Origin of the sequence: Sphingomicrobium lutaoense, from assembly GCF_014195685.1 — a bacterium.
Classification (GTDB): domain Bacteria; phylum Pseudomonadota; class Alphaproteobacteria; order Sphingomonadales; family Sphingomonadaceae; genus Sphingomicrobium; species Sphingomicrobium lutaoense.
This window is the reverse complement of the sequence record NZ_JACICF010000001.1, coordinates 1507998-1612464: the sequence shown is the minus strand read 5'-3', so window position 1 is coordinate 1612464 and position 104467 is coordinate 1507998. Positions and strand designations below refer to the sequence as shown.

The window sequence follows — 104467 nt, the reverse complement described above, 5'->3', positions numbered from 1 at the left end:
GCGGCGTCGATGGCGCTGGGAGGCATGATGGTCGTGCCCGACAGCGACGTAAGCCTCAGCGCGAACATCTCCACCTATCGCGGGGAAACCGGCTTTGCGGCGGGTCTCGTCGCGCGGGTCGCGCCCCGCATCTATGTCTCGGGCGGTTATGCCGGGTCGTCGGAAGGCGGCTCGAACGGTGGCCGCGTGGGTGTGGCGATCGGCTTCTGACGTCCGTACGCCAGAGGGGAAGGCGGGTCAGGCGCTTGTCGCCGGGCCCGCCTTTTCGTCGTCTAGCTCGCGAAGGTAGGATCGAGCCGGTAGGCCTTCCGCAACAGGGCGGGCCAAGCCAGCGCGTTGGCGACCAACGGAAGCCCCGCCGAGCCTTGCTGCGCGGTGATCTCGGGCGATCCCTGCGGCGGTCGGTTGAGCCTCTCGCCCGCCGACAGCGCCATCACCTGCGCCTCGCACGCCCGTTCGAGATAATAGAGGCGGATGAAACATTCGCCGACATTGCCCCCGGTCGCCAGCGTGCCATGGTTGCGCAGGAGCATGAGATTCTTCTCGCCCAGGTCGGCAATGATCCGCTCGCGCTCGTCATGGTCGACGGCAACGCCCTCATAATCGTGGAAGGCGAGGTCGCCGAGGATCAGCATGGCGGTCTGGGTGAGGGGCAGGAGCCCTTCCTCGTTCGCCGACACCGCCTGCCCGTGGGGAGTGTGCAAATGCATCACCGCATGGGCATCCTCGCGCGCCATGTGGACCGCCGAATGGATGGTGAAGCCCGCCGGATTGGTCATGAACGGCGTTGTGTTCACCGCATGACCATTCTTGTCGACCTTGACCAGCGAGGAAGCGGTCACTTCCTCGAACATGAGGTTATAGGGATTGAGCAGGAAATGATGCTCGGGCCCCGGCACCCGCGCGGACAGGTGGGTGAAAATGAGATCGTCCCAGCCATAACAAGCGACCAGCCGGTAGGCGGCGGCCAGGTCGACGCGGATCTTCCATTCCTCCTCGCTCACCTTGCCCTTGAGGCTGGGGATCTCGACCGAGGCGAGCGCTTCGACGCCTTCCATCGACTTGGCCATGGTCTCGGCGCGGTTCATGCCCGGGGCTCCTGCAGATCGGGATGCGCGGCGGCAAAGGCGGGATGGCCGCTCGCGGTCTCGTCGGCGCGGCGCAGGGTCGGAAAATCGCTCACCGGCACCGAGAAACGACGCGCATTGTAAAGCTGGGGAACAAGGCAGATGTCGGCCAGCGTGGGCTCGTCGCCGAAAAGATAGGCGCCCGCATGGGGCCGCGCCATTTCCTCGAGAGCGGCAAAACCCTCGCGCACCCAGTGGCGATACCAGGCATCCTTGGCATCCTCGTCGACCCCCAGCTCGCCTTTCAGATATTTGAGCACCCGGAGATTGTTGAGCGGGTGGATATCGCAGGCCACCGCCAGCGCCATCGCGAGGACATGCGCCCGCGCGTCGGGATCGGCGGGAACGAAGGGCGGCTCCTCATAATGCGCGTCGAGCCAGTCGAGGATCGCGAGGCTCTGCCCCATCTTCTGCTCGCCCGCGATCAGCAGGGGAACGAGCCCCTGCGGATTGAGCGCCCTGTAATCGGCGTCATTCTGCGCGCCCTCGACGAGGTTGACCTTGCGCTGCTCGTAGCGCGCGCCCTTGAGGTTGAGGCCGATGCGCACCCGGTAGGAAGCCGAGGACCGGAAATAGTCGTAGAGGATCAGTTCGCTCATCAGGAGACAGATTGGGACGGCGCGGGCTTCGCGTCAATCTCGCGCCGTCTCGCCGAGAAAGGGCGCTGCGACGTCGCGCGGAACGCGGATCGGCCGCCCGCTCGCCCGGTCGATGATCGCCCAGCTGGTGCGCGCGTTGACGAGGGGGCGGCCATCGGCGCCGATGAATTCCATCAGCCGGTCGAAACGCGCGCCGCGCGGCGCATCGCCCACCCATGTCCGCGCGGTCGCTTCCTCGCCGTCGCGAAGCGGGCGCAGATAGTCGATCTCGTGCCGCGTCACGACCCAGATATAGTCTTGCTGCTGCGCTTGCGTGGCCACGCTTTCCCAATGCGTGGTGGCGACCTTCTGGATCCACTGGACCCAGGTCGCATTGTTGACATGGCCCAACTCGTCGATGTCCTCGCTCCGGGCGCGGATCAGGGCCTCGAAAACGGGCTTCATGACAGGCGCAGGCGGCCTTCGGCGTCGCTTTTCACGTGGATCCCCACATGGGCGAGCAATTGGATCAGCCGGGCGCGCGGATCGCGGCTCCCGGTCTCTTGCATGGTGGCGATGATCTCGACCGCTTCACGGGGGCCACCCGCCTTGCGCATCGCGCCCAGCCAGTCGGCGACGCTCACCGTGCCATCCTCGCGATTTTCCTCGAGCAGCCGCGACCAGAAGGTGAAAAGGTCGCCGCCGCGCTTTTTCTCGACCGCTTCGGCGGCGAGGGTGAAGACCGCGCCGCAGGCATAGAAGACGTCTTGCCCGTGCCGCTCGGGCGCGGTGCGCAGCGCCCCGTCGGCCGACAGGCGCGCGCAATCCTCGATCGCCTGTTCGATGACGGGGCGGCTGTCATGCCCGGGATCGATCATCTCGGCGACGCGCTGCGCGATGAGATCGGCACCGCCCTCGGTGGTCCAGGCCTCGCCGGGCGGGCCGTAACCCACCGTGTTGCCCAGCCAGAAATGCGCCGCTTCATGCGCGATGAACTGGCGCGCATAGCCATAAGCGGTGGGCGAGGGGGTTTTCAGCATCGCGCCCTCGATCTGCATCACGATGGTGTCCCCCACCACGCTGCCGCCAAGGCTCACGCGCTGCTTGGGCGCGCCGTTCCACGCCACGATCAGTTCGGGGCGCTCGCCGCTTCGCTCGCCCAGCCGCCGGCGGTAGAGCGCCATGATCTCGGGCACTTCCTCGGTCAATTGCCGGGCCAGCCATCGCGGCAGGCCGGGGTCGATTACCGTGGCGATATCCTCGCTTCCCCCGGCCTCGACATCGCCGACCAGCACATAGGCAGGAGTTTCGAGGCGTACCGAGCGGCGCTCGCGTCCGCGATGGTGGAGAGGCAGGTCGCTTGCTTCGAAACGGACGAGCGCATTGCCTCCGCGATAGTTGGGCAGGGCATTGATGTCGGCGCCCAGCGCGCGCACCGCCTCGACCGTCGGGGCGGGACGCATCGCGAAATGGTCCGAAAAGATCGCCATCGTCCCGTCGGTGAATCGCACCACGGGTGTATATTCGGCAGTGAGAAGGCCGGTGAAGGGCGTCATCCGCACCTTCACTTCACGCGGCAGGCGATTGCCCCTCGTTGCGACCAGCGCATCGTGCAGCCCGATCCGCCGCAGCGCGACGCCCGGCGTCTCGACCTTCCAATGGCCCACCCGCCAGCTTTCGCCGGTGCCGCGCACCACCCCCGACCGCTGGAAGATGAACAAGGGCGCGGGCTCGTCGAATTCAAAGGTGACGAGCAGTTCACCTACGCTCTGCGGGGCGACCCGCGCGGTCATGGTGGGCGCCGCGCGCACGTCCCCCGCACCGGCGGGCGCGGCGATGGCCGCTGCCGCCAGCGCGAGCGCGAGGACGCGGCGCACCACCATCTAGTCCGCGATCTGCGTCAGGACGAAGGTATAGGCCTCGGCGGTTTCGTAGAGGCTGTTCCACCGCCCCGACTTGCCGCCGTGGCCCGCACCCATGTTCATCTTCATCAGGAGAAGATTGTCATCGGTCTTGGTGGCACGCAGCTTGGCGGTCCACTTGGCCGGCTCCCAATAGGTCACGCGCGGATCATTGAGCCCGCCGGTGATGAGCATCGGGGGATAATCCTGCGCCGTCACATTGTCATAGGGGCTGTAGGACAGGATGAGCTTGAACGCCTCGGGATCGGTGATGGGATTGCCCCATTCGTTCCACTCGCCGGGCGTCAGCGGCAGCGTATCGTCGAGCATGGTGTTGAGAACGTCAACGAACGGCACGTCGGCGACCACCGCCCCGAACAGTTCGGGGGCCTGGTTGACCACCGCGCCCATCAGTTCGCCACCCGCGCTTCCGCCCTGCGCGGCGACGCGGCCTTCCCTGGCATAACCCTTGGCAATGAGCCCGCGGGTCACGTCGACGAAATCGTTGAAGGTGTTGGTGCGCTTCTTCAATTTGCCGTCGAGAAACCATTGGTAGCCCATGTCGTCGCCGCCACGGATGTGCGCGATGGCATAGGCAAATCCCCGGTCGACAAGGCTCAACCGGCTGGTCGAGAAGCTGGGCGGAATGGCATAGCCATAGGCGCCATAGGCATAGACGAACAATTTGCCCGTGCCGTCCAATGCGAAATCCTTGCGCCGCATCACCGACACCGGGACCTTGGCGCCATCCCGCGCCTCGATCATCAACCGGTCGACGGTATAGAGCTCGGGATCGTAACCCGACGGGATTTCCTGCACCTTCAGAGTCTCGAGCTTCCGCTCGGCGGCATGATAGTCATAGACCGTCGAAGGCGTGACCATCGAGGAATAACCGATCCGATAGGCATCGGGCGCATATTCGGGATTGCCTGCCCAGCCCGCCGAATAGGCTTCCTCGGCAAAGGGCACCCGCTCTTCCTCGCCGCTTTCGTAATCGCGCAGGATAAGCTGGTCGAGCCCGTCGACCCGCGTGTCGAGAAGCAGGTGATCGCGATGCGCGGTCGCTCCCTGGATATAGACCCGGTCCGACCCCGCGATCACCGTGTTCCACACGCCCGGATTGGCCGGATCGGCCTCGGCCAGCCGGAAATTCACATGGTTGTCGTTGGTGACGATCCAGAATTTCCCGTGCGCCGCATCGACATCATATTGGATATCAGGCCGCCGCCGCATGATCAGCACCGGCTCGGCAGTCGGATCGTCCGAAGGAACGAAACGCGTCTCGTCCGACGAATTCTCCCCCGTCTCGATGAAGATGAACTGCTCGTCGGTCGACATGCCCACCCCGACGGTGAAGGCAACATCCTCCTTCTCCTCGTAGACCACATGGTCCTTGGCCGGATCGCCTCCGAGCGGATGATAGAGCGCGCGATAGCTGCGCCACTGGTCGTTGACCTCGGTATAGACGATACCGTCCGATCCGCGTGTCCACACCGGCTGCCCGATCCCCACCTCGGTAACGGTCTCGATGATTTTCCCGCTCTCGATATCGCGCAGCACCAGCTTGAACCGCTCGGCACCATTGTCATCGACCATGGTGGCAAGCTTGGTTCCGTCGGGACTGACCGCAAAGCCGCCCAGCCGGTAATATTCCTTCCCTTCGGCCTCGGCATTCTCGTCATAGATGAGCGTGCCGCCCTCGGGCTTCACGTCGGCATCGGTGCCGGTAACGGGCTTGCGATACCAGAGCCGATATTGCGTCCCCTCCTTGAAGGCCGACCAGTACATATAGTCCCCGTCCTTGACGGGCACCGAGGCGTCATCTTCCTTGATGCGCGCCTTCATTTCCTGGAACAGCTTCTCGGTGAACTCCTTGTGCGGCGCCATATGCGCCTCGAAATAGGCATTCTCGGCTTTGAGATAATCGAGCACATCCTCGTCATCCACCTTGGGATAGCTCTGGTCCTTGAGCCAGTGATAGGGGTCCTCGACGGTAATGCCGTGATGCTCGAAGCTGTGGGGGCGCTGCTCGGCAACGGGGGGCTTGGGCAATTCACTCTCCTGTTGGGCGGATGCGGGCGCCATCGCGGCCAGCATGGCGGCGCCCAGATATGCGTTGATCATGGCTTCATCCCGATATGGTGTCGCCCCGACACTATCGCCATCACCGCATATATCCAGCACCAGATGATGGCCGCTCTCGAAAGGCTGGCCTTTATGCCCGCCCCGCCCGGCGTTATATCAGCGCCAAGAAAGGCCGCGTCCCTCCAAAAAGGGGCGAGTCCCACCCCCAGACGACAGATGCAAGGAAGTCCCCATGTCCAGCTATGCCGACCGCCTTCAGGCGCTCCGAACCCAGCTTAAGTCCGACAATCTCGACGGTTTCGTGGTGCCGCTCACCGACGAGCATATGTCCGAATATGTCGGCAGCTACGCCAAGCGGCTCTCATGGCTGACGGGGTTCGACGGCTCGGCGGGCGCCGCCGCGGTCCTCCCCGAAGACGCCGCGATCTTCACCGACGGTCGCTACACCATCCAGGTCCGTGCGCAGGTCGATGGCGACCTTTACAGCTATGAAAGCGTGCCCGACACCTCGATCGCCGAATGGCTGCGCGCCAACGCCCCCGAAGGCGGCCGCATCGGCTATGATCCCTGGCTCCATACCCAGGCCTGGGTGAAGCAGGCGAGCAAGGCGCTCGAAGCGCGCGGCGCCAAGCTCATCCCGGTCGAGCGCAATCCCATCGACGCGATCTGGGTCGATCGCCCCGAGCCCAGCCGCGCGCATCTCGTCACCTATGATGAAAAGCTCGCGGGCCGCTCCTCGGCGGACAAGCGCCACGAAATCGCCGACTGGCTCGAAAAGGAAGGCGCCGATGCCGCAGTGCTCGCCGCGCTCGACAGCATCGCCTGGACCTTCAATGTGCGCGGCGCCGATGTCTCGCACACCCCGGTTGCGCTGGCCTATGCGCTCGTTGGCAAGGACGGCACCGCCGATCTCTTCGTCAATCCCGAAAAGATTACCGACGAGGTGCGCCAGCATCTCGGCAATGGCGTGCGGGTTCATGACCGCGATGCGTTCGAATCCTTCCTCCAGACCGAAATGAAGGGCAAAAGCGTCGCGGTCGATCCCGAACGTTCGGTCGCCGCGATCGAGCAGGCGCTCGTGGCGGGCGGCGCCAAGGTCATCGCTCGGCGCGATCCCGCGGTGCTTCCCAAGGCGATCAAGAATGAGGCCGAACAGGAAGGCCATCGCCAGGCCCAGCTGCGCGACGGCGCGGTCATCGCCAAGTTCTTGAAATGGCTCGAGGAAGAGGCTCCCAAGGGCGAACTCGACGAACTCGCCGTCGCGGCCAGGCTCTACGACCTTCGCGAAGCCACCGGCGCGCTCAAGGACATCAGCTTCGACACCATTTCGGGCGCGGGCCCCAATGGCGCGCTCCCGCACTATCGCGTCGATGAGAAAAGCAATCGGCGGCTCGAGATGAACTCGATCTATCTCGTCGATTCGGGCGGGCAATATCTCGACGGCACCACCGACATCACCCGCACGGTGATCATCGGCGAGCCGACCGACGAAGTGCGCGACCGCTTCACTCGCGTCCTAAAGGGGCATATCGCGATCGCCCGCGCACGCTGGCCCGAAGGCATTTCGGGCGGGCGGCTCGACAGTTTCGCTCGCCAATATCTGTGGGAAGCGGGGCTCGATTATGGCCATGGCACGGGTCATGGCGTGGGCGCCTTTCTCGCGGTCCACGAAGGCCCGCAGCGCATTTCGCCCCCGGGCGGCGCCTATGCGGGCACCGACGAGCCGCTGCGCGCGGGCATGATCCTTTCCAACGAGCCCGGCTATTACAAGGCAGGCGAATATGGGATCCGCATCGAGAATCTCGTGCTGGTCAAGGAAATCGACGTGCCTGGCGCCGAAAAGCAGGTGCTCGGTTTCGAGACGCTCACCTTCGCGCCGATCGACCGCCGCCTGATCGACGTGTCGATGCTCACCGACGAAGAACGGCAATGGGTCGACGACTATCATGCCGAAACGCTCGAGAAGATCGGCCCGTCGCTCGAAGGCGAGGAGCGCGAATGGCTCGAACGGCAGTGCGCGCCGCTCGCCTAGCGGGCGCGCGCCTGCCCTGAAGGAGAGAGAGAATGATCGGTTATGTCACGCTCGGGACCAATGACCGTGAACGGTCGGCCCAATTCTACGACGCGGTCGCGGGCGCGATGGGCGTCGGACGGATGTTCGAAACCGATCAGTTCATCGCCTGGGGCGAGATGGGCGGCGCGCCGGGGCTTGCCGCGACTCGTCCGCATGACGGGAAGACCGCGACCCCGGGCAATGGCACGATGGTCGCCCTGCAGGTCGACAGCGTCGACATGGTCCACAAGGTCCATCGCACCGCGCTCAACCATGGCGGCACTGACGAAGGCGCGCCCGGGCCGCGCGGCGACGACGGCTTCTATGCCGGCTATTTCCGCGATCCCGACGGCAACAAGCTCAACGTCTTTACGATGGTGAAATAGCGCCGCTGCCGCTCAGTCGGAATTGCCTTTGCCGGGCGTTTCGTCCTTGGGCGGAGGCGGGGCGGGGCGCGCCTGCGCCTTGCGGCGGCGAAGGTTGGCGCGCAGCGCCTCGGCAAGGCGCCGGGCCTTCTCGTCCTTGTCCTGGCTCATGGGCCGGCCCTAAATTATCGCATCGCGCCTGCCAAGCCGGGTTGACAGTGGGCAGGCCCTATGGTCTTAGCGCGCCGCTTACCGACTTCGCTGCCGTAGCTCAGGGGTAGAGCACTCCCTTGGTAAGGGAGAGGTCGAGAGTTCAAATCTCTCCGGCAGCACCAGTCCCGAAAAACCCCTCATACATCGTCGGTCGGCGTGATCTTGGAGATCACGTCGCGGATCGTCGTGTAGAGAAGCGCCACAGTCATCGCGAGCAGCGCGATCACCATGACCGTGATTGCGAACAGGACGTTGTAGAGCCAGATGAACCAGTCGGAGGGCAGTTCCTCGAACTCGCCCACCGGAAAGACCAGCGCGAGGAGTAGCGCGAGGCTCGCCATCAGCGAAATCGTCGCGACCTGCGCGACGCGGTTGACGCGCCGCCACACATCGTCGTCGAAATCGGCGTCGAGGCGGCGGATCATGCTCGTGATGGTCAGCATGAGGGCGAGGATGGTCGCCGAAGCGGTGGCACTTGCCGAGCCGAGGTAAAGGCCCGATGATGCCAGCGTATCGACCAGCTTGATGGCTTCGCCGCGACCGTAGATCGACCCGATCGCATAGCGCGCGCCGCCGCCGAGCAGGATGAAGAATAGCAATATGCCCACGGCACCCGGATGGGAACGCATTGGCCTCTCCCGTGATTATCTGTTGGTGACGCAACGGTTCGGATGGCCGCAAATATCCATCGGACTGGCAAGGGGGAGCATCGGAACGGGAAGCACTATGGTCGGCGGTACGCCCAGCGAGGAACAGGACAGCAACGAGCTGGCGGAGGAACGCACCAATCTCGCCGAGGACCGCACGCTGATGGCGGTCGAACGCACGATGGCGAGCTGGATGGGCTCCTCGATGGGCGCGATCGGTGTCGGGCTGGGCTTCCGCGCGCTCTTTGACAAGGTCGAGCCTGCCTGGGTGCCCAAGGCGGTGGCGACCTTCTTCATGCTGCTCGCGATCATCATCGTGATCAGTGCCGAACGGCGCGCCTGCGACGCGCTCGACCGCATGTCCTCAAGCTGGGTCGAACCCCCCTCGAGCAGGGGCCTGCGCTTCGCGGCCTATGGCATCGCGACGGGCGCGGCACTGTTGATTGTCGGAATCTGGCTGGTTTTCGGATAGGGGCCTTTTCCCATGACTGACCTTGATGACGAATTCGATCCCGTCGACGAGATGACGGGCCGCGGCGGAATGCTTGCCATCGGCCTCCTCGTGCTGGCGATCCTGATGCTCGTGTTCCTGTTTCGCGATGAGCTGGGGATCGGCACGCCGCAGGTCGATATCTCGATCCCCGACGACCTCGGCGTCGCCGCGCCGCCCGCGCCGGACGAGACGACGGCCGACAATGTCATGGCCGACAATGCCATGGCGGCCCCCGCCGATTGACTTGGCGCGCGCGTCCCGTCACCACCCGGGCACCCAGATCAGGAGGGCCAGAAGTGAATTATCTTTCGGGCTTTGGCAGCCATGTCGAAACGGAAGCGGTCGATGGCGCGCTTCCCGTCGGCCGCAACAATCCGCAGCGTCCGGCCTTCGGCCTCTATGCCGAACAATTCTCCGCGAGCGCCTTCACCATGCCGCGCCACGAAAACCGGCGCAGCTGGCTCTACCGCATGCGTCCCACCGCCGATCATCCGCCTTACGCCCCCTATGACGGCAATGCGCTTCTCACCGCTACCGGCGCGCCCGGCCCGCTCGCGCCCAATCGCCTGCGCTGGGATCCGCCCGAACTGCCCGCGGGCAAGGATTTCGTCGACGGGCTGGTGACCATGCTCGCGACCCGCGATCCCGCTGACCTCGAAGGCGTCGCTTTCCATCTCTACCGCGCCGACCGCCCGATGGAAAAACGCATCTTCTTCTCGGCCGATGGCGAACTTCTCATCCTCCCGCAGGAAGGACGGCTCCATCTCTTCACCGAAATGGGCCGCCTCGATGTCGATCCCGGCATGATGGCGCTCATTCCGCGCGGCATCCGTTTCCGCGTCGACCTGCCCGAAGGCTCCTCGCGCGGCTATGTCGCCGAAAATTACGGTGCGCCCTTCCGCTTGCCCGATCTCGGGCCGATCGGTGCCAACGGGCTTGCCAATCCGCGCGATTTCGAAATGCCTGTCGCTGCCTATGAGAATGTGGATGGCGATCATGAACTCGTCCAGAAACAGGGCGGGGCGCTGTGGACCGCAACGCTCGACCATTCGCCGCTCGACGTCGTCGCCTGGCACGGCAATGTCGCTCCGTGCCGCTACGACCTGTCGCGCTTCAACACGATGGGAACGGTCAGCTTCGACCATCCCGATCCCTCGATCTTCACCGTGCTCACTTCGCCCAGCGATACGCCGGGCCGCGCCAATGCCGATTTCGTGATCTTCCCGCCGCGCTGGATGGTCGCCGAGGACACCTTCCGCCCGCCCTGGTTCCACCGCAACGTGATGAGCGAGGCGATGGGCCTCATAAAGGGCGAATATGACGCCAAGGCCGAGGGCTTCCGCCCGGGCGGGGTCAGCCTCCACAATATCATGAGCGGGCATGGCCCCGACGTCGACAGTTGGAGAAAAGCCAGCGAAGCCGCGTTGAAGCCGGAGAAGCTGGACGGCACGCTCGCCTTCATGGTCGAGACCTGCTGGCCCTACCGCCCGACCGACTATGCCTGTGAACATGCCCAGAGCGACTATGACGCCGCATGGGCCGACTTTCCCAAAGCAAGGATCAAATGATGACTTTCGATGCCACCCACGACCCCGCCCTCCAAAGCTGGGTCAAGAGCGCCAACGGACATGAGGATTTCCCGATCCAGAACCTCCCGCTCGGCGTCTTCTCGCTTGCCGAGGGCGATGACCGCATCGGCGCCGGGATCGGCGACAGGATCGTCGATCTCGCCGCGCTCGCCGATGCCGGCCTCCTCGAAGGCGACTGGACCGAAACCCTCGGCGAAGACCGCCTCAACGCGCTGTTCGGCCAGGGCTATGAGGCGATGGGCGAATTGCGCGCCCAGCTCTCGGCGCTGCTCTCCGACGAGGGCCGCCGCTCGGCGGTCGAACCCCATCTCCACGACCAGTCGGCGGTGGAAATGCAGCTCCCCGCGCATGTCGGCGACTATACCGATTTCTATGTCGGCATCCATCACGCGACCAATGTCGGCACGCTGTTCCGCCCCGATAACCCCTTGCTTCCAAACTATAAATATGTCCCGATCGGCTATCACGGCCGCGCCAGTTCGGTCCGCCCTTCCGGCCATCCGGTGGTGCGTCCGCAAGGCCAGCGAAAGGCCCCCGACGAGGACGTCCCCGCCCGCGGCCCCTCGGCCCGTCTCGACTATGAACTCGAAATGGGAATCTGGGTCGGCGAAGGCAACGCGCTCGGCGATCCTATCCCCGTCGAGGAAGCGAGCCAGCATATCGCGGGCTATTGCCTCCTGAACGACTGGTCGGCCCGCGACCTCCAGGCCTGGGAATATCAACCGCTCGGCCCCTTCCTCGCCAAGAGCTTCCTGACTACCGTCAGCCCCTGGGTCATCACCCCTCAGGCGCTCGCGCCATTCATGAAGCCGATGCCCCCGCGCCCCGAAGGCGATCCCGCTCCGCTCCCCTATCTCGACGGTGGGCCGAAGGATGCCGCGCTCGGCATCAGTCTCGAGGTCTTCCTGCAGACCGAGAAGATGCGACAGGAGGGCGAAGCGCCGCACCGCCTCAGCCATGGCGACGCGACCAGCGCGATGTATTGGTCGGCGGCGCAGATCGTCACGCACCATGCCTCGAACGGCTGCAACCTGCAGCCCGGCGATCTCATCGGCACCGGGACACTCTCGACCGAAGAGGAAGCGGGCTATGGCTCGATGCTCGAACTGAGCAAGGGCGGCAAGCAGCCGATCACGCTTCCCAATGGCGAGACCCGCACCTTCCTCGAGGATGGTGACGAAGTGACGCTCAAGGCGCGCTGCGAGAAGGAAGGGGCGGCCTCGATCGGTCTCGGAAGCTGCACGGGGCGGGTGCTTCCCGCACGCGGTAGTTGACCCTGTTACTGGCAGCGGGCGCGGCCTTCCTTTGCGGGTCGCGCACCTTTGCCACGCTGGCGCTGACCTGCTGGTTCGTCAGCCTCGGGCTTGTCGATGTCGGCGATGCGCCGCTCAAATGGCTGGGCGCTCCGGCACTCGCCGCAATCCTGTCGCTTCTCGCGTTCGGCGAAATCTATGCCGACAAGCAGCCGCAGATGAAGGCGCGGACCCGTCCGCCTCCGCTAATCGCGCGGATGGTGTCGGGCGCGCTGGTGGGCGCAACAGTGGGCGCTTCGAGTGACCTTGCGCTCGCGGGCGCGGCCCTCGGTACGGCCTCTGCGGCACTCGGGACGTTGGCAACTTTCCAGGTCCGACGCTGGCTGGCGGAGCGCCTGGGCCGGGACCTGCCGGCGGCGATCGTGGAAGACGTGGTGGTCGTTGCGGCCAGCTTGGCCGTCCTGACCGCTTCTTGAGCGCCTGCAAGATTGATCGGGCGAAGAAAATCGGCTTTGATACCCGGAGCTAATCCCGATTGACATGACGGGCCGACCAGCCCCGCGGCCTCTCCAAGGGCATCTTCAGAAGCACGAGGAATAAATTGATGGCAATCCGCTGGCCCCTTTTCATCCGGCGCACCCATAAATGGCTTGCGCTGTTTGTCGGCGTGCAGGCCGCGATATGGGCAGCGAGCGGAATGTATATGGTCGCCGTTCACATCGATTATATCCATGGCGACCATTTGGTCCGCACGCCCGAGATGACGGGGCAGGATCTATCCGGGTTGGTACCGCCGGCCGATGTCGCGGCGCGAGATGCCGGTACGCGCGAGGTGAAGCTGCAGCAACTTCTTGGCAAACCGGTCTGGAAGGTCAGCTCGGAACAGGGTGCCTATATCGTCGACGCGAGAAGCGGCGAACGCATTCCCGAGCTAGACAAGTCCCTGGCGGTCGAGATCGCCTCCTCGCTTTATACGGGCGAGCCCGAAATCGTATCGGCACGTTTGCTCGACGAAGCGCCGCAGGAAATGGGATCGCGCAAACCCCCTTTCTGGCGGATCCAGTTCGAAGGCTGGAACGAGCCGACATTCTACATCTCCCCGACCACGGGCGAACTGATCGGTCGGCGGCACAATCTGTGGCGGATTTTCGATATCGCCTGGATGCTGCACATCATGGATTATGACGAGCGGTCGGACGTGAACAATCCGCTACTTCGGGTAGCGACATGGAGCGTGGTCGCCATGGCGCTGGCGGGCGCGTGGCTTCTCTACTGGTCCTTCCCGCGCAGAAAGAAAAAGAAGAAAGTGAAGGCCGTCGCATGAAGATGGAAAGCTCCATCAAGGCTCGCAAGTCGGTCTTCACGCACATCCTTTGGCGCAAGATCCACAAATGGGTGGGACTGATTCTCGGATTACAGTTCGTACTCTGGTCAATAAGCGGCGCGGTAATGGCGCTGCTCGACGCGGAGAAGGTCGGTGGCCACGCGGCACCGGCGCCTGCGCCCGCGATCAGCATGGACGAGACGGCCGGACCGGTCGGTTCGTTAGGCTCGGTCGAGGCAATCAGCTTTCGCCAGCTCGCAGACCGGCCGGTATATGAACTGACCGCCCAAGGCGAGACGAAAGTCGTGGATGCGCGGACGCTCGAGCCCGTCGAAATTGACAAGGGTCTGGCCGAACGGGTGGCGCGAGAAGCGTTCGGCCATGAGACCGCGCTGGTTTCCGTCGATCGGCTGGAAAAAGCCAATCTCGAGGCTCGCGGGCATGGCGGGCCGATTTGGCGACTGGATTTCGCCGATGAGGAAAACAGCAGCAGCTATGTCTCCGCCACGACGGGCAGGCCGCTCGTCAATCGCGGCGACACCTGGCGGACTTTCGATTTCGTGTGGATGCTCCACAACATGGACTATGTGAACCGGACGAGTTTTAACCACCCGCTGATCATCTTCGTCGCGTTCGGCACCCTGTGGCTGGCCTTCACCGGATTCTACTTGTTGTTCAAGAGCTTCCGGCGGCGGGAGTTCAACTGGATCCTGGGGCGCAAGCGCACGCGTTGAACCCGGGCCGCGTCAGGCCCACCCGTCGTGACAAACAATCGATCTGCGCAGGAAAGTGGTGCCGCTTACAGGACTCGAACCTGTGACCCCCTCATTACGAATGAGGTGCTCTACCAGCTGAGCTAAAGCGGCAATGCTAGTGGAAGCGCGGCGCATCTAACAGCAGTCTGCCCATCCGGCAAGCATTTGTCGCATCACCCTGTGGCTCGCCATGCTTAACGCTTTTGTAAACCATTTCGGTGAAACTCGCCTCCAAACGGAAAGTGAATATGCCTTGGGGAGCGAACATGGCTTATCAGGACCAGATCGACGCAGCGGACGCCGTCGCGCCCGACGAGGACGTCGCCGAAGCCATCGGTCTTGATGAACGCCGCATGCATGTGCGGGCCTATAATTACTGGTGCTCTCTGCTCGATGGTCGCGACTATCCCTCGATCGAGGATGTCGATCCCGGCGATGTCGAGGATTTCGCCGCGCACAGCGTCCTCCTCGATTATTCCGCAGGGGGCGATGACCCCGCGACGCCCTATGTCGGCGAAGCGATCCGCAAGGAATGCGACCTTGAAGGCGGAATCAAGCGGATCAGCGATGTTCCGCCGCGCTCGCTCCTGTCGCGCCTGACCGACCATTATATGCAGATCATCGCCAATCGCGCGCCGGTCGGCTTCGAAGCCGAATTCGTCAACCAGCGCGGCCACAACATCTCCTATCGCGGCATTCTCATGCCGCTTTCGTCGGATGGCGAAACGATCGATTTCATCTACGGCGTCATCAACTGGAAGGATGCCGGCGTCGATCAGGGCGCGAATGTCGCGCTCGCTCCCGCGCTTGCGCCGGTCGAGGAGGAGGTCGAGGACCAGCCTTTGCCGCCCGCCAATGACGAGGAACATCTGGCTTGGGAAGACGGGCCGCTCGCCGAGGCGCCGCTTGAGCTCGACGAGCCCCTCGAGGAGGATTTTGCCGCGCCCGCTCTCGATCAGAGCGCGGGGCTCGCGGATTGGCTGCAGGCGGCGCGTTCGAGCGCCGAGGTCTGCAAGGCCGCTGATGGCCGGAGCCGCGCCGCGCTCTACGATGCGCTGGGGCTGGCCTATGACTTCTCGGTCGCGGCCGAGCGCCGTCCCGAGGATTATCAGCAGCTTCTCGAAGATGCCGGAGTGAAGGCGCAGGCCCGCGCTCCGATGACGCCGATCGTCAAACTCGTGTTCGGGGCCGATTACGACAAGGCGCGCCTCACCGAATTTTCCACCGCTCTCGCCTATGCGCATCGCACGCAAGTCGAGTTCGGCCAGTTCGTTTCGACCGTCGAGGCGACCGAAGGCGGGCTGAAGGGCATGGTCAAGGCCGAGCGCGCCGCGCGCCGCGGCGACCAGCCCCCCGTCGACAAGGCCGCCGAGGCGCGAGCGAAGATGCGCGATGCCGAGCCGCTGCAGGAGGCCGATTTCGATGGCGAATTCGCGCTGATGGTCGCGCGTCGCAATCCCGACGGCTCGATCGCGATGGTCGCCATTCTCGAAGATGAAAAGCTCGTTGATCGCGCCCTCATCAAGGCAGCGCGCTAAGCCCGCTTTCTCCTGAAACTTCGCTTGTCGGCCCGCCCTGCGCGGGTCTATAGGCCGCGCCCAATGCGCAAGGGTTCGAGGAGCCGAGAGGAAATGGCATCAAGGTCGCGCACCAGTCGTGAACTGGTGGACACGTTGGAAGAGGCGCTGCGCAAATCGGCGCTGCCAGGCGAACTTGAAGGAATGGAGGAAGGGGGGCTTTCCGAAGCTGCGCGCTTCGTGGCCGACCTTGCCCAGCAGCGGAAGCGGGGCGAACTGGCGATCGCCATCGAATCGATGAGTGCCTCGGCCGGCCGTCGCCGGATGCGCATGGCACTGGTCAATGACGACATGCCCTTCCTTGTCGATTCCATTGCCGCGGCGATCGCCGCCAAGGGCCTTTCGGTCTATCGTCTCCTGCACCCGATCATCGACATCGAACGCACCAAGGACGGCACGCTCAAGGGCCTGGGCGGCGACCATGCCGAATCGATGATCTACATCGAACTCGATCGCGCCGATGCGAAAGGTCGCCATGATCTGTCGGTCGAACTTCGCGAAACGCTCGACCATGTGCGCGCGGCCGTCACGGACTGGCCCAAGATGCTCGAGAAGATGCGCGACGATGCCAAGCATCTCGAGCCCGACGAACCCGAAGCGGCGGCCTTTCTCGAATGGCTGACCGAGAATCATTTCACGCTGCTCGGTCATGCCGACCTGACGGCGAAGGGCTACAAGAACGGTCTGGGGCTTCTGCGCGGCGATTTCCGCCTGTGGGCGCGGGCCATCGACGATGCGGCGCGCGAGGCGCTGATCGAGGAGGGGCGGCCCTATCTACTCATGAAGGCGGACCGCATGTCGCCGGTGCATCGCCATGTCCCGCTCGACGTGATCATGATCCGGCGTGGCAAGACCGTCTCGCTGCATTGCGGCCTGTGGACCAGTTCGGCGCTGCGGGCTCCCGCCGAACAGGTGCCGATCCTTCGCCAGCGGCTGCGCGCGCTCGATGAGGAATTGGGTTTCGCGCCGTCGAGCCATGGCGGCAAGGCACTCACGCATGCGATCTCGACGCTGCCGCATGACCTCGTCGTGAGTTTCGAGCCGGACGCGGTGCGCGAGGCGGCGCTGACCGCCATGTCGCTGGCCGATCGTCCGCGCCCGACGATGCTCATTCTCCAGGGGGCGCTGCGCCGTCACCTCTACGCCTTCGTCTGGCTGCCGCGCGACGAACTTTCGACGTCGCGGCGGACCGCCATCGCGATGATGATCGAGGATGAGGTCGGCGCGCCGATCACCAGTTGGGCGGTCGAGCTTGGAGATGGCGAACTCGCGCTGCTGCGCTTCACCATGGCCACCGATCCGAGCGTCGACATGCCCGATGTCGATGCGCTCGACGAAGCGCTGGTCGAGATGGTCCGGGGCTGGACCCCGGCGGTCGAGAGCGAGCTGGTCGAACTGGTCGGGCCGGGCCGGGCAACGCGCCTTGCGCTCACCTATCTGCCCGCGATGCCCGAAAGCTATCGCAGCCGCACCGCGCCCGAAGATGGCGCGGCGGACATCCTGCGGATCGTGGGCCTCGACGAAGCCGCCGACGAGCGCGATGCGCGCCTTTACCGCTCCGATTTCGACGGCGAATGCCAACTTCATCTCAAGACCTATCGTCGCGGCGGACTCATTCCGCTGTCGGACGCGGTGCCGGTGCTCGAGAATTTCGGCTTTCGCGTGCTGGAGGAAATTCCCACTGCGCTAGCCGACGGTGCGCTCGGCTATATCCATACCTTCCACCTCGAACTGCCGCCTGGCAGCGATGTGGATGCGATCCTCGAGCGCGCCGAAACAGTCGAGCAGGCGATTGCCGCGACCATGGCTGGCGAGGCCGAGAACGACCAGTTCAACCAGCTTGTCCTTCTTGCGGGGCTCGAGCCGCGCGCGGTCGTGTGGCTGCGCGCCTGGTTCCGCTATCTGCGCCAGACCGGGGTCGCCTTCGGCCTCATCACCATGGTCGATGCGCTGCGCCGCGCGCCCGAGGCGAGCAAGGCGCTGATCGACACCTTTGTCGCCGCGCATGATCCAGCGTTGGAGGGCAAGCGCGACGAAGCCATGGCCGATGCGATCGACCGGTTCGACACCGCGCTTCTCAAGGTGCAGTCGATCGACGACGACCGCATCCTGCGCCTGTTCCGCGCGGTCGTGACCTCGACGCTGCGCACCAACGCCTTCGCGATGAAGGAAGGCGAAGCGCTTGCCTTCAAGATCAAGTCGGAGGGCATTCCGGGGCTTCCCGCGCCAGTGCCGTGGCGCGAGATCTGGGTCTACAGCCCGCGCGTCGAAGGCATCCACCTGCGTGGCGGTCCGGTGGCCCGTGGCGGGCTTCGCTGGTCCGACCGGCGCGACGACTTCCGCACCGAGATCCTCGGGCTGGTCAAGGCGCAAATGGTCAAGAATGCCGTCATCGTTCCGACCGGCGCGAAGGGCGGCTTCTATGCCAAGCAGCTCCCCGACCGCGATGCCGACCGTGACGGCTGGCTCGCCGAGGGGACCGAAAGCTATCGCATCTTCATCCGCTCGCTCCTGTCGATCACCGACAACATCATCGAGGACGAGGTGGTGCATCCCGACAATGTCGTGGTGCATGATGGCGAGGATCCCTATTTCGTGGTCGCTGCCGACAAGGGCACCGCGGCATTTTCGGACGTTGCCAATGCCATCGCGCTCGAGCGCAATTTCTGGCTCGGCGACGCTTTCGCCAGCGGCGGCTCGAACGGCTATGACCACAAGGCGATGGGCATCACCGCGCGCGGTGCCTGGGTGTCGGTGCAGCGGCATTTCCTCGAACGCGGAGTCGACGTCCAGACCGACACGATCCGTGTCGTCGGCTGCGGCGACATGTCGGGTGACGTGTTCGGCAACGGGATGCTCCTGTCGAAAACCCTGAAGCTCGTCGCGGCTTTCGATCACCGCCATATCTTCATCGATCCCAATCCCGATCCCGCGGCAAGCTGGGAGGAGCGCAAGCGCCTCTTTGACCTGCCGCGTTCGAGCTGGGACGATTATGATCGCGACGTGCTGTCGCCCGGGGCGATGATCGTCCCGCGCACGCAGAAGTCGATCACGCTCACCAAGCAGGCGCAGGAACTGCTGGGCCTCGAGGAAAAGACGCTCGGACCGGGGGCGATCATTTCGGCGATCCTCAAGAGCAATGTCGACCTCATCTGGTTCGGTGGGATCGGCACCTACATCAAGGCGTCGAGCGAATCGCACAATGACGTGGGAGATCCGTCCAACGACGGTCTTCGCGTCGATGCCGCCGATGTACAGGCGATCGCCATCGGTGAAGGTGCGAACCTCGGCATCACGCAAGCCGGGCGGATCGAGTTCGCGTTGGGCGGGGGCCGGATCAACACCGACTTCATCGACAATAGCGCGGGCGTCGATTGCTCGGACAATGAGGTCAACATCAAGATTCCGCTCAACCGCGAAATGCGCGAAGGGCGGCTGGCCGAAAAGGACCGCAATGCGCTCCTCGAGAAGATGACCGAGGAAGTGGCCGCGATCGTGCTCGAAGACAACCGGCTGCAGACCTTGGCGCTGTCGGTCGCCGAAGCGCGCGGCCCAACCGGGCTTCCGGGCTTCGTGCGCACCATCGAGATGCTCGAAGCGCTGGGCCGCATCAACCGCAAGGTCGAGGGGCTGGCCAGCTCCGAGGCGCTGTTGCGGCGCGGGCAGGACAACCAGGGCCTGACGCGGCCCGAACTGTCGGTCGTGCTGTCCATGTCCAAGATCGCGCTGCAGGACGCCGCCGAGCGGCTCAACCTGTGCGAAGACCCGCTGATGGAACAGGAATTGTTCGCGGCCTTCCCGGTGCCGATGCGCAAGAAGCATGCCGATGCGATCGCCGCGCACCGCCTCGAGAACGAGATCATCGCAACCAAGGTCGCCAACCGCCTCGTCAACCGTCTCGGGCCGTCGGTCGCGCTCGACATGACCGAGGAAGAAGGCGCTGCCCTCAGCCAGGTGGTCGTGGCCTTCCTCGTCGCCGAGGAACTGCTGGGCCTGAAGCAGATCTGGGCCAAGATCGAGCAGGCCGACATCGACGAGCCGGCGCGCATCGAACTTTTCGCCACTGCTGCCCGCTCGATCCGCGTGCACCTGTCGGACATTCTGCGATCGGCGGGATCGGAAAGCTCGGTCTCCAAGCTGGTCGAGATGTTCCGTCCGCAATTCAAGCGGGTGCAGGGCGCGACCCAGCGGCTTATCCGTGCCGAAGTGCGCGGCGAAGCCGAGGCGCGGCGCGAACGGTTGCTGGCGCTGGGCGCGGGTGAGGAACTGGTCGACAGCCTCGTTCGGCTGTACGAACTCGACGGCGTGTTCGGGCTGGCGGCGCTGGCCGCTCGCAAGGAAAGCGACATTCTCGAGCTGACCAAGGCCTATACCAAGCTGGGCGAAGTTCTGGGGATCGACTGGGCGCAGCAACAGCTTGCCCGCTACATTCCCGAGGATCAGTGGGAGCGGCTTCTCGTGGCGGGTCTTGCCCGCGACTTCGAGCAGCTCCGCATCGACTTCCTCGCGCGGCAACGCGGCAATGATCCCGAAGGGTCGGTGGATCGCTGGACCGAACGGCACGGCGCCCGCATTGACCAATTCCGCAAGCTCATCGTTCGGGCGCAGCGGCTCGGCGGGGTGACCGCCCCGATGCTCGCGCAGATCGCCAACCAGGCCCGCATCCTCCTTGGGCGCTGATGACCGGCCTCTGAAGACTGCTCTGCTAGTCCCCGCGAAATGGGACCCGCAGTTCCATGAACTTGGCCGCATGCGCGACATGCTGGCGAAAGGCGGGATCCATGCCGAGCCGGTAAAGTGGAACGAGGCCGATGATGCCCTTCTGCGCGGCGTCGACGCGGTGCTGCCGCTGATCGCCTGGGGTTATCATCTCGATCCTGGCCGCTGGTTCGACCTTCTTGACCGCATTGCCTTTCGCAAGGTGCCGGTTGCCAATCCGGTCGATGTCCTACGCTGGTCGAGCGACAAGAATTACCTGTCGGACCTCGATGACAAAGGGGTGACCATCGTTCCGTCGATCTTCGGCCATGGCGACCGTGCGGCGGAGCTGCTGCTGCGGGCGCGCGAACGGTTCGAGGGAAGCGAATTAATCGTCAAGCCGGTGATCTCGGGTTCGGCGGCAGGCACCTATCGCCTCGGCCCTGACGATCCGATGCCCGACGATCTTTCGGGCAAGCGGATCATCGTCCAGCCTTTCCTGCCGGCAATTCTCGAAGACGGCGAACAGAGCCTCATCTATTTTGGCGGGCAGTTCAGTCATGCTGCCGTGAAGAAGGCCAAGCCCGGCGATTTCCGCGTCCAGCCGGAGTTTGGCGGAAGCGAGGAGAGGATCGAGCCGTCTCCCGCAGTGCGCGCGCTGGCCGACAACGCGCTTGCCGCGGTGCCGGGCGACACCGCTTATGCGCGGATCGACGTGGTCGAGGATGAAGGCACACCGCGCATCATGGAAGTCGAACTGGTCGAGCCCGATCTGTTTCTGCGCTATGCTCCCGACGAGGGGTCGGCATTCGTGTCGGCGGTTTCCGATATGCTGAGAGCGTCGAGATAAAGCCACTGGCGGATCGCGCTCGCGAGGTTCGCGGGATTGAGCCCGTCGGCTTCGTAGCGCATGAGATCGATCTGCGCGATCAGCGCATTGACGGGTAGGCCGCGCCGGTTCGCGGCCTCGACTAGCGCTTCCCAGAAGATGGGCTCGAGACTGATCGAGGTCTCATGTCCGGCAATGGTGACCGACCGCTTGGCCGGCGGAGCGATGCGAGGCATCAATACATGTGCTGGCCGCCGTTGATCGACAGCGTCGAGCCGGTGATGAAGCCCGCGTCCTCGTCGACGAGGAAAGCCACGCCGCGCGCGATTTCCTCAGCCTTGCCGAGGCGGTTGACGGGAATGCGCGCGACGATCTTTTCGAGCACATTGTCGGGGACCGCCGCGACCATGTCGGTGTCAATATAGCCGGGCGCGATGGCGTTCACCGTGACGCCCCGCCGCGCGCCTTCCTGTGCGAGCGCCTTGGTGAAACCGTGAATGCCCGACTTGGCGGCGGCATAGTTGACCTGCCCATATTGTCCCGCCTGCCCGTTGATCGAGCCGATATTGACGATGCGGCCGTAGCCCCGCTCGCTCATGCCGTCGAAACAGCATTTGGCGGTGTTGAAGCAGCCGCCGAGATTGGTGTCGATCACCTGCTGCCATTGCTCGCGCGTCTGTTTCTTCATCGTCGCGTCGCGGGTGATGCCCGCATTGTTGACCAGCACATCGACCGACCCGAGATCTTCCTCGATCTTGCGGAAGCCTTCGCAGCATTGATCATAGTCGGCGACGTCGAACTTGTAAGTCGGGATGCCGGTGCGTTCGGAAAATTGGGCGGCTGCCTGGTCGTTGCCCGCATAGGTGGCGGCGACCTTCATTCCCTTGTCCTTCAAGGCGACGCTGATCGCTTCGCCGATCCCGCGGGTCCCGCCCGTTACCACTGCCACTCGCTGCATCGTCTTCCCCTTTTCCCGGAGGTGGCGTCAGTCGATCCACCCCGATAGTTCGCGCCTCACCAAGGCCTCTAGCATAGTGATCGAGGCCGCGCTGTCATTGAGGCAATCGAGCCGCGCGAAATCGGTTCCTCCGGCGGCGAGAAAATCCTCCCTGCCGCGAATTCCCAGCTCCTCGATTGTCTCGAGACAGTCGGCGGAAAATCCCGGCGCGGCAATCGCGATCTTCTTCACCCCCTCGCCCGGATAGGCCTTGAGCCGGTCGTCGGTGGCGGGTTCGAGCCATTTCGCGCGACCGAAACGCGACTGGAAGGCAATGTCGACATCTAGCGTCAGCCGCTCACCAAGGAGGCGGGCGGTCTTCTGGCAATGGCAATGATAGGGATCGCCGAGATGCAGCGTTCGTTCGGGCATGCCGTGGAAGGACAGGAGCAGCCGGTCGGGAGCGAAATCGAGCATGTCGAGCTGGCGACGCAAATCGCGTTCGAGCGCGTCGATGTAGTGCGGATCGTCATGATAGGGCGGCATGCTGCGGATCGCGGGCTGCCAGCGCTGTCCTGCCATCCAGTCGCCCAGCGCATCCATCGCGCTGGCGGTCGTCGCGGCGCAATATTGGGGATAGAGCGGAGCGAAGAGGATGCGCCGTGCGCCCGCGGCCCAAAGCCGGTCGAGCGCATCGCCGACCGACGGATTTCCATACCGCATCGCCCAATCGACCAGCACCTCGGGACCGAGCCGTCGTGCGAGGCTCTCGGACTGGCGGCGCGTAATGGCGGCGAGCGGCGAACCTTCCTCGCTCCATACTTCGCGATAGGCGGCAGCGCTTTTCGTCGGCCGGGTATTGAGGATGATGCCGCGCAGGATCGGTTGCCAGGCAATGGGCGGAATCTCGATCACGCGCCGATCGGAGAGGAACTGCTTGAGATAGCGGCGCACCGCACCCGTTTCGGGCGCATCGGGCGTACCCAGATTGGCGATCAGCACGCCGACGCGCGGCGGAGTGACGGGCGGATGATCTGCGGGCCGGTTCATCGCGCCATGCCTTGGCGCGTGAAGGGGAGGGCGCGCAAGCGTTTACTGCCCCGCGCGACCAGCGCATTGGCGATCGCGGGGGCAAGCACCGCGCTGGCAAGCGAGGACACGCCCCCCGCTTCGCCGATGCCCTGATCGACCAGCATCACGTCGATGTCTGGAAGCGCGGGTGGTCGCGCGGGCGCGCGGGCAAGGGGCATGGCCGCGCGGTAGGATGGCGGCGGCTGGAGAAGCGACTGGAGATTGGCGATGAGACCCGCCTCGACCTGGCGACGCACCATGTCGGGATAGATCGCACGGCCGCAATCGACCGCTGCGACGAGGCGAGTGACGATGGGTGCATCCACGCCTTCCTCGGCTTCGGCAATCAGGGCGATCGCGCTTCCGTCGAGCGAAGCGAGGGCAAGACCCATGCTGGTCGAATTCCAGCGTGCGCGCTGCCCGACCTTTTGCACCAGCCGGGCAAGGCGAACATTGCCACCAAGCATGGAGATGCGAAAGGCGAGGGGCTCGGCACCGATCGCACGGGCAACCTCGTCGATCGTGGATTCGACCGCGAAATTGTGCAGCATCGCGGCATGGCCGCGGCGATAGCCCGTGCGGATGGGCAGGTCCGCCTTGGCCATCGCCACCTTGAGTTCGGGGATGCCGTAGGGTGGAACCAGTGCCACCTGATCGGGCTCGCCATGCTCCTTGCCCGCCAGCCTCGCCATCGCAGCGCCGAGACCGCCCGCGCCGACATATCTCGCCCGCCATGCGGCGATGCGTCCCTCGGGCGAGGGAACGGCTTCGATCCGCGCAAGCATCGGCGGACCCACGGAATCCATTCGCGCGGCATGGGCGTGCGACAAGCGGAGCGACACGGGCTTGCGGCTTTCCATCGCGACGATCGCGGCAATGGGCGCGGCCTCATCCTCGAGCATGCGACCATCGGGCCCGCCGGCGGGGAGAGGGATGAGCATCACCTTGTCCTCGGAAAGTCCGGTCGCAATGGCAACGCGCCGCCGGGTGGCCCCCGGGGCCTGGCTGCCGGACCAGACCTGCATCACGCCATCGCTTCCCAATCGCGCGCAAGCGGCGACGGCTTCGAGCGTGTCGTGGAGGAAGGGGTGCGCGCTGAATTCGCCCCCCAGCCGCGCATCGGACCCGTCGACAATGTCATCGGCATCGCCTTTGTCGACGAGCGTGCGCATCGTTCCGCGCTCCATTGCCCGCTGCATCCGCGCGGCGACCCCTTTTTCGTCGATACCGGGGCTACGCACGCGAATATCGGCAGCGATGATCGCCTGTTCGGCCTCCCAGGAGGTGTCGGCCAGCGCGGCGACCCATTGCGGGCGCTCGATCAGGGCAAGGGTGGTTTCGCGTTCGGTGGCGCGGGCGCGGTCGATTGCGCTGATCGACCCGAACGGCGGTGCGAGCCGCGCGGCGGCATGCACCATGCCCGGCAAGCGCACGTCGGCGGCGAAACGCCAGCTGCCCTGCGCTTTGGCCGGCCCGTCGAAGCGGCGGAGATTTTCGAGTTTGGCCAGGTTCGGTGCGGCGGAGTCCGGCCGGGGCAATGCACGCCCTGCCGCATCTTCCACCAGCTCGGCGAAAGGGACGCTTCGCTGTCCATGCCGGACCGCGCCCCTTTCGGCGCGCAATTCGACGACGGGTACATCGAGGCGACGCGAGGCTTCGCGCAATAGGGCGGTGCGGGCGGTCGCGGCTGCCGATCGCACCGGGCCTTCAAAGGCGCGGATGCTGCTCGCGCCTGCCGTGACCTGCAAGCCAGACCCTCCGAATTCTTCGGCGAGCACTTCATTTTCGAGGCCGGGAGCGGGAAGGGCGGGTTCGATGGCGACTTCCTGCGGATCGGCACCCAGTTCGGCGGCTATGACGCCCGCCAGCGTGGTCCAGATTCCCTGGCCTGTCTCCACTTGTGGGAGCGCGGCGGTCACCCGGCCTTCGCGGTCGATCCGGAGATAATGGTCGAAACGCGCTTCATCGCCCGCCATGCCGTGCGGAACGGAGGGTCGGCGCGGCCAGAGGGCAATGGCGACGATCAATCCCGCTCCGACACCGCCGCCGATCAGCAGGCCGCGTCGATCGACCTCGGGCAATTTCATTCAGCCGCCATAGTCGGACTTGAGCCGGACGCGGTCGATCTTGCCGGTGCCAAGGCGCGGCAGGGGTTTATCGACGAACAGGATCCGGTCGGGAATCTTGAAGGCCGCCAGCTTGTCGGACAGGAATTCGCACATCTCGTCGGCGGAAAGCTGCTGTCCCTCGTGCAGGTGCAGGATCGCGATCGGCACTTCGCCAAGCCGGTCGTCGGCCACGCCGAACACCGCGGCCTCGGCAACGGCTTCATGTGCGTAGATCGCGGCTTCGACTTCGGCCGCGGCGATATTTTCGCCGCCGCGGATGATAATGTCCTTCTTTCGGTCGACGATGTAGAGATAGCCATCCTCGTCGAGCATCCCGATATCGCCGGTCTTGAGATAGCCGTCTTCGGTGAAAGCTGCCTTGGTGGCCGCAGGATTGCGCCAGTAACCCTTGATGCTCGCGGCGCTGCGGATGCAGATTTCGCCGACGCCACCGACCGGCAGTTCATTCCCCTGGTCGTCGATGATTTTCAGTTCGACGAGGGGATGTTGCGGGCGCCCCGTGGACTTGGGCTTGGCGCCATAATTGTCCCAGAAGTTGGTGCAGCCCACTGCATTGGTCTCGGTAAGGCCATATCCGAGAGCGGGTTGGGAATCGCCCATTTCCTCCTGCAGCCGCTTGACATGCGCCACCGGCCTCGGTGCGCCGCCCGCCGCCACGTCGGTGAGGCTGGAGAGGTCGTATTTCTCCCGGTCCGGATGGTTCATGAGCTCGAGGCTCATCGTCGGCACGCCGATGAAATAGGTCACTTTTTCCTTCTCGATGAGCCGCATCGCTTCCTCGGCGTCCCAGCGGTCCATGAGCACCATGGTGCGGCCCACGACGAAACTGTTGAGAAGGACGGGCACTTCCCCCGTCACGTGGAAAAGCGGCACCGACAAAAGGGTCTTGGGCGGATTCTTGGGCGGGCGGTTCTCGGACTGGAGAATGCCGAGCAGCACCATCAGGCTAAGTGCATAGGCATACACCCCGGTGATCACCTGGCGATGGGTGGACAAGGCGCCCTTGGCTTCGCCGGTCGAACCCGAGGTGAACAGGATCGTCGCATCATCATCGCCGCTTACCTCGGGAAGCGCGACGTCCGCCGATGCCTTCTTGAGCAGTTCGGCCAGCCCTTCCTCGACCGGCGCGTAGATGTCGATGGTCTCGACTTTCCATTCGCCCTCGATTTCGCGAATGCGCTCTGCGCGCGGCGCATCGGCCAGCGTCAGGGCGGGCTCGGTGAGAGTGAAGGCATGTTCGAGTTCGCGCCGCTGCCACCAGCCGTTCATCAAGGTGGCGATCCCGCCTGCCTTGAGGACAGCCATGTAGGAGACCACCCAGGCCGCGCAATTCTTCATCGCGATGGCGACGCGGTCGCCCTTGCGGATGCCGCGCGCAACAAGCGCGGTGGCGAGCCGGTCGGACAATTGGTCAAGTTCGGCAAAGGTCAGCCGCTCGGCAGGCGTAACGATCGCCTCGGTTTCTCCGTTGAGTGCGCAGAAGGTCTTGAAAAAGAGCGGAAAGTTGTCCGGAAAATTGGTGACGATCGCACGGCCTTCGGCGTCCTGGCCGATCTTGAGACGGCCTCCTTCGCCCACGACCGCCGCCAGAACCGCGTCATATTTCTGATCGAGGGCGCTCGCCATGCATCACTCCTTTGCCTTTTGCTGCATGCACCCTATGAGGCATCTGGCATAAGGGGAAGAGATGACGACGCCGACCACCATGGAAAATGACGCGATTGCCTTTCCGGACCTCGGTCTGGACCCGGTCCTGTTCGATTTCGGTTTTTACGAGCTGCGTTGGTATTCGCTCGCCTATCTAGCGGGCATCTTCGTCGGCTATTGGTATCTTCTGAAGCTGGCCAAACAGCCGGGTTCGCCGATCGCGCGCCGCCATGCCGACGATCTCGTTTTCTATGGCGCGCTGGGCGTGATCCTCGGCGGGCGGCTCGGATACGTCCTCTTCTACAATCTTGGCTATTATCTCGAAAATCCGCTGCAGATCCTCAACCTGCGCGACGGGGGAATGAGCTTTCACGGCGGGGTCATCGGCACCTCGCTGGCGATCATCTATCTCAGCTGGCGAGAGAAGCTCCAATGGCTGCGCGTCCATGACTATGTCGCCTGCACGGTGCCTTTCGGGCTTTTCTTCGGGCGGCTCGCCAATTTCGTGAACCAGGAGTTGTGGGGCGCCCCCACCGACGTGCCCTGGGCAGTGCGTTTCCAGGAAAATGTCGGGGGCGTGCTGATGCTCGGACCGCCGCGCCATCCCAGCCAGCTTTATGAAGCGGCGCTCGAAGGTGTGCTCTTGTTCATCATCCTCGCGCTGATGTTTTGGAAGACCAAGGCGCGCTATTATCCCGGAATGCTCGTGGGGGCCTTCATTTTCTTCTACGGGCTGTTCCGTTTCGGGCTCGAATATGTGCGCGAGGCCGATCCGCACCTTGCCGAATTCGCGGCGACGACCGGGCTCCAGATGGGCCAGTGGCTTTCGCTGCCGATGATCCTCGGCGGGCTCTATCTCATGGTCACCGCGAAAAAGCGGCGCCAGCGGGTCGATCCCATTCTCGGTTCAGAAAGCGTGGCGTGAATTTCTCCGACCGGCTGAAGGCGCGGATCGAGGCCGAAGGGCCGCTGCCGGTCGATCGGTTCATGGCGATGTGCAACGCGCATTATTATGCCACTCGCGACCCCCTGGGGGCCGAGGGAGACTTCACGACTGCGCCCGAAATCAGCCAGATGTTTGGCGAAATGGTCGGCGCAGCGCTCGCCGACTGCTGGCACCGCGCGGGCTCGCCCGTCGACGCCGGCTATGCCGAGCTGGGGCCTGGTCGGGGAACATTGGCGAAGGACGCGATGCGCGTGCTTCGCTCCGTCGGCTTCAATGGCGAAGTGCATTTCGTCGAGACCAGTCCCCCATTGCGCCGCCGGCAGGCCGAGGCGCTTCCCGCAGCGCATTTTCACGAGGCGATCGCCGAACTGCCGGACCGGCCGCTGCTTCTCGTCGCGAACGAGTTTTTCGATGCCTTGCCCGTGCGCCAGCGGGTAGGCGAAGAGGAGCGGCACGTCGTCGTCAGGGATAACGCTTTCGCCCTTGATCCGGCATCGGGCGATATCCGCGAAATATCGCCAGCACGCATCGCCGCGGCCCGCGCGCTCGCCGATCATCTTGCCGATCATGGCGGCGCTGCGCTCATCATCGATTATGGCTATGGACGGGGCGAGACCGGCGACACCTTGCAGGCCGTGAAGAATCACTGTTTCGTCGACCCACTCGCCGAGCCCGGCGAAGCGGACCTTACCGCCCATGTCGATTTCGCCGCGCTGGCGACCGCGGCGGCGGGCGAGGGCGTGAAAACGAGCGGAATGATCACCCAAGGCAATTGGCTCGAGACGCTTGGCATCGGGCCGCGTGCTGCCGCGCTCGCCGCGAAGAATCCCGAGCGCGCCGAGGAGATTGCCGCCCAGCGGCGGCGCCTTTGCGAGGAAATGGGCAGTCTTTTCAAGATCATGGCCTTCCATCATCCGGGCTGGCCCTTGCCGGCGGGACTGTCAGCAGCATGAGCGATACGCTCGACAAGGTCGTTTCGCCCGATATCGCCATGCCCCACGCTTTCTTCGGGCGGGCAGGCGGGCGGTCGAAAGGCGAGGTCGCAGGTCTCAACTGTGGCTTGGGGTCGCAGGACGACCCGGCGCGGGTGCGCGCCAATCGCCGGATGGCGGCTGATGCGCTGATTGCCGATGCACCATTGGCATCGGTGCACCAGGTCCATTCTCCAACCGCGATCATCGCCGATCGCGCCTTGCCGATCGAAAAGCGTCCACATGCCGACGCGATCGCCACCGCGACGCCTGGCCTTCTCGTCGGGATCGTGACCGCCGATTGTGCGCCGGTGCTGCTGGCCGATGAGGAAGCCGGGGTGGTTGCGGCGGCGCATGCCGGTTGGAGAGGCGCGCTGGCGGGGGTCACCGACCAGGCGATCGGCGCGATGATCCGTCTTGGCGCGCGGCCAAAGTCGATTGCGGCGGCGGTCGGCCCCTGTATCGCGCAGCGCAGTTATGAAGTGGACGAAGCCTTCCCCGAGCCCTTCCTCGAGGAAGATCCTGTCAATGCCCGCTTCTTTGCCGAGGGCGCGTCGGGCAAGCCGCATTTCGACCTGGAATCCTATGTCGCCGCTCGGCTGGCGGCGGCGGGCATCTCGAGCATCTGGCTTGCCGGGCTCGATACCTATGCGCTTGAAAAGCGCTTTTTCAGCTATCGCCGAGCAACCCATCGGGGCGAAGCCAACTATGGCCGACAGATCAGCATGATTGGCATTGCTCCTCCGGAACGCTAAGCGGGCGTCCGAACCCCCAAGATTGGAGCTATCCCGTGAGCGAAGGCCGCAAACCCAAGAACCCTGCCACCCATATCGGCAACCATAAGCTCGATCCCGCCACCATGATGATGGGATATGGCTTCGATCCTTCCCTTTCCGAAGGATCGTTGAAGCCGCCGGTCTTCCACACCTCGACCTTCGTTTTCGAGAAGGCCGCCGACGGCAAGCATTTCTTCGAAGGCATCACGGGCAAGCGGCCCGGCGGCACCGACGGGCTGGTCTATGCGCGCTTCAACAATCCCAACCAGGAAATCCTCGAGGATCGCCTGGCGCTCTGGGAAGATGCCGAGGAAGCCCTGGTCTTTTCCTCGGGCATGACCGCCATCTCGATCCTGCTCCTCACCTTTGCCCGCCCGGGCGATGTCATTGTCATGTCGGGGCCGCTCTATGCCGCGACCGAGACAATCATCATGAAGATCCTGTCGCAATTCGGGATCGGCCATGTCGATTTCCCGGCAGGCGCCACGCGCGAGGAAATCGATGCCGCGCTCGCCAAGGCCAAGGACATGGCCGACGAAAAGGGCGGCAAGGTCTCGATGATCTATCTCGAAAGCCCGGGCAATCCGACCAATGCGCTCGTCGATGTCGAAGCAGTCCATGCCGCGCGCAGCGCCGCTTTCGACGAGGCTTCGCGCCCGCCGATCGCGATCGACAATACGTTCCTCGGCCCGCTCTGGGCCAAGCCCCAGAACCAGGGCGCCGACATTTCGGTCTACAGCCTGACCAAATATGCGGGCGGCCATTCGGATCTCGTCGCGGGTGGCCTCACCGGCAAGAAGGCGCTGCTCGACAAGGTCCGCCCGATGCGCAACACGCTCGGCGGCATCTGCGATGCCAACACCGCATGGATGCTTCTCCGCAGCCTCGAAACCCTCGAACTGCGCATGTCGCGCGCGGGTGAAAATGCCGAGAAAGTCTGCGCTTTTCTTCGCGACCACCCCAAGGTCGACCGCGTCGGTTATCTGGGCTTCCTCGAGGAGGGTAGCCGCCAGAAGGACATTTACGACCGCCATTGCCTGGGCGCGGGCTCGACCTTCTCGCTCTATCTGAAGGGCGGCGAAGCCGAGGCCTTCCGATTCCTCGATGCCTTGAAAATCGCCAAGCTGGCGGTGAGCCTTGGCGGAACCGAGACGCTTGCCTCGGCTCCCGCCGCGATGACGCATCTCTCGGTGCCCGATGAACGGCGCGCCGCACTCGACATCAGCGACAGCCTGGTGCGCATCTCGATCGGTGTGGAAAAGGCCGAGGATCTGATTGCCGACTTCGCCAACGCACTCGACGCGGTCTGATCGAGAGGGTGAAGGCCCCCGCGTTAGGGCGCGGGGGCCTTAGCCCCAGTCCTCGATCCGCCAGCCCCGTTCTTCGGCGAGGCGTTGCAGCTTTCCGTGCGGATTGACCGCGACGGGTTCGTCCGACCATTCGAACACCGGCTTGTCGCTGGCATGGTCCGAATAGAAACGGATCTTGCCCGGCGAGATTTCGTGCGTCGCGACCCAGTCGTCGATCATCCTCTTCTTGGCGGGGCCGTAGCAATTCTCGCCATCGATCTTGGCATGGACGACTTCGTCGAGGCCAAGGACGCTGTTGGTGCCGATGCAATCGTCAAAGCCCAGCCGGTCGGCGATTTCCTTGGCATAGAATCGATAGCTGGCCGTCGCCATCACCACGCGCCGTCCCTCCGCCTTGTCGCGGGCAATCGCCCCCACTGCGCCCGGACGGATGTTCGAAGCGATCTGCCGGTCGGCGAAGCTTTTGACCAGCGGCTCGAGTTCCGCCGGGCTGCGACGCCTGCCGAGCAGGAGGAAATGGTTGATTTCCTTCAGCTCTCCCCGGTCGACCAGCTTGGCCAGATAGGCCAGCATCGAGCCGATCACGAGGGGAAGCAGCAATAGCCGCCACGGCGAACGGCGCATCGCGCAATGCAACAGGAAGGGAGTATAGGTGGCGCGGCGCGTCACCGTCCGGTCCATGTCGTAGATTGCAAGATCGGTCATGCCCGTCCTTCCACTATTTCGGTCACCAGCTCGAAGTCGGCCTGCTTGTCGACATCGACTGCCGCAAGGGGGTTGGCCATCTCGACCGCGCGGACCGAAATGCCGAGCGAGCGGCCGACCCGGTCCAATGTCTGCTGCAACGTCCTGAGCCGCAGGACCGATCCCAACAGGAGTGCCGGACCGAGCGCGGCGATCATCTTCCAGCCCTTCTTGCGGTCCTGCTCGACCCCTCGCCACAGCGCGATCGCACGCGCCGCGCGGGGCGAGGAGAATGCGAAGAGATTGGCTCCCGAATAGGCCCCTCCGCGAAACTTGAGCCAGGTGCGGCGTGTGCCTGGCAGCCGTTCCATCAGTGGCCTTTTCTCGACCAGCCCGATGGCAAGGTCCGCGCCTTCGGCCTTGGCGATGAAATCGGCGATCATGTCGGGATCGAGCAGCGCATGATCGGCGGTGGTGACAAGGATCGGGAAACGCGTTTCGGGGTCGGCCAGCACCGCCTCGAGCGTGGCGGCAATGGTGCCTTCCGAAATGCCGAGCTTGAGGCGCGCATTTTCGGGCAGGGCGGGGGAAAGCCGCACCGGGTCCTGGGTGAGGATGGTAACTTCGTCGATCTCGCGGGACCCGAGCAGGCTTTCGGCGACCCTTGCCACCATGGGCTTTCCGCCGACCGGGATGAGGGCCTTCAGGGAGACGCCATGGGCCTCGGCGAACGGGTCCGCGCCGGGTCTCGACCCTGCCAGCAGCAGCGCATTCCAGCGAGTCATGACAACCAGCTGGTGACGGCCTCGCCGCGCATCCGGCGGCTTTCGGCCTGCGTCAGACGCACCGCATGGAAGATGAGACTGACGATCGTCCAGAGGGCGACCAGTTCGAGGCCCACGTCAGGCCGGCCGAGAGCGAGCGCGACGACGAGAATGAGCATGTTGGGATTGCGCCGGGCGGTGATCAGGCGGAAGCGGCTGTCGATGCGGCGCCAAACATGGATGTGCATCCCGTAGCGGCGCATGAAGATGCCTTCGATTACGCGCTGAACGACATAGCCGCCGATGATCGCGGCGAGGATCAGGGCTTCATAGACCGGCTCGTAGCGGAATGCCCCGCCTGCGTAGATTTTCAGACCCTCGGCCCAGGCCCACCACCAGAAAGGCGGATGCACGAGGTCGATGCCATGGTCGAAGATATTGCCCCAATAGGAACTGGTGCCCGTGCAGCGTGCCAATTTGCCATCGACGGTATCGAGCACCATGAAGCCGAAGCCGCTGGCGACGCCCCACCAATAATGGCCCTGCCAGAACAGGAAGAAGGCCGCGACGCACAGGATCGCGCCGACCGCGGTGACCATGTTGGGGCTCAGCCCGGCCGCTGCCGCCCAGCGCGTGAGATGGAAGGCAGGCCGCCGCCACAGATAAAGCGTCAGAAGGTCGGTCACCCCCTTGTAGCTGGCATCGTAAAGCGCCTTTTCCACCTCGATCCGGTTGTCGGTGCGCAAGGGCATGATGAATGGCCGCTCGCGCTTGCGGAGCGCATGATAGTTGAGCTCGGTGGTCGCGGGGTCGATGGCGACCAGTCCGCCATCTTCGAGGCGCTTTTCGCCATGAATCGCAGCCAGGACCGCCTCTCGCTCGGCGGCGCGGGTGCAATGGGCAAGGACGGGACGACCCTCGACCACCAGCACATGGCCCGGATTGGCGATCAGATGGTTCAGCCAAGCCGGATCCCAGGCAAAGGCAAGGTCGGCAATGACGGTGCCCCTTTCGCCTTCGCTGGCGAGGCCGTCCTCGGTGCCGGGAGCCAGGCCCGCCTTTTCGGCGATGCGATAGGCACGTTGCCGCGCATCGAGCCCATAGAGACGGGCCGTCTGGTCGCCGACGGGGACAAACAGGATGGGTCGTTGGGGAGCGCCGAGATCGTTCATTCAACATTCGCCCTATAGGTCAAAAGCGGGCAAGAAAAGGGCAGCCGCACCTTGGATCGGCGAGGGTGGAGTTTGACTTGCCGCGCTGCGCTTATTCGCGCAAGGGTGGCGACGATGGTGGAGGAAACCGAAACATCGCCCGACGGGGGGCCGCACCGCCTGGCGATCGAGGGCGCGCTGACGATCAGCCGCCTGGGCGGAATTCGCCGCGACATCGATGCGGCTCCCGATCCTCTTACGCTGGACGTCTCGGGCGTCGACCGCATCGACACGGTCGGGGCCTGGCTGCTGCATCGCACGGTGCGCGATCGCGGCGCGACCATCGTGGGCCAGTCACCCGAGATCAACGACCTCATCGGCCAGGTGGCCGATGCCGATCCAGGCGCTCCGGTCCAGCGCGAAAAGCCGCCACGGCCGCTCGCATTTCTCGCCGAACTGGGCGAATGGACCATCGAATTCGGCCGCACTTTCGTCGGTCTCCTGGGTTTTTTTGGCTCGGTCATCCTCGGCTTCGCTTCGCTCATTCGTCATCCCAAGCGCTTCCGTTTCAACGCGGTAGTTCAGCGCTTCGACCTGGTCGGGGTGCGGGCGCTGGGCATCATCGGCCTGATGAGCTTCCTCATCGGGATCGTCGTCGGGCAGCAGGGCGCGGTGCAACTCCAGCAGTTCGGTGCCGAAGTCTATACGATCAACCTCATCGGCCGCTTGACGCTGCGCGAATTGGGAACACTGATGACCGCGATCATGGTCGCGGGCCGCTCCGGCAGCGCCTTCGCCGCGCAGATCGGCACGATGAAGATCACCGAGGAAATCGACGCGATGCGCACGATCGGGGTTTCGCCGGTCGAGGCGCTCGTCATTCCTCGCCTCCTCGCGGCGGTGGTGATGATGCCGCTTCTTGCTTTCTTCTCGATGGTGCTGACGCTCGCGGGTGGCGGGCTCTTCTGTTGGCTGGTGCTCGAAATCCCGCCCCTCACCTATATCTCGCGGCTCCAGGAAGTGATCCCCATTACCGATCTGTGGGTCGGTCTCATCAAGGCGCCGATCTTCGGCTTCATCATCGCATTGGCGGGTTGTTTCCAAGGCATGCAGGTCAAGGGCAATAGCGAGGAAGTGGGCCTGCGCACCACGACCGCGGTGGTGCAGTCGATCTTCATGGTGATCGTCCTCGACGCGGTCTTCGCGGTCTTCTTCTCGCAGGTGGGCTGGAACTGATGGCGTGCGACGAAATCATCACCGTGCGCGGGTTGAGCAACGCCTTTGGCGAGCAATATGTGCACAAGGATCTCGATCTTACTGTTTGTCGCGGCGAGATCCTCGGCGTGGTCGGCGGCTCGGGAACGGGCAAGTCGGTGCTGATGCGCTCGATCATCGGGCTCCAGCAGCCCGTCAGCGGCGAGATCGAGGTGCTCGGCGAACCGATGGTCGATCGCGACGAGGCCGAGGCCAAGAATATCCGGCGGCGCTGGGGCATCCTGTTCCAGAATGGCGCTCTTTTCTCGACGCTCACGGTCGCCGAGAATGTGCAGGTGCCGATCCGCGAATATTTCCCTTACATCAAGGGCGAACTGCTCGACGAGATCGCGGCCTACAAGATCGCCATGTCGGGCCTGCCCGCCAATGCGGGACCCAAATATCCGTCCGAACTGTCGGGCGGGATGCGCAAGCGCGCGGCGCTCGCCCGGGCCTTGGCGCTCGATCCCGAGCTGTTGTTTCTCGACGAGCCGACCGCGGGTCTCGATCCCATCGGCGCGGCGGCTTTCGACGAATTGATCGTCAAGCTGAAACAAAAGCTCGATCTCACCGTATTTCTCATCACGCATGACCTCGATACGCTGCACGCCATCTGTGATCGCGTCGCGGTGCTGGCCGACCAGAAGGTGATTGCGGTCGGCACCATTGAGGAATTGCTCGCAATGGACCATCCTTGGATCCAGGAATATTTCAACGGCCCACGCGGAAGAGCTGCAAGCGGGCATAAGACAGGGGCTAGTGTGGGCTGATGGAAACGCGTTCCAACCATATCCTCGTCGGCGCCGTCACGCTGAGCCTTCTGATCGCTCTTCTGGGCTTCACGGTGTGGATCGCGGGTCTCTCGGCTGCGACCAAGATCTGCTACGACGTCTATTTCGCCGAGGGCGTGGGCGGACTCAACCGCGGCTCGAACGTCAGCTTCTCGGGCGTGCCCGTGGGCGAAGTGGAATCGATCAGCCTCCTTCCCGACAATCCCGAATTCGTCTGGGTCCGCATTTCGGTCGACAGCGACACGCCCGTGCTGCAGGGCACGCAGGCCCAGATTTCGGGGGTCGGCTTCACCGGCGTTTCCGAAATCCAGCTCGATGGCGCGATCGAAGGCGCCAAGCCGCTTACCGACGTGGGGCCGCAGGGCTGCCCGGTGATTCCGGCGAGCGCGAGCGTCCTCGACACCGTGCTCAACTCGGCGCCCGAACTGATCGACCGCATCCAGCGCCTCACCGAGCGCATGACCGAATTGCTTTCGGACGAGAACCAGAATTCGATCTCGGACATTCTCGAGAATATCGAACGGACCACCGATACGCTCGCGGCGCGCGCGCCCGATCTTGCCGATGCGGTCGCCGATGCGCGCGTGGCTGCGCGGCAGGCAGGCATCGCCGCCGAGCGATGGGGACAGGTTGCCGACAGTACCGACCGCATCCTCAACGAAAATGCAGGGCCCGCGATGGAAGACCTGCAAAGCGCGATCAAGTCGATCGAGGGCGCGGCCGCCAATCTCGACGGCGCGATCAATGATGCGCGGCCAGGTCTCCAGACCTTCTCGAAATCCACGCTTCCCGAGGCCGACCGCCTGGTGCGCGACCTGCGCCAACTGACGGACAGCCTCGACGATTTCACTCGCCGTCTCAACGAAGAAGGGGTGGGCGGAGCGCTCAAGCCCCAGAAGCTTCCCGACTACAAGCCGCGATGAAAGGCTCACCGATGATCCGACTTCTCACCATCGCCGCCTTGCCGCTGGCGCTTGCTGCCTGTCTCGGTGGTCGCGACCTGCCGCCGACGCTCGCGACGCTCAGCACCGCCGCGCCCGCGCCCGCCTCGATCGCCCGCACCGCCAGCCCCGAAAATTCGCTCACCATCGAAATGCCGGTGGTCCCGCAGGCGCTGTCAGTCACGCGCGTGCCGGTTCATGTGGGCCCGACCGCGATCGCCTATGTCGAGGATGTCGTCTGGGTCGATCGTCCCGCGACGCTGTTCCAGCAGCTACTTGCCGAGACGGTGACGCGCATGACGGGACGCGTCGTGCTCGATCCCCGGCAGGCGCTGATCGATCCCGGCACTCGCGTCACCGGCACGCTCCAGCATTTCGGCTATCATGCCGATACGGGCGAAGTGGTGGTGGTCTATGATGCGGCGCTCAACCGCGGCGACCGTGTCGAAAGCCGCCGGTTCGAGGCGCGGCGCCCCGCCGACGGCACCGCCGCGACGGTGCCGCAGGCGCTGAACGTCGCGGCGAACGAAGTGGCGGCGGCCGTCGCGGACTGGTTGGCGCGCTAGACTTCGTCAGCCAAGGCTCTTGGACACCTGTTCGTAGACATCCTTTGACAGTCCCTCGCTGGAGGCAATCGTCTCCAGTGCTTCCTTCATCAGGCGCGCCCGATCGGGAACGTAGCGCCGCCAGCGGCCGAGCGGCGGTACCATCCGCGCGGCGACCTGCGGATTGATCCGGTCGGCCTCGATGACCATCTTCGCGAGCAGTGCATAGCCGCGACCGCTGGAATGGTGGAACGCCCACTGGTTGGCCGCGAAATTGCTGATCAGCGAACGCAGGCGATTGGGGTTCTTCAAGGTGAAATCAGGGTGGTCGACGAGCTTTTCGACCCGCTCGAGCGTATCGGGGCGCTGCGCCGCAGCCTGGAGCGCGAACCATTTGTCGAGAACGAGGCTGTTACCCTTGTAGCGCTCGTAGAAGGCGTCGAAGGCTAGCTGGCGCTCCTCGGCCTCAAGGCCGCTGAGGATCATCAGCGCGGTCTGGCGATCGGTCATATTGTCGGCCCGGTCGTAAAGCGCCTTGGCCAGCCGCGCACCTTCCTCCGGCTCACCCGCCGCCAGCAGTCCCAGCGCCTCGCGGCGGAGCGCCCGGATCCCCTTGGCCTCGACCGACAGATCATCGCCCGCGGCCTCGATGGCCTGCGCCTCGACAAGCTCGGTGCCAAGCGCGGCGCCAATCTCTTCCGCAAGCGTCGAGCGCGCCCGATGCACCTGGTCGGGATCGATTTCCTCCAGGCGCTCGCCGATCATCGCTTCGCTGGGCAGACGGATCGCCTCGGCTTTCAGCGCCTTGTCGAGGGTGTCGTCGTTCAAGGTCCGCCGCACCGCCTCGATCACCGGATCGGCGGGCGGCACCTCTTCGCCGCGCGCGGCAGGCAAGAGCGAATGGAGCATCAACTCCTGCATGGCTTCGTAACGGGCGAAGGGATTGGCATCCATCGCCGCCAGCGTCGCCAGTTCGTCATCGCTTCGGTCGCTTTCGATGATGACCGGCGCGGAGAAATCGCGATTGATCGACAGGATGACCGGCTCGGTCACATTGTCGAAGACAATTTCATCCTCGGCCTTGTCGAACAGGATGAGCCGTTCCTCGATCTCGCGCCCGCTTTGCGCCGACAGCAGCGCGGTCTTGAGCGGCAGCACCATCGGCGCCTTGCCGGTCTGGCCCGGCGTGTCGGGAACCGTCTGCTCAAGCTGCAGCCTCGCGACATTCGCTTTCTCGTCGCGGATGAGGCGCGCCTTCACGCGCGGCGTGCCGGCCTGGCTGTACCAGAGCCTGAACTGTTCAAGATCGACACCGCCTGCCTCTTCCATGCAGCGCACGAAATCCTCGCAGGTCGCAGCTTCGCCATCGTGGCGCTCGAAATAGAGGTCGGTCGCAGCGCGGAATTTCTCGGGGCCGAGGATGGTGTGCATCATCCGTATCAGTTCGGCACCCTTGTTATAGACCGTCGCAGTGTAGAAATTGGTGATCTCGATATAGCTTTCGGGGCGCACGGGGTGCGCCAGCGGCCCGGAATCCTCCGGGAACTGGATCGCACGAAGCACCCGGACATCCTCGATCCGCTTGACCGCTTCCGAGGTCATCGCCTGGCTGAAGCATTGGTCGCGGAACACGGTGAAGCCTTCCTTGAGGCTCAACTGGAACCAGTCACGGCAGGTTACTCGGTTGCCTGACCAATTATGGAAATATTCATGCGCGACCACGCCCGCGATCGCGTCGAAATCGGCATCGGTCGCGCTGTCCGCATCGGCGAGGATGTAGCGCGAGTTGAAGATGTTGAGGCCCTTGTTCTCCATCGCGCCGAAGTTGAAATCGTCCACCGCGACGATGTTGAAAAGATCGAGGTCATATTCGCGGCCATAGACCTCCTCGTCCCACTTCATGCTGTCCTTGAGTGCCTGCATCGCATGGCGCGTGCGCGGCAGATCGGCTTCGCGCACCCAGATGTTGAGCTCGACTTCGCGGCCGCTCATCGTCGTGAAACGGTCGCGATTGGCCTTAAGGTCGCCCGCGACGAGAGCGAACAGATAGCTTGGCTTGGGGAAAGGGTCTTCCCAGCGCGCAAAATGGCGGCCATCGTCAAGCTTGCCTTGCTCGACGAGATTGCCGTTGGCGAGGAGGATCGGGAATTTCTCCGCATCGGCCCGCATCGTGACCGCATAGGTCGAAAGCACGTCGGGCCGATCGGGGTGGAAGGTGATCCGGCGGAAGCCCTCGCTTTCGCACTGGGTGCACAAAAGTCCGCCCGAAGCATAAAGCCCCATCAACTGACTGTTGCGATCAGGATGGATCTCGACTTCGGTTGCGACCTGGGCAGCGTCCCTGTCCATTTCGACCAGCAAGTCGTCGCCCTCCATGCCCGAGCGCGCCTTTTCGCCGTCGATCTCCACGGTCACGGGCTTCAGACCGTCTCCCGCGAGGCGGAGCGGCCGGTCATGCTCGCCATTGCGCTCGACCCGCAGGGTGGCCCGCACCCGTGTCGTCGCCGGGTCGAGATCCATGTCCAGTTCGACATGACGCACCCACCAGTCAGGTTCGCGATAGTCCTTGCGAAAGGTCGGGGCGTGATCGGGCGCAGTGGGCGCTTCGGGGTTCATGCGGGCGTCGGCCATTTCAACTCCTCATGCCGCGTCGGGGTTGGTGACAAGCTGCGGGCGTCGCCGCGCGGAAACGGCGATCAGCATCCCGCCGATCGCCAGCGCGGCGCCGCCTATAGCCAGCGTCGTCCATTCGAAACCCTCGAACAGGGTCGATAGTGCCATGGCGATGATGGGAACGATCGCGCTCGAATAGGCTGCCTTGCCCGGCCCGATTCGCCGCACCACCGGATAATAAAGCGAAAAGCAGATGACCGAAGCGGCGAGCGATAGCCAAAGAAGGCCGATCCAATAACCCGCGCGCGCTTCGAAAACGGGAGGGCCCGTCATCGTCCAGGCAATGAGAATGTCGCACAATGCCCCGATCCCCATCGCCCAGGCGAGCAAAGCGAACAGCGGATATTGCTTCACCTGTTCGCGTGCCTGGTAGACGTTGGAAATCGCCGCGGCGACCAGCCCGACGATGGTCCAGCCTACCCCGGTCCATAGCGCGGTTACGGTCAGGTCGGGTCGCGCCTCCAGTTCGTGAAGGAAGAGAAGAATGATCCCTCCGATGGCGACGAGGCTGGCGGCAAGGAAACGTCCCGTTGGGCGATGGCCGAGCCACCACCAAGCAAGCAGCGCATTGGGGAGCATGAGCAAGGCGAATACCGTCGCGACGAGCCCCGAAGTGATATGATGCTCGGCCATGTAGACCGCGTTGAAATTGGCGCAGAATTGCGAGATGCCGACCACCGAGGCGACGGCGAGCATTCCTTGGGTGGGCCGGAGCGACTGTCCGCGCCAATGCGCCACCGCTGCCATGCCGATCGTCGCGATGATGAAGCGGTAGGCCACCGACCATTGCGCCGGGACGCTGCCCAGCTGGTCACGGATCACGATCCAGGTCGATCCCCAGATGAGCGTGAAGATGATGAAGGGGAGGACGACATGCAGGAATGTCTCGCGGCGCTCGCTCACAGGGATCGGATCGCCTCGGCCAGTTTCTCGACTTCGCTCATGTCCTGGTTCCAGCTGGTGACGAGCCGCACTTCGCCCGGCCCCCAATCGTAGAAATCGAAGCCTTGCGCCCGAAGCGACGCCGCTTCGTCCGCGCTCATCGCGACGAACAGTTCGTTGGCTTCGACAGGAAGGTTGAGGCGATTGCCGCAGGCTTCGCCCAGCAAGGCAGCGGCGCGGTTCGCGGCGCGCGCATTGTCGAGCCACAGGTCATCATCGAGCATCGCGAGGATCTGCGCCGCGGCATAGCGCCCTTTGGACGAGAGATGGCCCGACCGCTTCTTCATGACTTCGACCAGGCCATAGAGATCGGTGTCGAAGAGGATGAGCGCCTCGGCATTCATCCCGCCATTCTTGATGAAGCCGAAGGACAGTGCCTGCACCCCGGCCTTCCAGGTAAGGTCGGCGGGACTTTCGCCGCGAAAGGCCACGGCATTGGCAAAGCGCGCCCCGTCCATGTGAAAGCCGAGATCGTGCTTGCGCGCCATCTCGCCGATCGCCGCGACTTCGGCGGCGCTGTAGGATTGCCCATATTCGGTGGCGTTGGTGATCGACAGCGCGCGCGGCTGAACCTGGTGCACGTCCTTGCGCACCCGGCCGACAGCCTCGTCGATCGCAGCGGGCGGGATTTTCGCACCCTTGCCTTCGAGTAGCGTGAGCTTGGCCCCATGAGTGAAAAAGCCCGGCGCACCCGCTTCGTCCTGTTCGATATGTGCCATTTCGTGCGTGAGGATGCTGCCATGCGGCGGACATAGCGCCGCGAGCGCCAGGCAATTGGCAGCGGTCCCCGTGGTCACCCAAAAGGCCCGGACCTCGGTTTCGAACAGGTCGGAAAAGGCCGCGTCGAGCCGCTGGCTCCATTCGTCTCCATCATAGGCGGCGGTCTGGCAATTCGCCGATTGGATGGCGTCCATCACCGCAGGGCAGGCAGGGGCGGCATTGTCGGAGAAAAAGCGCATTGCCCGCCCATGCGGCAGGAGCGCACGATCGTCAATCTGGCCGATGCGGGTAAAAAAGGGGCCGGACCTGGTGAGCAGATCCGGCCAGTCACTTTGGGAACATCATGAAGAAAGCTGTGCAGCTTTCCCCTCGCTTTTAGGCAGTGTTTGGTTAACCTTCGATTACCATTTTGGCTCCAGCCGCAGAAAAACGGTTCGGCGAACGCGATCTTGTCCCGGGGGAAAGACCATGAAACGCGAGGCCTATGAGCAGCATCTCGAGGCGCTCGAGCATGAGCTGGTGGGCATGGCGCGCTGGGCCAAGGCGAAGGGCGAACGCATCGTCGTGCTGCTCGAGGGACGCGACACGGCGGGCAAGGGCGGTACGATCAAGGCGATCTTGGCGCGTATCAATCCGCGTCAATGCCGCACCGTCGCCTTGTCGAAACCGAGCGAGGTGGAGCGGGGGCAGTGGTATTTCCAGCGCTATGTCGCGCACCTGCCGACGGCGGGCGAGATCGTGCTGTTCGATCGCAGCTGGTACAATCGCGCGGGGGTCGAACGGGTCATGGGCTTCGCCACGGCCGAGCAGGTCGACCTTTTCCTCGCGCAGGTTCCGACCTTCGAGAAGATGCTCGTCGACGATGGCATCCGCTTGTTCAAATATTGGCTGAGCTGCGACCAGGAAGCGCAGGAAGAGCGCTTTGCCGAACGGCTGGCCGACCCGCTCAAAAGGTGGAAGCTGTCGCCCATCGACATCGCGGCGCGCACGAAGTTCGACGAATATACGAAGGCGCGCGAAGCGATGTTCGCCGCGACGCATAGCGACCATGCGCCTTGGACCGTGGTCGATTATAATGACCAGCGGCTGGGCCGGCTGACGCTCATCCGCGATCTTCTCGACCGCCTGCCCGATACCAGCGTGCCCGAGGAAGAGGTCGTCTGGCCCGCGCTCGGCCACTCGCCGCTCGGTGAGGACTTCGAGCGGCTTCAGCCCATTCCCCACTTCCCGCTCGGCGAAGCGGAGCGGGGCTGAACATATCCTAGCGCCGGGGGTAGGGGATGGCGGCGCCGTGATCGTAGCTGATGCTTTCGAACAGCCGGAAGCGGTTCTCGGTGCGCATCCATTTCCAGACATGCATGTAGCGCGCGCCGCCCCGCTGCACCCACTCGCCATCTTCCCATTCGAAAAAGCTGTGCGTGCCTTCCTCGAGCGCGCCCCAATCGCCCAGCCGCCGGACGACGCGTGTGCCGGGCGTGAGGAGGCGGCGATTGCGATAGCCTGCGCTTTCCCCGCCGGGTGCGCGCCTGGCGCATTGATCGGCCACCGACTTCAGGAAGGCAGCACCGGTCGGAAGGACGAGCCCTTCGAGATCGTGGAGCATCCGGAAATCGGGATGGACCAATTCCTCGAGCGCTGCGGCATTGCAGCCTTCGAAGGCGAAATGGAACAGCTCGGCATCGCGGTCCTCGATGCGCTGGACGACTTCGGGCTGCGGCGGCATATCGCATTTCACCGCGGCGGCGGCCAGCGCGAGAGCAAGGCTGATCATGAGCGAACTCCTACTGTATTATGAAGTTAATACAGCAACGGGTATGATGCACAAGTTCAGAAGGGATTGACCGTATAGCCCTGCCGCTGGAGCAGCGCATGGGCAGTCATCGCCGACAGTGCGACTTCGACGCCGGGGAGCAGGTCTTCATTGGCGACGTCCTGCGCCGCCGCGCTCTGTCCGCAGACGCTGATGCGCGTGCCATGGGCCAGCAGCCCGGCGACCAGTTCGGCATTGGGGTTGGCCTTGCCCTCGAACTTCTCGCCGAACCGCTCGTCACGGGTCAGTGCGAAAACCGCCGGACCATGCACCACCACGGCGGGCCGGATCGCATCGGCGGGGACGCCCGCGGCGGCATGCATGTTGATGAAGCGGGCAATGGATTGCAGCGTGCGGCTCTTCCCGTCCTCGCCCAGCTCGACCGCGTCGAAGGCATGCATCAGCACCGTGCCCTGCGGGATATCCATGGTCGCCTCGACCGACGCGTGGGGGCCATGACCCTCGATGATGGGACCGGTGGGCCAGTCGGCGGGCTGGGCGGCGAGGAGCAAGGCAAGTAGCATGATGTCTTTCCTACATGGGCTTGGAGGATGAAAGGCGGGCATGGCAGTTCGCCGCGCGGACGGCAAATCTTGCCAGACGAGGGCGCATCGCGGAAAGAAGCGGAATGAACGAACGATCGACAGCGATGAGCGTCATCGGGGCCCTGTTCCTGATCTTCGGCGCATGGGCCATTTTCGGCATCCTGATGACCAGCGATTCCGAGGCTTTCGCGGAAGTGGTGGCATCGAGCAGCCTTGGCCGCGAAGGCGTGCTGGCGACCAACATCCTCGGCGGGCTGATCACGATGGCGAGCGGCTATGGCGTTCTCAAGGGAATGAACTGGTCGCGTTATCTGTGGACCGGCTGGTCGATCCTCGCGCTGATCATCGGCCTCCTCACCGCACCCTTCAGCAACCTCGCGCTCGTCAACCTCGCGATCATCGCGCTCTTCGCCTACTACCTCTTCCGCCCCCAGGCGAACGCCTGGTTCGGGGGCACGGCCGACGGCTAATCGATAGGGCGTACCGGTCGTTCAGGCCGCCAGGGAGTGACGCAGATTTTCGGCGAGTCCGGAGAACCGGTCGACTTCACACTTGAGCTGGTTGTGCAAGGTCTTGCCGTCGGCTTGACGCAGCCACCCTTTTTCGACCTCCTCGATTTTTCCGTTTGGGCTGAAGGACAAGGTCCAGATCCACTGTCCGCGCGTATCGACGCTGATGGTCCCGACAGCATGAACGATCCGGTTGCGCTGCTCGATCGCGAGAGCGAGGGCCAAAAGCGACTTGCCGAGCTTGGCGCGTAAAGGTGGAAACGGCCCGTCTCCATCCATTGCCTTGCGTAGATGTTCGATCCGTTGACTGAACATCCTCGGCTGCTTGATGTCGCCCATCGTGCCGTTTTTTGCCAGCGCAGCGAGCAATAATGCCGAAGCATGTTCGATGCGCGCGAAGCGGTCGACGCAATAGCCCCGCCAGCCGTTGAAGGCAGAAACCGCCTGTGCGTGGATCTCGCGGAGAGGCGGATCAACCTCGATGGGCTCCATCTTGCTCATTGTCGCCGTTTAACCTGATATGCTTACGCACTGGTTGACGATGGGGTGGCATGAGAAGCAATGGCGATGATCGCGGAGGAGGCTATGACCGGCCTTCAACCAAAAGTACCCGGCAACGGCGCCACTGGTTCGGCGCGCATGTCCAGCCAGTGTGGAAAGACGGAAAGGCTCGTGTCGAGTTGAGAGGCAAGCGTAGCGAGAGCATCAGTTGGACCTTCGTCGGCATCGTCGCATTGATCGCGGCGCTTGGCGGGACAGCGGTCGGGATCGGCATGGCGCGCGAGGATGGCGGTGGCCGCGCGGGTCAGATCATCGAGGAGGTCGCCAGCAGTTTCACGGGAGGCTTTTCGATCTGCCACGAAGGCGGAGGCTATAATTGCGTGGTCGATGGCGACACCATCTACATCGAAGGGCAGAAGATCCGCATCCTCGACATCGACGCCCCCGAAACCCACGACTACCGCTGCCCCGAGGAAAAGGCGCTGGGCGATCGGGCCACCCGTCGCCTGCACCAACTGGTCAACAGCGGCCAGGTCACCGCCGCCCGCGCACCCGGCGAACGAGACGAAGACCGCTACGGCCGCAAGCTAAGTGTGGTGATGGTGGACGGTGTCTCGGTGGGCAATGTGCTGGTCGGCGAAGGACTAGCGCGGCCTTATGGCGGCGGGCGCCGGAGCTGGTGCTAGTCATCTAAATCGGTCAAATTGTTACTATCTGTGCGCGGCCTCGACAACGAAAACGATCTTTGCTGCAGCAAGATTTAGTGCGTACTGCGCAATGTACATTTCGTGACGCCTCGGAGTCGCGCCTTGGCCGTGCGCGCCCTCCTCATTCCGAACCTTTGGCAGACCAGAAGCAAGAGTTGCGACTAGCTGATCGAAAGAACCATCGAGGTGGCGAGGCCAAAGCCCGTTCTTCCGCACCACCTTTAAGAGGTCTGACGCCCTAGAGCCTTCCCTTCACTCCCATCTCTTCATCTCGCAAATCGCTTTTAAGGTGCTTTCGAAAGATTTTGCTGCTTCCACAACAGTCGCTTCGTAATCCCCTTCTCGGAAATATCTGTGAGCTTCCAAAAACTCATCTTTCGGACCTTCGAAACCAGGACGAGATATTAGCGTAAGTGCGGGCTTTATAACTTCCTCATGGGTGTATGTTGAATCAAGGCGAAAAGCATGTCCGTCCTCAAACTGAAAACCGAATCCACTCTTCCTAAACCTGTAATTAATCTCGTCTATTGCGTCGGTGGGCGTAGCGGCGATCCCTCTCGTTTCTCTTTCGACGCTGCTCCAATCTGAGATAATTCGCTCAATATACCGTGTGGATATCTCAACCACGTCAACGAATTGTTCCGCGGAACAACTGCCCAAGAACGAGATTACGTTTTGGCCTTCGGTCAGTTCGTTTCCCAAGCGGTGCACACCGTATTCGCGACATATAGTTTTGTGAATAAACTCCCACGCGGAAGGGTTGTGAGGTGGCGGTGACCAACAGTTAGGACCCAGATGTTCATGGGGGCCAATAGCGTCGATCAAGATTTGCTGTGCTTGAACCCGAAGCTTCTGCGGCACCTCTTCGTACTGATAAATCTCATCATTTTCCGAAGGCTTAGTCCGCTCGGAAAACAGTGGAATGATCATTTCCCTACTCCGCAGCGCCCTCAAACATATCCGCTTCGTCCTCGGCGCCGTCTTCGTCGTTCGACGCTTTCGCTTTCTGGCGGCGGTCGAAATTGTGCCAGACGTCGTTCCAGTCGCCTCGGGTCGCGGCCTTCGAATATTCGGTCGCGCGGGTTTCGAAGAAGTTGGCATGTTCGACGCCATTGAGCAGCGGCGCGAGCCAGGGGAGGGGATGTTCCTCGACCATGTAGATGGGCTTGAAGCCCAGCTGCCCCAGCCGCCAGTCGGCGATGTAGCGGATATATTTCTTGATATCCTTGGGCGTCATGCCCTCGACCGGCCCCAGTTCGAAGGCAAGGTCGATGAAATTGTCTTCGAGCCGCACCACCTTCTGGCAGCAGTCGATGATGTCGTCCTTCACGCTCTTGGTCAGGCAGTCGCGTTCCTTGACGAATTCGTGGAACATGCGGGTGATGCCTTCGCAGTGCAGCGATTCATCGCGCACCGACCAGCTGACGATCTGCCCCATGCCCTTCATCTTGTTGAAGCGCGGGAAGTTCATCAGCATGGCGAAGCTGGCGAACAGCTGAAGCCCCTCGGTGAAGCCGCCGAACATCGCCAGCGTCTTGGCGATATCCTCGTCCGTATCGACCCCGAACTGGTTCATATAGTCATGCTTGTCGGCCATTTCCTTATATTGGAGGAAAGCCGAATATTCGCTTTCGGGCATGCCGATCGTGTCGAGCAGATGGCTGTAGGCCGCGATGTGGATCGTCTCCATGTTGGAGAAAGCGGCGAGCATCATCTTCACTTCGGTGGGCTTGAACACCCGGCCATATTTGTCGTGATAGCAGTCCTGCACCTCGACATCGGCCTGGGTGAAGAAGCGGAAGATCTGCGTCAGGAGGTTGCGCTCATGCTCGGTAAGCTTCTGCGCCCAGTCGCGGCAGTCCTCGCCCAGCGGCACTTCCTCGGGCATCCAGTGCACCTGCTGCTGCTTTTTCCAATATTCATAGGCCCAGGGATATTCGAAGGGCTTGTAGGCTTTACGGGCTTCCAAGAGGGACATGAAAAAGCTCCTTAGGTGCGAACGATGTGGCCGATAGCGGCGATGATAAAGAGAATGGCGGCGGCATAGAAGAGGAGGGCGACGAGGCGGCGCTTGCCCGCCTCCATCTTCGCATTGCTGCCGAAGCTGATGCCCAGGCCGGCAAGGGCAATGGCGACCAGGAAGAAGAGGATGGTCAGCATCGCCTAGCCCTCCATCGCGTCATAGGCGGCAAAGCCGAGGGCGATCGCCATCATCGCTCCGCCCATCAGGCGGAAATTGGCGCGGACCGCGGGCATCTCCTTGCGCCGGGCAAGAAAGATGAGCGCAAGTCCGAGAACCGCGAGGATGATCGCCACGGCCTTCATCACCCTGCTTCCGGCAAGGTCAGCAGCAGGGTGACGATGGCGATCGTGGCCAACGGCCCCACCGCCATCATCAACAGACCGGCCTTGCGGTACGTGAAGGGCAAGCCTTGCAGCGCCTCGGCAAGATCGTGGCCAAACAAGGACCGTCCGCTGCGATAGATAGTAAGGCCGTTCAGAAAAACAGCAGGCCCCAGCAGCACCGCGACAATCAGGAAAAGGAGGCGTTCCGTCTCCATCTTACTGGCACGCCAGACATTCGTCATAATCGGTCGAGGGCAGCTCATATTTGGCGGCCTCGGGTGTGTTGTCCTTTTCCACCCCGCCCGCGAAACCGGCGCGCTGCACCGACTTGGAACGCAGATAGTAAAGCGACTTGATGCCCAGTTCCCAGGCGCGGAAGTGGAGCATCAACAAATCCCACTTGTCGACATCGGCCGGGATGAAGAGATTGAGGCTCTGTGCCTGGTCGATCATCGGCGCGCGGTCGCCCGCCAGTTCGAGCAGCCAGCGCTGGTCGATCTCGAAGCTGGTCTTGAAGGTCGCTTTCTCTTCCTCGCTGAGGAAGTCGAGATGCTGGACCGAGCCGCCCTTCTCGAGGATCGAATTCCACACCTGTTCGCTATTCTTCGACTTCTCGGTGAGAAGCTTTTCGAGATAGGGATTCTTCACCACGAAGCTGCCCGACAGCGTCTTGTGGGTATAGATGTTGGCGGGAATGGGCTCGATGCAGGCCGAGGTGCCGCCCGCGATGATCGAGATCGACGCGGTCGGCGCGATCGCCATCTTGCACGAGAAGCGTTCCATCGCGCCCATGTCGGCGGCGTCGGGGCAGGGACCGCGCTCCTTGGCGAGCATCATCGAGGCCTCATCGACCTGCGCGCGGATATGCTTGAAGATCTTCATGTTCCACGACTTGGCCATTGCGCCTTCGAAAGGCAGGCCGCGGGCCTGGAGGAAGCTGTGGAAGCCCATCACGCCGAGGCCAACCGAACGCTCGCGCTCGGCCGAATATTTGGCGCGTGCCATCTCGTCGGGAGCGCGAGCGATATAGTCGGACAGGACATTGTCGAGGAAGCGCATCACGTCTTCGATGAAACGCTTGTTGCCGTTCCACTCGTCCCACGTCTCGAGGTTCAGGGAGGAAAGGCAGCAGACCGCGGTGCGATCGGCGCCGAGATGGTCCTTGCCGGTCGGCAGGGTGATTTCCGAACAGAGGTTCGAGGTCGACACCTTGAGGCCCAGGTCGCGATGATGCTTGGGCATCGAATTGTTCACCGTGTCGGCGAAGACGATATAGGGCTCGCCCGTCGCCAGCCGGGTCTCGACCAGCTTCTGAAACAAGGCGCGGGCATTGACGGTGCCGCGCACTTCGCCGGTCTTGGGCGACTTGAGATCGAACTGCTCGCCGTCGCGCACCGCTTCCATGAACTCGTCGGTGATAAGCACGCCATGGTGGAGGTTGAGCGCCTTGCGATTGAAGTCGCCCGAGGGTTTGCGGATCTCGAGAAACTCCTCGATCTCGGGGTGCGAGATGTCGAGATAGCAGGCCGCCGATCCGCGCCGCAGCGAACCCTGGCTGATCGCCAGCGTCAGGCTGTCCATCACGCGCACGAAGGGAATGATGCCGCTGGTCTTGCCGTTGAGGCCAACCGGCTCGCCGATGCCGCGGACATTGCCCCAATAGGTGCCGATGCCGCCGCCCTTGGACGCCAGCCAGACATTCTCGTTCCAGGTGTTGACGATGCCGTCGAGGCTGTCGTCGACACTGTTGAGATAGCAGGAGATGGGCAGGCCGCGGCCGGTGCCGCCGTTCGACAGGACCGGCGTGGCGGGCATCACCCAGAGGTTGGAGATATAGTCGTACATGCGCTGGGCATGCGCCTGGTCATCCGAATAGGCATCGGCCACGCGGGCGAACAGGTCCTGGAACTTCTCGCCGGGCAGCAGGTATCGGTCGCGCAGCGTCTCCTTGCCGAACTCGGTCAGCTTGGCATCGCGCGTCTCGTCGGTCCGGATGGCGAACCGGCGATCGTTGACCTTCTTGGAATCGGAGACCGTGACATCGTCGGCGGTGACTTCATTTCCGGTCGAAAGATCCATGCTGCATCCCCGTAATCGTTGGGCTCCGGGCGGCGGAGCGATGTTCCTGTTATGTTCGAATCGTGTGGATACACCCGATCCGACCCCGTTTGAAGCGAAATCGAGTCATTTCAGGGACTTGTCCCCGATATCCCCGCAACACACAGCCCTGCTCATGCCGGAAATCACAATTTCCAGCCCCAACAGCTATATGTTGAGCGTTTCCCCCGTTCGCAACACTACCCATTGTGCCTAATCCCAAACGGGACACAAGAGTCTTTTTTGCAACTTTGGCCTCAATTAACGCTTGCCTAACGCTAAATCCGCAGAACTGCTGGCCTTTTCAAAATCAAAAAATTTCGTTTCGATTCCGGCCCGGTCGGGCCTGTTGCAGCGCACATAAGAGAGGCGCTCCGGCGGGCAAAAAGGAGGCGCCCCGAAGGCGCCTCCCGATGGTCTGCGATGCGGACTTGGAATCAGCCTGCGGATTCGTCGCCTTCGGTCGGACAATCACCGACGCGGCGCCCCGTCACCGTCCGGCTCATCGCATAGTCGCCGGTCGAGGCGAGCGCGGTCAGGGTGCGAACGTCCGTCTCGAACGACTCGGCTTCATAAGTGCCATTGGCCGACAGATTGACCTGCCCCGATACGCCCGACCGGGTGCAGCGCAGATCCGACTGGAAGCGGCCCGGCCGGACATAGGGATTGCGCAAGGCACAATCGTCATCGCCTTCGGCATAGAGCGCCGGGGTCGAGATACCTTCGCTTGCGACGCAGACCTGCTTGGTCAATTCCTGGCCGGCTTCGAGCGGGGTCGCGGGCTCGGCTCCGTCGGCCGAAGCGAGCTTGTCGACCGTCACCGACACTTCATAGAGCCCCGGCTCCAACAGCTCGGCTTTCTGCTTGGGTGCATTTTCCTCCGACGCCGGAGCGGGCGCGCCATCGCAGGCAGCCACGCCCAGTCCGGCCAGCACGATCATCATCCTTTTCATATCACTCTCCCCCTTTACTGATGGTCAGCCGCAGTCGCCGAGGCGCTGTGCGGTCATGTCGATGGTGCGGTGGCTTCCGTCCCCGTTGGCGGCGCGCATGGCGATCACGAAACCGTCGGCGCGATAGCTGGCGGTCAACTGCAATTCCTGCGCGACCCCGTCGGCAATGCAGCGCATGTCGGCGCTGAGATCGGGCCCGCGAAAATCGAATTGGCGATAGGCGCAATCGGCACGCCCGCCGGTAATGAGCGCGGCGACCGGATCGGCAAGCTGCTCCTTTGTCAGGCAGGCGCGCGTGGTGCCGCCTTCGCCCGCTGCCACGTTCTCGCCGTCGATCCGGACATGGCTTTCATATTCGCCGGGACGCGGCAGGTGCGGCGCGGCAGCACCCAGCCGCTTGGCGACCTCGTCTTCGGAAATGAACCGCCCCGCGGGCTCGCTGCCCTGGCTGCACCCGGCAAGCGCCGCGCCCAAAAAGAGGACGACGGCCTTGCAGTAACGCTCCCCTATTCGCATCGGGCGAGACTGGAACGGCGCTGGCGGCTTGGCAAGGGGGATCAGCAGTTGCCGGTGCGCTTGCCCGTCACATGGGCGGTCATCGTCATGCTTCCCTGCGGTCCGCTGAAGCGCATGACATTGTGGCTCTGATAGCTGGTGGCGTCGTAAGTGCCGGTCATGGTCATATCCATCTTGCCCATTCCGCCGGTGCACACCGCTACCGAGTCGAGCTTGCCTCCCGCCATGTCGAACTTCTTATATTGGCACTGGCCCTCGGTCTGCCGAAACATCTCCTCGGGCGCTTCCTCGACCTGTTTCTGGGTAAGGCAATAGCTGTGGCTGCGCGGCTTGCCCTTCATCATCGCCACCGCCCCGGCAGGCATGCCGGGCGCCGACACATCGACGATTGTCGCGGTGCTGATCCATTGTCCAGCGCGCGGCGGCGCGGCGGCACTTGCGAGCAACAGCGAGGCGGCCGGGATGGCGATCAGTGTGGCAGGGTGCATGGCGTTCATCCCTTACTGGCGAGGTCGCTCTCCATAGCATGGCGGGGCGGCACCGGCCATCGTGCGCAGGTCCGCTCCATTGTCATTGGCGGCTGCGTCGCCATATAGCGGCCTATGGCGATCCAGATCCGCACCAGCCTGGCCGAGCCGGATACCGGCGAGGAATTCAAGCCCCACCGTCCCGCCCGGCCCGACAAGGCCGAAGGCGGTCGCAAGTTCGTTCTCAGGAGCGATTTCGAACCGGCGGGCGACCAGCCGACCGCGATCCGCGAGCTGACCGAGGGTATCCGCGACCATGGCGAGAACAGCCAGGTACTTCTGGGGGTCACCGGGTCGGGCAAGACCTTCACCATGGCCAAGATCATCGAGACGCTCCAGCGGCCCTCGCTGATCCTTGCGCCCAACAAGATCCTCGCCGCGCAGCTCTATGGCGAATTCAAGAGCTTCTTTCCGGACAATGCAGTCGAATATTTCGTATCCTATTACGACTATTACCAGCCCGAAGCCTATGTGCCCCGCACCGACACCTATATCGAGAAGGAAAGCTCGATCAACGAAGCGATCGACCGGATGCGGCACAGCGCCACGCGGTCGCTTCTCGAACGCGATGACGTGATCATCGTCGCCTCGGTCAGCTGCCTTTACGGCATCGGCTCGGTCGAGACCTATTCGGCGATGACCTTCAGCCTCAAGAAGGACCAGAGCGTCGACCAGCGCGAGATCATCCGCAAGCTCGTGGCGCTCCAGTACAAGCGCAACGACACCAATTTCGCGCGCGGCTCCTTCCGCGTCCGCGGCGACAATCTCGAGATCTTCCCCTCGCACTATGAAGACATGGCCTGGCGCATCAGCTTCTTCGGCGACGAGATTGAGGAGATTTCCGAATTCGATCCTCTCACCGGCAAGACGGGCGCCAAGCTCGACAGCGTGAAGATCTACGCCAATTCACATTATGTGACGCCGGGCCCGACGCTCAAGCAGGCTACCGAGGCGATCCGCCACGAGCTGTCCGAGCGGCTCAAGGAACTGGAAGCGGAGGGCAAGCTGCTCGAAGCGCAGCGGCTCGAACAGCGCACCAATTTCGATCTCGAGATGATCGCCGCGACCGGCAGCTGCGCGGGCATCGAGAATTATTCTCGCTTCCTCACGGGTCGCCTGCCGGGCGAACCGCCGCCCACGCTGTTCGAATATCTGCCCGACAACGCGCTTCTGTTCGTCGATGAAAGCCACCAGACGGTACCCCAGATCGGCGCGATGGCGCGAGGCGACCACCGCCGCAAGATCACGCTCGCCGAACATGGCTTCCGCTTGCCAAGCTGCATCGACAACCGGCCCCTGCGTTTCAATGAATGGGACGCGATGCGCCCGCTCACGACCTTCGTCTCGGCCACTCCGGGGCCGTGGGAATTGGAGCAGACGGGCGGGGTCTTTTCCGAACAGGTCATCCGTCCCACCGGCCTCATCGACCCCCCGGTGGAGATCAAGCCGGTCGAGGACCAGGTCGACGATCTGGTCAGCGAGGTGCGCAAGGTCGCCAAGGCTGGCTATCGCAGCCTCGTCACGACCCTCACCAAGCGCATGGCCGAGGATCTCACCGAATATATGCACGAGCAGGGCATCAAGGTCCGCTACATGCATTCGGACGTGGAGACCCTCGAGCGTATCGAGCTCATCCGCGACCTGCGCATGGGCGTTTTCGACGTGCTCATCGGCATCAATCTCTTGCGCGAGGGCCTCGACATTCCCGAATGCGGCCTCGTCGCCATCCTCGATGCCGACAAGGAAGGCTTCCTCCGCTCCGAGACGTCGCTCATCCAGACGATCGGCCGCGCCGCGCGCAATGTCGATGGTCGCGTCATTCTCTACGCCGACCGGGTCACGGGCTCGATGGAACGCGCCCTGAACGAGACGCAACGCCGCCGGGAAAAACAGCTCGCCTACAATGAGGAACATGGCATCACCCCCGAAAGCGTGCGCCGCGAGGTGGCCGATCTCCTTGCCGACGTGAAGGAAGCCTCCGATCCGCGCGGCAAGAAGGGCAAGGACACCCCGCCGCTCGCCGGGCATAACCTGCGCGCCTATATTGGCGAACTCGAAGAGAAGATGCGCAAAGCCGCCGCCGATCTCGAGTTTGAGGAAGCCGCTCGCCTCCGCGATGAAATCCGCAAGCTCGAGGAGGACGAACTGGGCATCCCCGATGCCGAGCGCGCCGCTCCGCGAGTGGGTTATTCGAACGCCGGTCGTCCCGGCACGCGCAAGACCCGCTTCGGCAAGACTCGCTACAAGAAGATGGGCGGGCGGCCTTAACCCATTGTCCCGGGTTCGCTGCTACAATGGCGGACATGAAGGGATTTCAACCCGATCCGCTGGAAAAGGCGCTCAAGGCCGAACTGGGTGCCGGTGAACATCTGCGCTGGCATGGCCGCGCCAACATGGGCGTCGCCAACCTAGCGGCATTCGGCATCTGGTTGTTCGCCATCCCCTGGACGGGCTTCGCGCTCTTCTGGACCTTCATGGCGTGGCACGGCGTCAATGAAAGCGGCGAGATGGGCTTGATGCGCTATGCCTTTCCCGCCTTCGGCATTCCGTTCATCCTCATTGGCCTCGGGATGCTCGCCGCGCCCTTCCTGGGGCTGTTCACCAACCGCGAGATCATTCACGGAGTGACCAACCGCCGCCTCATCACGCTCATCAAGGTCGGGAAAAGCCTCAAGGTCAAAAGCCTCCAGGCGCATCAGATCGGCCCGGTGACCCGCTGGGAAGGAAAGGCGGGACGCGGCAAGATCTCGATCGAGACCCACACCAGCCGCGACAGCGAAGGGAGCAGGAGGACCGAAACCGTCGATCTCATCGGCATCGACGAGGTGCGCCGCGTCGGCGAACTGGTGCGCGACCTGTCGCGAAGCGCGGACGAGAAGGCTTCGCTCGCGCGCTAGCCTAGAACAGCCCGAGGATCAGCCCGAAAAGGGTGAACTGCAGCGTGTGATATCCGCCGTTCACCAGCCAGAGACCGAGCGGACGCCCCTCGAACAGATAGGAAATGCCGAAACTGGTGGCGACCCAGCCCAGCCCCGCGACGAAACCATACATTGCCCCCGTTGCCGGGTCGACATCGCCGAGGAACATGGCAAAGGCGGCCACCGCGACAAGATTGAGCAGGAAAGCGGTCCCGTAGATCTTGCCCATATTGGCTTCCTTCATGCTCTCCTCGGTCACCCCGACAAGGCCCATCCAGGTCTTGCCGAAGATCGGGCCGTACCAGATGCCGCCAAGCACGAAGGCACTCACTGCCGCGACCAGCACGGCGATCCAGTTGATGTCCATCTTCCCATCCCCTCCTGTTGCCCGAGCTTAGCGCAAGACCCCTGCGGCCGCCTGCCTGCGGGCGTAATAAAGTAACGCCACGGCGATGAGGATGATCACGATCGGCATGATGTCGAAGATGCCGCCGCTCATCCCTTCGGGCTTGTCCGCCATGAACATGTCGTAGCCGAGGCTGACCACGGCCCCCACCAGTGAAACCGCGAAACTGTGCACGGCGTAGCGGCTTCTGAGTAGAAGCAGCACCGAGCCCAGGACCGCGCCCCAAACTCCCAGTCCCCAGCCGATATCGGCAACCAGCGGGAAGCTGTCGATATATTCCATCAGCTCGTCATAATCGACCGGCAGCGCGCTCAGATAGGCTTCGTTGCGCGTGCGCGTCATCAGATAGTCGAAGGCGCCATAGGCGTTCCACAAGAGTGAAACGATCCCGACGATCCAGAGATGGGTGGGAGCCTTGCTTCTTTCCATTTTCATTCCCCTTGTTGCGCAAAGCCGGGCCGGGCCCGAGCATGATCAGGTCAGGACGCCGCGCCGCGCCATGTTGCGGCTGTAGAGCCAGAGAAGAACCAGCTGCAGGCCGATAAGCAAAGCGAACACATGGGTGCCGGTCGTCAGCACGCCGGGTGGCGGGGTCGCCACCAGATACATGTAGGCGCCGGTCACGAGATAGGCGATGAAGGCGATGAGGAAGGTCGGCGCGGCGATCCGCCGCCGAAGGAGGATCAGCACGGCCCCGCCGATCGCGAACCAGACCGACACACCCCAGGCTGCTTCCATCCAGAAGGGAAAGCCTTCGTAGAATGCGATCATCTCGGGAGTGAGCATCGCTTGGTAGGCGGCATTGCCCGTCTGCATCATGATGTAGTCGTAGCCCCCGCCTGCATTGAACAGGAGCGCCGCAAGGCCGACCAGCCACAAGTGCCACGGCGTCGCGCGATCTCTCGTCATCATGCTGCCTCCCCCCGGAAGAAATTCATCATGCCCCCGAAACGATAGGCGGTCAATCGGAGGTGAAGAGGCTTCGTCATATAGCCGCTTTGCTGAAGAGGGAGCCTTGGCAAGTCCCGTGGGTGCCTTACATAGGGTCTATGAAAAACTTGCTGGTCCTCTGCTCCGCCTCCTTGCTTATCACTGCTTGCGCCCGGGTCGAACCGGTCGACGACAATGCCCTCGAAGCGGTGGATCCGATCGATTCCTCCGAGCTCATCGAGACGCAGGACGATGCCGCCGCGCGTACGCCGGGCCTGCGCTTCGCCTGGCGCATGGACAACGATACGGGCGCGGCGGTCTGGGGCCCGCAGGGCCAGCCTGCCGGCACCGACCCCAAACTCTCGGTGCTCTGCACCAAGGACGGTGGCCAGCCGCAATTGACGATCACTCGCTATGCGATCGGCGATGCCGAAGCGGGCGCGGGAACGCTCCGCGTCAGCGGCAACGGCGCGTCGGCGATGATCCCGGTGGCGATGGCGACCGGCGACAGCCAGGGACAGTGGACCGCCAATGTCGGGCCTGGAGACCTGATGCGCAGTCTCGCCAATGCTTTCGCGGGCATCGGCATGGTCGATATCACGCTCAGCGGCGCAGAGCCACTGCAGGTCGCCAGCGCCAAGCGCGTCCGCGACATCTTCGCAAATTGTGCCGGCCCTGCCGAAGCCGAAGGTGGCGAAGACGACGGCACAGCGATCGGCAATAGCCAGGGCTAGTCGGCGCGCGGGGTTGTCCATTCGGCGGTGACAGCGTCGCCGCTACCCGCGGCGGTCTGCACATCCTCGAGCCCGGCCTGCTCCAGCGCCTGCCGAACGATCTCCACATTGTCGCTGCTGCCCGTGATGAGGACGGGGAAGGAAATTCGCTCGCCCGCCCATGCGATCAGCCGGACCGCACGCGCATCGGGGACGCCATCTTCGCTGATCGCGACATCCGGAAGCGATCGCGCGGGCGGGATCAATTGCACCGTCCAGTCGGGAACAGTGGCGGCGATCCGCAGTTCGAGTCGGCGATAGGCCGACAGGGTCGCGCCCTCGATCGGACGGGCTCGCACGACCGCGCGGCGCCGCTCGCGGTCAATCAGCACATCGTCGCGCGGCACCCCGCCCACCAGCGCCATCAGGTCGACGAGGCGATCGATCGTGCGCTGGGTGGCCTCGGCCTGCTGGCGGTTGCGCGCTGCGGCCAGTTCGGCCTCTTCGGCGGCCCGGCTGGCGATGGGCACGCGGAATTGCTCGATCTCGACCGCGACCGGAACGCCCAGCTGCTGCGACAGCAATTCCTGCGCGCGGGTGGACGCTTCTCCCCGATATTCGGAAGTGAAAACCGCCGCCGAGACGGTCACCGGATCGCTGTCGGTGTTGACATTGATCGACTGGAAACGCGCGCGATTGTCGAACTGCGCTGCAAGAACCTGGTTGGCGGCACGGGTGGCGCGGGCTTCCCAGGCAATCTGTCCCAGCGAGAAATAGAGCGGGATGGCGAGGACCAGCAGCGAAAGGGCGATCACGACCGACTGGATGGCGCTGCGCTTTTTCGAAAGATTGGTCCGGAAACCGTAGAGCCTCGCCATCACCGCCGAGGTCGCGGCGATGGTCACGAGGTTGGTGATGAACAGCATCAGCGCCCCGCCGAACACCGTCCAGTTCAACGTCGCGAGCCCGAAGCCCACCACGCCCAATGGGGGCATCAAGGCAACCGCAATCGCAACGCCGACGATCGTGCCTGCGCGTCCGCGGATCATCGCATAGGATCCGGCCAATCCCGAGAAGAGCGCCACCGCAAGGTCGAGAAGGCTCGGCTGGGTGCGCCCCGCGATCTCGGGGGTCACCGTCTGGATCGGGCTCATCCAGCTGATCAGCGCACTCAGGAGGATCGCGGCGATGACGCCGATGAACAATGTCCGGCCACTGACGCGCAGCCATTTGACGTCCCAGATCGCGATCGCGAAGCCCGCGCCGATGATCGGCCCCATCAACGGCGACAGCAGCATCGCCCCGATGACCACCGCAGGCGAGGAGAGGATAAGGCCCAATACCGCGATGCCCGCCGACATGCTGGTCATGAAGATGTAGCGGCCCGACAGGTCGCACTCTTCCTTGGTGCGGCGGATGACGTCGAGTTGGTCAACCGTCTTGACCATGTTGCGGCGCCACCATTGCCGCGCGAGGGCAACGATCTTCAACCGCTCGTCGGCGTGGGGATTGGTCTTCGCTTCCGTTTCGGGCGCGGCAGTCTGATCGGCAGTCATGCCGTCGATTAACTCGCTTTAACCGACAAAAAAAGGGGCGGCGCGCAGCCTGGCCGCGCGCCGCCCATTCTTGCCTTTGTGGCTCGTCAGAAGCCGAGCGAGAAAGCGACGTTGGCCGCGGTCTCGTTGCCGTCGTCCTTGCTCACCGTCGTGGTCGCCGACACGTCGAGGCGAAGCGCGGTAGCAATCTGCGCCGAGAAGCCGCCGGCGATCCGGCCATAGATGCTGTCGTCGGGCTCGCCCACGTCCCAGCTGTTGACGATCTCGGGGCTCGAGGTCTGGCTGAAACGGAAGATGCGTCCGTCGCCGTCGAGTTCCTTTTCGAGAAGCACCGCCGCATAGGGACGCAGCTGCACGCCATTGCCGCCGAAATCGCCGCGCAGTTCGGCACCGACCGAACCGCGAAGCGAGGAATGTTCGATATCCTCGACAATGAGGTTGAGCGCGTCGTCACCGCTTTCGGTGTAGCCATCGACATCGACGCTTGCATAGTCGAGCGCGATGACCGGGCCGAGGCGGACCTTCCCGACATTGGCGAGATAGCCGATCTTGGCGCCGGCCACCATGTGATCGCCGTCGAAATCGGCTTCGCGTTCGAGCGCTTCGACCTGCTCGACGCCTTCGCGTTCCATTTCATGGTCGTCGCTGCCAAAACCGCCATAGGCCTGCGCGAACAAGGGGCCGATGGCGAAGCTGCCGAAGGCGCCGATCTGGATGCTCGTCGCTTCGGCATCGGCCGAACCGCCGACATAATGGGCCTGCGGCATCGAGTAGCGTCCGACGAGGCCGAGCGTGCCGTTGCCGAACCCATATTCGAGCCCGCCCGAGACGCCGACGCTGCGGATCTCCATCGGATCCTGCGTCATCGTGATGTTGGTGTTGCGGCTGTAGCCGTCGCCCCCGAGGAACAGCTTCAGGCCCTCGGCCATGTCGCCATCACGCGGCGCGCCGACATCGGCGCGGTTGGTGAGTACCCGGCCGAAGGCGCGGGCATTGTCCATCGCCATTTCCGAAGAAGCGGCGAGCGTCAGCGGCGCCTCGAGCTGCTTGGCGACATATTTGCCGACGATGTCGAAGCCCCGGCTGGTGAGGTGGAGCTGGTCGAAATAGAAGAGATACTGGTTCGCGGTGGTCTGCGAGATGATGCAGGTCGTGTCGGGCGGGCACGCCTCGCCGACCAGACCGAAGGCCGCGAGATTGGCGTTGACGGCATCGCCGACCGCGTTGAGGTCGAGATAATGCACCATCACCCCATTGGCCGCATAACCCGCCAGCGTCTGGCGCATGTCGGCGAGGAAGGCGGTCGAATAGGCGTTGCGGACCTCGAAGGCGTCGGGATCGGGATCGAAGGCGACTTCGGGGATGAAAGCGGTGTTGCCGGCAAGGAAACTGATGTTGCGCGCGCCGGCATTGACGAGGAGGTCGAGGCCCGCCGCGGCTTGTGCGGCGGATAGCTGGCCGGCGGCGGTGGCGCCGGCGAGGGTGCCGCCGTTCTGCTGGTAGAAGCGGGCGTCGTTGCCGCCGATCGAGATGGCGAGGAGATCGTTGGGGTCGAAGCTGCCCGAGACGGTGGGGAAGACCCCGCCGCCGCCGCCGAGGAAGGCGCCATATTCGGTCTGGAAGCCCAGGGGCGGGCCGTTGGTGTTGCGATTGTCGGTGAGGGCGCCGCCGATCGCGAAATTGTCGATCGGCACGTCGAGGAGGGCGCCGAGCGTGTCGATATAGTTGGAACCGCCCGAGAAGCGGCCGGAGGTATAGGCGCCCGTGGAAATCGGATCGATGCCGACCAGGGCGAAGAAATTGCCATCGTCGGCATAGCTGTCGCCGAAAGCGACGATGCGATCGACGCGCTGCGCCGAGGCCTGCGCGGGCAAGGCCAGCATGGCCGCGCCGGCTAGCAGGCTGCCGGCAAGAAGACGTGTCCTGGTCATATTCTCTCTCCTGATTGCCGTCTTGCCGACGGCCCAACCTTTTGCGCCGCCATTCTTGCCTCGCCCGGCATGGCAACACAAGTGACGCAAAAGCCACAACTGACGCGGGTGTCAGTAAACGGCAAATGGATAACTGGATAAAAATGCTGTCCTACAAGTAACCGATATGGTTACAAGCGCTGCGACTCGGGAAGGCGGAGGACAAGATGAAGAAGCGGGATTTGGGGACCAGCGCCTCGGGCGAGGTGCTGGCGGAGGGATTGATCGAGGCAGTGATCGAGCGCGAGGGAGGCTATGTCGACCATCCCGCCGACCGCGGCGGGCCGACGCGCTTTGGCATCACGCAGGCGGTCGCGCGACAGCATGGATGGACCGAAGCGATGCGCGACTTTCCGCGCAGCGAAGCGGTGGCCATCTACAAGCGGTTGTTCTGGCTGCGTCCGCGGCTCGACCAGGTTGCCAGGCGCGTGCCGCGCATCGCCGCCGAACTGTTCGACACCGGGGTCAACATGGGACCCGGCGTGGCGGTGACCTTTCTCCAGCGCGCGCTCACCGCGCTCAACCGGCAAGGCAAGGATTATCCCGACCTGACCCCCGACGGGCGGATCGGGCCGCGCACGCTGGAAGCGCTCGACGGCTATCTTGCCGCGCGCGGCGAGAAAGGCGGGGAGACCGTGCTGTTGCGCGCGCTCGAGGCCCTGCAGGGCGAGCGCTACCTGAGGCTCGCCGAGCGGCGGCCCGCCAACGAGGCCTTTCTCTACGGCTGGCTGGCCAACCGCCTCGGCGCCCACGCCTGAGCCGGGCCGATCCCATTTCATCAATTGAGGAGAGCGTGACATGACCATCGTCGATGCCCTGATCGGGCCTGTATCCAAATTGCTCGACAAGCTCATTCCCGACAAGGAAGCGCGGGCACGGGCCAAGCTCGAACTGATCGAGTTGCAGGGGCGGCAGGAACTGGAGGAACTCAATCTCCAGCTTTCGGCGATCATTGCCGAAGCCCGGTCGGCCGATTCCTGGACCAGCCGCGCGCGGCCGAGCTTCATGTATGTGATGTATCTCCTCATCCTGTTCACGGTGCCGATGGGCGTGATCAGCGCCTTCGAACCCGAAGTGGCGACGGGAATCTCGACCGGAATGACCGCCTATCTTCGGGGCATTCCCGAGAGCCTCTACGCCCTGTTCGGCACGGGCTACCTCGGCTACACCGCGGCCCGTACCTACGGGAAAGTCAAAGGGGTCGAGAGGTGAGAGACGTGCCCGGCAAGACCTTGCCGACACGCAGCAGCCGGATGAAGCGCCGCGCCCTTCGGGCGGGGCGCAGGCTGCGGATCGGGGGCGAGAAGTTGCTGTGGGGGATGGAGCGCGTCGGCCTCAGCCCGGTGGCGATGCTCGACCTCGGCAGCCGCCTCATGGGCGACAAGGCGCGCCACCTCGTCGCGGGCGCGGCCTATGGCGGCGAAACGCGCCAGCGGCTCGACATCTGGGCACCGCGCGGCGAGCAGAGCGGTCCCTTGCCGGTGGTCCTCTTCTTCTATGGCGGCGGCTGGGTGATGGGCGAGCGTACCGATTTCGCATTCGTCGGCCGCGCGCTGGCAGCGGCGGGATTCCTCGCCGTGATGGCCGATTACCGCCTCGCGCCCGGCAGCCGCTTTCCCGATTTCATCGAGGATGGCGCACTGGCGATGAAATGGGTCCGCAACCATGTCGCGGGGATGGGCGGCGATCCCGACCGCATCGCGGTCGCCGGGCACAGCGCGGGGGGGCATCTGGCCGCGCTGCTCGCGCTCGATCCGCGCTACCTGCGCTCGGTCGGGCTCGACGAGCGGGTGATCCGCGCGACGGTGCTATTGTCGGCGCCCACCGATTTCCTGCCCTTCGTCGATCCGCGCGCGAAGAAGGCCCTGGGCCAATGGCCGCGGCCCGAGGAAACCCAGCCGATCACCTATGCGCGCGGCGACGCGCCGCCGATACTGCTGATTCACGGGACCAGCGACATCATCGTGCGCGCGCGCAATTCGCAGGTGCTGGCGCGGGCCATCGAGGATCAGGGCGGCAAGGTCGAACTCATCCTCTATCGCGGCGCGAGCCATTCGGACCCGATCAAGGGGTTCAGCCCCCTGTTCCGGCGCGGCAACCGAACGCTAACCGACGTGACCGGCTTCCTGAAGCGCAGGCTGGCCTGACTTGCGCCCTGCGCTGCTTGTGCCCACATGAGGGGCCAAGGCACAGCGGAGAGGCAGATTGGAACAGTTTCACGGCACCACGATCCTCGGAGTGAAGAAGGGCGGCACCACGGTCATCGCGGGTGACGGGCAGGTGAGCCTTGGCAACACGGTGATCAAGCCCAATGCGACCAAGGTGCGCAGGCTGGGCAAGGACGGCAATGTCATCGGCGGCTTCGCCGGGGCGACCGCCGATGCCTTCACCCTGTTCGAGCGGCTCGAGAAAAAACTCGAGGCGCATTCGGGCAAATTGCTCCGCGCCGCGGTCGAACTGGCCAAGGACTGGCGCACCGACAAATATCTGCGCAACCTGGAAGCGATGATGATCGTGGCCGATGCCGACAGCCTGCTGGTCATTACCGGCAATGGCGACGTGCTCGAGCCCGAGGGCGGGATCACCGCGATCGGATCGGGTGGCAATTATGCGCTCGCCGCCGCGCGCGCGCTCGACGAATATGAAGCCGATCCAGAGAAGCTGGCGCGGCGCGCGATGGCGATCGCCGCCGAAGTCTGTGTCTTCACCAACGACCGGCTGACGATCGAAACGGTCTGAGCCTGTGTCGCGGGGCTTCACCGACCGGCTCGCGACCCGAGAGGACCTGCCCGCGCTGCACGCGCTGATGGAAGCGTCAATCGACCGGCTGCAGTCGGAATTTCTCGACCCCGCCCAGGTCGCGGCGAGCCACGAGGTCATGGGGCTCGACCGCCAGCTCATCGACGACGGTACCTATATCTGCCTGTTCGACGGGGAAATGCTCGTCGGCTGCGGGGGATGGAGCGGCCGCAAGACCCTGTTCGGGGGCGATCACAGCCTCGCGCAGCGCGCTCCCGAGCGGCTCGATCCTTCCACCGAGGCGGCGCGCATCCGTGCCATGTACACTCATCCCGACCATGTCCGTCGCGGGGTGGGGCAGGCGATCCTCGACCTTGCCGAGCGAGCGGCAAAGGCCGCCGGTTTCCGGCGCGCCGAGCTGATGTCCACGCTGGCAGGGGAGCCCTTCTACGCCCGAGCAGGCTATCGCGAAGTCGAGCGCAGCGGTCATCGGGGGAGCAATGGCTCCTTCGTGCCGCTGATCCTGATGGAGAAGCCGCTTTCCTGAGCGCGGCTTGAAGCCTTGGCCCGCGCGCCCCACCTTCCGGGGCATGAACCAGGATTTCCAGATCGTCCGCGACGGCGCGGACCCGCTTACCCCCAAGGCCATCGTGGCGGCGCTCGACGAGCATATCGTGGGGCAGAAGGACGCCAAGAAGGCAGTCGCCGTGGCGCTTCGCAACCGCTGGCGTCGCCAGCAATTGTCCGATGAACTCAAGGCCGAGGTCACCCCCAAGAATATCCTGATGATCGGGCCCACCGGCTGCGGCAAGACCGAGATCTCGCGCCGTCTCGCCAAGCTGGCGCAGGCGCCCTTCGTCAAGGTCGAGGCGACCAAGTTCACCGAGGTCGGATATGTCGGGCGCGATGTCGAGCAGATCGCCCGCGACCTCGTCGAGGACGCAGTGCGACTCGAACGCGGACGGCGCCGCGAAAAGGTGCGCGCCGCCGCCGAGGAAGCCGCGATCGAGCGGCTGCTCGATGCGCTCACCGGCAAGGGGTCGAGCGAAGCCACGCGACAGAGTTTCCTTCGCCGTCTCGAGGATGGCAGCCTCGACGAGGCCGAAGTCGAGATCGACGTCACCGAGCAGCCCGCCATGCCCTTCGACATGAATGGCGGCGGGGGCATGGGGATGATCAACCTTGGCGACATGATGCAGAAGCTGGGCGGGGCGGCACCCAAGAAAAGGCGTAAGCTCAAGGTCCGTGCCGCCTTCGACCGGCTGGTCGAGGAAGAGGCCGACAAGCGGCTTGATCCCGACGATGTCAATCGTGCCGCGCTCGAGAATGCCGAGGCCAATGGCATCGTCTTCCTCGACGAGGTCGACAAGATCGCGGTGAGCGACGTGCGCGGCGGATCGGTGAGCCGCGAAGGCGTGCAGCGCGATCTCCTGCCGCTGATCGAGGGAACCACGGTCGCGACCAAATATGGGCCGATCAAGACCGACCATATCCTGTTCATCGCGAGCGGCGCCTTCCATGTCGCCAAGCCGAGCGACATGCTTCCCGAACTGCAGGGCCGCCTGCCGATCCGTGTCGAGCTGCGTGCGCTGACCAAGGACGATTTCGTGCAGATCCTCAAGGATACGCGCGCCAGCCTCACCGAGCAGTATCGTGCGCTGCTGGAGACCGAGGAAGTCACCATCGAATTTGCCGACGACGGGATCGAGGCGCTCGCGAGGATCGCCGCCGAAGTGAACGAGACGGTCGAGAATATCGGTGCGCGCCGCCTCCAGACGGTGATGGAGAAATTGCTCGAGGACATCAGCTTCGAAGCCGAGGAAAAGGCCGGGCAGACGGTGACCATCGATGCCGCCTTCGTCGAGAAGCAGCTTTCGGGGATTGCCGGCAATACCGACCTGTCGCGCTACGTCCTCTAGTCGAAGGGCAGGGGACGCGTTTCGGGTGGGGGATCGTGGCGCCATGCCAGTCCCTTGGCGAAGGGCGTCCAGAGGCTTGCCTCCACCCCCGCGATGCGCAGCTTGTCATTGACCCACTGGTTGCAGGTGCGGACCGCGTTGAAGGTGCCGCGCCCTTCATAGAAGGCATCGCTGTCCCAATAGCCCGGATGGTCGATGCGCTGTGGGCGACCTTCGCCGTCGAGATCGAAATCGGCGCGGATCGCGCGCGCCAGCCGGCGATATTCCTCGGGGCGCATGAGGATGCGCGAGACCGCGATGCTGGCCGGATCGCCGACCCATTGGACATGCATGATACGCTCGCCCGCGACCAGGGAATTGAGCGCGGTCCCGGCTTTCAGTTCGGCCCAGGTCGGGGTGTCGAGATAGATGCCGCGGTCGCCTGCGCCGATCATCACCCAGGGCGCCCTTGGCTGGAGGCCGGGGTTGCCGAAATCCTGCGGCGGGAAGTCTCCGCGCCAGTCGATCGAGCCCATCGACGCGGGCATGATGATGTCGAGATGGACGCCGTTCGAGGCGATGTAGACGGGGATGCCCCGTTCGGGCTCTTTCCAGTCGCGATTAACGGGAATGGCCGCGCCGAGCAGCGCCGCGACGAAATAGAGCGCGGGCAGCGCGAGCAGGGCGGCGAGCAGGCGGCGGGGCCAGTTTTTCTTTTTCTTCCTGCGGGGCATTGCCCGACACCATGAAGCCTGCCGTCGGGCTTGTCAGCAGGCTTGCGAGGAAATGCGGTTCCGGCCTTCTTCCTTGGCGCGGTAGAGCTGCCGGTCGGCGGCCTCGATCAGCGCGGAGGCGTCCTGTCCCGGCTGGGCGGTGGCGATGCCGATCGAGGCGGTGACCACCGGGCTGTTGGGATTGGCGTCATGTGGAATCGCGCGGGACTCGATTGCGGCGCGAAGCAAGCGCGCGACGCGAGTCGCCGCCGAGAGGCTCGCGCCGGGGAGGAGCACTGCGAATTCCTCTCCGCCGAAGCGGGCGACCATGTCGGTCGAACGGCTGAGATGGGTCGAGAGCGTTTCGGCCACTTCGCGTAGGCAGGTATCGCCTGCCGAATGGCCGTAATGGTCGTTGAACAGCTTGAAATAATCGACGTCGATGAGGAGCAGCGAGAGGCTGCTGTCCTCTTCGCGGAGGGCGCGGTCCATCGCGCGGTCGAAGGCGCGCCGGTTGGCGATGCCGGTAAGCGCGTCCTGATAGGCGAGATCATTGAGCTCGCCGTGCGAATCGCGGAGCTTTTCGTACATTTCCTCGAGGTCGAGGGTGCGTTTGCGGATGAGCTGTTCGAGCTGGTGGCCGCGCCGTTCGATGCGGCGGGCGCGCCAGTTGCGGAAGAAAGCGCCGCGCGCCACGCCGCCGGGAACCGCGCCGAGCATGCGGCGGAGCCAAGTCTGGCGGCGGCTGCGGACGCGGAAGCTGTAGAGAGTGACCACCGGGCCTTCGCCGTAGAGCGGGGAGCGCATCTGGGCCTGGAGCGAATAGCGGCCGGGCGGGAGCGAGCTGTAGGCGACGGTGTTGAGCGGGCCCCAGGCCGACCAGTGCGGATCGAAGCCGAGGAGGCGGTAGCGAAGTTCGCACGAGCGTTCGTCGAAGAGCCAACCGGTCGCGAAGTCGAATTCGACGCGCCAGCGGCCGGTGTCGGCCTTGTGGCGGCCGGTCGAGCCGATGGGTTCGGTGCCGCCCGACCAGCGCTGGTCGTAGAGGCGGGGCTCGGGGCGGTCCTCGCGGTCGAGCTTGCCGAGCTTGACCTTGGCGAGGCCCGAGGAAAGCCCGCAGTAGAGCGCGCCGTCGGGAGCTTTCACCAGTGCGCGGCTGGTGGTGAATTCCCAGTCGCTTCCGGCCGAATCGTCGATGAGGCGGAGAAGCTGTTCGCCGCTAGCCGGGTCATATTCGACAAGGCCGCGGGTCGAGCCCGCGAACAGGCGGTCGCCCTCGAGGACGAGCAGCGCCCAGGCGCAGATCGGTTCGGCAGTCTCGACGATGGTGGCGGGTGCGGCGCCCGGGTCGATGCGCGAGATGCGGTTGTCATGCGCGATGAAGATGCGGTGCTGGTCATCCTCGACGATGGCATAGGCATTGCAATCGTCGGGCATGTCGGGACCCGCGATGGAGCGCAATTCGCCCGCTTCGTAAATCCAGACGCCGCGCCCGAGGCAGGCGATCCAGATGCGGTTCGCATGGTCGCGGAAGAGCGAATAGACATAGCCGAGGCTGTTGCCCTCCTCGTCGAGCAGTTCGCGCGCGCCTTCGTCGGTGAGGAGCGTGAGGCCCGCGGTCGAGCCGATCAGCAGTCCTTCGTCGAGTTCGAGAAGTGCGCGGCAGGGAGCGGCGAGAAAGGGCGAGGGGGCGTGCGGTTGGGGTTGGCCGGGGCCGACCTTCCATAAGCCGTCGTCGCTGGCGGCATAGCGGATGCCCGCACGGGTCTGGATGAGGTCCCAAATGCGCGCGCCCTTGAGCAGGTGGCACCCTTCGGGCGTGAGAAGGCCATTGGTGCCGCCGATCGCGCTGCCCGCAGGAAGCGAGGACAGGCACAGGACCGATCCGATCGGCATATCGTCATGATAGGTGACGAGGCGGCGCGAGGCGCCGATGCGCGCGATCCCGCCGCTTTCGGTCGAGACCCAGATATTGCCCCAGCCGTCGGCGCGCATGTCGTTGATGTCGGCATTGTCGAGGATGGTCGCGGCGCGGGCATAACCCTCGCCCTTGGGCCGGAAATGCAGGAGCTTTCGCTCGGAGGCGATGAAGATGTCCTTGCCATCGCCGCACAGGGCGGTGACGCGCCCGCTGCCGGCGTGGATCGCCTTGAGGTGACCGTCGGGGGCGATGATCGCGAAGCCGCGGCGCCCGCCGACGAGAATCGCATGATCGCGCAAGGCGACGCAGCGGCGCACCGGCCCGATCGCGCCAAGGCCCGGCGAGACAATCGGAGTGGCTTCGCCGTCCGAAAGGATCGCCAAACCTTCGTTGCCAAGAGCGAGCACGAGCCCGTGATCGCCGAGCGAGCAGATGTCGTGGATCGTCGAATCGGCAAGGGGAGTGATCGCGGTCCAGTCCTCGCCGTCGCGCATGAACAGGTCCGAGGGGCCGAGCGCATACATCTGGTCGCCGCACAAGGCGATGCGGTCGATGACGCCGACCGGATGCCAGCTGCGCGAAACGGGAGTGGGCTCGACCGGGTCGAAGGATTGGAGACCGCGGTCCGAACCCACCCACAACAGGCCGTCCTGGTCCACCGCAAGAGCGCGCAACCCATGGCATTCGAGACCTGCCGGGCGAGCGAACATATTGACGCGCACCCCGTCGTAGCGCGCGAGCCCCGAGGAGGTGGCTGCCCAGAGGCTGCCTTCATGGTCGATGCAGCATTCGTGGACCTGCGCCGAACCCAGCCCTTCGCGCCGCCCGATCCACGACAAAGGCATGCGCCCGCCGCGAATCAGTTCGGGGCGGAGCGCCGGGCGCTCGGCGATGGGTGACAGGGTTTCGGCGCTCGTCATCGGCAGGGTCTTGTCGGCATGACGCTGCAATAGCGCGGCAGGGTTAACAAGCCCTTCATTCGGTTCCGAGCATTCAATCCGATCCGGACTTAGTCCGGAAGGAAAATGGTCGGGGAGACAGGATTCGAACCTGCGACCCCCACACCCCCAGTGTGATGCGCTACCAGGCTGCGCTACTCCCCGACCGTGCCGGACGCTTATGGGCGGCCCGACAGGCTGCGCCCTCTAGCCATTGCGCGAGCGGCTTGCAAGCACCACATGCTTGCCCCTTCGGGGGCGGGCGTGATAGGCGGCGTGCCAATTCACCAACGACCTGTCATCCTGCCCCCGGTTGGAAGACCCTTATCCAAGAGACATTCATGACCTTTTCGACCCTTACTGCCCTGCTTCTCGCGGCTGCGGCGCCTTCGTCGGGTGCCGCGGGCTTTTTCGTCCAGATGTTTCCGCTGCTGCTGATTTTCGTCATCTTCTGGTTCCTGCTCATTCGCCCGCAACAGAAGCGGATGAAGGAGCACCAGGCGCTGATCGCGGCGGTGAAGAAGAACGACCGCGTGGTCACCGGCGGTGGCCTCATCGGCAAGGTGACCAAGGTGAGCGACGATGAAGTCGAGGTCGAACTGGCGACCGGGGTCAAGGTCAAGGCGGTCAAGTCCACCCTGACCACCGTCCTCGATCCCAAGGCCGGCAAGCCGGCGAACGACTGATGCTCGACTTTCCGCGCTGGAAGATCCTGTCGATCTGGGGGATCATCATCCTCGGCATCATCCTGGCGATTCCGAGCCTGCTTCCCGAGGAAAAGGTCGAGGCCTATCCCGACTTCCTGCCTTCGGCGCGAATCAATCTCGGCCTCGACCTTGCGGGCGGTAGCTATCTGCTTCTCGAAGCCGATGCCGAAGACCTGACCAAGCAGCGTTTCCAGCAGATGGAAGACGCGGTCCAGACCGAGATGCGAGGCGAACCGCGCATCCGGATCGGCGAGATCTCGACGCGCGGCGGGCGCGTTTCCTTCATGGTGCGCGATGCGAGCCAGGTCGACGATGCGGTCGAACGGATGCGCCGCGTGACCCAGCCCGTGGGCCTCACCGGCGCGCGCGACTGGAACGTGCAGGTGATGGATTCGACCCGCATCGTCCTGACGCCTTCCGATGCGGGCAACGAGGAAGCGCTGCAGAATGCGGTGACGGTGGCGCGCGACGTGGTGCGCAAGCGTATCGACCCGCAGGGCACCAAGGAAATCACCGTGCGCACGCAGGGTTCGAACCGCGTGCTGGTGCAGGTTCCGGGGGTCGAGAATCCCGAGGAACTGAAGGACCTTATCGGCAAGACCGCGCGGCTCGAGTTCAAGCTCTTGTGCGAGAATGCCGATCAGGTGCAGCTGGCGCAGGGCATCGCCCCCATCGGTTGCGAAATCCTGCCGATGGAAGACGGTTCGGGGACCATCGCTCTCCAGCGCCGCGTCATCGTGTCGGGCGACCAGCTGATCAGCGCCAACCAGAGCTTTGACGAGAATGGCGCGCCCGCCATCGCCTTCCGCTTCAACAGCATCGGCGCGCAGCGCTTCGGCCGGACGACGCAGGAAAATGTCGGCAAGCAATTCGCCATCATCCTCGACGGGCAGGTGCTGTCGGCGCCGACGATCATTTCGCCGATTCTCGGCGGCAACGGACAGATCACGGGCAATTTCACCGTCGAGAGCGCCAATGCGCTTGCCATCGCCCTGTCCTCGGGCAAGCTGCCGGTGAAACTGGACGTGGTCGAAGAACGCAGCGTGTCGGGCGAACTGGGACGCGATTCGATCGAAAAAGGCGCGCTTGCCTCGATCGTCGCGACGCTCGCGGTGCTGCTCTACATGATGATGACCTACGGGCGGTTCGGCGTCTATGCCAATGCCGCGCTGATCGTGAACGCCTTCCTCATCCTCGCGGTGATGGCGATCTTCAACGCGACGCTGACCTTGCCCGGCATCGCCGGTTTCGTTCTGACCATCGGTGCGGCGGTCGACGCCAACGTGCTGATCAACGAGCGTATCCGCGAGGAATTGCGGCGCGGACGGCGGATCGTCGATGCCATCGAGCATGGCTATGACGAAGCCAAGACCGCGATTTTCGACGCCAATATCACCAACACCATCGCCGCGGCGCTGATGTTCTGGTTCGGCTCGGGTCCGATCCGCGGGTTCGCCGTGGTGCTTCTCATCGGGATCATCACCTCGGTATGGACCGCGGTGAACTTCACCCGGATGCTCGTGGCGCTATGGGTAAGGGCCAAGCGGCCCAAGACCATCAACATCTGACGGGACGCGATAGATAATGAAACTGATCAAACTCGTTCCCGACAACACCAACATCGACTTCATGCGCTGGCGCAAGATCGCCATCGCGCTGACGATGAGCCTCGCCATCCTCGGCTTCGTCATCACCGGCGTGCGCGGGCTCAACCTCGGCATCGACTTCGTCGGCGGGCAGACCGTGCAGGCCGATTTCGCCGAAGCGGTCGATATCGAGGAGTTGCGCGGCAAGGTGAACCAGCTGGGCGCGGGCGATGCCTCGATCCAGGAATTCGGCGATCCGACCACCTTCCAGATCCGCCTGCCCAAGCCCGACGGGCCCGAGGAAGCCGCCGCGCAGGTGGTGACCGACCTTCGCGCCATGCTGCAGGCCGAATATCCGGGTGTCGAAGTCGGCAGCGGCCAATCGGTGTCGGGCAACGTCTCCGAGGAACTGGCGACCGACGGGGCATTGAGCCTCATCTTCGCCATGCTGGGGATTGCGACCTATATCTGGTTCCGCTTCGAATGGCAGTTCGGGGTGGGCGCGCTGGCGACGCTGTTCCACGATATCGGGCTGTTACTTGCCTTTTTCTCGATCACCCAGTTGCAGGTCGACCTCAACATCGTCGCGGCCTTCCTGACCGTGGTCGGCTATACGCTCAATGACACGGTGGTGATCTACGACCGCATCCGCGAGAATCTGCGCAAGTTTCGCAAGATGGGGATCGTGCCGCTCATCAACCTGTCCTTGAACGAGACGCTGAGCCGCACCATCGCGACCTCGGTGGCGCTGCTTCTGGCGATCGGGGCGCTGCTCATCTTCGGACCCGAAGTCATTTTCGGCCTGACGATCTGCATCTTCCTGGGGCTGTTTATCGGCACCTATTCGTCGATCTACGTGTCGGCGCCGCTGCTCGTCTTCCTCGGGGTGAACCCCGACAGTTTCGTCCATGACGAGGAAGATGTGGCGGGCGCGCGTCCGCAGACCGAGGGCATCGGGGGCTGAACCGCGTTTCATGGCGCCTCTCGATGCTTGGAAAGCGGGGCGCCCATGGCTAAGGATATCCACATGACCAAGACCGTCCGGACCGCTGTCCTCCTTACCGCCGCCACGCTCGGCCTGTCGGCCTGTGCCAACAACCGGCTCGATACCAAGCTCGATACCCAATATGTCGCGCGCGACGTGAACACGCTCTACGCGCTCGCCAAGGATCGCGCTGATCGCGGCCAGTGGAAGCAGGCCGCCGCGCTGTTCCTCGAGGTCGAGCGGCAGCATCCCTATTCGGTGTGGGCCCGCCGGGCGCAGCTGATGGGCGCCTTCGCCCATTACATGAGCAAGGATTATATCGAATCGGTGGGCGCGGCGCAGCGCTTCCTCACCATCCATCCGGGCAACAAGGACGCGCCTTATGCGACCTACATGGTCGCCATGTCCTATTATCAGCAGATCGAGGATATCGAGCGCGACCAGAAAATCACCCAGCAGGCGCGCGATGCCTTCCAGACGCTGGTGCGACGCCATCCCAATACGCGCTATGCCGCCGATGCGCGATTGAAGCTCGATCTCATCAACGATCATCTCGCGGGCAAGGAAATGGAGATCGGCCGTTTCTACCAGCAGCAGCGCAACTGGCTGCCGGCGACGATGCGGTTCCGCAACGTGATCGACAATTACCAGACCACCAGCCATGCGCCCGAGGCGCTGCATCGGCTGGTCGAGAGCTATCTCGCGCTCGGCATCCCCGCCGAGGCGCAGAAGGCCGCGGCGGTGCTGGGCGCCAACTATCCCGAAAGCAAGTGGTACGACCGCAGCTACAAGCTGATCCAGCGGTACGTCCCGCAGGGGTGAGCGCGAGGGGCCCCGGCGCATGCTGAGGCATTTGTCGATCCGCGACGTGGTGCTGGTCGAAAGGCTGGACCTTGAATTCGAAGCCGGGCTTGGCGTCCTGACGGGCGAAACGGGGGCCGGCAAATCCATCCTGCTCGATGCCCTCGGGCTGGCGCTGGGGGCGCGGGCGGACAGCGCGCTCGTTCGATCAGGCGCCGACAAGGCGGAGGCGCGGGCCGAGCTGGAAGTGCCGGCGGGCCATGCGGCCTATGCCATCCTCGAAGAACAGGGCGTGGAGATCGAGCCGGGCGAGCCGATCCTGCTTGCGCGGACGGTCAAAGGCGACGGCGGGAGCCGGGCGCGGGCGTGCGGCACGAGCATCGCGGCGCGGTCGCTGCGCGACCTGGGCTCGGCGTTGGTCGAGATCCATGGCCAGCATGACGATCGCGGACTGCTCGATCCCAAGGGGCATCAGCGCCTGCTCGACGCGTTCGGGCAGATCGATACCGCGCCGGTGGGCGAGGCCTGGACGGCGCTTCGCGCAGCGCAGCGGGCGCATGCCGAGGCCAAGGCCGAAGTCGAGGCCGCCGAGGCGGATCGCGACTTTCTCGACCATGCGGTGGCCGAGCTCGAGCAATTGTCGCCGCGCGAGGGCGAGGAAGCCGAGCTGGCCGATCTGCGGCAACGGATGAAGGACGCGGCGCGGATCGAGGATGACCTCGAGGGGCTCGATCCCCTGTTGTCGGGGGCCGAGGGGGCCTTGTCGCAGATGCGGCAGGCGGCGCGGCGGTTACAGCGGGTGGCGGAAATCCATCCTTCGCTGGCCGAGGCGCTGGCGGCGACCGACCGGGCGATCATCGAGGCCGACAGTGCCGAGGAGAAGATCATCGAGGCGCGGCGCGAATTGGTGCATGACCCCGCCGAACTCGATGCCGCCGAGGAGCGGCTGTTCGCGATCCGGGGATTGGCTCGCAAGCATCGGGTCGAGCCTGACGGGCTGGTGGCGCTCTTGGAAGAAATGCGGGCGAAGCGCGATGCCATCGCGACGGGCGCCGAGCGGCTGGCGGCGCTCGAGAAGGCGATTGGCGAAGCACAGGCTGCCTATGACGAAGCGGCGGCCAAGGTAAGGTCCGAGCGGGGCGAAGCGGCGGCGCGGCTCGATGCGCGGGTGGCGGCGGAGTTGAAGCCATTGAAGCTCGATGCCGCGCGCTTTGCGACGCGGGTTGCCGAAGGCGTGCCGGGGCCGAGCGGAGTGGACGAGGTCAGCTTCACCATCTCGACCAACCCGGGGTCGCCTTTCGGGCCCTTGTCCAAGATTGCGTCGGGCGGGGAATTGTCGCGTTTCATCCTCGCCTTGAAGGTGGCGCTGGCCGAGGTCGGGAGCGCGGGGACGATCATCTTCGACGAGATCGACCGGGGCGTCGGCGGTGCGGTCGCGAGCGCGATCGGCGAGCGGCTGCACCGGCTGGCGAACGACGCTCAGGTGCTGGTGGTGACCCATTCGCCGCAGGTCGCGGCGCGCGCGGCGCATCATTACCGGATCGAGAAAGTGACCGAGGGGGGCGTGACGCGCACCCATGTGCGCAAACTGTCGGCCGAGGAACGGCGAGAGGAAATCGCGCGTATGCTTTCGGGAAGCGACATTACCGACGAAGCCCGCGCACAGGCCGCGAAACTGATGGAGGCAGCATGACCAACCGCAACGAGATCAGCCAGAGCCATGAAGGCAGCGAACTTCGCCACCTCGTGATGGACGACGGGTCGGGGACGGCGCGGCCGGGCGTGGTGATTTTCCCGAGCGTGATGAACCGCGGGCCCGTCGAGGAGGACCATGCGACGCGGCTGGTGGAACTAGGCTATTCGGCGCTGTGCGCGGACACCTTCGGCAGCGATCTCATTGCCACGGGCGACAAGGAGAGGATGTTCGGCGAGATGAACCGGCACCTAGAAAACCGGGGCGGTTACGTGAAGCGCCTCGCGGCGATCCTCGACCTCGCCAAGGAGCATGACAGTTTCGATGGTTCCAAGATCGCGGTGATGGGCTTCTGCTTCGGCGGGCTGTGCACGCTTGACCTTGCGCGGTCGGGCGCCGAATTCGCGGTCGCTGGCAGCTTTCACGGGCTGTTGAAGCCTGCGCCTTTTTCGGGCGAGCATCGCATCACGCCGTCGGTCGCGGTTTTCCATGGCTGGGACGATCCGATGGCGCCGCCCGAGGATGTGGTCGCGCTGGGCAAGGAACTGACGAAAGGGCAATGCGACTGGCAGGTGCACGCCTATGGCAATGTCGGCCATGGCTTCACCAATCCCGATGCGCACCAGATGGAAATCGAGGGGGTGGAATATGACCGCACCGCCGCGATGCGCAGCTGGGACAGCTTTACCGACCTGCTTGCCGAGAAGATGCGCTAGTGGATCCTTCGCGATTGTCGGAAGCCGAAGCCGCCAACCGGCTGATGCGGCTGGCGCGGGAGATTGCCCGGCATGACGCGGCCTACCATGACCGCGACGATCCCGAGATCACCGATGCCGAATATGACGCGCTCGTCGCCGAGAGCAAGGCGATCGAAGAGGCCTTTCCCCATCTCGTACGCGAGGACAGCCCGTCCAGGAAAGTCGGCCATGTGCCGTCCTCGCCCTTGTCCAAGGTTCGCCATGCGCAGGCGATGCTCAGCCTCGACAATGCGTTCAGCGACGAGGAAGTGCGCGAATTCGTAGGGCGGGTGCGGCGTTTCCTGAGCCTCGGCGAGGAAGAGCAAGTCGCGATCACTGCCGAGCCCAAGATCGACGGCCTGTCCTGTTCGCTCCGCTACGAGAAGGGCGAACTGGTGCTGGCGGCGACGCGGGGCGATGGCACGGTGGGCGAGGATGTGACCGCCAATGCGCGGACCATCGCCGATATCCCCGAGCGGCTGGACAAGGTCCCCGACGTGCTCGAGGTGCGCGGCGAGGTCTATATGTCCAAGGAGGATTTCGCATCACTCAACGCGCGGCAGGAGGAAGCAGGCGGCAAGATCTTTGCCAATCCGCGCAATGCCGCCGCGGGCAGTTTCCGCCAGAAGGATGCCAAGGTCACCGCGGCGCGCCCGCTGCGCTTTTTCGCGCATGGCTGGGGCGAAGTGACGAGCGAGCCCGAGCCGACGCAGGCCGGGATGATGCAGTGGATCGCGAGCCTCGGCTTCCCACTCGCCGAGCCGTTCGTTCGCTGTGAAACGGTCGAGGAAGCGCTGGCCATCTACGAGCGGATCGGCAGCGAGCGGGCGGGTCTGCCCTATGATATCGACGGGGTGGTCTACAAGGTCGACCGGCTCGACTGGCAGGCGCGGCTGGGCAAGGTGGCCAAGGCCCCGCGCTGGGCATTGGCGCACAAATTCCCCGCCGAGCAGGCCGAGACCGTCCTCGAGGCGATCGACATCCAAGTCGGGCGGACGGGCAAGCTGACCCCGGTGGGGCGGCTTCAGCCGGTAGGCGTGGGGGGCGTGATCGTTTCCAATGTCACGCTGCACAATCGCGACGAGATCGAGCGGCTGGGACTGCGCGTCGGAGACCGGGTGCGCATCCAGCGCGCGGGCGATGTCATTCCGCAGGTGGTGGAAAATCTTACTCGCGAGGAAAAGCGGCCCGCCTATGTCTTTCCCGACCATTGCCCCGAATGCGGTTCCGAAGCGGTCGCCGAGGAAGGCGAAGTCGATGTGCGCTGCACCGGAGGCCTTATTTGCCCCGCGCAACGTTTCGAACGACTGAAACATTTCGTGTCGCGTGGAGCGATGGATATCGACGGTTTGGGCGCCAAGAGCCTCGAGGAATTCCTTGACCTCGGCTGGGTGAAGAAACCCTCGGACATCTTCACATTGAAGGAGCATCGCGCCGACCTTCTGAAGCGCGAGGGCTGGCAGGAAAAGTCGGTCGACAATCTCCTCGCCGCGATCGAAGCGCGCAAGGGGTTCGATCCGGCGCGTTTCCTGTTCGGGCTGGGCATCCGCCATGTCGGCGCGGTGACCGCGAAGGACCTGATGAAGGCATTCGGGTCGGTTGCGGCGCTGGAAATGGTCGCGCGCTCGGACGATGCGCTGGCACAATTGTCGGCGGTGGACGGCGTGGGCGAAGTGGTCGCGCAGGCGATCGTGGATTTCTTCCACGAGGAGCATAATCGCGACGAGGTGGCGCGGCTTCTCGAGCGGGCGCGGCCTGCCGATTATGTCAGCGATGTCATCGAAACGGCGTGGAGCGGCAAGACGATCGTCTTTACCGGTAAATTGGAAGCGGTGAGCCGCGATGAAGCCAAGGCGCAGGCCGAACGGATGGGTGCCAAGGCGGCGGGATCGGTGTCGAAGAAAACCGACCTGCTGGTCGCGGGGCCGGGTGCGGGGTCGAAGCTCAAGAAAGCCGAGGAGCTGGGTGTGCCGGTGATGAGCGAGGAAGAATGGCTGGCCGAGGTGGCGAAGGCTTAGTCACCGATGCAGGTATCGCACATCGGAAAAACCGAAGTGCTGTTCCCTTCGTTGATACCAAATCTGCATCCGCAGTGCATGCACTCATAAGGTTTGGCAGAAGCTGAGATTGGCGTCTGAGCGGGCTCGGATTCCTTCTTCCGACGGTGCCAATTGGCTTTCTCTTCGTCAGTAAAAGGCATCATTTCTTCTCCAATACCAGAACTCGCCACTCCCCTTCGCCCGCTTCCGCCACGCTCAACCCTTCGGCTTCATAGGCCGCGATGACGTCTTCGGCCTGTGTGTCGAGGAGCCCCGCCAGCACGACCGTCGCCTGGTCGGCGAGGCTCGCGGCGAAGCTGGGGGCGAGTTCCTTCAATGGCCCCGCGAGGATGTTGGCGATGAGGAGGTCGAAGGGGGCGCGGGCCTCCAGCATGGGGTGTTGCATGCCGTCGGCGGTGGCGAGCAGCAGTTCGCCCGCGCCATGGCCGATGGGGACCTGGTTGATGAGCGCATTTTCCTCGCTCACCGCGACCGCGACGGGATCGATATCGGTGGCGATGGCCTTGGCGTCCGGCCACAGCTTCAGCGCCGCGAAGGCGAGCAGGCCGGTGCCGGTGCCGATATCGGCGACGTTGGTGTAGCGGCGGCCGGCCTTTTCGAGCCGGTCCAATGCTGCGAGGCAGCCCTTGGTGGTGGCGTGCTGGCCGGTGCCGAAGGCGAGCCCCGCGTCAATCTCGAAATTGACCGTGTCGGCGGGGCGCTGGCTGTGGTGCATCGGGGTGTGGACGAAGAAGCGGCCCGCGCGGATGGGCTCGAGGCCCGACTGGCTCATCGTTACCCAGTCGGTATCATCGTCCATGCGTTCGAGATGCGGGTCGCCTTCGCTGGCGAGCTGTTCGAGCAGCTTCAATTCGTCCCAGCCGGGTTCATGGTCGAAATAGGCGTGAAGGCGCCATTCATCGGGCTTGGCCGGATCGGGTTCCTCGGCGACCAGCACGGGGGGCGAAGGATGGTCGTTGAAAAGCGCATCGCCTTCGGCGCTGATCTTTTCGGCTTCGGCCTTGGTGCAATCGAGGGTGACGCGCCAGCTCATTGTTCCTGCTCCCTTGCCAGCGCGCATCGAGGCGCGTGGCGATCGCTTCCGAATAGTCGCGGCAGCCATTTTCGTCGACCAGCGGGGCGGCGCCTGCGAGCCGCTCGATCATATTGCTTGCCGAGGGGTGGGGGGTGAGAAGGATGTCGCAGCGCAGTGCGGCGACCTTCGCAAGGCTTGCGCGATAGGCGGCGAGGCGGTCCGGATGGTCCGAGAAGCGGTAATCCTCGCTGCTTACGGGCGAGAGACTTTCGGCATAGACGAGCTGGTGGCAGATGGCTCCGTCGCAGCTTCCCCAGGTCCAGCTCAGGGCGCCGGGACTGTGGCCCGGGGTGGCCACGGCCTTGAGCGAGAGGTGGCCGACGCGGATCTCCTCGCCGTCAGTCACGGTGCGGTCGGCAGGTGCGATGGGGAAGGGCGGGTGCATTCCCGATTGCGGATCGTCGGCGAGGGGGATGCCGCGCGCCAGCGCCCTTGCGCCTTCGGGCGAAGCGATGACTTGCGCGCCGGTGGCCTGCGCGAGACGCGCCATTCCGCCGACATGGTCGAAATGCTCATGGCTGTGGAGAAGGATCTTCACGTCGGCCGGATCGAAGCCGAGGCGGCGGATGTTGCGAAGCACGATCTCGGCGCCGGCCTCGGTGCCGCTGTCGATAAGGATATGGCCGTCATCGCCGGTGATGAGGATCGAGGCGATGCCGCAGGTCCCGACGAGATAGCTGTTGCCATGGATGCGGAGGGGCGGGGCGGGCTTGTCCCATTCGTCCCAATCCTCGCATTGGGCGGCGAAGCGCGGGCCTTCGCTTGAAAGCGGGGCACGTTCGGGGGCGATGCGCGGCGGGGTCTTCTGCACGGGGATGGTCGCCATGCAGCCCGCCAGCATGAGCGCGGCGAGAGCGGGGAGCGCCCTAGCGGACAAAGCTGGCCCCGTTGACGTCGATCACCGCGCCGGTGGCGCTGGCGGGGGCATCGGTGGCGAGCCAACGGATCGTTTCGCCTACCTCTTCGGGGGTGGCGACTCGGCCCAGCGGGATGTCGGCGAGCATCTTCGCTCCGCCCCGGCTCTCGACATAATCCTCGGCCATGCCGGTCATGGTGAAGCCCGGGCAGACCGCGAAGGCGAGGACATTCTCGCTGGCGTAGGCGCGGGCGATCGACTTGGTCATCGCGACCATGCCGCCCTTCGATGCGGCATAATGCCAGTGGCGCGCGCTGTCGCCGCGATAGGCGGCGCGGCTGGCGACATTGACGATGCGGCCGCCCGCGGGCTCATGGCTGCGATATTCGGCGAGGGCGAGGCGGCAGAGGTCGGCGCTGGCCTGCAGGTTGACGGTCATGGTGCGCTGCCAGGCGGCGTGCCATTCTTCTTCGCTCGCATTGTCCTCGACCGGCTCGAAGATGCCGGCATTGTTGATGAGGACATCGATCCGCTCGTCGAGCGCTTCGAAGGCCTGTTGCCACAGTTCGGCGGGCGCGCCGGGATCGGTGAAGTCGGCGGCGATGAGGCCGTCGCCGCCCCTGGTCGACTGGCCGACGACCTTGTGGCCGTCGGCTTTCAGGGCTGCCATGGCCGCCGCGCCGATGCCGCGGCTGGCCCCGGTGATGAGAATGTTCATGGCCCTGAGCGATAGACCTGCCGGGCGGCGGCGGGAAGGGGCCTCAGGCGGCGAAGCGCGAGAGGAAGGCTCGGGTAGTGTCGCGGAAGCGGGCGATCTGGTCGGAGAAGCGGCCGAAGCCCTGTTCGACCCCGTCGATGTCATGCGCGACCTGTTCGGTATCGGCACGGATCGTGGCGATGGTCGAGCTCATCGAATCGGCGGCGAGCGCGGTTTCGTCGACCGCGGCGGTGATGGTGGTCACGGTCTGTGCCTGTTGTTCCATCGCGGTGCGGATGCGGTCGGCGGAGACCTGAACCTCTTCGACGGTGGCCTGGATCGAGGCATTGCTGTCGACCGTCTGGCGGGTCGCGGCGGTGATCGCGCTGATCTTGGCGGTAATGTCGTCGGTGGCGCGGGCGGTCTGGCTGGCGAGCGATTTGACTTCCTGCGCGACGACCGCGAAGCCGCGGCCCGCATCGCCTGCACGCGCGGCCTCGATGGTGGCGTTGAGCGCGAGGAGATTGGTCTGACCGGCGATGTCGCGGATGAGACCGAGGATCGATTCGATCGCTTCGACATGACCCGAGAGCGCCTGGCTCATTTCCACGGCGTCGCGGGCTTCCTCGCCGGCGCGGCTGGCGACCTTGGCGGCGCCTTCGACCTCGGTTCGAGCGTCCTCGATGGCGCGGATGAGGCCCGCGGCGGTCTGCGCGGCTTCGCGCATTGCGGTGGCAGACTGTTCGGCGGCGGCGGCGACTTCGCTCGTCTTGCCGAGCATGCCGCGCGCGGCGGCGGCGGTGCGGGTCGATTGCTGGCGCAGCTTGTCGCTGTCGCTGGTGCAGTCCTGGACGACGCCCATCACCTGCTCGTTGAAGCGGGCGGCCTGCTCCTTCTGCATTTCCTCGGCTTCGCGGCGCGAGATGGCGAGCGAATGGTGGACATAGCAGTCGGTAGCGATCGCCTGGATCTCGGAGATGGCGCGGGCGAGGCTGACGATCGTGGCTTCGTCGTCGCAGCGGCGGCGCAGGCTGGCGAAGATCGCTTCGGTTTCGGCGGAGACCGCGGCAAGGATGGTCGACAAGGTGATGTCGCGCTGGGCCGCGCGGTTGACCGTGTCGCCTATGAAGCCGGTCCATTCGGGACGGCCGAGATTTTCGAAGCGGCCGCGCAGGCAGATCATCAGGTCGCGGGCCAATGCCTCGATGCGCTCGGGGCTCTTGTCCTCGGGGCAGACCTCGCTGGAGGCGGCGTAGCGGCGAGCGAAGGCGAGCGCGATGTCATGCTCGTCTTCCTTCACGAAGGCCCAGATGCGCCGGGCATCGGCGGGGAGTTCGCCATTCTCGTTATAGAAGCGCAGTCCGCGCGCGATATCGTAATTGCCCTTGCCTGCCTGCTCAACGAGGGTGCTCATCGATCATTCGCCTCAATCAACTGTGGATACGGCATCCTTCATGTCGGGAAATGGTTAAGGGGGAGTTAGTCCTGCTCGCTTTTTGCCCGATTGGCGGGGCGCTGCCTTGCCTCTCCTCGCGGCACCGCCTAAGCGGTCGCAAACCGCGTCAAAGCGAATGAGGTTAAAATGACGTCCAGGCCCGATCGTCCATTGTCGCCGCATCTCGGCATCTACACCTGGGGACCGCATATGCTGGTCTCGATCCTGCACCGTATCACCGGCGCGGGGCTGACGCTCGCGGGGCTCGCGATCCTCACCTGGTGGCTGATGGCGCTGTCGGGCGACAAGGAAGGCTATGAGCTTTTCGCCTTTGCCGCCGGGCATCCCGTCGGTCTCGTGATCCTGTTCGGGCTCGTCTGGGCCTTCTGGCAGCATCTCTTCTCGGGACTGCGCCACCTCGTTCTCGACATCGGCGCGGGCTATGAGCTCAAGACCAACAAATTCTGGGCGGTGATGACGATCATCGCCGCGGCGGTGATGACGCTGGTCACCTTCTTTCTGTTCATGGGAGGCGTGGAATGAGCCGTGGCAAAAGCGCGACGCCGCTCGCCAAGGTGCGCGGGCTGGGTGCCTCGGGGCATGGCGGCGAGCATTGGCTGGCCGAACGTTTCACCAGCGTGGCCCTCGTCCTCCTGTCGATCTGGCTGGTCGCGGCGCTCCTGATGCTGCCCGACCTCAGCCAGTCGACGCTGACCAATTTCCTGTCGCGTCCGCTCGGCGCGGTGCCGATGGCGCTGTTCGTGATCACCGCCTTCCTCCACGGGCTTCATGGCCTCAAGGTCGTGGTGGACGATTATGTCCATGAGGAAGGCAACCGGATCGCCTCGCACTATTTCCTGACCATGGCCGCGATCGCGGGGGCATCGTTGTCCCTCTTTGCGCTGGCCTCCATCGCTTTCGGAGCCTGATTTTCCATGAGCTACAAGATCATCGATCATGTCTATGACGTCGTGGTGGTGGGTGCCGGCGGATCGGGCCTGCGCGCCACCATGGGCGCGGCCGAAAAGGGCCTCAAGACCGCTTGCGTGACCAAGGTCTTTCCGACCCGTTCGCACACCGTCGCCGCGCAGGGCGGGATCGCCGCGAGCCTCGGCAACATGGGGCCCGACCATTGGACCTGGCACATGTACGATACCGTCAAGGGTTCGGACTGGCTGGGCGACCAGGACGCGATCGAATATCTGTGCCGGGAGGCGCCTGCCGCGGTCTATGAGCTCGAGCATGCGGGCATGCCGTTCAGCCGCACCGAGCAGGGCGAGATCTACCAGCGCGCCTTTGGCGGGATGACGCAGAACATGGGCAAGGGTCCGGCGGCGCAGCGCACCTGCGCGGCGGCCGACCGTACCGGCCATGCGATGCTCCACACGCTCTACCAGCAGAGCCTCAAATATGACGCGGATTTCTTCATCGAATATTTCGCGCTCGACCTGATCATGGAGGACGGGGTGTGCCGCGGGATCGTGGCGCTGTGCCTCGACGACGGGTCGATCCACCGCTTCCGCGCGCAGGCCGTGGTGCTGGCCACCGGCGGCTATGGCCGTGCCTATTATTCGGCGACCTCGGCGCATACCTGCACGGGCGATGGCAATGCGATGGTGCTGCGCGCCGGGCTGCCGCTGCAGGACATGGAATTCGTCCAGTTCCACCCGACCGGCATCTATGGCGCGGGTGTGCTGATTACCGAGGGCGCGCGCGGCGAAGGCGGCTATCTGACCAATTCCGAAGGCGAGCGTTTCATGGAACGCTATGCCCCTTCGGCCAAGGACCTTGCCAGCCGCGACGTGGTGTCGCGTTCGATGGCGATGGAAATCCGCGAGGGCCGCGGCGTGGGCGAGGAAAAGGACCATATCTTCCTTCACCTCGACCATATCGATCCCGACATCCTCGCCGAGCGGTTGCCGGGCATTACCGAGACCGCCAAGATCTTCGCCGGGGTCGATCTGACCCGCGCGCCGATCCCCGTGGTGCCGACGGTGCATTACAACATGGGCGGCATCCCCACCAATTATCATGGCGAAGTGGTGACGCTGAAGGATGGCAATCCCGATTCGGTGGTGCCGGGCCTGTTCGCGGTGGGCGAGGCAGCCTGTGTGAGCGTGCATGGCGCCAACCGCCTCGGATCGAACAGCCTCATCGACCTCGTCGTGTTCGGTCGCGCGGCGGGCCTCCGGCTGGCCGAGATCATCGAGCCCGGCAAGCCCGGCCCCAATCTGCGCGACGATGCGGCGGACCTTTCGCTCGAACGGCTCGACCATTTCCGCAATGCCGACGGCAAGACGCCGACCGCCGACATCCGCCTTACCATGCAGAAGACGATGCAGGCCGATTGCGCGGTGTTCCGCACCGAGCGCACACTGGCCGAGGGGGTCGAGAAGATCGACCGCATCTACACCGAGATGCAGGACGTGTCGGTGGCCGACCGCAGCCTCATCTGGAACTCGGATCTGATCGAGACGCTCGAGCTCGACAATCTCCTGCTCCAGGCCAAGGCGACGATCCACCTCGCGGCCAACCGCAAGGAAAGCCGCGGCGCGCATATGCACGAGGATTATCCCGACCGCGACGATGCCAACTGGATGAAGCACAGCCTCGTCTGGGTCGACGGTTGGGGCGGCAAGGGCGGATCGGTGAAGATCGATTACCGTCCGGTGCATGATTATACCCTTACCGACGGCATCGATTATATCGAGCCCAAGAAGCGGGTTTATTAAAAGGTCGCTCCCCGAGGCCGTAGGAAAATCGAGACGCCCCGCTTTCCCTCCCTGGAAGGCGGGGCGTTCCTGTTCCGGGCGGCCCATCGCACCACCCTTGACGACGAACCGTGCATTTCTGTAGACGAACCGTTGAGCGGCTTTTGCGAGGAGGCAGGCGATGGGTTGGCGGCAGGGAGAAAAAAGTCCGGGCCAGAAGCTGGTTCTTGCCATCCTCATCGGGCTGCTTCTCGCCATTCCGCTCTTCTCGGTCTGGGCATTGGTCTATGACCGGCAGAGCCAATCCGAAGTCGCGCAGGGGTCGATCACCGAGGGCTGGGGCGGGCCGCAGGCGATTTCGGGACCGGTGCTTGCCATTCCCTACAGCTATACGCGCAACGAGACCCGGGTCGAGGACGGCCAGCGGATTACCACCGCGCGTGAAGTCGAAGGTGAATTGCTGCTGTCGCCCGAAATCCTCGAACTCGATCTCCAGCTTGCCCCCGAGCGGCGGGCGCGCTCGATCTACGAAGCGGTCGTCTATGAAGCGGGGGCCGAGGGGATCGCGCGCTTCGCCTTTCCGCCCGATCTCGACCGTTACAAGGTCGATCCCGACAGCCTGCGGCTCGATGATGCTGAACTGCGCTTCGGCCTGTCGGATCCCAAGGGGATCGGTGCCGACCCGCAGGTCGCGGTCAACGGTGTGGCCCAGCGGCTGCAGCCGGGCGGCGGGTCGAAGGGCGGATCGGGCTTTTTCGCTTTCGTCGACGCCTCCTCGCTTCGCGACGGGGTGATCGTCGCTGAGTTCGCCTTCGATTTTCGCGGATCGGCGTCGGTGGGGCTTGTGCCGACTGCGGGCCGGACCCAATTCGGCCTTGCTTCGAGCTGGCCGCACCCGAGCTTCATCGGTGGCTTCATTCCCGACGAGCGCGAGATTTCGGGCGAGGGGTTCAGCGCGACGTACCGGATCGGCAATCTCGCGCTGGGCAAGAGCCTCGTCTCGCTCGACAGCCAGCCGGGCACGCCGACCATCGACCGTTCGGGCGGGCGGGTCATGACCGCCGAGCCGATGGCGCTTGTCGACCTCATCGAGCCGGTCGATCTTTATTCGCGGGTCAACCGCGCGACCAAATATGGTTTCCTGCACATCGGTTTCACTTTCCTTGCGCTCCTGATGTTCGACGTGATCGGCGGGCGGCGCATTTGGGGGGTGGCCTATCTGCTCGTCGGAGCGGCGCTGGTGCTGTTCTTCGTGCTGCTGCTTGCCTTTGCCGAGGTGATCGGCTTCGCGCCCGCCTATCTCATTGCTTCGGCGGCGATCGCCGCCCTGGTCACGGCCTATTGCGCGGCGATCCTCAAAAGTTGGCGACGGGCGCTGGCAGTGGGCGGGCTGCTCGCGCTTCTCTATGCCGCGCTTTATATTCTCCTGGGGCTCGAGGAATATGCGCTGCTCATCGGTTCGCTGATGATCTTCGCGGCGCTGGCGGCGGTGATGTATGCCACGCGCAACCTCGATTGGGGGCGTGCCGGGGACGCGGCCGAGCAAAACGCCTAGTCAAGCCAAGGGGGAGCGGCTAAGTCCGCTCCCCATGTCCGATCATCACAAGCCTTCCGATCCGGTCTTTCCTTCGTCCAAGACCGACGCCGCCGCGGCGCGTTACACGCCCACCAGCCCGCAGACCGAAAGCGAGGCCTACAAGCTCGCTTTCCAGGATACCGACTTTCTGCTTCGCGACGATCTGCGTCCCGTGCGCTTCCAGCTCGAGCTGTTGAAGCCCGAGCTTCTGATGAACGAAGCCAATATCGCGTCGCTGTTCGTGATGTATGGTTCGGCGCGCGTGCCCGAGCCTGCCAAGGCGCAGAAGATGCTCGACGAGGCCAAGGACGATTGGCGGCGCAAGGTTGCCGAGCGGCTGGTCGCCAAGTCGAAATATTATGACGAGGCGCGTAAGCTGGCGCGGATCGCGAGCAGCTATCCCGTCGACGAGAATGGCGACCGCCATTTCGTGGTGACCACCGGGGGTGGCCCGAGCTTCATGGAAGCGGGCAATCGCGGCGCCGCCGACGAAGGCAAGGAATCGATCGGGCTCAATATCGTGCTTCCGCACGAGCAGTTGCCCAACGAATATGTGACCCCCGACCTCAGCTTCCAGTTTCACTATTTCGCGCTGCGCAAGATGCATTTCCTGATGCGCGCCCGCGCGGTCGCGGTTTTCCCGGGCGGGTTCGGGACGTTCGACGAACTGTTCGAACTACTCACCCTCATCCAGACCGGTAAGGTGCGGCCGATGCCCGTCCTGCTGTTCGGCAAGGAAGAATTCTGGGACCGGGTGATCGATCTCGATGCGCTGGCGCTCGAAGGGACGATTTCGCGGCGCGATCTCGATCTCATCACCTGGTGCGAGACCGCCGAGGAAGCTTGGGCCGAGGTGTGCCGGGTCTATGACACCTGCCACCACCCCTGAGTGAGGCTAGCAGCTGCCTTCGGTGCGCGCCTTTTCGGCGGCGGCGACGAATTCCCCGGGCGTGAGCGAAGCGATTTCCTTCGCGATGGCATCCCAGGCGAGGTCATCGGCGCCTTTGAAGCGGATGCAGCTTTTGCCCATGTCGAGCTTTAGGCCCGCTTTCTCATGGGCGGCCTCGAGGCGGGCTTGCGCTTCCTTCGAGATGTAGCTGCAATTGAGGTAGAGCGCGTTGTGGCGCTTTTGCGCGGCGAGGCTGACATAGCCGAGCGGCTGGCCGTTGTAGGTTGGGCCGGAGACGTCGAGCGGGACGGTCCAGCCGATCATGCCGAACGCCATTTCTTCCCGATAGCCTTCGGGCATCGCGGCATTGATGCGCTCGCGCAGGTCGGCGATGACCGCGCGCCGGTCTTCGGGAAGCCGGGCGAGATAGTCGGCGACGGTCCGTGCGGATGACTGGACCATCGCCGCGTTATCCTATTGCTTTTCGGGGACGTTCAGACCGCCGTCCGGGCCTTCGGCCACTTCGCCGACGCCGGCTTCGAGTTCGGGCGAATCTTCGGCGAGCTGCGCATCGCCTTCGGCGGCGGCGTCCTCGGCCGCGGCTTCTTCCTCGCTCACCGGCGGGGGCGGCGGGGGAACGGCGAGCGGGCTGCCGTCATTCTGGTTGAGATAGAGCAGGAGGTCAGCGCGTTCCTGCGGATCGCCAAGGCCCGCGAAGCTCATCTTGGTGCCCGGCGCGTAGCGCGCGGGTCGGGCGAGCCATGCGTCCATTTCTTCCCAGGTCCAGGTGCCGCCAATGCCCTTCAGGGCATCCGAATAGGCAAAGCCCGCATGGCCGGCGATCGGATTGCCCATCACGCCGTAGAGCGCGGGACCGATGCCGTTGGCACCGCCCGGCGCGATGGTGTGGCAGGCGGTGCATTTCTTGAAGACATTTTCACCGCGGGTCGCGTCGGCCGTCGCGAGGTAGAAGGAAACCGGCATTTCCTCTTCGGCTTCGCCGCCGCCGGCCGTGGCCTCGGCGACATAGGAAGGGCAATAGCCGCCTTCGTCTTCACAGGCTTCGGCATCCTTGCCGCTGAAATACTCGCCCGTCACGATGGTCGCGCCAAGGGCGACGATGCCCGCAAAGAGCGCCCAGCCAGCGATGGTATTGTTGCGATTGTCCATGGGATTCCCGAAACGATGAAAAGGATGGTTCGCCGCCCTTTAAGGCGCACGCGCACGACATTCAAGCGGTCTCGCCCGATGGGCGGGGTTCAGGCCAGCATCCGCTCGGCGGCCCTGGCATAGAGCGTGGGCAGGCCCGCTTCGTCGAGACGGTCGAGCGGATGCCACCAGCCTTCAAGTCCCGAGGGATCGTCGCGCTCCTCGATCCGGAGGGTCAGCGCGAAATGGGTGAAGACGTGGCGGACGCTCACTGCCTTGCAGGCGGGCGGCGCGCCGTCTTGCCATTCGGGACCCGGCAGCGCGGCCATGCCGCCGAGCATTCCCCTGGCGGGTCGGCGAACGAGGAACAGCCGGTCGTCGCGGCGGATCCACCAGGCAGTGCCGAATCGTTCGGGGCGGACTTTCTTCGGCGGGCGGGGCGGGAAGGAGGCGGGATCGCCGCTGGCGTAAGCGGCGCAGTCCGTTGACAGCGGGCAGAGATGGCACGCCGGATTGGCCGGACGGCAGATGGTGGCGCCGAGATCCATCAGCGCTTGCGCCATTTCGCCCGCTGGGGCGCCCGAATAGAGGTCATCGGCGAGCGCCCGGATGCGCTTGCGGTCCGATCTCACTGGCCTGTCGAGGGCATGGAGGCGAGCGATGACCCGTTCGACATTGGTGTCGATGACGGTCGCAGGGCGCCCGAAGGCAATCGCGGCGATTGCGGCGGCGCTATAGTCGCCGATGCCCGGCAGCTGGCGCAGCGCTGCTTCGCTGTCGGGGAAGCCGCCCATCGCGACCACTGCCTGCGCGCAGGCATGGAGATTGCGGGCGCGGGCATAATAGCCGAGCCCCGCCCACTCGGCGAGCAAGTCATCGAGCGGAGCGGCAGCCAGCGCCTCGACCGTGGGCCAGCGTTCGAGGAAGCGGGCGAAGCGGGTGGTAACCGTCGCGACGCTCGTCTGCTGGAGCATGATTTCGGAAAGCCAGACGCGGTAGGGATCGCGCGGGCCGTCATGGCCCGGCGGATAACGCCACGGCAGATCGCGCGCGCTTTGCCGATAATGGTCGAGCAGGGCAATTTGGCGATTGGCGGGCATGGCCGCGCTATGGCATGGTCGCGCGCGATGACCAAACCCCCCAGACCCAAATCCGGCCGCAAGCAGGGCGAACGCGTGGGCAAGGTGCGCCGCGCGGGCGACCTGGTGGGCGACATCGGCGGGGTGGCCTTCAAGCGATTCGGCTTCATCCAGGGCGCGATCGTCCATCGCTGGCCCGAAATCGTCGGCGAACGATATGCCAAAGTAAGCCTGCCCGAATCGATCCGCTTTCCCGCCGGGCGCAAGGCGGGCGGCACGCTGACGCTGCTGGTCGACGGCGCCCATGCCCCGCTGATCCAGCATCTTGCCCCCATGATCATGGAAAAGGTGAATGCCTTTTTCGGCCATGGGGCGATCGCCAAGGTGGTGTTCCGGCAGGGCCGCATCCCTGAACCCCGCAAGGCAGTGAAGCGGCCACAGCCACGCCCGGTCCCGCGCGAGCTGGGCGAGGGATTGCGCGAGATCGCCGATCCCGAATTGCGCGCGGTACTTGAATCCATGGCCGCCGGACTTGAAAAGGACGGCCCCCCGACCATCATTCCCGTCGGCAAGCTGACCGACCAGATTTCCAAACGGAGAGACAACGACCAATGAAATCCATCACCAAAATGATCGCCGCCGGTGCCACGCTGGCGCTCGCTTCCTGCGGTTCGGGCGGCGATGACTTGCCCGTCGCCGACGAGCCGATCGAGGCCGTCGAGGCGCCCGATGGCGGCGACTGGAGCGAAATGGTCACCACCACCGATGCAGGCGGCTATGTGCTGGGCAATCCCGATGCGCCGGTGAAGCTCGTCGAATATGGCAGCTACACTTGCCCGGCCTGCGCCAATTTCGACCAGAACGGGGTCGAGCCGCTGGTCGAGAATTATGTCAAATCGGGCCGCGTTTCCTACGAATATCGCAACTATGTCCGCGATCCGCTCGACATCACCGCGGCGATCCTCGCGCGGTGCGGGACCAAGGAAAGCTTCTTCCCGATGACCCATGCCCTCTTTGCCCAGCAGCGCAACTGGGCGGCGCAGGGGCAGCAGGCGCTGGCCGAGCGCGGACAGCAGATCCAGGCGCTCCCCGCCGCCGAGCGTTCCAAGGCGATCGCCGAGGCCTCGGGCCTGCTGGCCTTCGCCACGCAGCGGGGCCTGCCGTCGGCCAAGGCCGAGGCCTGCCTTGCCGACGAAGCCAATGCCGCCAAGCTGGTCGAGATCGCCAATGTCGCGAACCAGGATTATGAGATCCCGGGCACGCCGACCTTCCTTCTCAATGGAACGCGGGTCGACAATGCTTCGCAGTGGCCGGCGCTCGAGCCGATCGTCAAGGCAGCGGTCGGCGAGAAATAATGCGTCTTCCACTCCTCCTCGCGGCGCTGGCCATGCCCGTCATGGCCGCGCCCGCATGGTCGAGCGAGCCGCAGGTGGCGGCAGCCGAGGACTGGACCGGCACGGTCGCCCGCACCGAGGCGGGCGGCTATCGCATCGGCAATCCCGATGCGACGGTGCAGCTCGTCGAATTCGTGTCGATGACCTGCGGCCATTGCGCGCATTTCCATCATGAAGGGATGTCGCCGCTCCTGGCCGGATATGTCGCCACGGGGCAGGTCTCGCTCGAGATGCGCAACTTCGTGCTCAACTTGCCCGACATGATCGCGTCGAGCGTGGCGCGCTGTTCGGCCGAGCCGCGCTTTTTCGACGTGACCGCCGCGCTTCTCGAGAAGCAGGACGAGTGGACCGGTGCTTTCCGCCGGGTCGACAAGGAAAAGGGCCAGGCGCTTGTCGATGCCAAGGATCTGCACGGCCTCGCCCAGATGGGCGGGGTCGCGGGGATCGCGCTCGATGGTGATGCGGGGGTCGGCGCCGATGCGCTTCGCGAGTGCATGAACGAATTGTCGGTGGTCGACGAGTTGCTGGCGATGCGCCGCACCGCGCATCAAGAGCATGGGGTGAGCAGCACGCCCTCCTTCCTGATAAATGATCGCTTGGTGCCCGTTCACGACTGGTCTAGCCTCAAGCCATTGATCGACAAGGCCTTGGCCGAGTAGCGATTCGTTTGGGGAGGGGCATGACGCGATGAAGTTCCGGCGGCTGAAACTCAGCGGCTTCAAGAGCTTCGTCGAACCTGCCGAACTGCGGATCGAACCGGGCCTCACCGGGGTGGTCGGCCCCAATGGCTGCGGCAAATCCAATCTTCTCGAAGCGATCCGCTGGGTGATGGGCGAAGGCTCGCCCAAGAGCCTGCGCGGCGGCGGAATGGAAGATGTCATCTTCGCCGGCACCGAAGCGCGGCCCGCGCGCGATTTCGCCGAAGTCTCGCTTCTGATCGAGCGGTCGCGCGAGGAAGCGGGCGAGGATGCGGGCGAAACCGAAGTCACGCGCCGGATCGAGCGCGGAGCGGGGTCGGCCTATCGCATCAATGGCCGCGATGTGCGCGCCAAGGATGTCGCACTTCTGTTTGCCGATGCCGCGACCGGTGCCCATTCGCCCGCGCTCGTCAGCCAGGGCAAGATCGGGCAGGTCATCGCTGCCAAGCCCACCGAGCGGCGCAAGATGCTCGAGGAAGCGGCGGGGATCGCGGGGCTTCACCAGCGGCGCAAGGATGCCGAGCAGAAGTTGCGTGCGGCCGAGAGCAATCTCGAACGGCTCGACCATCTCCTTGGCGAGCAGGCGGCGCGCGCGGCCGCGCTCAAGCGGCAGGCGCGGGCAGCCGAGCGCTATCGCCTCCTGACCGAGAAGATCCGCCTTGCCGAAGCGAGATTGATCGCCGCGCAATGGCAGGATGCCGACAAGAGCGCGCGGCGTGCGGCAAGCGAGGCCGAGGAAGCCGCGAAGAAGACTTCCGAACTCGAAACCCGGCGGAAGCAAGCGCAGGAACGCCAGGCCGAGGCCGCCAAGGCATTAGCGAGCGCGCGCGAGGATGCGGTCTACGCCCGGTCGGCGGGGCAGGATTTGGCGCATCGGCTCGCGACCGCGCGGGCTGAGCGCGACACGGTGTTGCGGCGGCTCGACGAACTCGACCGCGCCTTTGCCGCGGTGGCCGCCGAGACGGCGCGCGAGGAAGCGCTCAAACAGGATGCCGCCAAGGCGATCGCCGCGCTGGAAGAAGAGCGCGAGCGGATCGAGAAGCAGCTCGGGGATAGCGAAGGCGAAGCCGAGCGGAGCGCCGAACTGCTGGGCAAGGCCGAGAAGGAAGCGCGCGATGCCGAAGCGGCGCTGGCCGACCTGCTGGCGCGCGAAGCGGCGCTGCGCGCCGAGCGGCGGGTGGCCGAGGCGTCATTGGAAAGCGCCGAGGCGCAGGCCGCGCGGGTGCGCGCCGAGCTCGAAAGGGTCGAAGCGCAGGCGAGCGACTTGGGTGACGGAAGCGCAGAACATGAAGCGCTGAAAGAGGCCGAGAAGGAAGCCGAGGTGGCCGCCAAGGCGGCCCGCGATGCCGAGGCCGCGATCGCTACCGCCGAACGGGCGCGGGTCAAGGCGGTCGAACAGCGCGATGCCGCCGAAGCCGCGCTGGGCGAAGCAAGAGCCGCCTTGTCGGCGGCGCAGAGCGAAGCGCGCGCGATCGACGAGGCGCTGGCGCAGTCGGGGCAGGGCGCGATTGCCGGGCTGAAGGCCGCGCCGGGATATGAGAAGGCGCTGGCCGCGGCTCTCGGCGACGATATCGAGGCCGAGTTGGGCGGCGATGCGCCGCGCCGCTGGGTCGATCCCGGCGACGGGCAGGATCCGCCGCTTCCCGACGGGCTGGTTCCGCTGGCAGCGCGGGTCGAGGCGCCTCCGCAGCTTCGCCGCCGATTGGCGATGGTCGCGGTGGCCGACCGCGACGAGGGGCAGGAATTGAAGGCCGGGCAGCGGCTGGTGACGCGCGAAGGCAAGTTGCGGCGCTGGGACGGGTTTGTCGCCGAAGGAAGCGGCGCGGCGGCGGCCGAACGGCTGGTTCGGGTCAACCGGCGCGATGCGCTCGCCAAGACGATGCCCGCGCTCGAGAAAGCTGTGGCCGACGCCGAGGCCCGGCGCAAAGCCGCGAGCGCGGCGGTCGCCAAGGCCAAGGCGGATGGCGAGAATGCGCGCGAAGCGATGGCCGATGCCGAGCGGCGGGGCCGCGAAGCAGGGCGGGCGGGCGACGTGGCTCGCACCGCGATCGAGCGGATGGCCAGCCGCCGCGAGACGATTTCGCAGCGGCGCGACGAGTTGAAGCCGCTGCTGCAGGCTGCCGAGGAAGCGCGCAGGGAAGCGCGGCAGGCCTTGGAGAAGCTGCCTTCAGGCGAGACGCTCAAGGACGATATCCGTACAGCGCGCGACCATGCCGCCAAGGCGGGGCAGCGGGTCGCCGAACAGCGGGCGGCGGCGGCGACGCGGCAACGCGAGATGCAGGCGGCGCGCGAACGCCATGCCGCGGCTGGCAAGGAGCAGGGTGATTGGCGGACGCGCGCGCGCGATGCCGAGAAGCGGCTCGAGGAAACCGCCGAGCGTGCCGAGCGGCAAGCGAGCGAGCGCGAGGAGTTGAAGGACCAGCCTGCGGCGCTGGCAGAGAAGATTGCCGCGCTCGAAGCGGAGAGCGGGGCGGGGAATGCCGCGATCAGCAAGGCAAGTGCGCTCGAGGCGCAGATGGCCGAACGGCTGCGCGCTGCCGAAGTGGTCCTGCACGATGCCGCCGAGGCCTTTGCCAGTGCGCGCGAGCGGCGGGCTGCAGCGCTGGCGCGGGCGGAAGCCGCCGAGGCGCGGCGAGCCGACTTTGCGCGCGCATCGGGAGAGGCCTTCGGATGCCCGCCGCAGATGCTGTGTGAGCGCTTCGGGTTCGAGATGGAAGCGCTGGGCGGAGCGGGCGAGGAAAAGGCCGAGCATGACCGGCTGGTCGGCGACCGCGAGCGGATCGGGCCCGTCAATCTCGTTGCCGAGCAGGAATTGAAGGAGCTCGAGGAAAGCCAGACCGCCAATGTGAGCGAGAAGGAAGAGCTGGAAGAAGCGATCGCGCGGCTGCGCGGGTCGATTGGCCATCTCAACCGCGAGGGGCGCACCCGGCTCCTGGCGGCGTTCGAGGAAGTGAACGAGCATTTCAAGAGCCTGTTCAGCACGCTGTTCGGGGGCGGGCGCGCGCATCTCGAGCTGATCGACAGCGATGATCCGCTCGAGGCGGGGCTGGAAATCATGGCGCAGCCGCCGGGCAAGAAACTGGCGGCGCTGACCCTGCTTTCGGGTGGGGAGCAGGCGCTGACGGCGGTGGCGCTGATCTTTGCGTTGTTCCTTACCAATCCGGCGCCGATCTGCGTGCTCGACGAAGTCGATGCCCCGCTCGACGATGCCAATGTCGAGCGCTTCTGCGACCTTCTCGAGCGGATGAACCGCGAAACCGATACGCGCTATCTCATCGTCACCCATAATGCGGTGACGATGAGCCGGATGGACCGGCTTTACGGGGTTACCATGATCGAACGCGGCGTGAGCCGCCTCGTATCGGTGGACCTGGGCGATGCCGAGGAAATGCTCGCCGCCGAGTGATTGCACGAAAAACGGCAGTTTTTAGCGAACCTTGCGAAAGGGCGAGGGCGCTTGCCGATGTACTTTCCAATTTGTTCGGAGAAAGTTCAGGGAACGCTATTGCGAATGACTATCATTAACACTACACAGGCCCCCGACTCATACACCGGGAGCTGTAATTCGTGCTTAAACATATCCATCTTCGCCATAGCCTGCTGACCGCCACTGCCCTGGTGGCACTGCCCCAGATGGCCTCTGCCACCGACATGTCTGCCGCGGGCGCGGAGATGGTCGAAGCCGAGCCGATCGTCATCACCGGTGTGCGCGATGGTTATGGCCAGAAGTCGAGCAGCACCGCGACCAAGATCGAGACCGATCTCAACGACACGCCCCAGGCCATCGCGGTCGTCACCGCCGAGCAGATCGCCGACCAGGCACTGCGGTCGGTGGGCGATGCCCTGCGCTACGTGCCGGGCGTCACGGTCAATGCGGGCGAAGGGCATCGCGACCAGGTTGCCATTCGTGGCCAGCTGACCACCGCCGACTTCTTCACCAACGGTCTTCGCGACGATGTCCAGCATTATCGCGGCCTCTACAATGTCGAGCGGATCGAAGTGCTCAAGGGCCCCAACGCGCTGATCTTCGGGCGCGGTGGCGGTGGCGGGATCGTCAACCGCGTGACCAAGCGGCCCTTCTCGGACCGCTACATGGCGGGCGCACTGTCGATCGACAGCGAAGGCGCGGGTTTTGTCGAATTCGATCTCAACAGCCCGCTCGGCGACACGGTCGATGGGCGCGTCAACGCGGTCTATGAGCGGATGGACAATTTCCGGGATATCGAGGGCGACCGCTGGGCAGTGAACCCGACGCTGGGTTGGCGCATCGGCGCCGACACCAAGCTCACGCTCGGCTATGAATATGCCGAGGACGACCGCGATGTCGATCGCGGCATCCCCTCGGCGCGCGACGGTTCGATCGCCGACCCCGCCCGCGCGGTCGAGGGTTTCGACGAGACTTTCTTCGGCACCCGCGGCCTCAACCGCACGACCATGGAAAAGCATGTCGTCGACATGACGCTCGACCATGACTTTTCGGATGCCCTGCGCTTCACCTCGAAGGCGCTCTATGGCGATTATGACAAGCTCTATCGCAACGCGGTGCCGTCGAGCGCGGTGACCGACGTGGACGGCGTGCCGAGCGTCAAGGTCAGCGCCTATGAGGACATGACGCTGCGCGAGAACTTCCTGTGGCAGAACGACCTTGTCGCGAGCTTCGCCACCGGCATGATTTCGCACCAGCTGCTGGTCGGTGCCGACTATGCCAACCAGGACACCGATGCGGCGCGCCTGCGCGGTTTCTTCGACACGCTGCCGGCCGACCAGAAGAGCCCCAACGGTCGCGAGACCTTCGTGCCGCTGGCCGATCCCTTCGTCATTCCGCCGCTTACTTTCCGTGGCGGTTCGGGCGAGCGCGGCGCGCATAGCGATGTCGAGGCAATCGGCGTCTATGTGCAGGACCAGCTGTCGATCGGCGAGCATGTCGACCTGATCGCGGGCCTTCGCCATGATTGGCTCGACATCCGGGTGCAGGATTTCGTCGGCGGCACCGACCTGTCGCGTTCGGACAATCTGTGGAGCCCGCGTCTTGGCCTCGTCCTCAAGCCCAACGAGGATCTGAGCTTCTATGCGAGCTGGAGCCGCAGCTACCTTCCCCAGTCGGGTGACCAGTTCAACAGCCTGAGCCCGACCACCGCGAGCCTCAAGCCCGAGCGTTTCACCAACAGCGAGATCGGCGTGAAATATCGCCTCGCCGACGGGCTCGACCTGTCGCTGGCGGCCTATCGCCTCGACCGCGAGAATACCCGTGCGCTCGATCCCCTCTCCAACGAGACGGTGCTGACCGGTGCGCAGCGCAGCGAAGGCGTGGAAATCGACGTATCGGGCAAGATCGGCCGTCTGTCGCTGTCGGGCGGGATGGCGTTCCAGGACGCCGAGATCCGCCGCGATACCGCGGCCGCGCCCGCGGGCCGGACGCTGCCCTTCGTGCCCGATTTCACGGCATCGCTCTGGGGTCGCTATGACATTGCCGACGGCCTGGCCGCGGGTCTTGGCATCAGCCACCAGGACGATATCTTCGCTTCGATTTCGAACGAAGTGGTAGTCGATGGCTTCACCCGCGTCGATGCGGCGCTGTTCTACGATGTGACCGACAATGTCGCGCTGCAGCTCAATGTCGACAATCTTCTCGGCGAAGAGGGCATCGGGCAGGCCTATAACGACAACAATCTCTACCCGCTGGCGCCGCGCACCGCGCGGGCCACGCTGCGCTTCGCCTTCTAGGCGGCGAGCGCGTCCGCCCGCTGGGCGGCGCGGCGCAGATCCTCGACGAAGCGGGCGCGCTCATCACGGCGCGCCCCTTCATCGGGCAGGCGCAGCAGATAGCTGGGGTGCACGGTCACCCGGCACTCGCTTCCGTCGGGGAGAATGATTCCCTCTTCGCGTACCTTCGAGATTGTGACGGCCTTGCCCATGAGCGCGCGGGCCGCACTGGCGCCCAGTGCGACGACAAGCGGCGGGCGAACCAGCGCCCGTTCCTGTTCGAGCCACCAGTTGCAGGCCTTGATCTCGCCCACCGTGGGGGTCTGGTGGATCCGCCGCTTGCCGCGTTGGACGAATTTGAAATGCTTGACCGCGTTGGTGACATAGCATCGGTCGCGCTCGATCCCCGCTTCGGCCATTGCCTCGTCGAGAAGCGCGCCTGCAGGACCGACGAAGGGGCGGCCTGCCAGATCTTCCTGGTCGCCCGGCTGTTCGCCGACAATGAAAAGGCGCGGCGATAGCGGGCCTTCGCCGAACACGGGCTGGGTGGCGTCGCAATAAAGATCGCAGCGGCGGCAGGTCTGGATGTCGTGGCGCAATGCCTCCCAGGCCGCCTGCGCGTTGGATGGCGGCGGCGGCGGTTCGGCTTCGCTCCGGCTTTTCTCGATCATCGCGGCTTCGCGGGCCTGCGCCCCGGCGAGAAGTTCGCCGATCGCCGCGGTCTCGGGCATATTCTTCCAATATTTGCGCGGCATTTCGGCGGTCATCGCCTTCACCTTCACCCGCGCGGGATTGAAGATCGACTTGTAATAGGCCTTCCACGTCTCCTCGACCGGGTCGCCATCGGGCGCATCGCGCCGGGTCGCGCCTGGACTGGTGGTGAGCGTCTCCCCGTCCCAATGGATGCTGAGATCGGGGGTGAGGATCGACCAGCGCATGTTGGTGAAGCGGCGCATGAAGAAGCCCGCTTCGCGCCGCACGATATGGTTGTCGGGTTCGAACCAGGCGACCATGCGCACGCCATCTTCTTCCTCGACTTCGCGGAAGCGGACGAAAGCGTGCATCTTGTGCGCGTCGCGGCGCACTTCCTTTTCCATCGCGCGCAGCCTCGTGACCAAAGGGTCGGCGCGGTCCTGCAGCGCGGCGCGGTCACCCTTGAGGCGCCACAGCATGGCGTAGAGCAAGCCGAAGCGTTCGGGATCGCGGTGGCAGATCGCGGTGCGCGCCAGCGAGATGAAATCCTTGCCCACGGTAACGGGCGCGCCGGTCGCAGGGGGAAGCGAAGCGTCGTCGGCCCCGAACAGGTCGCTTTCCGCGCCCGCGACCTGCCAGCTGACCCGTTCGGGCGGGACATCGGCAGCGAGCAGGCGTCGCGCCGCGTCGCGCCAGCCGTCGAAATCGTCGGGCGCGTCGAGCGTGATGCGGTGAAACCGCGTCCGGTCGGGAGCGGGGGGCGTCATGCCATGCGCTATTCGCGCTCGTCCCCGTCATCCACGCCGTCGAGCGCGCGCTGATATTCCTCGGGCTTGCGCGCCTCGAACTTCTTGCGGAGTTCCTGCACCTTGGCGTCGCTCAAGCCGTCGGCGGCGGCGGGGAACATGTCCTTCTCCTCCTCCTCGATATGGTGGAGATAATCGTGCTGGAGCTTTTTGAAGGTCGTCATCCAGCCCGGCGAGGACATGTCGGTTTCCTCGAGCTTCGTGATGAGATCCTCGATCTCCTTATGCTCGGAAACCGAATGCTGGCCGTCGTGGCGAAGTTCGGGATTGGCGAGCATCGTGGCGTAGAGCGTCTCTTCCTCGGCGGCGGCATGGGCCTTCACCTCGGTCTTGAAGTTGGCGAAGAGCGCGCGCCGGTCCTCGCTGTCGCCGCTGGTGACCGCGAGCCGCGTGAGCAGTTCGCGGTGGCGGTCATGGTCTTCCTTCAAACGGTCGAAAATGTCGGTTCGGGCCATGCCTTTTCTCCTTTGCTATTCCCAACGCGGCGAACGACGCGCCGGTTTCAGGCGGCGTTCGCCGGAGGCGGAGCGAAGAGGTCGAGCTGGGCGGGAGCGGGCATCAGAAGCGCCTTCAGATTGGCGCGGTCGGTAAGCAGCGTCGGACGCCAGTCAGCAGTGACGATGAAGGGGCGCACCTTCTTCAGGCTGACGGTGAGGCGCGCGATGTCGTCGAGGCGGAGCGAGCGGAAGCGGCGCGATGCGAGGATGCGGCCCACCGCCTTGGTGCCGAGCCCCGGCACGCGAAGCAATTGTTCGCGGGTGGCGCGGTTCACGTCGACCGGGAATTGTTCGCGGAACTTCAAGGCGAAGGCGAGCTTGGGGTCGATGTCGAGCGGGAGCATGCCCTTGTCGTCGGTGGTGGCGACGACCTCCTTGGGCGTGAAGCCGTAGAAGCGCATCAGCCAGTCCGACTGGTAGAGCCGATGTTCGCGCATCAGCGGCGGACGCGTGAGCGGGAGCACCGCGCTCGGCTCGGGAATGGGGGAGAAGGCGCTGTAATAGACGCGGCGCAGGCCAAAGCGGTCGTAGAGCGTACGAGCGCGGGTCACGATCGCGCCGTCATTGGCATCGTCGGCGCCGACGATCATCTGGGTCGACTGGCCGCCGGGCGCGAAACGCGGCGCCGAGCGATATTTGCGGCGCGCGTCGCGGGCGTCGACGATCGAACTTTTCATGTCCTTCATCGCGCCCTCGATGCGCTTGTCGTCCTTTTCGGGAGCAAGCTTGCGGAGGCCCGAACGGGTGGGAAGTTCGACATTGATCGAGACGCGGTCGGCATGGAGGCCCGCCTGGCGCACCAGTTCGGGATCGGCGTCTGGGATCGTCTTCAGATGGATATATCCACGGAAGTCATGATCTTCGCGGAGCGAGCGCGCGACCTCGACCAATTGCTCCATCGTATAGTTGGACGAGCCGATGATGCCCGAGGAGAGGAAGAGACCCTCGATATAGTTGCGCTTGTAGAAATTGAGCGTGAGCTGGACGACTTCCTGCGCGGTGAAGCGCGCGCGGCGGACATTGGAGGACTTGCGGTTGATGCAATAATGGCAGTCGAAGATGCAGCTGTTGGTGAGCAGGATCTTCAGCAAGCTGATGCAGCGGCCGTCGGGGGCATAGGCGTGGCAGATACCCATGCCTTCGGTCGAGCCCATGCCCTTGCCGCCGCGACTGTCGCGGCGCGACGAACCCGACGACGCGCAGGATGCGTCATATTTGGCGGCATCCGCGAGAATTTCCAACTTCTGCTGAGTGTCGAGCCGGGCCATCTGTTCCTTATATGTTCTCGCGCGGCCCAGCGCTAGTCGGCTAGCCGACACAAGGGTGAAAAAATGCGCATGTTCCGGTGAGGCGGGGCGCAATTGGTCGAAAGGAGCCTTGCAAGCGCGGCGCGAGCCTTTAGCTTCCGCGCCCGAACAGGGAGATCAAAGTCCATGCGCAGTTTCGCCATTCTCGCCGTCGCAATCATGAGCGCGGCCCCCGCCCTTGCCGGTCCGCAGGAAGATTTTGCCGACCTTACCGAGCGTTATTGGGAGTTCGTCCTCGAGGATAATCCGACGCTCGCATCGTCGCTGGCGATCGAGGGGCATGATGACAAGCTGTACGATTATTCGATCGAGGCGATGGACCGGCGGGCCGCCATGTCGGCGCGCTTCCTTTCCGAACTGCGGCAAATTCCCGACAGCGGGCTCGACGAGGAGACGCGCATTTCCAAGGCAATCCTCGAACGCAGCCTGTCGGAAGCGGTCGAGGCCAATGAATTCGGCCAGCGGCTGATGCTCTTCACCAACCGGTCGGGCTGGCACCAGGCGATTGCCGGGCTGGGGCGCAATCTCAAGTTCGACGATGTCGAGGACTATGAGAATTATCTGAAGCGGCTGGCGGCCTATCCCGCGCAGAATGACACCGCGATCGCCGTGTCGCGCAAGGCCGTCGAGGGCGGCTATACGCTGCCCTGCGTGGCGATGGTCGATTTCGAACAGTCGATCAGCGGGGTCATTCCCGAGGACGCTTCGGAAAGCCGCCTGTACGAGCCGTTCCGCGGCGAAGCGCCCGACATGATCGATGCGGCTACCTGGCGCGATCTGCAGCAGCGCGCGCTCAAGCTGATCGATGGGCGGCTGCGGCTCGCCTATGGCGAGCATGCGCGCTGGTACCGCGACGAATATGCGCCTTATTGTTCGACCGAGGTGGGCGTGTCGGCGCAACCGGGCGGGGCGGAATATTATGATTTCCGCATCCGCCAGATGACCACCACCGAATTGAGCGCCGACGAGATTCACCAGATTGGGCTTGAAGAAGTGGCGCGGATCCGCAGCGAGATGGAGAAGGTCGCCGCCGAAGCAGGCTTCGAAAGCCGCGAAGCCTTTATCGAGGATCTGCGGACCAATCCCAAATATTATGCCGAAACGCCCGAGGCGCTGATGCAATATGTCGCGCGCGAGGCGAAGAAGATCGACGGGATGATGCCGACCCTGTTCGGGCATCTGGCGCGCCTGCCCTATGGCATCCGCGAGATCCCCGCGGAAATCGCTCCCGGCACCACCACGGCCTATTACAACCCGGGCAGCCCCGAGAATGGCATCGCCGGAACCTATTATGTCAACACCTCCAAGCTCGACCAGCGGCCCTTGTGGGAGGTGCCCGCACTGACCGTGCATGAGGGAGTGCCGGGCCATCACCACCAGATCGCCATTCAGCAGGAACTGGACATGCCCGCATGGCGCAAGAATGGCACCTTCTTCACGGCCTTCGTCGAGGGCTGGGGTCTCTATTCGGAGCGGCTGGGTATCGAGATGGGGCTGTATGACACGCCAGCCAAGGACATGGGGCGCCTCAGCTACGAGATGTGGCGCGCCGCCCGACTGGTGGTCGATACCGGCTTACACTCGAAGAATTGGTCGAAGCAGCAGGCGGTCGATTTCATGACCGAGAATACCGCCTTGAGCGAGGCCAATATCGATGCCGAGGTCAATCGCTACATCTCATGGCCCGGACAGGCGCTCGCCTACAAGATCGGCGAACTCAAGATCCGCGAATTGCGGGGCCGGGCGCGCGATGAACTGGGCGAGGATTTCGACCTGCGCGAATTCCATGACGTGGTGCTCGGGCAGGGTTCGGTCCCGCTCGACGTGCTCGAGATGCAGGTGATGAACTGGGTCGCCGCGAAGAAAAGCGGCGACTGATCATTCGGGGGCGGTTTCGTCCGCCTCGAGCTGCTTGCGCTTCGCCACGGCTTCGTCGATTTCCTTCTGCAGGCAACCTTGGCCCGCGGCGGGACCGACGGCGGTGCACTGCGGCAGGCCGGTCTCGTTATTCTGTTCGAGATAGCGCACGCGGGCGGCCCAGCTCTGGTTCTCGACCCGCTCGGCAGTGCGGCGGAATTCCTGGGGGATGCGGAAACGCTCTTCCTCGCCGAGCCGCTTGCAAACCACGATCTCGTCTTCGGCGGCGCGGGGGCAGGGATCGTCGCCATAGACGACCACCTCGACCTGGCTGCGCTGCGCCGAAGCCGGAGCGCTGACGAGCGATGCGGCCATGCCGGCAGTGGCGGCGAGGGTAACAATGCGGTTCAACATCTGGCTCTTCCTTTCACTGGACCGACGCGAGGGGTGCGCGCGCCCGGTCCCAAGTCAAATACGTTTTGCGACGGCGATGGCTGCACGGCAACCCAGCCGAATCATCCCGGTGAGAAGCGGATAGGCGAGCGCTTCTTCCGACCCATGTTCGCGGGCGGTGTCGCGATGTTCCAATTCCTCTTCGCGGAACTGTTCGATATCGGCGGAAAGTTCGGGATCGCTGTCGCCCAATTGTTCAAGCTGTTCGGCATAATGGCGGTCGATCTCGGTCTCGACCGCATCGGTGCAGGCCATCGCGGCCTTTTCACCCAGGAGCGCGGTTGCCGCGCCCAGTGTGAAGCCCGCCACGTTCCAGAAGGGCTGGAGAAGGGTGGGGCGCACGCCCCGTTCGACGATGAGCTGGTCGAAGCGCGCCAGATGGCGTTCTTCCTGGCTGGCCATGCGCGCGACCTGATGCGCCGCGGCGCTGCGATCGCCCAGAACGGCTAGCTGCCCGGCATAGATGCGGGTCGCGCCATATTCGCCCGCATGGTCGACGCGGATCATCGAATCGACATCGACCTTGCGATCGCCGGGCTGCCAGTCGCTCATGCCTTCTTCCCCTTCACGAGGCCGATCGCGATGAGAGCGGCGGTGCCGAGCGAGATGATCGCGTTCCAGCCCGCCATCGAGACCGACAAGAATTCCCACTGGACCTGGTCGCAGCGGATGACCGGCGCATTCATGATCTCGTCGAGAAGCGCGCCGGGATCGGTGGTCGAGGAGCCCGCCGAGCAAGCGGTGACGCCTTCGTAGAAGCCCATTTCCACCCCGACATGATAGACGCCGATCGCGCCCGAAACGGCAATCGCTGCCGCAGCGAGGCCGACGAGCAGGCGCGAACGCGGCGCATTCGCCGGAGCGGTGAAGCTGGCGAGTGCGAGCAGGATCGCCGCTGCGTGGGGCCAGCGCTGCCAATAGCACATGTCGCAGGGGAAGAGCCCGCCGATATATTGCGAGCCGAGCGCCCCGGCGAGGAGCGCCGAGGGAACGAACAGCGCGAGGAGCCGCAGGTTGCGCGGCGATGCGAGCTGCCTTTCGACGGGAGGAGCGAGCATCAGTTGGAACCGCTCGCCTGCTGGACGCGCGGTGCGAGCGATGCGACCCGCTGCAGCGTCTTCACGGCATAGTGCAGCTGGTAATCCTCGATGCCCTGCTTTTCCAGTTCCTCGGCGGTGGCGGAGAAACGCGGATCGACCGCTTCGCCATCATCCTCGAGAACCTCGTCCTCGACACCGGCCTGCGCGACGAGATGGCGGCGAAGATCGGCCTCGCGAAGCCGCGGCCGGTCGAAATAATCGGGGTCGGAAAGCTGGGGCACGTTGATGTCGGGTTCGATCCCGCCGGCCTGCACCGAACGGCCCGAAGGCGTGTAGTAACGTGCCGTGGTCAAGCGAAGCGCGCTTTTCGGGCCGGTCTGAATGACCGACTGGACGCTGCCCTTGCCGAAGCTGCGTTCGCCCATCACGACCGCGCGGCGGTGGTCCTGCAGCGCGCCCGCGACGATTTCGGACGCCGAGGCCGAGCCCGAGTCGATGAGCACGATCACCGGACGGCCTTCAGCGATGTCGCCTTTCTTGGCGAACCAGCGGTCGATGTCATTTTTCGCACGACCGCGCTCGGAAACGATTTCGCCCCGTTCGAGGAAAGCGTCGGTGACTTCGACGGCCTGGTCGAGGAGACCGCCGGGATTGGAGCGCAGATCGACCACATAGCCGATCGGCTTGCGGCCGAGCGAGCGTTCGATCGAGCGAACGGCATCCTCGACCCCGTCGCCGGTGGCGGCCGAGAAGCTGTTGATGTTGATGATGCCGACCCCGTCCTTCACTTCCCATTTGACGGGCTTCAGTTCGATCACTTCGCGCTTGATGGTGACATCGAAGGGCTTGTCGCGGCCCGGGCGCACCACGGTCAGCGTGGTCTCGGTACCGGGACGGCCGCGCATCTTCTCGACCGCTTCATCGAGGCTGAGGCCGAACAGGAGTTCGCCATCGAGATGAGTGATGAAATCGCCGGCCTTCATTCCGGCGCGGTGCGCGGGCGTGTCCTCGGTCGGGCTGATCACCACCAC

Annotated in this window: 102 protein-coding genes, 3 tRNA genes and 1 pseudogene (1 of these 106 running past the window's edge); 52 read left to right on the top strand and 54 right to left on the bottom strand. The window is 64.5% G+C overall.

The features are described from left to right. The coding region (locus FHS50_RS08115; RefSeq protein WP_221184847.1) for a YadA-like family protein at positions 1–210 on the top strand (210 nt) is incomplete at its 5' end. A 62-nt stretch (positions 211–272) separates the two neighbouring features. Here the strand turns inward: FHS50_RS08115 and FHS50_RS08110 are convergent. Genes FHS50_RS08110 through FHS50_RS08090 form a run of 5 tightly spaced genes read right to left on the bottom strand, consistent with a single transcriptional unit; the run spans position 273 to position 5691 of the window. Continuing rightward, positions 273–1058, bottom strand: a complete 786-nt coding sequence (locus tag FHS50_RS08110) for a class II aldolase/adducin family protein (RefSeq protein ID WP_183933955.1) — start codon at positions 1056–1058, stop codon at positions 273–275. A gap of 26 nt (positions 1059–1084) precedes the next feature. After that, complete coding sequence (gene maiA / locus FHS50_RS08105; RefSeq protein ID WP_183933809.1) at positions 1085–1726, bottom strand: maleylacetoacetate isomerase; 642 nt, start codon at positions 1724–1726, stop codon at positions 1085–1087. A gap of 33 nt (positions 1727–1759) precedes the next feature. Further along, positions 1760–2170 (bottom strand): acyl-CoA thioesterase, encoded by a 411-nt coding sequence (locus FHS50_RS08100; protein WP_183933808.1) that lies wholly within the window; start codon positions 2168–2170, stop codon positions 1760–1762. Then, a complete protein-coding gene (locus FHS50_RS08095) occupies positions 2167–3588 on the bottom strand; it encodes a hypothetical protein (RefSeq protein ID WP_183933807.1) in 1422 nt (473 codons plus the stop codon). Before FHS50_RS08095 ends, FHS50_RS08100 begins: the two co-directional genes overlap by 4 nt. Next, positions 3589–5691 (bottom strand): S9 family peptidase, encoded by a 2103-nt coding sequence (locus tag FHS50_RS08090; protein ID WP_183933954.1) that lies wholly within the window; start codon positions 5689–5691, stop codon positions 3589–3591. 232 nt (positions 5692–5923) lie between these two features. On the opposite strand from FHS50_RS08090, the gene FHS50_RS08085 reads away from it, so the two are divergent. Both FHS50_RS08085 and FHS50_RS08080 read left to right on the top strand, forming a co-directional pair. Beyond that, on the top strand, positions 5924–7723 hold the full coding sequence (locus tag FHS50_RS08085) for an aminopeptidase P family protein (RefSeq protein ID WP_183933806.1): 1800 nt from the start codon (positions 5924–5926) through the stop codon (positions 7721–7723). Between the two features lie 32 nt (positions 7724–7755). Further along, positions 7756–8130 (top strand): VOC family protein, encoded by a 375-nt coding sequence (locus FHS50_RS08080; RefSeq protein ID WP_183933805.1) that lies wholly within the window; start codon positions 7756–7758, stop codon positions 8128–8130. Positions 8131–8142: 12 nt separating this feature from the next. On the opposite strand, the gene FHS50_RS08075 is transcribed toward FHS50_RS08080, so the two are convergent. After that, positions 8143–8280 carry a hypothetical protein gene (locus FHS50_RS08075; RefSeq protein WP_183933804.1) on the bottom strand — a complete coding sequence of 46 codons (138 nt, stop codon included), beginning with the start codon at positions 8278–8280 and terminating at the stop codon, positions 8143–8145. A gap of 89 nt (positions 8281–8369) precedes the next feature. Between FHS50_RS08075 and FHS50_RS08070 the strand changes: the two genes are divergently transcribed. Next, positions 8370–8444 (top strand) — tRNA-Thr (locus FHS50_RS08070). Between the two features lie 15 nt (positions 8445–8459). On the opposite strand, the gene FHS50_RS08065 is transcribed toward FHS50_RS08070, so the two are convergent. Continuing rightward, a complete protein-coding gene (locus tag FHS50_RS08065; protein WP_183933803.1) occupies positions 8460–8951 on the bottom strand; it encodes a hypothetical protein in 492 nt (163 codons plus the stop codon). 97 nt (positions 8952–9048) lie between these two features. On the opposite strand from FHS50_RS08065, the gene FHS50_RS08060 reads away from it, so the two are divergent. The 7 genes from FHS50_RS08060 to FHS50_RS08030 all read left to right on the top strand — a co-directional run bounded on the left by FHS50_RS08060 (position 9049) and on the right by FHS50_RS08030 (position 14362). Further along, positions 9049–9441: a YidH family protein gene (locus FHS50_RS08060; protein WP_183933802.1), complete on the top strand. Its 393-nt coding sequence runs from the start codon at positions 9049–9051 to the stop codon at positions 9439–9441. 12 nt (positions 9442–9453) lie between these two features. Further along, positions 9454–9705: a hypothetical protein gene (locus FHS50_RS08055; RefSeq protein WP_183933801.1), complete on the top strand. Its 252-nt coding sequence runs from the start codon at positions 9454–9456 to the stop codon at positions 9703–9705. A 53-nt stretch (positions 9706–9758) separates the two neighbouring features. Further along, positions 9759–11030 carry a homogentisate 1,2-dioxygenase gene (gene hmgA / locus FHS50_RS08050; protein ID WP_183933800.1) on the top strand — a complete coding sequence of 424 codons (1272 nt, stop codon included), beginning with the start codon at positions 9759–9761 and terminating at the stop codon, positions 11028–11030. Beyond that, complete coding sequence (fahA, locus tag FHS50_RS08045) at positions 11027–12325, top strand: fumarylacetoacetase (RefSeq protein ID WP_407696055.1); 1299 nt, start codon at positions 11027–11029, stop codon at positions 12323–12325. Before hmgA ends, fahA begins: the two co-directional genes overlap by 4 nt. Then, entirely contained in the window at positions 12322–12780 is a 459-nt protein-coding gene (locus FHS50_RS08040) for a DUF4126 family protein (protein WP_183933799.1), read from the top strand. The genes fahA and FHS50_RS08040 overlap by 4 nt, the downstream gene beginning before the upstream one ends. A 128-nt stretch (positions 12781–12908) precedes the next feature. Beyond that, positions 12909–13628, top strand: a complete 720-nt coding sequence (locus FHS50_RS08035) for a hypothetical protein (protein ID WP_183933798.1) — start codon at positions 12909–12911, stop codon at positions 13626–13628. Continuing rightward, complete coding sequence (locus FHS50_RS08030; RefSeq protein ID WP_246333000.1) at positions 13625–14362, top strand: PepSY domain-containing protein; 738 nt, start codon at positions 13625–13627, stop codon at positions 14360–14362. Before FHS50_RS08035 ends, FHS50_RS08030 begins: the two co-directional genes overlap by 4 nt. A gap of 56 nt (positions 14363–14418) precedes the next feature. Here FHS50_RS08030 and FHS50_RS08025 read toward each other — a convergent pair. Next, positions 14419–14494 (bottom strand) — tRNA-Thr (locus tag FHS50_RS08025). 155 nt (positions 14495–14649) lie between these two features. Between FHS50_RS08025 and FHS50_RS08020 the strand changes: the two genes are divergently transcribed. The 3 genes from FHS50_RS08020 (at position 14650) to FHS50_RS08010 (ending at position 21508) form a co-directional block, all read left to right on the top strand. Next, positions 14650–15921, top strand: coding sequence for a PAS domain-containing protein (locus tag FHS50_RS08020; protein ID WP_246332999.1), 1272 nt, complete (start codon positions 14650–14652; stop codon positions 15919–15921). A gap of 93 nt (positions 15922–16014) precedes the next feature. Then, positions 16015–20640 carry an NAD-glutamate dehydrogenase gene (locus FHS50_RS08015; protein WP_183933796.1) on the top strand — a complete coding sequence of 1542 codons (4626 nt, stop codon included), beginning with the start codon at positions 16015–16017 and terminating at the stop codon, positions 20638–20640. Positions 20641–20710: 70 nt separating this feature from the next. Then, positions 20711–21508 (top strand): ATP-grasp domain-containing protein, encoded by a 798-nt coding sequence (locus FHS50_RS08010; RefSeq protein WP_183933795.1) that lies wholly within the window; start codon positions 20711–20713, stop codon positions 21506–21508. On the opposite strand, the gene FHS50_RS08005 is transcribed toward FHS50_RS08010, so the two are convergent. Genes FHS50_RS08005 through FHS50_RS07985 form a run of 5 tightly spaced genes read right to left on the bottom strand, consistent with a single transcriptional unit; the run spans position 21442 to position 27250 of the window. After that, positions 21442–21723 (bottom strand): ribbon-helix-helix domain-containing protein, encoded by a 282-nt coding sequence (locus FHS50_RS08005; protein ID WP_183933794.1) that lies wholly within the window; start codon positions 21721–21723, stop codon positions 21442–21444. The genes FHS50_RS08010 and FHS50_RS08005 overlap by 67 nt on opposite strands. Beyond that, a complete protein-coding gene (gene phbB / locus FHS50_RS08000; RefSeq protein ID WP_183933793.1) occupies positions 21723–22445 on the bottom strand; it encodes an acetoacetyl-CoA reductase in 723 nt (240 codons plus the stop codon). The genes FHS50_RS08005 and phbB overlap by 1 nt, the downstream gene beginning before the upstream one ends. A 27-nt stretch (positions 22446–22472) precedes the next feature. Continuing rightward, positions 22473–23474 (bottom strand): ferrochelatase, encoded by a 1002-nt coding sequence (gene hemH / locus FHS50_RS07995; protein WP_183933792.1) that lies wholly within the window; start codon positions 23472–23474, stop codon positions 22473–22475. Further along, positions 23471–25582, bottom strand: a complete 2112-nt coding sequence (locus FHS50_RS07990; RefSeq protein ID WP_183933791.1) for a molybdopterin cofactor-binding domain-containing protein — start codon at positions 25580–25582, stop codon at positions 23471–23473. The genes hemH and FHS50_RS07990 overlap by 4 nt, the downstream gene beginning before the upstream one ends. Then, positions 25583–27250, bottom strand: coding sequence for a class I adenylate-forming enzyme family protein (locus tag FHS50_RS07985; protein WP_183933790.1), 1668 nt, complete (start codon positions 27248–27250; stop codon positions 25583–25585). 61 nt (positions 27251–27311) lie between these two features. Here FHS50_RS07985 and lgt point away from each other — a divergent pair, with 61 nt between their 5' ends. Genes lgt through FHS50_RS07965 form a run of 4 tightly spaced genes read left to right on the top strand, consistent with a single transcriptional unit; the run spans position 27312 to position 31274 of the window. Next, positions 27312–28196, top strand: coding sequence for a prolipoprotein diacylglyceryl transferase (gene lgt, locus FHS50_RS07980; protein ID WP_183933789.1), 885 nt, complete (start codon positions 27312–27314; stop codon positions 28194–28196). Continuing rightward, positions 28193–29170 (top strand): class I SAM-dependent methyltransferase, encoded by a 978-nt coding sequence (locus FHS50_RS07975; RefSeq protein WP_265569270.1) that lies wholly within the window; start codon positions 28193–28195, stop codon positions 29168–29170. Before lgt ends, FHS50_RS07975 begins: the two co-directional genes overlap by 4 nt. Continuing rightward, complete coding sequence (gene pgeF, locus FHS50_RS07970; RefSeq protein ID WP_183933788.1) at positions 29167–29943, top strand: peptidoglycan editing factor PgeF; 777 nt, start codon at positions 29167–29169, stop codon at positions 29941–29943. The genes FHS50_RS07975 and pgeF overlap by 4 nt, the downstream gene beginning before the upstream one ends. Before the next feature lie 35 nt (positions 29944–29978). Next, on the top strand, positions 29979–31274 hold the full coding sequence (locus tag FHS50_RS07965) for a cystathionine gamma-synthase family protein (RefSeq protein ID WP_183933787.1): 1296 nt from the start codon (positions 29979–29981) through the stop codon (positions 31272–31274). Positions 31275–31313: 39 nt separating this feature from the next. Here the strand turns inward: FHS50_RS07965 and FHS50_RS07960 are convergent, their stop codons facing one another. Genes FHS50_RS07960 through FHS50_RS07950 form a run of 3 tightly spaced genes read right to left on the bottom strand, consistent with a single transcriptional unit; the run spans position 31314 to position 33894 of the window. Then, positions 31314–31979 carry an HAD family hydrolase gene (locus FHS50_RS07960; protein ID WP_183933786.1) on the bottom strand — a complete coding sequence of 222 codons (666 nt, stop codon included), beginning with the start codon at positions 31977–31979 and terminating at the stop codon, positions 31314–31316. Then, positions 31976–32743, bottom strand: coding sequence for a nucleotidyltransferase family protein (locus FHS50_RS07955; RefSeq protein WP_183933785.1), 768 nt, complete (start codon positions 32741–32743; stop codon positions 31976–31978). Before FHS50_RS07955 ends, FHS50_RS07960 begins: the two co-directional genes overlap by 4 nt. Continuing rightward, on the bottom strand, positions 32740–33894 hold the full coding sequence (locus tag FHS50_RS07950) for a CDP-alcohol phosphatidyltransferase family protein (protein WP_183933784.1): 1155 nt from the start codon (positions 33892–33894) through the stop codon (positions 32740–32742). The genes FHS50_RS07955 and FHS50_RS07950 overlap by 4 nt, the downstream gene beginning before the upstream one ends. Before the next feature lie 114 nt (positions 33895–34008). Between FHS50_RS07950 and FHS50_RS07945 the strand changes: the two genes are divergently transcribed. The 4 genes from FHS50_RS07945 to FHS50_RS07930 are packed head-to-tail and all read left to right on the top strand — an operon-like array spanning position 34009 to position 37425. Then, positions 34009–35109 carry an ABC transporter permease gene (locus tag FHS50_RS07945; RefSeq protein ID WP_183933783.1) on the top strand — a complete coding sequence of 367 codons (1101 nt, stop codon included), beginning with the start codon at positions 34009–34011 and terminating at the stop codon, positions 35107–35109. Next, positions 35109–35897, top strand: a complete 789-nt coding sequence (locus tag FHS50_RS07940; protein WP_183933782.1) for an ABC transporter ATP-binding protein — start codon at positions 35109–35111, stop codon at positions 35895–35897. Before FHS50_RS07945 ends, FHS50_RS07940 begins: the two co-directional genes overlap by 1 nt. Further along, a complete protein-coding gene (locus FHS50_RS07935) occupies positions 35897–36841 on the top strand; it encodes an MlaD family protein (protein WP_183933781.1) in 945 nt (314 codons plus the stop codon). Before FHS50_RS07940 ends, FHS50_RS07935 begins: the two co-directional genes overlap by 1 nt. Positions 36842–36852: 11 nt before the next feature. Beyond that, positions 36853–37425: an ABC-type transport auxiliary lipoprotein family protein gene (locus tag FHS50_RS07930; protein ID WP_246332998.1), complete on the top strand. Its 573-nt coding sequence runs from the start codon at positions 36853–36855 to the stop codon at positions 37423–37425. Between the two features lie 6 nt (positions 37426–37431). On the opposite strand, the gene pepN is transcribed toward FHS50_RS07930, so the two are convergent. Genes pepN through FHS50_RS07915 form a run of 3 tightly spaced genes read right to left on the bottom strand, consistent with a single transcriptional unit; the run spans position 37432 to position 41978 of the window. Further along, positions 37432–40035, bottom strand: coding sequence for an aminopeptidase N (pepN, locus tag FHS50_RS07925; protein ID WP_183933779.1), 2604 nt, complete (start codon positions 40033–40035; stop codon positions 37432–37434). A 9-nt stretch (positions 40036–40044) separates the two neighbouring features. Beyond that, positions 40045–40980: a DMT family transporter gene (locus FHS50_RS07920; protein WP_265569265.1), complete on the bottom strand. Its 936-nt coding sequence runs from the start codon at positions 40978–40980 to the stop codon at positions 40045–40047. Then, positions 40977–41978, bottom strand: a complete 1002-nt coding sequence (locus tag FHS50_RS07915) for a threonine aldolase family protein (RefSeq protein WP_183933778.1) — start codon at positions 41976–41978, stop codon at positions 40977–40979. Before FHS50_RS07915 ends, FHS50_RS07920 begins: the two co-directional genes overlap by 4 nt. A gap of 229 nt (positions 41979–42207) precedes the next feature. On the opposite strand from FHS50_RS07915, the gene ppk2 reads away from it, so the two are divergent. Further along, positions 42208–42993 carry a polyphosphate kinase 2 gene (ppk2, locus tag FHS50_RS07910; RefSeq protein ID WP_183933777.1) on the top strand — a complete coding sequence of 262 codons (786 nt, stop codon included), beginning with the start codon at positions 42208–42210 and terminating at the stop codon, positions 42991–42993. A 7-nt stretch (positions 42994–43000) separates the two neighbouring features. Here the strand turns inward: ppk2 and FHS50_RS07905 are convergent, their stop codons facing one another. Both FHS50_RS07905 and FHS50_RS07900 read right to left on the bottom strand, forming a co-directional pair. Continuing rightward, a complete protein-coding gene (locus FHS50_RS07905; RefSeq protein WP_183933776.1) occupies positions 43001–43510 on the bottom strand; it encodes a DUF4440 domain-containing protein in 510 nt (169 codons plus the stop codon). Positions 43511–43566: 56 nt separating this feature from the next. Beyond that, complete coding sequence (locus tag FHS50_RS07900; protein ID WP_246332997.1) at positions 43567–44073, bottom strand: DsrE family protein; 507 nt, start codon at positions 44071–44073, stop codon at positions 43567–43569. Positions 44074–44177: 104 nt separating this feature from the next. Between FHS50_RS07900 and FHS50_RS07895 the strand changes: the two genes are divergently transcribed. Continuing rightward, entirely contained in the window at positions 44178–44564 is a 387-nt protein-coding gene (locus FHS50_RS07895) for a hypothetical protein (protein ID WP_183933774.1), read from the top strand. A gap of 21 nt (positions 44565–44585) precedes the next feature. On the opposite strand, the gene FHS50_RS07890 is transcribed toward FHS50_RS07895, so the two are convergent. Continuing rightward, the gene (locus tag FHS50_RS07890; RefSeq protein ID WP_183933773.1) at positions 44586–45104 is read right to left on the bottom strand and encodes a hypothetical protein; all 519 of its coding nucleotides are present in this window, start codon (positions 45102–45104) and stop codon (positions 44586–44588) included. Positions 45105–45283: 179 nt separating this feature from the next. On the opposite strand from FHS50_RS07890, the gene FHS50_RS07885 reads away from it, so the two are divergent. Then, positions 45284–45790: a thermonuclease family protein gene (locus FHS50_RS07885; RefSeq protein WP_246332996.1), complete on the top strand. Its 507-nt coding sequence runs from the start codon at positions 45284–45286 to the stop codon at positions 45788–45790. 24 nt (positions 45791–45814) lie between these two features. Here FHS50_RS07885 and FHS50_RS10880 read toward each other — a convergent pair. The 10 genes and pseudogenes from FHS50_RS10880 to FHS50_RS07840 form a co-directional block, all read right to left on the bottom strand. Then, positions 45815–46036, bottom strand: a pseudogene (locus FHS50_RS10880) (DUF7014 domain-containing protein); the annotation flags it as partial. A gap of 27 nt (positions 46037–46063) precedes the next feature. Then, positions 46064–46741 carry an STM4504/CBY_0614 family protein gene (locus FHS50_RS07880; RefSeq protein ID WP_183933772.1) on the bottom strand — a complete coding sequence of 226 codons (678 nt, stop codon included), beginning with the start codon at positions 46739–46741 and terminating at the stop codon, positions 46064–46066. Positions 46742–46745: 4 nt separating this feature from the next. Further along, the gene (locus FHS50_RS07875; protein ID WP_183933771.1) at positions 46746–47789 is read right to left on the bottom strand and encodes a ribonucleotide-diphosphate reductase subunit beta; all 1044 of its coding nucleotides are present in this window, start codon (positions 47787–47789) and stop codon (positions 46746–46748) included. Positions 47790–47800: 11 nt separating this feature from the next. Beyond that, positions 47801–47971, bottom strand: coding sequence for a hypothetical protein (locus FHS50_RS07870; RefSeq protein ID WP_183933770.1), 171 nt, complete (start codon positions 47969–47971; stop codon positions 47801–47803). A 3-nt stretch (positions 47972–47974) separates the two neighbouring features. After that, a complete protein-coding gene (locus tag FHS50_RS07865; protein ID WP_183933769.1) occupies positions 47975–48139 on the bottom strand; it encodes a hypothetical protein in 165 nt (54 codons plus the stop codon). Beyond that, the gene (locus tag FHS50_RS07860; protein ID WP_183933768.1) at positions 48136–48399 is read right to left on the bottom strand and encodes a hypothetical protein; all 264 of its coding nucleotides are present in this window, start codon (positions 48397–48399) and stop codon (positions 48136–48138) included. The genes FHS50_RS07865 and FHS50_RS07860 overlap by 4 nt, the downstream gene beginning before the upstream one ends. After that, on the bottom strand, positions 48374–50236 hold the full coding sequence (locus tag FHS50_RS07855; protein WP_183933767.1) for a ribonucleoside-diphosphate reductase subunit alpha: 1863 nt from the start codon (positions 50234–50236) through the stop codon (positions 48374–48376). The genes FHS50_RS07860 and FHS50_RS07855 overlap by 26 nt, the downstream gene beginning before the upstream one ends. Before the next feature lie 455 nt (positions 50237–50691). Next, on the bottom strand, positions 50692–51207 hold the full coding sequence (locus tag FHS50_RS07850; RefSeq protein ID WP_183933766.1) for a DUF3617 domain-containing protein: 516 nt from the start codon (positions 51205–51207) through the stop codon (positions 50692–50694). Positions 51208–51231: 24 nt separating this feature from the next. After that, positions 51232–51723: a DUF3617 domain-containing protein gene (locus FHS50_RS07845; protein ID WP_183933765.1), complete on the bottom strand. Its 492-nt coding sequence runs from the start codon at positions 51721–51723 to the stop codon at positions 51232–51234. Between the two features lie 41 nt (positions 51724–51764). Then, entirely contained in the window at positions 51765–52211 is a 447-nt protein-coding gene (locus FHS50_RS07840; RefSeq protein ID WP_183933764.1) for a DUF3617 domain-containing protein, read from the bottom strand. Between the two features lie 114 nt (positions 52212–52325). On the opposite strand from FHS50_RS07840, the gene uvrB reads away from it, so the two are divergent. Beyond that, on the top strand, positions 52326–54518 hold the full coding sequence (uvrB, locus tag FHS50_RS07835) for an excinuclease ABC subunit UvrB (RefSeq protein WP_183933763.1): 2193 nt from the start codon (positions 52326–52328) through the stop codon (positions 54516–54518). A gap of 35 nt (positions 54519–54553) precedes the next feature. Beyond that, positions 54554–55147 carry a PH domain-containing protein gene (locus FHS50_RS07830; RefSeq protein ID WP_183933762.1) on the top strand — a complete coding sequence of 198 codons (594 nt, stop codon included), beginning with the start codon at positions 54554–54556 and terminating at the stop codon, positions 55145–55147. 1 nt (position 55148) lies between these two features. Here the strand turns inward: FHS50_RS07830 and FHS50_RS07825 are convergent, their stop codons facing one another. Genes FHS50_RS07825 through FHS50_RS07815 form a run of 3 tightly spaced genes read right to left on the bottom strand, consistent with a single transcriptional unit; the run spans position 55149 to position 56486 of the window. Further along, entirely contained in the window at positions 55149–55535 is a 387-nt protein-coding gene (locus FHS50_RS07825; RefSeq protein WP_183933761.1) for a DUF1761 domain-containing protein, read from the bottom strand. A 27-nt stretch (positions 55536–55562) separates the two neighbouring features. Then, positions 55563–56003 (bottom strand): hypothetical protein, encoded by a 441-nt coding sequence (locus tag FHS50_RS07820; protein ID WP_183933760.1) that lies wholly within the window; start codon positions 56001–56003, stop codon positions 55563–55565. A gap of 45 nt (positions 56004–56048) precedes the next feature. Then, positions 56049–56486: a hypothetical protein gene (locus FHS50_RS07815; protein WP_183933759.1), complete on the bottom strand. Its 438-nt coding sequence runs from the start codon at positions 56484–56486 to the stop codon at positions 56049–56051. Between the two features lie 170 nt (positions 56487–56656). On the opposite strand from FHS50_RS07815, the gene FHS50_RS07810 reads away from it, so the two are divergent. Further along, positions 56657–57238, top strand: coding sequence for a hypothetical protein (locus FHS50_RS07810; RefSeq protein WP_183933758.1), 582 nt, complete (start codon positions 56657–56659; stop codon positions 57236–57238). Here the strand turns inward: FHS50_RS07810 and FHS50_RS07805 are convergent. Next, the gene (locus FHS50_RS07805; RefSeq protein ID WP_183933757.1) at positions 57235–58773 is read right to left on the bottom strand and encodes a TIGR00341 family protein; all 1539 of its coding nucleotides are present in this window, start codon (positions 58771–58773) and stop codon (positions 57235–57237) included. The two genes, FHS50_RS07810 and FHS50_RS07805, sit on opposite strands and share 4 nt — an antisense overlap. A gap of 86 nt (positions 58774–58859) precedes the next feature. After that, the gene (locus FHS50_RS07800) at positions 58860–60704 is read right to left on the bottom strand and encodes an autotransporter domain-containing protein (protein ID WP_183933756.1); all 1845 of its coding nucleotides are present in this window, start codon (positions 60702–60704) and stop codon (positions 58860–58862) included. 206 nt (positions 60705–60910) lie between these two features. Between FHS50_RS07800 and FHS50_RS07795 the strand changes: the two genes are divergently transcribed. From FHS50_RS07795 to hslU, 6 genes are read left to right on the top strand one after another with little or no spacing between them, the layout of a single operon-like run. Then, positions 60911–61501 carry a glycoside hydrolase family 108 protein gene (locus FHS50_RS07795; protein WP_183933755.1) on the top strand — a complete coding sequence of 197 codons (591 nt, stop codon included), beginning with the start codon at positions 60911–60913 and terminating at the stop codon, positions 61499–61501. Positions 61502–61541: 40 nt separating this feature from the next. Continuing rightward, on the top strand, positions 61542–61955 hold the full coding sequence (locus FHS50_RS07790) for a holin family protein (RefSeq protein WP_183933754.1): 414 nt from the start codon (positions 61542–61544) through the stop codon (positions 61953–61955). Further along, the gene (locus FHS50_RS07785) at positions 61952–62890 is read left to right on the top strand and encodes an alpha/beta hydrolase (protein ID WP_183933753.1); all 939 of its coding nucleotides are present in this window, start codon (positions 61952–61954) and stop codon (positions 62888–62890) included. The genes FHS50_RS07790 and FHS50_RS07785 overlap by 4 nt, the downstream gene beginning before the upstream one ends. Before the next feature lie 58 nt (positions 62891–62948). Further along, entirely contained in the window at positions 62949–63482 is a 534-nt protein-coding gene (hslV, locus tag FHS50_RS07780) for an ATP-dependent protease subunit HslV (RefSeq protein ID WP_183933752.1), read from the top strand. Between the two features lie 4 nt (positions 63483–63486). After that, positions 63487–64029 carry a GNAT family N-acetyltransferase gene (locus tag FHS50_RS07775; RefSeq protein ID WP_265569252.1) on the top strand — a complete coding sequence of 181 codons (543 nt, stop codon included), beginning with the start codon at positions 63487–63489 and terminating at the stop codon, positions 64027–64029. Between the two features lie 43 nt (positions 64030–64072). Further along, positions 64073–65401, top strand: coding sequence for an ATP-dependent protease ATPase subunit HslU (gene hslU / locus FHS50_RS07770; protein ID WP_183933751.1), 1329 nt, complete (start codon positions 64073–64075; stop codon positions 65399–65401). Here the strand turns inward: hslU and FHS50_RS07765 are convergent. The 3 genes from FHS50_RS07765 to FHS50_RS07755 all read right to left on the bottom strand — a co-directional run bounded on the left by FHS50_RS07765 (position 65398) and on the right by FHS50_RS07755 (position 69117). Further along, positions 65398–66114, bottom strand: a complete 717-nt coding sequence (locus FHS50_RS07765; protein ID WP_183933750.1) for a TIGR02117 family protein — start codon at positions 66112–66114, stop codon at positions 65398–65400. The two genes, hslU and FHS50_RS07765, sit on opposite strands and share 4 nt — an antisense overlap. A gap of 33 nt (positions 66115–66147) precedes the next feature. Further along, entirely contained in the window at positions 66148–68934 is a 2787-nt protein-coding gene (locus tag FHS50_RS07760; protein ID WP_183933749.1) for a diguanylate cyclase domain-containing protein, read from the bottom strand. Between the two features lie 106 nt (positions 68935–69040). After that, positions 69041–69117, bottom strand: a tRNA-Pro gene (locus FHS50_RS07755). 176 nt (positions 69118–69293) lie between these two features. On the opposite strand from FHS50_RS07755, the gene yajC reads away from it, so the two are divergent. From yajC to ligA, 7 genes are read left to right on the top strand one after another with little or no spacing between them, the layout of a single operon-like run. Further along, positions 69294–69638 (top strand): preprotein translocase subunit YajC, encoded by a 345-nt coding sequence (gene yajC / locus FHS50_RS07750; RefSeq protein ID WP_183933748.1) that lies wholly within the window; start codon positions 69294–69296, stop codon positions 69636–69638. Then, complete coding sequence (secD, locus tag FHS50_RS07745; protein ID WP_183933747.1) at positions 69638–71227, top strand: protein translocase subunit SecD; 1590 nt, start codon at positions 69638–69640, stop codon at positions 71225–71227. Before yajC ends, secD begins: the two co-directional genes overlap by 1 nt. A gap of 16 nt (positions 71228–71243) precedes the next feature. After that, positions 71244–72209 (top strand): protein translocase subunit SecF, encoded by a 966-nt coding sequence (gene secF, locus FHS50_RS07740; protein WP_183933746.1) that lies wholly within the window; start codon positions 71244–71246, stop codon positions 72207–72209. Between the two features lie 45 nt (positions 72210–72254). Further along, positions 72255–73052 carry an outer membrane protein assembly factor BamD gene (locus FHS50_RS07735; RefSeq protein WP_183933745.1) on the top strand — a complete coding sequence of 266 codons (798 nt, stop codon included), beginning with the start codon at positions 72255–72257 and terminating at the stop codon, positions 73050–73052. Between the two features lie 19 nt (positions 73053–73071). Next, positions 73072–74724 carry a DNA repair protein RecN gene (gene recN, locus FHS50_RS07730; RefSeq protein WP_183933744.1) on the top strand — a complete coding sequence of 551 codons (1653 nt, stop codon included), beginning with the start codon at positions 73072–73074 and terminating at the stop codon, positions 74722–74724. Further along, positions 74721–75440 (top strand): dienelactone hydrolase family protein, encoded by a 720-nt coding sequence (locus tag FHS50_RS07725; RefSeq protein WP_183933743.1) that lies wholly within the window; start codon positions 74721–74723, stop codon positions 75438–75440. The genes recN and FHS50_RS07725 overlap by 4 nt, the downstream gene beginning before the upstream one ends. Positions 75441–75484: 44 nt before the next feature. Continuing rightward, the gene (gene ligA, locus FHS50_RS07720; protein WP_183933947.1) at positions 75485–77479 is read left to right on the top strand and encodes an NAD-dependent DNA ligase LigA; all 1995 of its coding nucleotides are present in this window, start codon (positions 75485–75487) and stop codon (positions 77477–77479) included. Between the two features lie 181 nt (positions 77480–77660). On the opposite strand, the gene FHS50_RS07715 is transcribed toward ligA, so the two are convergent. The 4 genes from FHS50_RS07715 to FHS50_RS07700 are packed head-to-tail and all read right to left on the bottom strand — an operon-like array spanning position 77661 to position 81563. Next, entirely contained in the window at positions 77661–78506 is an 846-nt protein-coding gene (locus FHS50_RS07715) for a 50S ribosomal protein L11 methyltransferase (protein WP_265569282.1), read from the bottom strand. Further along, the gene (bla, locus tag FHS50_RS07710) at positions 78418–79473 is read right to left on the bottom strand and encodes a subclass B3 metallo-beta-lactamase (RefSeq protein ID WP_246332995.1); all 1056 of its coding nucleotides are present in this window, start codon (positions 79471–79473) and stop codon (positions 78418–78420) included. Before bla ends, FHS50_RS07715 begins: the two co-directional genes overlap by 89 nt. After that, on the bottom strand, positions 79463–80170 hold the full coding sequence (locus FHS50_RS07705; protein WP_183933741.1) for an SDR family NAD(P)-dependent oxidoreductase: 708 nt from the start codon (positions 80168–80170) through the stop codon (positions 79463–79465). The genes bla and FHS50_RS07705 overlap by 11 nt, the downstream gene beginning before the upstream one ends. A 43-nt stretch (positions 80171–80213) precedes the next feature. Continuing rightward, on the bottom strand, positions 80214–81563 hold the full coding sequence (locus FHS50_RS07700) for a methyl-accepting chemotaxis protein (RefSeq protein WP_246332994.1): 1350 nt from the start codon (positions 81561–81563) through the stop codon (positions 80214–80216). 168 nt (positions 81564–81731) lie between these two features. Here FHS50_RS07700 and sdhC point away from each other — a divergent pair, with 168 nt between their 5' ends. The 5 genes from sdhC (at position 81732) to FHS50_RS07675 (ending at position 86760) form a co-directional block, all read left to right on the top strand. Further along, a complete protein-coding gene (gene sdhC, locus FHS50_RS07695) occupies positions 81732–82127 on the top strand; it encodes a succinate dehydrogenase, cytochrome b556 subunit (protein WP_183933740.1) in 396 nt (131 codons plus the stop codon). Continuing rightward, complete coding sequence (gene sdhD, locus FHS50_RS07690) at positions 82124–82513, top strand: succinate dehydrogenase, hydrophobic membrane anchor protein (protein ID WP_183933739.1); 390 nt, start codon at positions 82124–82126, stop codon at positions 82511–82513. The genes sdhC and sdhD overlap by 4 nt, the downstream gene beginning before the upstream one ends. A gap of 6 nt (positions 82514–82519) precedes the next feature. Next, entirely contained in the window at positions 82520–84316 is a 1797-nt protein-coding gene (gene sdhA / locus FHS50_RS07685) for a succinate dehydrogenase flavoprotein subunit (protein ID WP_183933738.1), read from the top strand. Between the two features lie 160 nt (positions 84317–84476). Next, entirely contained in the window at positions 84477–85850 is a 1374-nt protein-coding gene (gene creD / locus FHS50_RS07680; RefSeq protein ID WP_183933737.1) for a cell envelope integrity protein CreD, read from the top strand. Positions 85851–85884: 34 nt separating this feature from the next. After that, positions 85885–86760: an LOG family protein gene (locus FHS50_RS07675; RefSeq protein WP_183933736.1), complete on the top strand. Its 876-nt coding sequence runs from the start codon at positions 85885–85887 to the stop codon at positions 86758–86760. 6 nt (positions 86761–86766) lie between these two features. On the opposite strand, the gene FHS50_RS07670 is transcribed toward FHS50_RS07675, so the two are convergent. The 3 genes from FHS50_RS07670 to FHS50_RS07660 form a co-directional block, all read right to left on the bottom strand. Beyond that, positions 86767–87222 (bottom strand): DUF1801 domain-containing protein, encoded by a 456-nt coding sequence (locus FHS50_RS07670; RefSeq protein WP_183933735.1) that lies wholly within the window; start codon positions 87220–87222, stop codon positions 86767–86769. Between the two features lie 12 nt (positions 87223–87234). Then, positions 87235–87930 (bottom strand): c-type cytochrome, encoded by a 696-nt coding sequence (locus FHS50_RS07665; protein ID WP_183933734.1) that lies wholly within the window; start codon positions 87928–87930, stop codon positions 87235–87237. A gap of 89 nt (positions 87931–88019) precedes the next feature. Continuing rightward, entirely contained in the window at positions 88020–89009 is a 990-nt protein-coding gene (locus tag FHS50_RS07660; protein WP_183933733.1) for an A/G-specific adenine glycosylase, read from the bottom strand. 27 nt (positions 89010–89036) lie between these two features. On the opposite strand from FHS50_RS07660, the gene FHS50_RS07655 reads away from it, so the two are divergent. The 5 genes from FHS50_RS07655 to FHS50_RS07635 all read left to right on the top strand — a co-directional run bounded on the left by FHS50_RS07655 (position 89037) and on the right by FHS50_RS07635 (position 96804). Continuing rightward, on the top strand, positions 89037–89603 hold the full coding sequence (locus FHS50_RS07655; protein ID WP_183933732.1) for a DUF721 domain-containing protein: 567 nt from the start codon (positions 89037–89039) through the stop codon (positions 89601–89603). Between the two features lie 14 nt (positions 89604–89617). Beyond that, positions 89618–90343: a thioredoxin domain-containing protein gene (locus FHS50_RS07650; RefSeq protein ID WP_221184844.1), complete on the top strand. Its 726-nt coding sequence runs from the start codon at positions 89618–89620 to the stop codon at positions 90341–90343. Continuing rightward, entirely contained in the window at positions 90343–91041 is a 699-nt protein-coding gene (locus FHS50_RS07645; protein ID WP_183933730.1) for a DsbA family protein, read from the top strand. Before FHS50_RS07650 ends, FHS50_RS07645 begins: the two co-directional genes overlap by 1 nt. 28 nt (positions 91042–91069) lie before the next feature. Next, positions 91070–94486 (top strand): chromosome segregation SMC family protein, encoded by a 3417-nt coding sequence (locus tag FHS50_RS07640; RefSeq protein WP_183933729.1) that lies wholly within the window; start codon positions 91070–91072, stop codon positions 94484–94486. A gap of 161 nt (positions 94487–94647) precedes the next feature. After that, the gene (locus FHS50_RS07635; RefSeq protein ID WP_265569240.1) at positions 94648–96804 is read left to right on the top strand and encodes a TonB-dependent receptor; all 2157 of its coding nucleotides are present in this window, start codon (positions 94648–94650) and stop codon (positions 96802–96804) included. Here the strand turns inward: FHS50_RS07635 and FHS50_RS07630 are convergent. From FHS50_RS07630 to FHS50_RS07620, 3 genes are read right to left on the bottom strand one after another with little or no spacing between them, the layout of a single operon-like run. Next, positions 96801–98243, bottom strand: coding sequence for a UdgX family uracil-DNA binding protein (locus FHS50_RS07630; protein WP_183933728.1), 1443 nt, complete (start codon positions 98241–98243; stop codon positions 96801–96803). The genes FHS50_RS07635 and FHS50_RS07630 overlap by 4 nt on opposite strands. 8 nt (positions 98244–98251) lie before the next feature. Then, complete coding sequence (locus FHS50_RS07625; protein WP_183933727.1) at positions 98252–98737, bottom strand: hemerythrin domain-containing protein; 486 nt, start codon at positions 98735–98737, stop codon at positions 98252–98254. A gap of 47 nt (positions 98738–98784) precedes the next feature. Then, on the bottom strand, positions 98785–100047 hold the full coding sequence (locus FHS50_RS07620) for a putative DNA modification/repair radical SAM protein (RefSeq protein WP_183933726.1): 1263 nt from the start codon (positions 100045–100047) through the stop codon (positions 98785–98787). A 165-nt stretch (positions 100048–100212) separates the two neighbouring features. Here FHS50_RS07620 and FHS50_RS07615 point away from each other — a divergent pair, with 165 nt between their 5' ends. Further along, positions 100213–101964, top strand: a complete 1752-nt coding sequence (locus tag FHS50_RS07615) for a DUF885 domain-containing protein (protein WP_183933725.1) — start codon at positions 100213–100215, stop codon at positions 101962–101964. On the opposite strand, the gene FHS50_RS07610 is transcribed toward FHS50_RS07615, so the two are convergent. The 4 genes in view from FHS50_RS07610 to FHS50_RS07595 are tightly spaced (at most 54 nt apart) and all read right to left on the bottom strand, a layout consistent with a single transcriptional unit that may run on beyond the window. Beyond that, the gene (locus tag FHS50_RS07610) at positions 101965–102357 is read right to left on the bottom strand and encodes a hypothetical protein (RefSeq protein WP_183933724.1); all 393 of its coding nucleotides are present in this window, start codon (positions 102355–102357) and stop codon (positions 101965–101967) included. It abuts the gene before it with no gap. Between the two features lie 54 nt (positions 102358–102411). Continuing rightward, entirely contained in the window at positions 102412–102948 is a 537-nt protein-coding gene (locus FHS50_RS07605; protein ID WP_183933723.1) for a demethoxyubiquinone hydroxylase family protein, read from the bottom strand. Continuing rightward, positions 102945–103454 carry a disulfide bond formation protein B gene (locus FHS50_RS07600; protein ID WP_183933722.1) on the bottom strand — a complete coding sequence of 170 codons (510 nt, stop codon included), beginning with the start codon at positions 103452–103454 and terminating at the stop codon, positions 102945–102947. The genes FHS50_RS07605 and FHS50_RS07600 overlap by 4 nt, the downstream gene beginning before the upstream one ends. Further along, positions 103454–104467, bottom strand: partial view of a S41 family peptidase gene (locus FHS50_RS07595; protein ID WP_183933721.1) — the 3' portion only. Its footprint extends 330 nt past the window's final position; 1014 of the gene's 1344 nt are visible here — the last part of the coding sequence; the start codon falls outside the window, past its right edge — the gene reads right to left on this strand; it ends in the stop codon at positions 103454–103456. The genes FHS50_RS07600 and FHS50_RS07595 overlap by 1 nt, the downstream gene beginning before the upstream one ends.

Bases quoted from the DNA above. Each gene is read 5' to 3' on its own strand.
- FHS50_RS08110 (WP_183933955.1), bottom strand. From the start codon at position 1,058: ATGGAAGGCGTCGAAGCGCTCGCCTCGGTCGAGATCCCCAGCCTCAAG.
- maiA (WP_183933809.1), bottom strand. From the start codon at position 1,726: ATGAGCGAACTGATCCTCTACGACTATTTCCGGTCCTCGGCTTCCTAC.
- FHS50_RS08100 (WP_183933808.1), bottom strand. From the start codon at position 2,170: ATGAAGCCCGTTTTCGAGGCCCTGATCCGCGCCCGGAGCGAGGACATC.
- FHS50_RS08095 (WP_183933807.1), bottom strand. From the start codon at position 3,588: ATGGTGGTGCGCCGCGTCCTCGCGCTCGCGCTGGCGGCAGCGGCCATC.
- FHS50_RS08090 (WP_183933954.1), bottom strand. From the start codon at position 5,691: ATGGCGCCCGCATCCGCCCAACAGGAGAGTGAATTGCCCAAGCCCCCC.
- FHS50_RS08085 (WP_183933806.1), top strand. From the start codon at position 5,924: ATGTCCAGCTATGCCGACCGCCTTCAGGCGCTCCGAACCCAGCTTAAG.
- FHS50_RS08080 (WP_183933805.1), top strand. From the start codon at position 7,756: ATGATCGGTTATGTCACGCTCGGGACCAATGACCGTGAACGGTCGGCC.
- FHS50_RS08075 (WP_183933804.1), bottom strand. From the start codon at position 8,280: ATGAGCCAGGACAAGGACGAGAAGGCCCGGCGCCTTGCCGAGGCGCTG.
- FHS50_RS08065 (WP_183933803.1), bottom strand. From the start codon at position 8,951: ATGCGTTCCCATCCGGGTGCCGTGGGCATATTGCTATTCTTCATCCTG.
- FHS50_RS08060 (WP_183933802.1), top strand. From the start codon at position 9,049: ATGGTCGGCGGTACGCCCAGCGAGGAACAGGACAGCAACGAGCTGGCG.
- FHS50_RS08055 (WP_183933801.1), top strand. From the start codon at position 9,454: ATGACTGACCTTGATGACGAATTCGATCCCGTCGACGAGATGACGGGC.
- fahA (WP_407696055.1), top strand. From the start codon at position 11,027: ATGATGACTTTCGATGCCACCCACGACCCCGCCCTCCAAAGCTGGGTC.
- FHS50_RS08035 (WP_183933798.1), top strand. From the start codon at position 12,909: ATGGCAATCCGCTGGCCCCTTTTCATCCGGCGCACCCATAAATGGCTT.
- FHS50_RS08030 (WP_246333000.1), top strand. From the start codon at position 13,625: ATGAAGATGGAAAGCTCCATCAAGGCTCGCAAGTCGGTCTTCACGCAC.
- FHS50_RS08020 (WP_246332999.1), top strand. From the start codon at position 14,650: ATGGCTTATCAGGACCAGATCGACGCAGCGGACGCCGTCGCGCCCGAC.
- FHS50_RS08015 (WP_183933796.1), top strand. From the start codon at position 16,015: ATGGCATCAAGGTCGCGCACCAGTCGTGAACTGGTGGACACGTTGGAA.
- FHS50_RS08010 (WP_183933795.1), top strand. From the start codon at position 20,711: ATGCGCGACATGCTGGCGAAAGGCGGGATCCATGCCGAGCCGGTAAAG.
- FHS50_RS08005 (WP_183933794.1), bottom strand. From the start codon at position 21,723: ATGCCTCGCATCGCTCCGCCGGCCAAGCGGTCGGTCACCATTGCCGGA.
- phbB (WP_183933793.1), bottom strand. From the start codon at position 22,445: ATGCAGCGAGTGGCAGTGGTAACGGGCGGGACCCGCGGGATCGGCGAA.
- hemH (WP_183933792.1), bottom strand. From the start codon at position 23,474: ATGAACCGGCCCGCAGATCATCCGCCCGTCACTCCGCCGCGCGTCGGC.
- FHS50_RS07990 (WP_183933791.1), bottom strand. From the start codon at position 25,582: ATGAAATTGCCCGAGGTCGATCGACGCGGCCTGCTGATCGGCGGCGGT.
- FHS50_RS07985 (WP_183933790.1), bottom strand. From the start codon at position 27,250: ATGGCGAGCGCCCTCGATCAGAAATATGACGCGGTTCTGGCGGCGGTC.
- lgt (WP_183933789.1), top strand. From the start codon at position 27,312: ATGACGACGCCGACCACCATGGAAAATGACGCGATTGCCTTTCCGGAC.
- pgeF (WP_183933788.1), top strand. From the start codon at position 29,167: ATGAGCGATACGCTCGACAAGGTCGTTTCGCCCGATATCGCCATGCCC.
- FHS50_RS07960 (WP_183933786.1), bottom strand. From the start codon at position 31,979: ATGACCGATCTTGCAATCTACGACATGGACCGGACGGTGACGCGCCGC.
- FHS50_RS07955 (WP_183933785.1), bottom strand. From the start codon at position 32,743: ATGACTCGCTGGAATGCGCTGCTGCTGGCAGGGTCGAGACCCGGCGCG.
- FHS50_RS07950 (WP_183933784.1), bottom strand. From the start codon at position 33,894: ATGAACGATCTCGGCGCTCCCCAACGACCCATCCTGTTTGTCCCCGTC.
- FHS50_RS07945 (WP_183933783.1), top strand. From the start codon at position 34,009: ATGGTGGAGGAAACCGAAACATCGCCCGACGGGGGGCCGCACCGCCTG.
- FHS50_RS07940 (WP_183933782.1), top strand. From the start codon at position 35,109: ATGGCGTGCGACGAAATCATCACCGTGCGCGGGTTGAGCAACGCCTTT.
- FHS50_RS07935 (WP_183933781.1), top strand. From the start codon at position 35,897: ATGGAAACGCGTTCCAACCATATCCTCGTCGGCGCCGTCACGCTGAGC.
- FHS50_RS07930 (WP_246332998.1), top strand. From the start codon at position 36,853: ATGATCCGACTTCTCACCATCGCCGCCTTGCCGCTGGCGCTTGCTGCC.
- pepN (WP_183933779.1), bottom strand. From the start codon at position 40,035: ATGGCCGACGCCCGCATGAACCCCGAAGCGCCCACTGCGCCCGATCAC.
- FHS50_RS07915 (WP_183933778.1), bottom strand. From the start codon at position 41,978: ATGCGCTTTTTCTCCGACAATGCCGCCCCTGCCTGCCCTGCGGTGATG.
- ppk2 (WP_183933777.1), top strand. From the start codon at position 42,208: ATGAAACGCGAGGCCTATGAGCAGCATCTCGAGGCGCTCGAGCATGAG.
- FHS50_RS07905 (WP_183933776.1), bottom strand. From the start codon at position 43,510: ATGATCAGCCTTGCTCTCGCGCTGGCCGCCGCCGCGGTGAAATGCGAT.
- FHS50_RS07900 (WP_246332997.1), bottom strand. From the start codon at position 44,073: ATGCTACTTGCCTTGCTCCTCGCCGCCCAGCCCGCCGACTGGCCCACC.
- FHS50_RS07895 (WP_183933774.1), top strand. From the start codon at position 44,178: ATGAACGAACGATCGACAGCGATGAGCGTCATCGGGGCCCTGTTCCTG.
- FHS50_RS07890 (WP_183933773.1), bottom strand. From the start codon at position 45,104: ATGAGCAAGATGGAGCCCATCGAGGTTGATCCGCCTCTCCGCGAGATC.
- FHS50_RS07880 (WP_183933772.1), bottom strand. From the start codon at position 46,741: ATGATCATTCCACTGTTTTCCGAGCGGACTAAGCCTTCGGAAAATGAT.
- FHS50_RS07875 (WP_183933771.1), bottom strand. From the start codon at position 47,789: ATGTCCCTCTTGGAAGCCCGTAAAGCCTACAAGCCCTTCGAATATCCC.
- FHS50_RS07870 (WP_183933770.1), bottom strand. From the start codon at position 47,971: ATGCTGACCATCCTCTTCTTCCTGGTCGCCATTGCCCTTGCCGGCCTG.
- FHS50_RS07860 (WP_183933768.1), bottom strand. From the start codon at position 48,399: ATGACGAATGTCTGGCGTGCCAGTAAGATGGAGACGGAACGCCTCCTT.
- FHS50_RS07855 (WP_183933767.1), bottom strand. From the start codon at position 50,236: ATGGATCTTTCGACCGGAAATGAAGTCACCGCCGACGATGTCACGGTC.
- FHS50_RS07850 (WP_183933766.1), bottom strand. From the start codon at position 51,207: ATGAAAAGGATGATGATCGTGCTGGCCGGACTGGGCGTGGCTGCCTGC.
- FHS50_RS07845 (WP_183933765.1), bottom strand. From the start codon at position 51,723: ATGCGAATAGGGGAGCGTTACTGCAAGGCCGTCGTCCTCTTTTTGGGC.
- FHS50_RS07840 (WP_183933764.1), bottom strand. From the start codon at position 52,211: ATGCACCCTGCCACACTGATCGCCATCCCGGCCGCCTCGCTGTTGCTC.
- uvrB (WP_183933763.1), top strand. From the start codon at position 52,326: ATGGCGATCCAGATCCGCACCAGCCTGGCCGAGCCGGATACCGGCGAG.
- FHS50_RS07830 (WP_183933762.1), top strand. From the start codon at position 54,554: ATGAAGGGATTTCAACCCGATCCGCTGGAAAAGGCGCTCAAGGCCGAA.
- FHS50_RS07825 (WP_183933761.1), bottom strand. From the start codon at position 55,535: ATGGACATCAACTGGATCGCCGTGCTGGTCGCGGCAGTGAGTGCCTTC.
- FHS50_RS07820 (WP_183933760.1), bottom strand. From the start codon at position 56,003: ATGGAAAGAAGCAAGGCTCCCACCCATCTCTGGATCGTCGGGATCGTT.
- FHS50_RS07815 (WP_183933759.1), bottom strand. From the start codon at position 56,486: ATGATGACGAGAGATCGCGCGACGCCGTGGCACTTGTGGCTGGTCGGC.
- FHS50_RS07805 (WP_183933757.1), bottom strand. From the start codon at position 58,773: ATGACTGCCGATCAGACTGCCGCGCCCGAAACGGAAGCGAAGACCAAT.
- FHS50_RS07800 (WP_183933756.1), bottom strand. From the start codon at position 60,704: ATGACCAGGACACGTCTTCTTGCCGGCAGCCTGCTAGCCGGCGCGGCC.
- FHS50_RS07795 (WP_183933755.1), top strand. From the start codon at position 60,911: ATGAAGAAGCGGGATTTGGGGACCAGCGCCTCGGGCGAGGTGCTGGCG.
- FHS50_RS07790 (WP_183933754.1), top strand. From the start codon at position 61,542: ATGACCATCGTCGATGCCCTGATCGGGCCTGTATCCAAATTGCTCGAC.
- hslU (WP_183933751.1), top strand. From the start codon at position 64,073: ATGAACCAGGATTTCCAGATCGTCCGCGACGGCGCGGACCCGCTTACC.
- FHS50_RS07765 (WP_183933750.1), bottom strand. From the start codon at position 66,114: ATGCCCCGCAGGAAGAAAAAGAAAAACTGGCCCCGCCGCCTGCTCGCC.
- FHS50_RS07760 (WP_183933749.1), bottom strand. From the start codon at position 68,934: ATGACGAGCGCCGAAACCCTGTCACCCATCGCCGAGCGCCCGGCGCTC.
- yajC (WP_183933748.1), top strand. From the start codon at position 69,294: ATGACCTTTTCGACCCTTACTGCCCTGCTTCTCGCGGCTGCGGCGCCT.
- secD (WP_183933747.1), top strand. From the start codon at position 69,638: ATGCTCGACTTTCCGCGCTGGAAGATCCTGTCGATCTGGGGGATCATC.
- secF (WP_183933746.1), top strand. From the start codon at position 71,244: ATGAAACTGATCAAACTCGTTCCCGACAACACCAACATCGACTTCATG.
- FHS50_RS07735 (WP_183933745.1), top strand. From the start codon at position 72,255: ATGGCTAAGGATATCCACATGACCAAGACCGTCCGGACCGCTGTCCTC.
- recN (WP_183933744.1), top strand. From the start codon at position 73,072: ATGCTGAGGCATTTGTCGATCCGCGACGTGGTGCTGGTCGAAAGGCTG.
- FHS50_RS07725 (WP_183933743.1), top strand. From the start codon at position 74,721: ATGACCAACCGCAACGAGATCAGCCAGAGCCATGAAGGCAGCGAACTT.
- ligA (WP_183933947.1), top strand. From the start codon at position 75,485: ATGCGGCTGGCGCGGGAGATTGCCCGGCATGACGCGGCCTACCATGAC.
- FHS50_RS07705 (WP_183933741.1), bottom strand. From the start codon at position 80,170: ATGAACATTCTCATCACCGGGGCCAGCCGCGGCATCGGCGCGGCGGCC.
- FHS50_RS07700 (WP_246332994.1), bottom strand. From the start codon at position 81,563: ATGAGCACCCTCGTTGAGCAGGCAGGCAAGGGCAATTACGATATCGCG.
- sdhC (WP_183933740.1), top strand. From the start codon at position 81,732: ATGACGTCCAGGCCCGATCGTCCATTGTCGCCGCATCTCGGCATCTAC.
- sdhD (WP_183933739.1), top strand. From the start codon at position 82,124: ATGAGCCGTGGCAAAAGCGCGACGCCGCTCGCCAAGGTGCGCGGGCTG.
- sdhA (WP_183933738.1), top strand. From the start codon at position 82,520: ATGAGCTACAAGATCATCGATCATGTCTATGACGTCGTGGTGGTGGGT.
- creD (WP_183933737.1), top strand. From the start codon at position 84,477: ATGGGTTGGCGGCAGGGAGAAAAAAGTCCGGGCCAGAAGCTGGTTCTT.
- FHS50_RS07675 (WP_183933736.1), top strand. From the start codon at position 85,885: ATGTCCGATCATCACAAGCCTTCCGATCCGGTCTTTCCTTCGTCCAAG.
- FHS50_RS07670 (WP_183933735.1), bottom strand. From the start codon at position 87,222: ATGGTCCAGTCATCCGCACGGACCGTCGCCGACTATCTCGCCCGGCTT.
- FHS50_RS07665 (WP_183933734.1), bottom strand. From the start codon at position 87,930: ATGGACAATCGCAACAATACCATCGCTGGCTGGGCGCTCTTTGCGGGC.
- FHS50_RS07660 (WP_183933733.1), bottom strand. From the start codon at position 89,009: ATGCCCGCCAATCGCCAAATTGCCCTGCTCGACCATTATCGGCAAAGC.
- FHS50_RS07655 (WP_183933732.1), top strand. From the start codon at position 89,037: ATGACCAAACCCCCCAGACCCAAATCCGGCCGCAAGCAGGGCGAACGC.
- FHS50_RS07650 (WP_221184844.1), top strand. From the start codon at position 89,618: ATGATCGCCGCCGGTGCCACGCTGGCGCTCGCTTCCTGCGGTTCGGGC.
- FHS50_RS07645 (WP_183933730.1), top strand. From the start codon at position 90,343: ATGCGTCTTCCACTCCTCCTCGCGGCGCTGGCCATGCCCGTCATGGCC.
- FHS50_RS07640 (WP_183933729.1), top strand. From the start codon at position 91,070: ATGAAGTTCCGGCGGCTGAAACTCAGCGGCTTCAAGAGCTTCGTCGAA.
- FHS50_RS07630 (WP_183933728.1), bottom strand. From the start codon at position 98,243: ATGACGCCCCCCGCTCCCGACCGGACGCGGTTTCACCGCATCACGCTC.
- FHS50_RS07625 (WP_183933727.1), bottom strand. From the start codon at position 98,737: ATGGCCCGAACCGACATTTTCGACCGTTTGAAGGAAGACCATGACCGC.
- FHS50_RS07620 (WP_183933726.1), bottom strand. From the start codon at position 100,047: ATGGCCCGGCTCGACACTCAGCAGAAGTTGGAAATTCTCGCGGATGCC.
- FHS50_RS07615 (WP_183933725.1), top strand. From the start codon at position 100,213: ATGCGCAGTTTCGCCATTCTCGCCGTCGCAATCATGAGCGCGGCCCCC.
- FHS50_RS07610 (WP_183933724.1), bottom strand. From the start codon at position 102,357: ATGTTGAACCGCATTGTTACCCTCGCCGCCACTGCCGGCATGGCCGCA.
- FHS50_RS07605 (WP_183933723.1), bottom strand. From the start codon at position 102,948: ATGAGCGACTGGCAGCCCGGCGATCGCAAGGTCGATGTCGATTCGATG.
- FHS50_RS07600 (WP_183933722.1), bottom strand. From the start codon at position 103,454: ATGCTCGCTCCTCCCGTCGAAAGGCAGCTCGCATCGCCGCGCAACCTG.